Annotated in this window: 116 protein-coding genes, 2 tRNA genes and 2 pseudogenes (2 of these 120 cut by a window edge); 55 read left to right on the forward strand and 65 right to left on the reverse strand. The window is 39.6% G+C overall.

The features are described 5' to 3' along the window. Together fabF and NA23_RS04420 are read right to left on the reverse strand one after the other, a co-directional pair. Positions 1-926, reverse strand: partial view of a beta-ketoacyl-ACP synthase II gene (gene fabF / locus NA23_RS04415; protein ID WP_084384037.1) — the 5' portion only. Its footprint begins 310 nt before the window's first position; 926 of the gene's 1,236 nt are visible here — the first part of the coding sequence; its start codon is at positions 924-926; its stop codon lies off the left edge, out of view. A 44-nt stretch (positions 927-970) separates the two neighbouring features. Further along, positions 971-1,819, reverse strand: a complete 849-nt coding sequence (locus NA23_RS04420; protein WP_033190961.1) for a DegV family protein — start codon at positions 1,817-1,819, stop codon at positions 971-973. Between the two features lie 212 nt (positions 1,820-2,031). Between NA23_RS04420 and acpP the strand changes: the two genes are divergently transcribed. From acpP to NA23_RS04460, 8 genes are all read left to right on the forward strand, one after another. Next, a complete protein-coding gene (gene acpP / locus NA23_RS04425; RefSeq protein ID WP_033190960.1) occupies positions 2,032-2,262 on the forward strand; it encodes an acyl carrier protein in 231 nt (76 codons plus the stop codon). A 175-nt stretch (positions 2,263-2,437) separates the two neighbouring features. After that, the gene (locus NA23_RS04430) at positions 2,438-3,124 is read left to right on the forward strand and encodes a glycerophosphodiester phosphodiesterase family protein (RefSeq protein WP_033190959.1); all 687 of its coding nucleotides are present in this window, start codon (positions 2,438-2,440) and stop codon (positions 3,122-3,124) included. Between the two features lie 22 nt (positions 3,125-3,146). Then, complete coding sequence (locus tag NA23_RS04435) at positions 3,147-4,073, forward strand: ABC transporter substrate-binding protein (RefSeq protein WP_033190958.1); 927 nt, start codon at positions 3,147-3,149, stop codon at positions 4,071-4,073. 1 nt (position 4,074) lies between these two features. After that, on the forward strand, positions 4,075-5,571 hold the full coding sequence (locus NA23_RS04440) for an HD-GYP domain-containing protein (protein WP_052107025.1): 1,497 nt from the start codon (positions 4,075-4,077) through the stop codon (positions 5,569-5,571). Then, positions 5,568-6,098 (forward strand): tetratricopeptide repeat protein, encoded by a 531-nt coding sequence (locus NA23_RS04445; protein WP_033190957.1) that lies wholly within the window; start codon positions 5,568-5,570, stop codon positions 6,096-6,098. Before NA23_RS04440 ends, NA23_RS04445 begins: the two co-directional genes overlap by 4 nt. A 23-nt stretch (positions 6,099-6,121) precedes the next feature. Further along, positions 6,122-6,913 (forward strand): GTP cyclohydrolase FolE2, encoded by a 792-nt coding sequence (gene folE2, locus NA23_RS04450; RefSeq protein ID WP_033190956.1) that lies wholly within the window; start codon positions 6,122-6,124, stop codon positions 6,911-6,913. A 30-nt stretch (positions 6,914-6,943) separates the two neighbouring features. Then, entirely contained in the window at positions 6,944-7,267 is a 324-nt protein-coding gene (locus NA23_RS04455) for a L7Ae/L30e/S12e/Gadd45 family ribosomal protein (RefSeq protein ID WP_033190955.1), read from the forward strand. Between the two features lie 49 nt (positions 7,268-7,316). Continuing rightward, entirely contained in the window at positions 7,317-8,171 is an 855-nt protein-coding gene (locus NA23_RS04460; RefSeq protein WP_033190954.1) for a GNAT family N-acetyltransferase, read from the forward strand. Positions 8,172-8,199: 28 nt separating this feature from the next. On the opposite strand, the gene NA23_RS04465 is transcribed toward NA23_RS04460, so the two are convergent. From NA23_RS04465 to NA23_RS04475, 3 genes are all read right to left on the reverse strand, one after another. Further along, entirely contained in the window at positions 8,200-10,614 is a 2,415-nt protein-coding gene (locus NA23_RS04465) for a SpoIID/LytB domain-containing protein (RefSeq protein WP_033190953.1), read from the reverse strand. 24 nt (positions 10,615-10,638) lie between these two features. After that, positions 10,639-11,295, reverse strand: coding sequence for a PAQR family membrane homeostasis protein TrhA (gene trhA, locus NA23_RS04470; RefSeq protein WP_084384038.1), 657 nt, complete (start codon positions 11,293-11,295; stop codon positions 10,639-10,641). A gap of 130 nt (positions 11,296-11,425) precedes the next feature. Continuing rightward, positions 11,426-11,743, reverse strand: coding sequence for an Asp23/Gls24 family envelope stress response protein (locus tag NA23_RS04475; protein WP_033190952.1), 318 nt, complete (start codon positions 11,741-11,743; stop codon positions 11,426-11,428). Positions 11,744-11,955: 212 nt separating this feature from the next. Here NA23_RS04475 and NA23_RS04480 point away from each other — a divergent pair, with 212 nt between their 5' ends. Beyond that, positions 11,956-13,155 carry an IS110 family RNA-guided transposase gene (locus tag NA23_RS04480; protein ID WP_236938321.1) on the forward strand — a complete coding sequence of 400 codons (1,200 nt, stop codon included), beginning with the start codon at positions 11,956-11,958 and terminating at the stop codon, positions 13,153-13,155. Positions 13,156-13,181: 26 nt separating this feature from the next. On the opposite strand, the gene NA23_RS04485 is transcribed toward NA23_RS04480, so the two are convergent. The 3 genes from NA23_RS04485 to NA23_RS04495 form a co-directional block, all read right to left on the reverse strand. After that, entirely contained in the window at positions 13,182-13,517 is a 336-nt protein-coding gene (locus tag NA23_RS04485) for an Asp23/Gls24 family envelope stress response protein (protein WP_033190951.1), read from the reverse strand. A 166-nt stretch (positions 13,518-13,683) separates the two neighbouring features. After that, positions 13,684-14,067: a hypothetical protein gene (locus NA23_RS04490; protein ID WP_158510131.1), complete on the reverse strand. Its 384-nt coding sequence runs from the start codon at positions 14,065-14,067 to the stop codon at positions 13,684-13,686. Positions 14,068-14,079: 12 nt separating this feature from the next. Beyond that, positions 14,080-14,961, reverse strand: a complete 882-nt coding sequence (locus NA23_RS04495; protein WP_052107023.1) for a cytochrome b5 domain-containing protein — start codon at positions 14,959-14,961, stop codon at positions 14,080-14,082. A 327-nt stretch (positions 14,962-15,288) separates the two neighbouring features. On the opposite strand from NA23_RS04495, the gene NA23_RS04500 reads away from it, so the two are divergent. From NA23_RS04500 to NA23_RS04530, 7 genes are read left to right on the forward strand one after another with little or no spacing between them, the layout of a single operon-like run. Further along, positions 15,289-16,248, forward strand: coding sequence for an RnfABCDGE type electron transport complex subunit D (locus tag NA23_RS04500; RefSeq protein WP_033190950.1), 960 nt, complete (start codon positions 15,289-15,291; stop codon positions 16,246-16,248). Further along, positions 16,245-16,853, forward strand: a complete 609-nt coding sequence (locus NA23_RS04505) for an FMN-binding protein (protein WP_033190949.1) — start codon at positions 16,245-16,247, stop codon at positions 16,851-16,853. Before NA23_RS04500 ends, NA23_RS04505 begins: the two co-directional genes overlap by 4 nt. Position 16,854: 1 nt before the next feature. Next, positions 16,855-17,490, forward strand: a complete 636-nt coding sequence (locus tag NA23_RS04510) for an NADH:ubiquinone reductase (Na(+)-transporting) subunit D (protein WP_033190948.1) — start codon at positions 16,855-16,857, stop codon at positions 17,488-17,490. Continuing rightward, positions 17,487-18,083 carry an NADH:ubiquinone reductase (Na(+)-transporting) subunit E gene (locus NA23_RS04515; RefSeq protein WP_236938608.1) on the forward strand — a complete coding sequence of 199 codons (597 nt, stop codon included), beginning with the start codon at positions 17,487-17,489 and terminating at the stop codon, positions 18,081-18,083. The genes NA23_RS04510 and NA23_RS04515 overlap by 4 nt, the downstream gene beginning before the upstream one ends. Positions 18,084-18,103: 20 nt before the next feature. Next, positions 18,104-19,213, forward strand: a complete 1,110-nt coding sequence (locus NA23_RS04520; RefSeq protein ID WP_033190947.1) for an NADH:ubiquinone reductase (Na(+)-transporting) subunit F — start codon at positions 18,104-18,106, stop codon at positions 19,211-19,213. Between the two features lie 18 nt (positions 19,214-19,231). Further along, positions 19,232-19,681, forward strand: coding sequence for a hypothetical protein (locus NA23_RS04525; RefSeq protein WP_033190946.1), 450 nt, complete (start codon positions 19,232-19,234; stop codon positions 19,679-19,681). Positions 19,682-19,719: 38 nt separating this feature from the next. After that, complete coding sequence (locus NA23_RS04530; protein ID WP_033190945.1) at positions 19,720-20,406, forward strand: metal-dependent hydrolase; 687 nt, start codon at positions 19,720-19,722, stop codon at positions 20,404-20,406. Between the two features lie 64 nt (positions 20,407-20,470). Here the strand turns inward: NA23_RS04530 and NA23_RS04535 are convergent, their stop codons facing one another. From NA23_RS04535 to NA23_RS04575, 9 genes are all read right to left on the reverse strand, one after another. Beyond that, the gene (locus tag NA23_RS04535) at positions 20,471-22,120 is read right to left on the reverse strand and encodes a DEAD/DEAH box helicase (protein WP_052107022.1); all 1,650 of its coding nucleotides are present in this window, start codon (positions 22,118-22,120) and stop codon (positions 20,471-20,473) included. A 209-nt stretch (positions 22,121-22,329) separates the two neighbouring features. Then, entirely contained in the window at positions 22,330-22,854 is a 525-nt protein-coding gene (locus NA23_RS04540) for a cysteine hydrolase family protein (protein ID WP_033190944.1), read from the reverse strand. 18 nt (positions 22,855-22,872) lie between these two features. Continuing rightward, the gene (locus NA23_RS04545; RefSeq protein ID WP_145974447.1) at positions 22,873-23,388 is read right to left on the reverse strand and encodes a transcription repressor NadR; all 516 of its coding nucleotides are present in this window, start codon (positions 23,386-23,388) and stop codon (positions 22,873-22,875) included. 113 nt (positions 23,389-23,501) lie between these two features. Further along, entirely contained in the window at positions 23,502-25,028 is a 1,527-nt protein-coding gene (locus NA23_RS04550) for a bifunctional UDP-sugar hydrolase/5'-nucleotidase (RefSeq protein ID WP_033190942.1), read from the reverse strand. 94 nt (positions 25,029-25,122) lie between these two features. Continuing rightward, a complete protein-coding gene (locus NA23_RS04555) occupies positions 25,123-25,893 on the reverse strand; it encodes an RMD1 family protein (RefSeq protein WP_033190941.1) in 771 nt (256 codons plus the stop codon). Positions 25,894-25,956: 63 nt separating this feature from the next. After that, on the reverse strand, positions 25,957-28,140 hold the full coding sequence (locus tag NA23_RS04560; RefSeq protein WP_249477146.1) for a DUF2194 domain-containing protein: 2,184 nt from the start codon (positions 28,138-28,140) through the stop codon (positions 25,957-25,959). A 61-nt stretch (positions 28,141-28,201) separates the two neighbouring features. After that, a complete protein-coding gene (gene pelF / locus NA23_RS04565; RefSeq protein WP_033190939.1) occupies positions 28,202-29,593 on the reverse strand; it encodes a GT4 family glycosyltransferase PelF in 1,392 nt (463 codons plus the stop codon). A gap of 34 nt (positions 29,594-29,627) precedes the next feature. Further along, on the reverse strand, positions 29,628-30,047 hold the full coding sequence (locus NA23_RS04570) for an FKBP-type peptidyl-prolyl cis-trans isomerase (RefSeq protein ID WP_033190938.1): 420 nt from the start codon (positions 30,045-30,047) through the stop codon (positions 29,628-29,630). 138 nt (positions 30,048-30,185) lie between these two features. Beyond that, the gene (locus tag NA23_RS04575) at positions 30,186-31,523 is read right to left on the reverse strand and encodes an MFS transporter (protein ID WP_052107021.1); all 1,338 of its coding nucleotides are present in this window, start codon (positions 31,521-31,523) and stop codon (positions 30,186-30,188) included. A gap of 337 nt (positions 31,524-31,860) precedes the next feature. Here NA23_RS04575 and ffh point away from each other — a divergent pair, with 337 nt between their 5' ends. Genes ffh through lepB form a run of 8 tightly spaced genes read left to right on the forward strand, consistent with a single transcriptional unit; the run spans position 31,861 to position 36,843 of the window. Further along, positions 31,861-33,165 carry a signal recognition particle protein gene (ffh, locus tag NA23_RS04580; protein WP_033190937.1) on the forward strand — a complete coding sequence of 435 codons (1,305 nt, stop codon included), beginning with the start codon at positions 31,861-31,863 and terminating at the stop codon, positions 33,163-33,165. A 58-nt stretch (positions 33,166-33,223) separates the two neighbouring features. Continuing rightward, positions 33,224-33,499, forward strand: coding sequence for a 30S ribosomal protein S16 (rpsP, locus tag NA23_RS04585; protein ID WP_033190936.1), 276 nt, complete (start codon positions 33,224-33,226; stop codon positions 33,497-33,499). Positions 33,500-33,501: 2 nt separating this feature from the next. Next, positions 33,502-33,726: a KH domain-containing protein gene (locus NA23_RS04590; RefSeq protein ID WP_033190935.1), complete on the forward strand. Its 225-nt coding sequence runs from the start codon at positions 33,502-33,504 to the stop codon at positions 33,724-33,726. After that, positions 33,723-34,256 carry a ribosome maturation factor RimM gene (gene rimM, locus NA23_RS04595; protein ID WP_033190934.1) on the forward strand — a complete coding sequence of 178 codons (534 nt, stop codon included), beginning with the start codon at positions 33,723-33,725 and terminating at the stop codon, positions 34,254-34,256. Before NA23_RS04590 ends, rimM begins: the two co-directional genes overlap by 4 nt. Continuing rightward, positions 34,253-34,993, forward strand: coding sequence for a tRNA (guanosine(37)-N1)-methyltransferase TrmD (gene trmD / locus NA23_RS04600; RefSeq protein ID WP_033190933.1), 741 nt, complete (start codon positions 34,253-34,255; stop codon positions 34,991-34,993). The genes rimM and trmD overlap by 4 nt, the downstream gene beginning before the upstream one ends. Continuing rightward, positions 34,983-35,567, forward strand: coding sequence for an RNA methyltransferase (locus NA23_RS04605; protein WP_033190932.1), 585 nt, complete (start codon positions 34,983-34,985; stop codon positions 35,565-35,567). Before trmD ends, NA23_RS04605 begins: the two co-directional genes overlap by 11 nt. Positions 35,568-35,591: 24 nt before the next feature. Next, on the forward strand, positions 35,592-35,939 hold the full coding sequence (gene rplS, locus NA23_RS04610) for a 50S ribosomal protein L19 (protein ID WP_033190931.1): 348 nt from the start codon (positions 35,592-35,594) through the stop codon (positions 35,937-35,939). Between the two features lies 1 nt (position 35,940). After that, positions 35,941-36,843: a signal peptidase I gene (gene lepB, locus NA23_RS04615; protein ID WP_052107020.1), complete on the forward strand. Its 903-nt coding sequence runs from the start codon at positions 35,941-35,943 to the stop codon at positions 36,841-36,843. Positions 36,844-36,905: 62 nt separating this feature from the next. Here lepB and NA23_RS04620 read toward each other — a convergent pair whose 3' ends face one another. Continuing rightward, entirely contained in the window at positions 36,906-37,562 is a 657-nt protein-coding gene (locus tag NA23_RS04620) for a hypothetical protein (protein WP_033190930.1), read from the reverse strand. 131 nt (positions 37,563-37,693) lie between these two features. On the opposite strand from NA23_RS04620, the gene NA23_RS04625 reads away from it, so the two are divergent. Continuing rightward, positions 37,694-38,623 carry a DDE-type integrase/transposase/recombinase gene (locus NA23_RS04625; protein WP_033190929.1) on the forward strand — a complete coding sequence of 310 codons (930 nt, stop codon included), beginning with the start codon at positions 37,694-37,696 and terminating at the stop codon, positions 38,621-38,623. A gap of 15 nt (positions 38,624-38,638) precedes the next feature. On the opposite strand, the gene NA23_RS04630 is transcribed toward NA23_RS04625, so the two are convergent. The 5 genes from NA23_RS04630 to NA23_RS04650 form a co-directional block, all read right to left on the reverse strand. After that, positions 38,639-40,861, reverse strand: a complete 2,223-nt coding sequence (locus tag NA23_RS04630) for a hypothetical protein (protein ID WP_033190928.1) — start codon at positions 40,859-40,861, stop codon at positions 38,639-38,641. 73 nt (positions 40,862-40,934) lie between these two features. Then, a complete protein-coding gene (locus NA23_RS04635) occupies positions 40,935-41,600 on the reverse strand; it encodes a hypothetical protein (RefSeq protein ID WP_033190927.1) in 666 nt (221 codons plus the stop codon). A 115-nt stretch (positions 41,601-41,715) separates the two neighbouring features. Then, positions 41,716-42,654: a CBS domain-containing protein gene (locus NA23_RS04640; protein ID WP_033190926.1), complete on the reverse strand. Its 939-nt coding sequence runs from the start codon at positions 42,652-42,654 to the stop codon at positions 41,716-41,718. 50 nt (positions 42,655-42,704) lie between these two features. Then, positions 42,705-43,079: a CoA-binding protein gene (locus NA23_RS04645; RefSeq protein WP_033192357.1), complete on the reverse strand. Its 375-nt coding sequence runs from the start codon at positions 43,077-43,079 to the stop codon at positions 42,705-42,707. 57 nt (positions 43,080-43,136) lie between these two features. Further along, the gene (locus NA23_RS04650; RefSeq protein WP_033190925.1) at positions 43,137-44,387 is read right to left on the reverse strand and encodes an HD domain-containing protein; all 1,251 of its coding nucleotides are present in this window, start codon (positions 44,385-44,387) and stop codon (positions 43,137-43,139) included. A 212-nt stretch (positions 44,388-44,599) separates the two neighbouring features. Here NA23_RS04650 and NA23_RS04655 point away from each other — a divergent pair. The 4 genes from NA23_RS04655 to NA23_RS04670 all read left to right on the forward strand — a co-directional run bounded on the left by NA23_RS04655 (position 44,600) and on the right by NA23_RS04670 (position 46,818). Next, a tRNA-Ser gene (locus NA23_RS04655) sits at positions 44,600-44,690 on the forward strand. 94 nt (positions 44,691-44,784) lie between these two features. Next, a complete protein-coding gene (locus NA23_RS04660; protein ID WP_033190924.1) occupies positions 44,785-45,246 on the forward strand; it encodes a ribosome maturation factor RimP in 462 nt (153 codons plus the stop codon). 45 nt (positions 45,247-45,291) lie between these two features. Next, on the forward strand, positions 45,292-46,326 hold the full coding sequence (nusA, locus tag NA23_RS04665) for a transcription termination factor NusA (protein ID WP_033190923.1): 1,035 nt from the start codon (positions 45,292-45,294) through the stop codon (positions 46,324-46,326). A gap of 33 nt (positions 46,327-46,359) precedes the next feature. Beyond that, a complete protein-coding gene (locus tag NA23_RS04670) occupies positions 46,360-46,818 on the forward strand; it encodes a Fur family transcriptional regulator (RefSeq protein WP_033190922.1) in 459 nt (152 codons plus the stop codon). A 34-nt stretch (positions 46,819-46,852) separates the two neighbouring features. On the opposite strand, the gene NA23_RS04675 is transcribed toward NA23_RS04670, so the two are convergent. From NA23_RS04675 to NA23_RS04700, 6 genes are all read right to left on the reverse strand, one after another. Beyond that, positions 46,853-48,130 (reverse strand): ComEC/Rec2 family competence protein, encoded by a 1,278-nt coding sequence (locus tag NA23_RS04675; protein ID WP_033190921.1) that lies wholly within the window; start codon positions 48,128-48,130, stop codon positions 46,853-46,855. Between the two features lie 27 nt (positions 48,131-48,157). After that, positions 48,158-49,369, reverse strand: coding sequence for a 2,3-bisphosphoglycerate-independent phosphoglycerate mutase (locus NA23_RS04680; RefSeq protein WP_033190920.1), 1,212 nt, complete (start codon positions 49,367-49,369; stop codon positions 48,158-48,160). A gap of 97 nt (positions 49,370-49,466) precedes the next feature. Beyond that, the gene (locus tag NA23_RS04685; protein WP_033190919.1) at positions 49,467-50,663 is read right to left on the reverse strand and encodes an aminopeptidase; all 1,197 of its coding nucleotides are present in this window, start codon (positions 50,661-50,663) and stop codon (positions 49,467-49,469) included. Between the two features lie 31 nt (positions 50,664-50,694). After that, complete coding sequence (locus NA23_RS04690) at positions 50,695-51,186, reverse strand: hypothetical protein (protein ID WP_033190918.1); 492 nt, start codon at positions 51,184-51,186, stop codon at positions 50,695-50,697. Beyond that, on the reverse strand, positions 51,183-52,121 hold the full coding sequence (locus tag NA23_RS04695) for an SPFH domain-containing protein (RefSeq protein WP_033190917.1): 939 nt from the start codon (positions 52,119-52,121) through the stop codon (positions 51,183-51,185). Before NA23_RS04695 ends, NA23_RS04690 begins: the two co-directional genes overlap by 4 nt. A gap of 63 nt (positions 52,122-52,184) precedes the next feature. Further along, on the reverse strand, positions 52,185-52,652 hold the full coding sequence (locus tag NA23_RS04700; protein ID WP_033190916.1) for an NfeD family protein: 468 nt from the start codon (positions 52,650-52,652) through the stop codon (positions 52,185-52,187). Between the two features lie 127 nt (positions 52,653-52,779). On the opposite strand from NA23_RS04700, the gene NA23_RS04705 reads away from it, so the two are divergent. Then, positions 52,780-53,709 carry a DDE-type integrase/transposase/recombinase gene (locus tag NA23_RS04705; protein WP_033190915.1) on the forward strand — a complete coding sequence of 310 codons (930 nt, stop codon included), beginning with the start codon at positions 52,780-52,782 and terminating at the stop codon, positions 53,707-53,709. 119 nt (positions 53,710-53,828) lie between these two features. Beyond that, positions 53,829-54,758, forward strand: coding sequence for a DDE-type integrase/transposase/recombinase (locus NA23_RS04710; RefSeq protein WP_062946226.1), 930 nt, complete (start codon positions 53,829-53,831; stop codon positions 54,756-54,758). A gap of 62 nt (positions 54,759-54,820) precedes the next feature. On the opposite strand, the gene NA23_RS04715 is transcribed toward NA23_RS04710, so the two are convergent. From NA23_RS04715 to NA23_RS04730, 4 genes are read right to left on the reverse strand one after another with little or no spacing between them, the layout of a single operon-like run. Continuing rightward, positions 54,821-55,633: an HD-GYP domain-containing protein gene (locus tag NA23_RS04715; RefSeq protein ID WP_033190912.1), complete on the reverse strand. Its 813-nt coding sequence runs from the start codon at positions 55,631-55,633 to the stop codon at positions 54,821-54,823. A gap of 30 nt (positions 55,634-55,663) precedes the next feature. Next, entirely contained in the window at positions 55,664-57,595 is a 1,932-nt protein-coding gene (gene thrS / locus NA23_RS04720; RefSeq protein ID WP_033190911.1) for a threonine--tRNA ligase, read from the reverse strand. Beyond that, positions 57,595-58,002 (reverse strand): hypothetical protein, encoded by a 408-nt coding sequence (locus NA23_RS04725; protein ID WP_033190910.1) that lies wholly within the window; start codon positions 58,000-58,002, stop codon positions 57,595-57,597. The genes thrS and NA23_RS04725 overlap by 1 nt, the downstream gene beginning before the upstream one ends. A gap of 37 nt (positions 58,003-58,039) precedes the next feature. Then, the gene (locus NA23_RS04730; RefSeq protein ID WP_033190909.1) at positions 58,040-58,582 is read right to left on the reverse strand and encodes an HD domain-containing protein; all 543 of its coding nucleotides are present in this window, start codon (positions 58,580-58,582) and stop codon (positions 58,040-58,042) included. A gap of 128 nt (positions 58,583-58,710) precedes the next feature. Here NA23_RS04730 and NA23_RS04735 point away from each other — a divergent pair, with 128 nt between their 5' ends. The 19 genes from NA23_RS04735 (at position 58,711) to argF (ending at position 77,814) form a co-directional block, all read left to right on the forward strand. Next, positions 58,711-59,562: a PHP domain-containing protein gene (locus NA23_RS04735; protein WP_033190908.1), complete on the forward strand. Its 852-nt coding sequence runs from the start codon at positions 58,711-58,713 to the stop codon at positions 59,560-59,562. Positions 59,563-59,590: 28 nt separating this feature from the next. Next, positions 59,591-61,537, forward strand: a complete 1,947-nt coding sequence (locus NA23_RS04740; protein WP_084384040.1) for an ATP-dependent helicase — start codon at positions 59,591-59,593, stop codon at positions 61,535-61,537. 5 nt (positions 61,538-61,542) lie between these two features. Beyond that, a complete protein-coding gene (locus tag NA23_RS04745; RefSeq protein ID WP_052107019.1) occupies positions 61,543-62,358 on the forward strand; it encodes a DUF72 domain-containing protein in 816 nt (271 codons plus the stop codon). Continuing rightward, positions 62,345-63,010: an RNA polymerase sigma factor gene (locus tag NA23_RS04750; protein WP_427854519.1), complete on the forward strand. Its 666-nt coding sequence runs from the start codon at positions 62,345-62,347 to the stop codon at positions 63,008-63,010. The genes NA23_RS04745 and NA23_RS04750 overlap by 14 nt, the downstream gene beginning before the upstream one ends. Then, positions 62,991-63,353, forward strand: coding sequence for a hypothetical protein (locus tag NA23_RS04755; protein WP_033190907.1), 363 nt, complete (start codon positions 62,991-62,993; stop codon positions 63,351-63,353). The genes NA23_RS04750 and NA23_RS04755 overlap by 20 nt, the downstream gene beginning before the upstream one ends. 39 nt (positions 63,354-63,392) lie before the next feature. After that, on the forward strand, positions 63,393-64,133 hold the full coding sequence (locus NA23_RS04760; protein ID WP_033190906.1) for a hypothetical protein: 741 nt from the start codon (positions 63,393-63,395) through the stop codon (positions 64,131-64,133). Further along, entirely contained in the window at positions 64,114-65,715 is a 1,602-nt protein-coding gene (locus NA23_RS04765; RefSeq protein WP_033190905.1) for a radical SAM protein, read from the forward strand. The genes NA23_RS04760 and NA23_RS04765 overlap by 20 nt, the downstream gene beginning before the upstream one ends. A 148-nt stretch (positions 65,716-65,863) precedes the next feature. Next, complete coding sequence (locus NA23_RS04770; protein WP_033190904.1) at positions 65,864-68,926, forward strand: S-layer homology domain-containing protein; 3,063 nt, start codon at positions 65,864-65,866, stop codon at positions 68,924-68,926. Positions 68,927-68,946: 20 nt separating this feature from the next. Beyond that, positions 68,947-69,948 (forward strand): ABC transporter permease, encoded by a 1,002-nt coding sequence (locus tag NA23_RS04775; RefSeq protein WP_033190903.1) that lies wholly within the window; start codon positions 68,947-68,949, stop codon positions 69,946-69,948. A gap of 23 nt (positions 69,949-69,971) precedes the next feature. Next, positions 69,972-70,853 (forward strand): ABC transporter ATP-binding protein, encoded by an 882-nt coding sequence (locus NA23_RS04780; RefSeq protein ID WP_033190902.1) that lies wholly within the window; start codon positions 69,972-69,974, stop codon positions 70,851-70,853. Positions 70,854-70,871: 18 nt separating this feature from the next. Then, entirely contained in the window at positions 70,872-71,999 is a 1,128-nt protein-coding gene (locus tag NA23_RS04785; protein ID WP_033190901.1) for an ABC transporter permease, read from the forward strand. Positions 72,000-72,083: 84 nt separating this feature from the next. After that, positions 72,084-72,944 carry a phospholipase D-like domain-containing protein gene (locus NA23_RS04790; RefSeq protein ID WP_249477148.1) on the forward strand — a complete coding sequence of 287 codons (861 nt, stop codon included), beginning with the start codon at positions 72,084-72,086 and terminating at the stop codon, positions 72,942-72,944. Between the two features lie 6 nt (positions 72,945-72,950). Beyond that, entirely contained in the window at positions 72,951-73,958 is a 1,008-nt protein-coding gene (locus NA23_RS04795) for an L-threonylcarbamoyladenylate synthase (protein ID WP_033190899.1), read from the forward strand. A 32-nt stretch (positions 73,959-73,990) separates the two neighbouring features. Further along, on the forward strand, positions 73,991-74,551 hold the full coding sequence (gene hslV / locus NA23_RS04800; RefSeq protein WP_033190898.1) for an ATP-dependent protease subunit HslV: 561 nt from the start codon (positions 73,991-73,993) through the stop codon (positions 74,549-74,551). Between the two features lie 25 nt (positions 74,552-74,576). After that, positions 74,577-74,858 carry a DUF503 domain-containing protein gene (locus tag NA23_RS04805; protein WP_033190897.1) on the forward strand — a complete coding sequence of 94 codons (282 nt, stop codon included), beginning with the start codon at positions 74,577-74,579 and terminating at the stop codon, positions 74,856-74,858. A gap of 33 nt (positions 74,859-74,891) precedes the next feature. Next, positions 74,892-75,470, forward strand: coding sequence for a bis(5'-nucleosyl)-tetraphosphatase (symmetrical) YqeK (gene yqeK / locus NA23_RS04810; RefSeq protein ID WP_033190896.1), 579 nt, complete (start codon positions 74,892-74,894; stop codon positions 75,468-75,470). Between the two features lie 11 nt (positions 75,471-75,481). After that, a complete protein-coding gene (locus NA23_RS04815) occupies positions 75,482-76,213 on the forward strand; it encodes a hypothetical protein (protein WP_033190895.1) in 732 nt (243 codons plus the stop codon). A gap of 42 nt (positions 76,214-76,255) precedes the next feature. Next, on the forward strand, positions 76,256-76,708 hold the full coding sequence (locus NA23_RS04820; protein WP_033190894.1) for a hypothetical protein: 453 nt from the start codon (positions 76,256-76,258) through the stop codon (positions 76,706-76,708). Positions 76,709-76,872: 164 nt separating this feature from the next. Further along, positions 76,873-77,814 carry an ornithine carbamoyltransferase gene (argF, locus tag NA23_RS04825; RefSeq protein ID WP_014451518.1) on the forward strand — a complete coding sequence of 314 codons (942 nt, stop codon included), beginning with the start codon at positions 76,873-76,875 and terminating at the stop codon, positions 77,812-77,814. A gap of 61 nt (positions 77,815-77,875) precedes the next feature. On the opposite strand, the gene NA23_RS04830 is transcribed toward argF, so the two are convergent. The 5 genes from NA23_RS04830 to NA23_RS04850 are packed head-to-tail and all read right to left on the reverse strand — an operon-like array spanning position 77,876 to position 83,033. After that, a complete protein-coding gene (locus NA23_RS04830) occupies positions 77,876-79,597 on the reverse strand; it encodes a hypothetical protein (protein ID WP_249477150.1) in 1,722 nt (573 codons plus the stop codon). Beyond that, on the reverse strand, positions 79,582-79,971 hold the full coding sequence (locus NA23_RS04835) for a Mini-ribonuclease 3 (RefSeq protein ID WP_033190892.1): 390 nt from the start codon (positions 79,969-79,971) through the stop codon (positions 79,582-79,584). The genes NA23_RS04830 and NA23_RS04835 overlap by 16 nt, the downstream gene beginning before the upstream one ends. A 1-nt stretch (position 79,972) precedes the next feature. Continuing rightward, positions 79,973-80,356 carry a DUF1667 domain-containing protein gene (locus NA23_RS04840; protein WP_033190891.1) on the reverse strand — a complete coding sequence of 128 codons (384 nt, stop codon included), beginning with the start codon at positions 80,354-80,356 and terminating at the stop codon, positions 79,973-79,975. Then, positions 80,353-81,594, reverse strand: a complete 1,242-nt coding sequence (locus NA23_RS04845) for an NAD(P)/FAD-dependent oxidoreductase (protein ID WP_033190890.1) — start codon at positions 81,592-81,594, stop codon at positions 80,353-80,355. Before NA23_RS04845 ends, NA23_RS04840 begins: the two co-directional genes overlap by 4 nt. Beyond that, the gene (locus tag NA23_RS04850; RefSeq protein WP_033190889.1) at positions 81,591-83,033 is read right to left on the reverse strand and encodes an NAD(P)/FAD-dependent oxidoreductase; all 1,443 of its coding nucleotides are present in this window, start codon (positions 83,031-83,033) and stop codon (positions 81,591-81,593) included. The genes NA23_RS04845 and NA23_RS04850 overlap by 4 nt, the downstream gene beginning before the upstream one ends. A 186-nt stretch (positions 83,034-83,219) precedes the next feature. Here NA23_RS04850 and tmk point away from each other — a divergent pair, with 186 nt between their 5' ends. Next, complete coding sequence (tmk, locus tag NA23_RS04855; RefSeq protein ID WP_033190888.1) at positions 83,220-83,819, forward strand: dTMP kinase; 600 nt, start codon at positions 83,220-83,222, stop codon at positions 83,817-83,819. Between the two features lie 13 nt (positions 83,820-83,832). Here tmk and fliQ read toward each other — a convergent pair whose 3' ends face one another. Then, positions 83,833-84,099 carry a flagellar biosynthesis protein FliQ gene (gene fliQ / locus NA23_RS04860; RefSeq protein WP_033190887.1) on the reverse strand — a complete coding sequence of 89 codons (267 nt, stop codon included), beginning with the start codon at positions 84,097-84,099 and terminating at the stop codon, positions 83,833-83,835. A gap of 90 nt (positions 84,100-84,189) precedes the next feature. On the opposite strand from fliQ, the gene NA23_RS04865 reads away from it, so the two are divergent. Together NA23_RS04865 and NA23_RS04870 are read left to right on the forward strand one after the other, a co-directional pair. Beyond that, positions 84,190-87,216 (forward strand): LVIVD repeat-containing protein, encoded by a 3,027-nt coding sequence (locus NA23_RS04865; RefSeq protein WP_033190886.1) that lies wholly within the window; start codon positions 84,190-84,192, stop codon positions 87,214-87,216. Positions 87,217-87,369: 153 nt separating this feature from the next. Beyond that, complete coding sequence (locus NA23_RS04870) at positions 87,370-89,724, forward strand: homocysteine S-methyltransferase family protein (protein ID WP_033190885.1); 2,355 nt, start codon at positions 87,370-87,372, stop codon at positions 89,722-89,724. A 29-nt stretch (positions 89,725-89,753) separates the two neighbouring features. Here NA23_RS04870 and NA23_RS04875 read toward each other — a convergent pair whose 3' ends face one another. The 11 genes and pseudogenes from NA23_RS04875 to NA23_RS04925 form a co-directional block, all read right to left on the reverse strand. Continuing rightward, positions 89,754-90,149: a hypothetical protein gene (locus NA23_RS04875; RefSeq protein WP_033190884.1), complete on the reverse strand. Its 396-nt coding sequence runs from the start codon at positions 90,147-90,149 to the stop codon at positions 89,754-89,756. A 26-nt stretch (positions 90,150-90,175) separates the two neighbouring features. Further along, a complete protein-coding gene (locus NA23_RS04880; RefSeq protein ID WP_128998097.1) occupies positions 90,176-90,445 on the reverse strand; it encodes a hypothetical protein in 270 nt (89 codons plus the stop codon). Positions 90,446-90,722: 277 nt separating this feature from the next. After that, the gene (locus NA23_RS04885; RefSeq protein WP_236938616.1) at positions 90,723-91,973 is read right to left on the reverse strand and encodes a hypothetical protein; all 1,251 of its coding nucleotides are present in this window, start codon (positions 91,971-91,973) and stop codon (positions 90,723-90,725) included. A gap of 37 nt (positions 91,974-92,010) precedes the next feature. Beyond that, positions 92,011-93,159 (reverse strand): alanyl-tRNA editing protein, encoded by a 1,149-nt coding sequence (locus NA23_RS04890; RefSeq protein ID WP_236938618.1) that lies wholly within the window; start codon positions 93,157-93,159, stop codon positions 92,011-92,013. A 25-nt stretch (positions 93,160-93,184) separates the two neighbouring features. Then, entirely contained in the window at positions 93,185-94,558 is a 1,374-nt protein-coding gene (gene gltX, locus NA23_RS04895) for a glutamate--tRNA ligase (RefSeq protein WP_033190882.1), read from the reverse strand. 23 nt (positions 94,559-94,581) lie between these two features. Beyond that, a complete protein-coding gene (locus NA23_RS04900; protein ID WP_033190881.1) occupies positions 94,582-95,757 on the reverse strand; it encodes an alkaline phosphatase family protein in 1,176 nt (391 codons plus the stop codon). Beyond that, complete coding sequence (locus NA23_RS04905; protein ID WP_033190880.1) at positions 95,757-98,168, reverse strand: sugar ABC transporter permease; 2,412 nt, start codon at positions 98,166-98,168, stop codon at positions 95,757-95,759. Before NA23_RS04905 ends, NA23_RS04900 begins: the two co-directional genes overlap by 1 nt. Beyond that, a pseudogene (locus NA23_RS04910) lies at positions 98,168-98,386 on the reverse strand (maltose ABC transporter permease); the annotation flags it as partial. The gene NA23_RS04905 and the pseudogene NA23_RS04910, both read right to left, overlap by 1 nt. 4 nt (positions 98,387-98,390) lie before the next feature. Further along, positions 98,391-99,590 carry an IS110 family RNA-guided transposase gene (locus NA23_RS04915; protein WP_236938321.1) on the reverse strand — a complete coding sequence of 400 codons (1,200 nt, stop codon included), beginning with the start codon at positions 99,588-99,590 and terminating at the stop codon, positions 98,391-98,393. Between the two features lie 180 nt (positions 99,591-99,770). Then, on the reverse strand, positions 99,771-101,282 hold the full coding sequence (locus tag NA23_RS04920) for an ABC transporter permease subunit (RefSeq protein ID WP_236938620.1): 1,512 nt from the start codon (positions 101,280-101,282) through the stop codon (positions 99,771-99,773). 150 nt (positions 101,283-101,432) lie between these two features. Then, positions 101,433-102,620 (reverse strand): sugar ABC transporter substrate-binding protein, encoded by a 1,188-nt coding sequence (locus NA23_RS04925; protein WP_033190878.1) that lies wholly within the window; start codon positions 102,618-102,620, stop codon positions 101,433-101,435. A 314-nt stretch (positions 102,621-102,934) separates the two neighbouring features. Here NA23_RS04925 and NA23_RS04930 point away from each other — a divergent pair, with 314 nt between their 5' ends. Then, positions 102,935-104,278: a cyclic 2,3-diphosphoglycerate synthase gene (locus tag NA23_RS04930; protein WP_033190877.1), complete on the forward strand. Its 1,344-nt coding sequence runs from the start codon at positions 102,935-102,937 to the stop codon at positions 104,276-104,278. 84 nt (positions 104,279-104,362) lie between these two features. Here NA23_RS04930 and NA23_RS04935 read toward each other — a convergent pair whose 3' ends face one another. From NA23_RS04935 to NA23_RS04960, 5 genes and pseudogenes are all read right to left on the reverse strand, one after another. After that, the gene (locus NA23_RS04935; RefSeq protein WP_033190876.1) at positions 104,363-104,593 is read right to left on the reverse strand and encodes a hypothetical protein; all 231 of its coding nucleotides are present in this window, start codon (positions 104,591-104,593) and stop codon (positions 104,363-104,365) included. A 59-nt stretch (positions 104,594-104,652) separates the two neighbouring features. After that, a complete protein-coding gene (locus NA23_RS04940) occupies positions 104,653-105,876 on the reverse strand; it encodes an RNA-guided endonuclease InsQ/TnpB family protein (RefSeq protein WP_033190875.1) in 1,224 nt (407 codons plus the stop codon). Beyond that, a pseudogene (tnpA, locus tag NA23_RS10700) lies at positions 105,861-106,253 on the reverse strand (IS200/IS605 family transposase). The gene NA23_RS04940 and the pseudogene tnpA overlap by 16 nt, the downstream one beginning before the upstream one ends. Before the next feature lie 120 nt (positions 106,254-106,373). Continuing rightward, the gene (locus NA23_RS04955; RefSeq protein ID WP_033190874.1) at positions 106,374-107,600 is read right to left on the reverse strand and encodes a histidine kinase dimerization/phospho-acceptor domain-containing protein; all 1,227 of its coding nucleotides are present in this window, start codon (positions 107,598-107,600) and stop codon (positions 106,374-106,376) included. Continuing rightward, positions 107,575-108,264: a response regulator transcription factor gene (locus NA23_RS04960; RefSeq protein ID WP_033190873.1), complete on the reverse strand. Its 690-nt coding sequence runs from the start codon at positions 108,262-108,264 to the stop codon at positions 107,575-107,577. Before NA23_RS04960 ends, NA23_RS04955 begins: the two co-directional genes overlap by 26 nt. A gap of 93 nt (positions 108,265-108,357) precedes the next feature. Between NA23_RS04960 and NA23_RS04965 the strand changes: the two genes are divergently transcribed. After that, positions 108,358-108,445 (forward strand) — tRNA-Ser (locus NA23_RS04965). 20 nt (positions 108,446-108,465) lie between these two features. Here the strand turns inward: NA23_RS04965 and NA23_RS04970 are convergent. The 10 genes in view from NA23_RS04970 to gyrA are tightly spaced (at most 42 nt apart) and all read right to left on the reverse strand, a layout consistent with a single transcriptional unit that may run on beyond the window. After that, on the reverse strand, positions 108,466-109,125 hold the full coding sequence (locus tag NA23_RS04970; RefSeq protein ID WP_033190872.1) for a hypothetical protein: 660 nt from the start codon (positions 109,123-109,125) through the stop codon (positions 108,466-108,468). A 22-nt stretch (positions 109,126-109,147) separates the two neighbouring features. Then, positions 109,148-110,122 carry a radical SAM protein gene (locus NA23_RS04975; protein WP_033192351.1) on the reverse strand — a complete coding sequence of 325 codons (975 nt, stop codon included), beginning with the start codon at positions 110,120-110,122 and terminating at the stop codon, positions 109,148-109,150. Between the two features lie 5 nt (positions 110,123-110,127). Beyond that, positions 110,128-110,571 (reverse strand): GatB/YqeY domain-containing protein, encoded by a 444-nt coding sequence (locus NA23_RS04980; RefSeq protein ID WP_033190871.1) that lies wholly within the window; start codon positions 110,569-110,571, stop codon positions 110,128-110,130. Between the two features lie 41 nt (positions 110,572-110,612). After that, positions 110,613-111,596, reverse strand: a complete 984-nt coding sequence (locus tag NA23_RS04985) for a histone deacetylase family protein (RefSeq protein WP_033190870.1) — start codon at positions 111,594-111,596, stop codon at positions 110,613-110,615. Next, positions 111,597-112,034: a ribose 5-phosphate isomerase B gene (gene rpiB, locus NA23_RS04990; RefSeq protein ID WP_033190869.1), complete on the reverse strand. Its 438-nt coding sequence runs from the start codon at positions 112,032-112,034 to the stop codon at positions 111,597-111,599. It lies immediately after the preceding gene. Between the two features lie 42 nt (positions 112,035-112,076). Beyond that, positions 112,077-112,412, reverse strand: a complete 336-nt coding sequence (locus NA23_RS04995; protein WP_033190868.1) for an STAS domain-containing protein — start codon at positions 112,410-112,412, stop codon at positions 112,077-112,079. 36 nt (positions 112,413-112,448) lie between these two features. Then, positions 112,449-112,784, reverse strand: coding sequence for an STAS domain-containing protein (locus NA23_RS05000; RefSeq protein WP_052107018.1), 336 nt, complete (start codon positions 112,782-112,784; stop codon positions 112,449-112,451). 41 nt (positions 112,785-112,825) lie between these two features. After that, positions 112,826-113,422, reverse strand: a complete 597-nt coding sequence (gene lexA, locus NA23_RS05005) for a transcriptional repressor LexA (protein WP_033190867.1) — start codon at positions 113,420-113,422, stop codon at positions 112,826-112,828. Then, on the reverse strand, positions 113,419-113,871 hold the full coding sequence (locus NA23_RS05010; RefSeq protein WP_158510132.1) for an archease: 453 nt from the start codon (positions 113,869-113,871) through the stop codon (positions 113,419-113,421). The genes lexA and NA23_RS05010 overlap by 4 nt, the downstream gene beginning before the upstream one ends. Continuing rightward, positions 113,861-115,343 carry the 3' portion of a DNA gyrase subunit A gene (gene gyrA, locus NA23_RS05015; protein ID WP_084384117.1) on the reverse strand. 968 nt of this gene lie beyond the right edge of the window, so 1,483 of the gene's 2,451 nt are visible here — the last part of the coding sequence; the start codon falls outside the window, past its right edge — the gene reads right to left on this strand; its stop codon occupies positions 113,861-113,863. Before gyrA ends, NA23_RS05010 begins: the two co-directional genes overlap by 11 nt.

The raw sequence follows: 115,343 nt of genomic DNA on the forward strand, positions 1-115,343 counted from the left end.
CCTGCTGGAGTACTCGTTGCGTGACAGCTCACAAAATCGATATCATCAATGGAAAGGCCAGAATCATCTATAGCCATTTTCATTACTTTAGACGACCCTCTTGCTTCCGGGTCAGGAGCACTGAAATGGTGTGCATCGTCATTCATAGCAAAGCCTTTTATTTCAGCTATTATATTTGCACCTCGAGCTTTTGCAAACTCTTCATTTTCCAAGATAAGTATTCCTGCTCCTTCTCCCATCACGAAACCATCTCTTGATTTGTCAAAAGGTCTGGATGCTTTCTTTGGTTCATCGTTTCTTGTTGAGAGTGCGCGCATTGAAGCAAAACCAGCGATTGGAAGCGGGGCTATTGTGGCTTCTGAACCCCCAACTATTGCAACATCTGCGTATCCATGGCGGATCAAAAGCGTTCCAAGTGCTATTGAGTGCACCGAAGTTGCACAGGCGCTCACAGGAGCAAAATTTGGGCCTTTTAATCCATATTCCATCGCTATTACTCCACTTGCCATGTTTATGAGAATCATAGGAATAAGGAACGGACTAACCCGCTCTGGCCCCTTTTCTCTCAACACATCGTTTTGTTCTGCAAGCGTCAAAAATCCTCCCATTCCCGAAGAAACAAGTATAGCAACCCTTTCCTCAATACCTGTGAAATCGATCCCGCTCATCTCAACTGCTTGACGTGTGGCAGCAAGAGCAAATTGCGAGAATCTGTCGAGCCGTTTGGCAAGCTTTCTATCCATGTATTCTTCCGGTTTGAAATCTTTGACCTCGGCTGCTATTTGAACAGGAAGGTTTGTAGCATCAAACGAAGTTATTTTGTCAATACCGATGTACATTTTTCTCAGATTTTCAGCAAATGTTTCCAGTGAGCATCCTAACGGAGAAACGACACCCATGCCTGTGACCACAACTCTTCTCTTCAAACTACACACCCCCGTTCTTACCTGTCTTTAGTTAACCTAATCCATTAAAATTCTATCTTCTCGCCTACCACAACTCCAAATGCTTCCGGTCCAACGTGTGCAGCTATAGCAGCACCGATATTTGAAACACCGATTATAGTCTTTTCATCAAAGCCAGCTAACAACTTTTCTAAGTAGCTCGACATACTGGTGATAGTGAAACCACCTACCACAGAGTAGTTATCCGCAAAACTTTTCTCAGAAATGAAACTTTTCGCAATCTTTACCATAGATGAAACTCCTGATTCGAGTGTTCTTACTGTTCCCAAGGTGTTGACTTCACCTTCCACGTCTGTCGTAAGGATCGGCTTTATATTGAGTAACCTCCCAAAGAAAGCCTTTGCTTTTCCTATTCGACCACCTCGGTAGAGGTATTCCAATGTTGGTACAAAAAATACGAGAAGGGAGTTTTCGATTATCTTGTCAACATCAGCTTGGGTTAAACTACCCTTCTTTCTTACAAGTTCCATAGCTTTCAAAACAACATATCCTTGTTTTATCGAAGCTGTTTTTGAGTCAAGCACAACGATGTTTTTTGAACCAATCGAATTAGCAACGCTTTGAACGAGGTCATATGTGTTACTGAGCTTTGAAGAAATCGTTATAACGTAGACCTTTTCGCTACTTTCAGCTGCATTTTTTAAAACCATTTCTACTGTATTAACTTTTGGCAAGGAAGTCGTTGCGACCTCACCTTCTAACTCCATCTTGTAAAGTTCCTCGGGCATCAATGTAACTTTGTCTTCGTATTCTTTGTTGCGAACATATACTCTCAGCGGGAGAAATTTTAAGTCGAACGGTAAACTTACATTTTTTGGTAAGTCACAACCAGAATCTGTCACAAAGGTCACCATGTAGCCTCACCCCTTTAATATTTTAACGTTCCCTGGAAGAATTATACTCTATTCAACAAAATTAGTCAATATAAATTTCTTTGAGTATGAAAAATATTATTATTGACAACAAACAATTGTTGTGGTATATTAACTTTTGAAAAGCGAGGTTGAACTTGATATTCCGTGTAACAACTATACATTATTCAACTATTGAGGAAGGGGGAAAAAGTATGGATTTGGAAAAAAGAGTGTGCGAAATTGTTGCGGAACAACTCGGTTTGGATGTCTCGGAGGTCGCATTAGACAAGAACCTAATGGAGGACCTTGGTGCAGACTCTCTTGATGTTGTGGATTTGGTAATGGCATTTGAAGATGAGTTCGGTGTAAAGATAAGTGATCAAGACTTGTCAAAGATCAAAACAGTAAAGGATGTTGTAGAAGCAATAAAGCTTCGTTCCTAAAAAGAACAGAGAGAAAGTTGATATCAATGGCAGATGCAAGGTCCTGAGATCTCTCAGGGCCTGTTTTATTATTTTTTAATGGAAAGTATCAAAATATTTCGCACAAAAATTCATTCGTTTCTGGTATAATTACGTTGAACGTTTGTAAAAATCCTTAGCAGGATGGTGGGAAGAATTGAAGATACTAGGTCACAGGGGCATACCTGTATTGTACAAAGAAAATACACTCCCTTCGTTACTTGAACCATTCTATCTTGGAGCGGATGGGATAGAGACAGACGTAAGATTAACTAAAGATAACGTCCCCGTTTTAATTCACGACGATAGCCTAATGAACTTTTGCGGTGTAGACGTAAAGGTCAGAGATTTATCTTTAGCAGAACTTAAACGTTACAAAAGCAATGGTGAGAGCGTTCCTACACTCGAGGAATTTCTCAAGTTAGCTCCTAAAGGAAAGTGTTTGAATATAGAGATTAAGGAATACGAAGCAGCAGAATTAGCTATTTCGATGTGTACAACGCTTTATGATGGGGGACTCATATTTAGCTCTTTCAACCATAGCTTGATAAGTGAATTAAAAGTGAAGTACACGAGTTTAAGATTTGGCTACCTTTTTGACGAAGGGCATGCGAAACTTTCCGATGAAGAGATATTTTCACTCTTTGAACAAAACACTTACAGCGCCCATTTGCCTGTGGTTGGTCTATCTTATTTTCCGGAACGATTTCTGAAAATCATCAAGGAGTTAAAGCGAAGAAATGTAAAAATAGTTGTATGGACCGTGAACGATAGGAAGGATATTGAAAAAATCTGGGGGTACGTAGACTACATAATTACAGACGATGTAAGGCTATTTTTGTAAGTGACCGTGGGGAGGTTTGCTGATGTATAAGATCCTTGTTTTGTTAATAGTAATGTTTGCAATCCTTTTTGTCTGGTTCGATTACACTTCAAAAACTGTTGGATTCCTCTACAACCCATCAACAAATGCAGCAGAGTACCTGACTTACGAAAACAAAGGAGTCTATTTTATAGCATCAAACATCGAGAGCGATTTGGAGAAATTCTTTAGATTTCTTTCTAACCGCGGTGTGAGGTTTGTGATAGGTCCTTCCACTTCAGTGGACGGTAACAAAGTCCTATCGTTTCTTGAAAAGTACGATTTAATATCGCTTTCTCCAACGATAAGTTCAACAAGACTACTAAAGTCCGGTTATATCTATTCTTTTATTCCGTCAAACGAGACCGTAATATCTGCATTTCGCGAATACCTGAAAAAGACCGGTTGCAAAAATCTTTTGTTAGTTCTTGACGGTTCTAACAGGGAGTACAGTGACGATTTTAAAAGTCTTTTAGATGATTTTTCAGGGGATTTTGTCTACTACACGGACAGTTCATCTATTAGAGGTATATCTGCTGAAAACTACGACACAGCAATTCTTACAACCCTGGACAAAGCTTCTATCGAAATTGTAAGGTTACTGAAGACAGCAAATGAAAAGATAAGAGTAGTAGGTACGGAGGCCTCGTTCAGCAAAGTTTTTCTCACCCTTGGCGGTCGTTTTGTAGAGGGCACTTACTTTTTAGTTCCAAAAATTCCTATGGCACAAGGAGCAGAACTGGAGTTGATAGACAACTGGGTTGAGTTTATACAGCAGCATAGATTCTTGAGTACGCAGCAGTTCCGCCGCTTTATCAATACACACGTTCTGAAAATTAAGGATAGATACGTTTATTTCACTCCGAGTGGAGTAAACACGGAAATGAAAGTTTACGTTGTCGAAGAAGGAAAATTCAAGGAGGTACAGTAAATTGGATAGTTCTAATAGCTCAAAAAGGATTGGGATTGTAGTCAACACAATAGTCCTGCTTTTACTTATTACGTTACTTGTCGTTTACTACTTTAAAATTGATAGGGATAGCACTGTTTACATACAAAGCTTTTCCGAGATGCTGGATAGTTATATTGAAAACCGAGTTGGTGTGGTTACGGAACTGTCGAAAGAAATGACCATTAACGGAGTGGATTATTCACAACATCTGAGAATAGGTCCTAATTTTTATCTACATGGCATTTCTATCAAAGGATATTCGCTGAAATATGTCTTCGATGAAAATGACAAGTTAGTGTTACTTGAAATTCCGATATCGATGATAAAATTTCCAGTTAGGGATTTCAAAATCATAGTCGAAGTTGATGGGAGAGTTGTTTACTCATCTGACAAAGGACTGGTTGGAAATGTAGTGAAACACCGTACTAGTCTCGGCTTAGCAGATATAGTTACCAAGACTGAGGCAACAAAGTACGGATTTTTTGTAATGATTTCTCCAAACCCAAGTGTGTTCCTCTCAAACCTTTCTATCACCTTTCTCATCGGCTTCGTCCCGTTGATCGCACTGGGGTTTTTAAATAACATTAATGCAAGTAAAGAAAAAGACCTTGAGAAAGCTGCAACTGCTCTCAGAAGTATAGTTTCAGACATGATTCTCAGAGTGGAGACCGGTGAATACGTTGAGTACGAACCTATTGAAACAAAACATCTCCCATTGCTGAAAGTCCAAGACGCGATTTATAACTTATTCACACGGTATACGGAAGCAATTGCTGGATACAAATCAACCACCGAGGAACTGGAAAATACTATGGCACAAATAGAGGAGATGCAATCAGCTTTAGAAGAGAGAAACTTCCTTTTGATAAATACACTTGCGGAGACCGTTGAGCTCAAAGATATTGGAACAGGAGAGCATTCGAAAAAGGTTATGCAACTCTCCTTGGCCTTAGCAACCAAGCTTGGTATCACCGATCCTGAGGAACTCAACGCAATCAAGTATGGTGCGATACTGCACGACATCGGCAAAATTGGAATACCGGACCAGATACTTCTGAAACAAGGAAAGCTCACAGCTGAGGAGTTCGAAGTAATGAAGAGTCATACTATTTTAGGTGAGCGTGTTGTTTCACAAATTCCCGGTTGGGAGCTTGTGGCAGATATCGTTCGCCACCACCACGAAAATATAGACGGCTCTGGTTATCCAGATGGTCTTTCGAAAGGTACTTTGAGCCTCAGAGCTCAGATTGTCTCAATAGTTGACGTCTTCACTGCACTGACAGAAGATAGACCCTATCGAAATGCTTTGACTCCTAAAGAAGCATTAGAATTAATGGAAAGCATGGTTGGAAAAAAGTTCGACACCGAGTTGTTTGGGAAGTTCAAAGAGGTCATTGCAGAGCAATTAGAGTTAGTCTCTTTTTTGGAGAACGTAAATGACGAAATGGGAGATTCAGAAGGTGGTTATCCCGCATGAAAAGTCGAAATCTATCCATCTTACTCGCTACCGTTTTCTGTGTCTTGTTTCTTGTCACGTATCTTTACAATGTAAAGCTGTTTTCACAATTGCAACGAGCTCAGAAGTTAATTAAGGCCTACGAATTGTACGTTGCTGATAGTAAAGATTTCTCTAAGTACGTCGAGGATAATAAACTAAAGGAACTCACTTACCTTGTCGAAAAGCAAGTGAAATCCCAAATCAGGTCCAAAATAGATACTGCAAAAGTTGCTTACAGAAATGGCAACTACGCCGACACGGTTAGTTTACTCAGAGAGATTAAGGATATTGAAAATCCGTGGCTTGATGAGGTATACTTTTATTTGGGTTCAGCACTGCTCAAAGTTGGAGAAGTCGAAAGTGCAAAATTATACTTATCTTCGTTCTTGGATAGTTTCACATACTCGGTATACCGTAAAGAAGCTCTCATGATCCTTCGTGAGATTTCAGATGGGGAATTGAAGAAAAAGGTTCAAGATGTGTTGAAAAACTTAGGAGAGTTCTAAGAATAAAAATCGGAGGAGCGGCAATGGTACTTAGAGATGTTCAAAATGAACGTGATGCGCGAAACATATATCTGAAAAGAGTCGGGGTTAAAGGCGTTAGATACCCAGTAGTTGTTCTTGATAGAGCCCAGGGAACACAAGCGACAATTGCAACGATAAACATGTACGTAGATCTCCCAAAAGACTATCGAGGAACGCATATGAGCAGGTTCATAGAGGTCCTCAACGAGTTCCATTTGGAAATTAATCCAAAACGAGTTAAAGACATCCTAAACAGGCTTAAAGATGTTCTAAACGCTAAGAGAGCGGTTATAGAGGTAGAGTTCCCCTACTTCGTCAAAAAGCAAGCACCTGTAACGAAAAGCGAAAGTTATCTTGAATATATCTGCTCTTTTGAAGCGGAAATCTTTGATGGGAAATTCGATTTTTTGATCTCCGTATCAGTCCCCATCCATACGTTGTGCCCATGTTCAAAAGAGATAAGTGAAAGGGGAGCACACAATCAAAGGGCTCTGTGCAAAGTTTCTTTTGAGAGCAAAGAAATGATATGGATCGAAGACATAATCGAGGTAGTGGAAAAATCGGCAAGCGCCCCGATATTTACGTTGTTGAAAAGACCTGATGAGAAGTATGTAACAGAGCTTGCATACGATAATCCGAAATTCGTCGAAGACGTTGCGAGAGATGTTGCGATTGAGTTGAAAAAGTATGATAAAATAAAATGGTACAAAGTGGAAGTTGAAAGCTATGAATCCATACACGCACATAACGCGTATGCCTGTGTAACAAGTGATGAACTAGAAGAGCAAATTTAGCAAATGCAGTAAGTATGAGAAGGTGAGACCATGGACGAACAAACCTTAAACAAGATACTGACATACATGGGTTTTGCAGCTCGGGCAAATAAAATAGCCTTTGGTAAGGATATGATAAGGGAATACTTGACAGACAAGAGGATAGCCAAGAAGGTATTAATAGTGGCAAAAGATGCCGGAGAGCGAGTTAAGAAGGATTTAAAGATACGATGCGAAATAAACAATGTTCCATACATAGAAATTGGCGATAAGAAAGCATTGGCTAAGGCTGTCGGAAAATCGAATCTTTCGGCTGTAGGGATTCTTGACGAGAACCTTGCCGAAGCTATTATCAAGATTGCCGTGAGTAAGTAATTTGAGGTTGCCTAGTGTAGTTTCAATCTTCCAAGGGGGTGCTATATTTATGGAAGAAAAAATTGTTACCCTTGCCGAGTTTCCACTGATAGATTTTGTTAGCTTGGTCAATATGGTGTTTGAAGATTATGTGATTCCAATCAACTGGAACGTTTTGTCATTTAAAATGGACGCAAGAGAAAATTCCATTTCCTTCAGCGATTCTTTTGTATTTCTTAGAGGTAACGAACCAGTAGGCTTTATCCTTATTGCCGTACGCGGTACCAGGGCAAGAATAGATGCCATGGGTGTTGTACCAAACGAACGTGGGAAAGGTTTAGCAGATAAGATATTGAGACATGCATTTAGACACTTAAAGATGAGAAACATTGAGCAAGTAACACTTGAAGTTGCAGCAGCCGATGAGCGTGCCGTAAGGTTTTATGATAAAAACGGCTTTAGAAAACTAAGAAACCTCGATACGTTCATCCTTGAGAATCCTCAACCGCTCAATATGACGTATTCAGCTCTGCAAACAGACAACAGGCTCGTTTACTCAATTGCATTAAGCAATGAGATAAACATTCCAAGGAAGGTCAACTGGCAACGCGAACCTATAACTCTCATGCTTTCTGATGGAAGGTACAACTTGGTTAGATTCCATCATAGCAACCTCGAAGGTTATTTAGTCTGGGGAAAGTCAGACGAGAATTCTTCGTTTATAGTCGACTGCGCTCCAAAATCTTCAAATCCGGACGACTGGGATAAGCTCCTCTTAATATCAGTTGACTATATAGTTAGAACTGCAAGCCCATCTTTAATATCTGTAGTTGCGGTAGCAGAGGATGACTTATTGCATGCGGCAATTGAAAGAAATAACTTCAAAATATTATTAACTCAATACGAGATGGTAAGAAAGCTGTGATGGTGAAAAATAATGAAAATATTCGTGTTTAATAGACTTTCCTCAGCTGCGTTCCAGTATAGAAAAACGAGAGTATGGTAATATAATCCCAACCGAAGTCTTTTGCTAAGACATTTGCAGCTACTTGGCTCATTCCTATTCCGTGTCCAAAGCCACCACCGTAAAGTACAATCTTTTGTGCAAAACCTTCTTCGTTTTTTACAACATCCACAGTAAAGAAAGAGCTTGGTAAAGAACTTAGATCAGACCTTATAATCCCGTTAAGAAGCGTTATTTTCTTTCCTTTTACCGAAAATACACTGGTTACATCACTGCTAGCTATCTTAAAGATTCGTTTATTCGTCTCTATAGTTATTTCCGTTACATACCTCCCTGGAGTTCGAGCACTAACATAAACATCTACAATCCTTTCAGGGTCGTTCTGATCAAGTTTTTCTTCAGAAGTATTATTTTTCACTTCAACAGCCATTAAAGTACTCTGATTAATGATTTTGTCATTTAAATCAGTTGTAAGTTCAGATGTTCCAGCGCTCAACGTGTCGTTACGAAGTGAAGACAGCAATTGTGAGTTTACATATCTCCTTAGTTCGCTAACTGGATCGATTGCCTTAAGGCTCTTTTCATTTGTATTATTCGCGACCGCAGCAACATTTTTCAAAGAAATTACAGCACTGTATATTTCATCCGCACTGAATTCAACTTTCCATCGAAAATACCCGTTCCTTGCTTCAGGGAAACCTAATCTTTGCAAAGTTAGAATGTCCCAGTTCTTTAGGAAGTTTTTCAGTGCTAGTTCATCATCTAAAAACAATAAGTTTTGCTGGTCTACTGATAGTACCTTTGGTTTTAAGTACGCTATCGACATCTTAAAAATATCTTTGGGATCCATTACATAACCGCCAGACACTGAATAATAGAATGTTGCGGAGAGTTTATTCTTGTAAAGGAGTACCTCTCCATTCGTTCGTTCCACCGCTAATGAACTTTTTTCATTTGGTTTTTGAAAGTTGTAAGCTTGAAAGTTAGTTGAATCGTCCATATTTGCACCAAGATCAGCGTATCTTCTGTCTGAAAGAATCTTCTCTAAAGCATACGTTCGAGCAACAACAGCTTGTGCTTTCAATGCTTCTAAATGGTAAGTACTTGGCATTTCACTTGCTACAACACTTTTCAGATACTCTTCGATTGGTAAGTCGTTTATTATGCTAAAACCACCTGATTTATTAACGAATATTTCCAAATCTCCGAAATACTTGTTTTTGCTCTTTTCTGAAATCTCCACTGACGAGTCACGAGCCTGTGCTTTTAAATAGAAACGTGTGTTAGTTTCAAAAGGCCCTATTATTCCATCGTTTGTTTCGATAATCAAACCATCGGACTTCTTTGAGAATCGTACTATTTGTCCGTGTTGCATTGTCGTAATTTGGCAATATCCTTCTCTAAAGGAGAAAATCGAATAACCATTCGAGATTTTCAAAGTCAGTTTTTCAAAGGTAGCTGAAGACAATCCACCAATAGTGGTCAGCTCTGAGCTGATTAAGACACGCACCCTTGAAGGAAACTCTTCTTTGTAATCGATGTTTGTTATTTCACCATTTGAGAATGTAAGGTACAAATCACTAAGCCCCGGGAACAGTAAACTTGACCAAGCTGAAGAGGTCTTTCCATTGATTGATAAGTTCCTCGCTAATTTAAACCTACCCTCTTTTTCGAAAATAACCTCCCTTGTGTTAACATCAAAAGCGGTTAATTTGGAAACCTTGGCTGAGTTCTTTTTCAATATGATGTTCTGATTTCTAAGAGAAATCATGACCGGGTACAATTGGCCGGGTTGAACGTTTAGTTCAGTTGCTGAAAGTACCCGGTTGATAGAATTTTGAGTAAGATTTTCTTCATTTAATATTGTAAGTTTGTAGGTACCTGGGATAACGTTTAAAAACAAAGGAAAAGCGACTTCATTAAGAGATTCGTTAAGTACAACGTTCGATGAATCATCAGTAATTATTATTTTTTCACCACTAATTGATTCCGTACCTTCATTATCAAAAGTAACAAATATCCTTGATACAATAGGTATAAGGGGGATTTCTACCTCTTGTATAAAAGAACTATAATCCACAACAACTACGCGTTTACCAGAAAAGTAAACATCACTTCCTGAAATTACCGATGCTTCAATTTCATAGGTTCCCTGCTTTGCTATACTTAAGCTCAAAATCGGAGAGCTGCTAAGCAGCGTCTCAGAATGATTTGCATCTAAGATGGTAATTTTATACAAATAAGAGAGTGCATTACTATCTAAACGTTTCATCAGAGCAGCTGTATCGTTGTCATTCGGAAAAACAAGCGAAACATTAAGCGTGAAGATTTCCTGACCAAAAAGCAGAGTACTTAAGATTGTACTTAATAAAAGCATTATAAGGATAAAAACTTGCTTGTTCACAATCTCACCTCTGCGTATCCCTCTTCATGCTTTAGCCAGAATGAGACCCAAAATTGCAAAGTAGTGAAACAAGCTACCAAATACAACAAATATGTGCCAAACCATATGATGGAACTTAAACTTTCTCCAGACATAAAAGACGGCACCAAGTGTATACATTAACCCGCCTGACACCAATAACCATATGATACCAGAATCAACACTTTTGTTCAAAGGTTTAAAAATCAGAACAACTATCCAACCCATAATCACGTAAAATAGCGTTGAAAGGTAAACAAACTTTCTAACAAAGAACACTTTGAAAATGATTCCCAAAATTGCCAATACCCATATCATGCAGAGGAATAAAGTACCTGTCACACTTTTGATCGCAAGCAATAGAAATGGTGTATAACTTCCTGCAATGAGTACGTAAATGGAAGAATGGTCCAAAATCTCTAAAACGTACTTTGCTGTCTTGTGTTGGATCGCATGGTAAAGTGTTGAATTCATATAAAGCAAGAATAAAGAAAATCCATAGACAACGGAAGAAAGTATTTTCAAAACGTCCCCCTGTAATGATGCGATGACTATAAGAACAACCGCTCCGGCGATACTTAGCAAAGCTCCAACGCCGTGTGTTACAGAATTCGCTATCTCTTCTCCTAATGTATATTTCTCAATGTTGTCTTTATCTTTCACCTTAGTTCCCCCATGTTCTAGTTTTTCTTAGATTTATAAAAACCGTTGGGAATATTCTTTTCCCAATGATTATGTTGAAAAAAGCAAAAGAATTATCTCGCTTTCACAGGTTAAACTTTCAAACACATGCTTACTCGTTTATGACATCTGCCACTCTGATATTCACGCATTCTACAAACATCCCTGTTATCTCCTCGACCTTTGATTTTACATGACAGGCGATGTTGTTTGCATATTCTATGAAATTACTTTCGAATCTTGCCGGAACTTGGACCGTGAATTTTACCCTTTCCTTATCCTCATCTTCTGAGGGCTGAAATTTTTCGACAATAATATTACTTTTCTTGAAGTTCATTGTGTTTTCAGCATCCTCTAATCCAAGGAATTCACAAACACTTCTGTAGACTATTTCTTGATAGACATTCGCATTGATCTCTATTCTGCCCATAAGCGCACCTCCTACATAAAAATATGGTATAAATAATTTAGCTTAAAAAAATTGAGGGCAGGACAACTTATGTCACCTTGGCTTTTAAGCCATTTAAGGAGTCTGTTGCCTGCCTTTAACCATGATTAGTTGGTTGGGCTTTCAGCCCTCGTCAGCATGGAGGATTGGTTCAGCAGGCTCCCTGCCCTCATCATTCGAAAGGAGGATTTTTCATGGATAACTTCCCTGTTTTCGTCGGCATCGATGTTTCCAAGGATAAGTTCAACGTCTGCGCTATCTCTAATCCCAGTTCCATCATCTTCGAATCTTCTTTCGATATGTCCCAGCAAGGCTTTTCCTCCTTCGCAAACAAACTCTCTGCCTTCCCAAAACAATCCATCATCATCGCTATGGAATCTACTGGCTGTTATCATCTCAACCTTCTGGCTTTCCTTTCTTCCAACGACTTTGCTTGCGCTGTTTTTAATCCTCTAACTGTTAAAAACTTTGCTTCTCTTCGAAAGACCAAAACCGACAAAATCGATGCTCGCATTATCGCTACTGCTTTGTTTTACCTACAACATCAAATTCCTTCTTCTGCTTTTGTCAACTCTGAGCTTCGTGATATTGTCAGAGCACGCGAAAACATTATCCACCGCATCGCAAAAGTTAAAGACAATATCGAAAAACTGCTCAACGTTCTTTTCCCTGAACTCGAAAGAGTTACCAATATCTACAGTGACACTATCCTCAATCTTCTTTCTCATTTCCCTTCTGCCAAGGCTATTCAAAAGGCTCGTAATCTGGATGTGTTCTTTTCCAAAGACCGTGGCAGAAGTACAAAACTTAATGCTCAAAAACTTAAAGAACTCGCTAATAACTCGATTGCTCAATATTGGCCGATGAAAGAAAAGATTCTTGTGCAAAATATCAAAGAACTACAATTTTTACAGCAACAGCTTGAAGAATACGACAAGATGATGAAAGAATATTGCGAATGTAGTGCGATAAACCTTGATATCGAGATACTCACGTCAATACCAGGTATTGGTGAAAACAGCGCGATGCATTTCTTGGCAGAAGTTGGAGATATCTCAAGATTTAGTACATACAAAAAACTCATTGCGTATTGTGGACTCGATCCAAGCATTGCCCAATCAGGCAAAAGCAAAGTAGAAGGACACATATCGAAAAGGGGCAATGCCCACCTAAGACGAATACTATGGCTAATGGCAGTGAGTGTAGTGATTCACAACGAATATTTCCGAACATACTATGAACGAAAAAGGCAGCAAGGTATACCGTACAAAAAAGCGATAATGTCAGTAGTACACAAGTTATTGCGAACGTTGTACGCAATGTTGAGAAAGAAAGAGAAGTTCAATATTGATTATGCTATCTCACACTCAAAACAAAAATTTAATTTTGCATAGTTGACTCCTTAATGCTGTTAAACATATCACCTGAGTTCTGTAACATGCATATTCACATCTACATTTTCTAAGGCAAGATGTTTTTTGAATGATTCGATTATCTTTTCCCTCACCATGGAAAAGGTCTCGGGAATGTTTATACCGTAACCAATTGCCACATAAAGGTCTAGTGTGAGACCATCTGAGCTCTCCACAATGACAATATTGGATTCTTCAGAAGAGAAAACGCTTAAGACTTTTTGCAACCAGTTCTTGGCAGACACGTTTAACCTATCGGAAAGTTCTGTCAAAGCATAATACACTGTCTTCTTCAGGGCCCTTTCTGTTACTTCGATTTCTCCACACGTTCCTTGAAATTTCATTAAACTCACCTCCATTGAAAGAAAAATACTTGCGTACTTTAAGAAAAAGCAAGTTTAACTTTTTCTAAATTCATTTTACCACCATGTTAACAAAAAGTCAAATAAAAAGCACTTCTGCTAAAGTCCAGCAGAAGTGGCCGCACACGATTAATTATAACTGATCGCTCTATTTAAGAAGCCATGGGAAGAAGTAGTGTACAAAAAATAATGCGATAAGGACAAATCCCATGATTCTGTGATAAAATATCCACTTTTTACCTACTTTGTTTTTAAATAGAAAACCAACGAAAGCAAGCAGAATACCCAACCAGAGTATAAGTCCTGTGTGCAATTTTATAGTTCCAAGAGCGAGATAACCGTGAATAAATCCAACAATCAAAAGCGCTATCCCAGTGTACACATGAGCGCGCCTAAGGAACTTAAGAATTAGTGGGAACCAAGTAGGTTTTTTTGGCAGATATTTATAAATCCTTCTGAAAACAAATAGGGAAATCTGGAAAAATAACAGCACCGCACTTGTTATTCCCAAAATCTGATAAGTCATATGCATAGCACCTCTATTTCAATTTAGTTTAAAACCGACAAGCAGCCATTCTTGGCGCGGCTGACCGTCAAAAACGCTTCCCGATTGAATTCCTTGAGAATTTCTGGATATGTCGTAAACAAGCTCCTTAACTATTACAAATGGCTTGTTATCTTTTCCGTTGAATTTCGATATGCTCTTCTCATTGAAAACGTACAACCCGATTGCGTACAACTTGTTCAATAAACTAACGTGCCCCTGTAGGGATAGGATCTCGCTCGTTAGGTCTACTCCCATATCATGTCCGTAATGTTCTCCATTGCTGAACCTTTTCGAATACGTTGCGTCATATACAATTCCGAAAACAGAAACGTAAATCTTCTTATCCTTTTTTCCATTGTACTTGATCAATTCATCCGGGGTAAAGACAAGAACTCCGTACGATGGGAAGGACTTTATTCTTGATATTCCGTGAGGTGAAAGTTTCAAAATGTCGTAAGTCAAATCCTGACCAGCAACGTGTTGATTCTTGTGATTGCCTCCACTCCACGACTTTGACGAAGAAAGATCGTAAACAATACCGCTGACAGCGACCATTGTTGGTGCGTTCTTACCGTTGTACTTAGAGAGCTCAGAAATGGTAATTCCAAGCAAGCCGACTATTTTGTCGTTTGAAAGCTGCTTAGCGTCTATTTCCGATAATTTCACTTGCTTCTTGGCAGGTGCAGAGGTGCCGAGATTGTAAACAACACCTTCAACAGATACCCATCCTGAAGCCTTTTGAAGCGTCTCAGAAGAGATGATTTTGTACTCTCCCTTGAATTTTTGGATATTGAAGTAGCTGTCTAAATGACCAGCCAAAAGAATGCTCGCTGACGCAATTAATAAAAACAAAACTGCTGTTAACTTGCTATTCCTCATGCTTTCACCTCCTAAGGACTCTGGTCTAAAATTATTATACCACAAACAAGCTTAGAAAAACCTAAGAAATTTTATTCTGTCTAAATAAAGACTTGAAATAACTTTCTTAAGTGAGTTTATATCTGCAAGACCATGTAAGAACTCTTCTCGTTAATTTTCAGTAGTTGTAGCTAAATATCTTATTCTCTCAACTTTTGAAACTTTGTCGTACCGTTTGTAATGGACAATGTTAGACCCTGTTAAAATTATGGTATAATCTTCTTGGTATGAAACAGCATCTGTTTGATGTTTTTTATTCCAACACGTGTGTAAGGGGGCGATGTCCGAATGGGTCCTACAAATTTTGTAAAGTTCCAGAAACAGCCGATGATGTTGAAAATGCTTTATGCACTCACACCTATACTTTTGTTTTCCATATTTGCTTACGGACTAAGAGTAATCTGGCTTGGTTTTTGGGTCTTTTTAACAGCAATTCTTGTAGAATACCTGTTCGAAAAGCGCAAGAACAAACCCGTAAGTCAAGCAGTTCTTGTGACAGCCATGCTGTTCTTACTTTCCCTACCACCATCTGTCCCATTTTGTGTCGCAGTAATTGGAATCGCCTTCGGCATAGCTTTTGGAAAGGAAGTCTACGGCGGATTTGGAAGAAATGTTTTTAATCCTGCAATTGTAGGTAGGTTGTTCATTTATATAACATTCCCACTTTACATGACAACCGGCTGGCTCAAACCATCTTTGTTTGGTTTGGACGCTACAACTTCCGCTACACCATTGCAGATTCTTAGAAACGGGGAAGGCGGAAATATGTGGAATCTGCTACTCGGTTGGCGTGCTGGTTCTTTAGGAGAAGCGCCCGTTTTCCTAATACTGCTGGCGGCAATTTACCTGATATGGACCAAAACAGCGAACTGGAGATTAATGGTTTCAACATATGGCTCAGCTGTATTACTTACGTTTTTGCTCGATGTTTTCAACGTTGCGAAAGCACTCCCTATACTTCCTGCAATCGTTTCTGGAAGCCTACTCTTTGTCACGGTATTCATGGCAACAGAACCTATTACCGCACCTAAGAAAATAAAGTCGATGTGGATTTACGGAATAATTATTGGAGTTTCCGGAGTTATCATTCGAACCTTCTCCCTGTTCTCAGAGGGCTGGAGCTTTGCAATATTGATTGGAAATATGTTCGCCCCGCTTCTGGACGAAATTATCAAGGACAAGAAAACTAAGAAGGTTACCAAAACTACTGCTGGCAACGATGCTTCTGGGAAGAAGGTGGAAGCATGAAGTTCGACAGGGAAAGTAAGGTTTACACTGTTGTCTTTACGTTCATTACCTCGTTTATTTTTCTCGTTGTTCTTTCCGGATTAAATGTGTTAACAGCGCAGCAGGTTAAAAGAAATCAAGAGTTATTCACAATTCGAGCCGTTCTCAATGCTATGGGAATTCAGTATGCCAGCGATGAAGACGCGATCAATACTTTCAACTCGAAAGTTAAAGTGGAAACAAAGGACTCCTACAAGGTTTTTTCTTCAGAGGTGAACGGTGACATGATTTACGCAATACTGTTCAGCGGTAGCGGGCTGTGGGGAAACATATCTGGCGTTCTTGCTGTAAACAGCGATGTTTCAAAGGTTGTAGGCATAGATTTCATATCTCAAAGCGAAACACCCGGTTTAGGTGGGCGAATAGAAGAAAACTGGTTCAAAGAACAGTTTAGAAATGAATCAATAGTAGATGGAAAAGTAGGAGTCTCAACAACAAAGGTACCTGACTCTAAAGATGATGGTCAAGTTGATGCGATAACAGGTGCAACTTTGACTTCCAAATCTATAGAAAAGATAATCGCAACGTACATTCCTATACTTAAGTCATTACTGGGGGTGAACTGATATGTCTGATTTCAAAAAGATACTGAAAAATAACTTCTGGCTCGAAAACCCGGTAATTGTACAAATTCTGGGTATATGCTCAACGCTGGCTGTCACAAACAATCTGAGAAACACGCTTATAATGACTATCGGTGTCACACTCGTAACAGCCCTTTCCAACTTCACCATATCCGCAATGAGAAACCTTATTCCCAGAAAAGTCAGGATGATAACTCAAGTTCTCGTTATTTCTTTCTACGTTATCATGGTTGATATAGTCCTCAGAGCCTACGTGCCTGATGTGAGCAAAGCACTTGGACCATACGTTGGCTTGATAATCACGAACTGTATCATTATGGGACGCGCCGAAGCATTCGCACAAGGAAACAGACCACTTATTTCGTTCTGGGACGGCTTTACCGCAGGCCTTGGATACATGTTTGTTTTGGTTGTTGTTGCGTTTTTTAGGGAATTGCTGGGTTTCGGTACGGTTCTCGGAATCCAAGTGTTGCCTGCTTCCTTCCCTAAATGGACAATAATGGTTATGCCACCAAGCGCATTTTTCGTGCTGGCTTCTTTTGTATGGATAGCAAGAGGAATGCAGATTAAGAAAGATGTAAACCAAACAAGTCAACCATCAGGAGGTGAAAAGAAATGATGTACCCAAATATTAACCCGTTGGTTCTCTTTTTCGCCTCAATTTTCACAAGCAATATTTTGTTGACTAATTTCCTTGGAATGTGTTCGTTTATATCCATTTCAAAAGATCTGAAGTCTTCAAACGGGCTTGGTATCGCTGTAACGCTTGTGATGACAATTACAACCGCTCTGAACTGGATTTTGGAAAGGTATGTTATCACCCCCATGGAACTTGGATATCTTAGGTACATAATCTACATCATCGTGATAGCTGCTGTTGTTCAAGTTCTTGAAATGATAATTGATAGGGTCTCTCCAAATCTATACATGGTACTCGGTATCTTCTTACCTTTGATAACAGTGAATTGTGCAATTTTAGGTGTTGCCCTGTTTATGCAACTTAGAAATTATTCCTTTATTCAGTCAGTCCTTTTCGGGCTTGGCAGTGGTATAGGGTGGTGGCTTGCTATAGTTCTTTTAGCTGCCATAAGAAAAAAGACGGAAAATGCACCGGTGCCCGCTCCACTTAAAGGTGTTGGGATAACACTCATAACTATCGGCATTATGGCAATGGCTTTCATCGGCTTTGCAGGTATGATTAACGTTCAGTAATTAGATTAGGGGTGATGTCAATGGAAATAATCGTTGCTCCTTTAGTTGTTTCCGTAATCAGTTCTGTTCTTGCTTTGATGATTGTTGTCGTTGATGGTATTGTTAACAACTACGGGGAAGTAGAAATTGATATAAACGATGGAAAGAAGAAGCTCAAGGTCAAAGGTGGAGCACCGCTTTTGCAAACACTTAGCTCAACTGGAATTTTCGTACCATCAGCATGTGGTGGACGGGGTAGTTGTGGCGCATGCAAAGTGAAAGTGCTTTCTGATGTGGGACCACATTTGCCTACTGAATTACCATACATGTCAAAAGAGGAAATCAAAGAAAATATCCGCTTAGCTTGTCAGATAAAGTTGAAAAAGGACATAAAAATATACTTACCTGAAGAACTTTTCAATATAAGGAAATTCAAAGGTATAGTCGAAAGTTTAAAGGATGTGACTTATGACATCAAAGAAGTTCGGATTCGGCTGGTCGAACCTAACGAGATAAACTTCAAAGCAGGTCAATACGTACAGTTGGTCATTCCACCGTACGAGAACATAAAGGAACCTACGCAAAGGGCATATTCTATATCATCTTCTCCAAGCGATAAGAACCACATTGAGTTATTGATAAGATTAGTGCCAGGCGGAATAGCGACCACGTACGTTCATAAGTACATGAAGGAGGGAGATGTGGTCGAAGTTGTAGGTCCGTTTGGAGAATTCTACATGAGAGACACAAACGCAGACATGATCATGGTAGCTGGTGGAAGCGGTATGGCTCCAATAAAGTCTATCATTCTCGATATGTGGGAACGAGGAATTACAGATAGAAACGTCTGGTATTTCTTCGGCGCACGAAGTAAACGAGACCTCTACTACGTGGAACTATTCCAAGAGCTGGAAAAGAAATGGCCAAGGTTCCACTTTATCCCTGCCCTTTCAGAACCACTCCCTGAGGATGATTGGAAAGGCGAGGTTGGGTTGATTACAAATGTTTTGGATAAATATTTGTCAAGTGTAATACCAACCGACAATTCAAAGGAAGGATACCTGTGCGGTAGTCCAGGAATGATAAACGCGTGTATACAGGTATTTGACAAGCACGGAATCAAAGATGTTTACTACGACAAATTCGCATAATTGACAGGGGGGATAAGCATGAAAATGACTCCCAAATATATTAAAGCTCAAGAGAACATGAAACCTGGAAAAATCACAGCAGACGGCTTTTTGGGAGACGATGATAGAAATATTGTAGACATAATAACAGCAGACGAGGAAGAATTTCAATACCTTGGATTAGATTTCGTTGAGGTAGCCAAGCTTATGAGAAAACTTATGAAAGAGGGCTTGAGAGGTCTTGGAGAACCGATAAAATATGATAAATGGGAGATAAGAGTGGATGAAGCAAGGGGATTTTTACCATGTCCGTTCCAGGATGGAATTTTCAGAAAGAGGGTTGCTGTCGTAAGGAACTTAAACAACGGTAAGGAAATCATGTTCAGTGAGTTATCAATACACTTGCTTGCTGCTCACCATTTCTTGCAGGGTAAAGGCGCAAAATTCAGGCTAGAACCAACTTTAATAAAAGCCGTGCTGTATGAATAAATAGAACGCAAAAACTTTTCAAAGGGGGGTAGAGAACTATGAAAGTAACGTTCTTAGGACACGCAGCAGTTTTGATTAGCGAAATCGAAGGAAAGTACAACGTAATTATCGATCCATTCATCACTGATAATCCTGCGTACCCAAAGGGATTCGAACTACCGAAGTTGGACTACATCTTGGTGACCCACGGTCATGGAGATCATGTTGGTGATGCGGTCGAACTATCAAAAAAATACGGTGCAACTGTCATTGCCAACTTCGAGTTGTGCAATTATCTCCAGTCCAAAGGTTGCAAGGTTCATCCGATGCATGTTGGTGGTGTTTATTATTTTGAATTCGGCAAAGTAAAACTGACACCAGCTATCCATGGATCTGGGATTCACGAGGGTGACAAGGTGATTTACGGTGGTAATCCTTGCGGATTCTTGATAAAAGCAGAAAGTAAAACCATATACCACGCAGGCGACACAGGATTAACAAAAGAAATGGAACTAATCAAAGGTGTAGACCTTGCATTTCTTCCAATCGGTGGAAACTTTGTCATGGATGTCGAGGATGCCATAGTAGCCGTTGAAATGATAAAACCTAAAGTGGTCGTTCCAATGCACTATAACACTTGGGACATCATCAAAGCTGATCCTGAAAAATTCAAAACCGAAGTTGAGAAGATGGGAGTTAAGTGCATTATAATGAAGCCTGGTGAAACAATCGAATGTATGCAGTAATATGAAATGCGGAAGTCTATAAAAAAGGCTCGCTTGCGCGAGCCTTTTATTTATAAGTATGGTTTTAATTTGTTTTCTTTTCACGTGCTCTTTGGACCAAAGGTTTAGATGACTTTGCAGACCTGCCACTTTTTCCAACGTTCTTGTTCAGCACTTTCATAATGACTTCTGCATCAGCTTCGTTAACGTCGATGAATGAATAAGTCTCGAAAATTCGCACGTTGTTTATATCCTTCGGTTCTACACCGGTCTTTTCGGCTATGTATTCAACAAGTCTCTTCTTATCTAACCCCTTAGAAGAACCAAGAGCTACAAATAGTCTTACAGTAGAGCTGTTTTGTGACTGTTTTGAGAAATCTTTTGCCTTGACGTTCCCGTAACGTGAAACATCAACTCTTTCTTTCAACAAAGTATGGAGCAGCATTTCGACAGCTTCCGTTGGTCCCATTTCTTCTATCAGCTTTTGAGCAACTTCCCTGAAAAGTTCGTTAGAAACGTGGGATTCTTTTCTAATGGTGCTGAGAATACCTTCGAGTTGTCTACTTAGTATGTCCTCAACCATTGGAATTTTGTCTTTCACAATCTTAGCTCTTGCAAATCTCTTTACCCTCGTGAAGTGGTAATAATCACTTCTTGTCACGAATGTGATTGCAAATCCTTTCTTACCTGCTCTTCCCGTCCGACCTATTCTGTGCACGTAATACTCTGGATCCCTAGGAACGGAGTAATTAATAACGTGGGTAAGTCCTTCTATATCTATTCCCCTTGCCGCAACATCCGTGGTCACAAGTATGTTGAGCTGTTTTTTTCTGAACTTATCAAGAACCCTTTCCCTTTGAGATTGCGAATAATCTCCGTGTAATCCATCAGCATTGTAACCAAGGTCTGATAGTTTCTTTGAAATTTCATCCACTTCTGCTTTTGTTTGGCAAAAGACAATTCCATAAAAATCTGGGTTCATGTCGATTATTCTGCATAGAAGTGGTAATTTGTCACTTTCTTCAACTTCGAAATACAACTGCTCGGCATTTTCAGTCGTAAGCTCTTCCTTAACAGTTGATATATGCTCGTACTCTCTCATGAACTTTTTTGCTATATTTACTATCTCTTTTGGCATTGTTGCTGAGAACAGAAAAGTTCTCTTCGAAGCTGGAGTTTGCTTAATTATCTCAAGTACATCGTCCAGAAATCCCATATCGAGCATTCTATCTGCTTCATCTAAGACCAGATATTTTACATTTGACAAATCAAGCGTCTTACGATTTATGTGGTCAAGCAACCTACCTGGTGTACCTACAACGATATCTACACCTCTTTCAAGGTCTTTGAGTTGTCTTTCCATTGATTGTCCACCGTAGACGGTTGCCACCTTGATACGTCGATTTCCTTTTAGGCTTTTTATTTCTTCGTATATCTGTAGCGCCAACTCTCTTGTCGGTGTTACAATCAGAGCTTTGACACTTTTGTCCGCTCTAAAGTCGATACGCTCAAGTAATGGTATAGCAAATGCAGCGGTCTTTCCCGTCCCTGTTTGCGCTTGTGCGATAATATCCTTGTCTGTCTTTAACGCTACGGGAAGTACTAACCGCTGAATCTCCGTTGGCTGAGTATAACCTTTCTTTTCAATCGCACCGAGTGTTTCTTCACTCAAACCAAAACCTTTGAAACCGTTTTCCGCTTCAGCACCTTGCGTAACCTCAACACTTCTTATCATATCTTTTTCCTACCTTTCTTCCCTGCGGGATTTGAAATTTTCCACCCCTCACCTTGCTTTCTTTACCTGTTAACCTGACTTGGGTGGTCATTTTCACACGCAAGGAGAAAGGAGTGGTGTGCTTTTCTGTGAGCACATTCTAAGCAAGTTTAACACACTTTCAACAAAGTACAATTAACATTTGATTAAGATTGATTACACTTCAAACTTCAGACAACCTGAGCTAGCAATACTTCCTTCATCTCACGGAGAGCAAAATTGTGCATATCTTTGTCGAAACTATTCACACAATTGGAATAAACAATCGTTTCTATACCTCTGTTCCTCAGTTCTTCAACGGTAAAAAGAACACAAATGTGTGTTACAAGACCACCAACATGGACCTTTTTAATACTCAAATCTTTAAGCAGATTCTCAAGATTTGTACCATAGAATGCAGAGTACCTACTCTTCTTTATTTCGTAAACTTTATCATATCCTTCCAGAGCTTCTTTCAGCTCATCCACAATTTCACTACCTTTTGTATCATGTAAACAGTGAACTCCCCAAATGCTAAATTCGTAGTCGTTATCCTCGTGCCAATCTCTTGTATAAATAATCGGTAATCCTTTTTGTTTAAACTCCTTGACAAGTTCGACGATAGGAAGGATGACATTCTCCGCACCGGGGAAATACAAAGCACCGCCCGGTTTTGCGAAATCATTCTGCACATCAACGATCAGTAGCGCCTCCATATTTTCACCTCCAGCAAGTTATTTTTCGCATTCTGTGTTTTCGTTAGAAAGCCTGTACTTAGCAATCGCTTTTAGAATCCTTTCCATAGTTTCCTCATCCGGAGCTTCAATTGTATGAAGATGAATTCCGTTTGAAATCTCAGAGAGTGGTTTTGTACCACTTGATGCTAAAAGGGAAACAAATTTTTCCACTTCATCCAAAGTAGATACATCAATCCTCCCAGTAATTTCGCCGTATACAGGATGTTCAACGATAACATCCAGAACCTTTCCACCATTTTCAACGATCCTTTTAAGTTCGTCGTAAATATCCTGCGAAGAGTGTTTTACTGCAACAACTCTACGCACTTTATTTCCCGCATCGTATATGTAACCATCTCTTGTGGAAACTATTCTATGGCCTTCTTCTCGTAGCTGTGCAATATCCGAAACTATGATTTGTCTGCTGACGTCAAAAAGCTCAGCTAAGTATTTCCCTTTCACTGGTGTCTTGCTCCTCTTAAGCAATTCCAAAATTTGATACTTTCTTTCCATGTCCATCACCTCAGTTCAATTATACACCTTTTCACAGAAAAAGTTAACAAATGAAAAGAAGAAAGGGCGGGGTTTGTCCCGCCCTTCGCTACTATTGAAAACGGCAATGTTTTTTATTTTCTTTCGACCCTTGGCTTATCATCGTAAGATGTTATCTTTCCGCCAAGAACCTTCTGAATGTACTCAACCACAACATCGGCCATTACAAAGAACGTATCGTACCCTTTCTGACCTTTGAGCATCGTGTAACCGTCTCCACCAGCGGCCATGTAGTTGTTGGTCACGACTTTGTAGACTTTTTCTGGATCTATCGGCTTACCTTTTATGAGCACTTCTGTGAGTTTTCCACCTTCAGCTTTCCATGTTGCACCAGCAACTTGCAAAAATGCTCCTTGTCCATTCGGTACAGTTGCGGCGTATTCGAACACTTTCAACAACTCAGAACCTTTCATTTCTAAGACATAGAGAGTATTTCCAAATGGTAGCACAGTCAAAACGTCCCTGATCTTTATTTCACCAGGCTTGATTGATGCTCTGATTCCACCACCGTTTGTCAAGGCAACATCCGCACCTGTTTTCCAAAGCATTGAGTCTGTAATAAGGTTGGCGAGATTAGTTGTCTTTGATCTCACATCTGCTCTTTCACCGTTAAGTAAGATTTCCGTGTAGCCTATAACTGTGTCAAGTTTCGCTCCGCCAAGTTTCTTGAAGTAGTCAAGAGGATTTTTGACATACGGGGCTTCGGGCGTTACTACCTGGTAAATGTTCTTCCCAGATTCATCTTTTCCAACGACCTTTGACTGTACAACAGGAATCGCCTGCCATTCAATTTTTACTACCTTACCATCCTCAAAGTGTATATCAGCCTTTCCAAGCACTTTTGCCCATTCAAAAGCCTGGACTATAGGAACACCGTTTACGACCATCGGCTGCTTGAGATCTGTATGGCTGTGTCCGTCGATTATGAGGTCTATACCAGGAACCTCTTTAGCGAGTTGGTCTGCTGTGGTGTAGAGTTCGGAGTATCCCTGACCAACACCAAGGTGCGTTAGTGCAATAACAATATCCGCTTGTTTTCTAACTTCAGGTATCAACGTTTTTGCAACCTCGATCACGTTCTTGAATTCCAGATCCTCAGAATTTGGACCTTCAAGAATCCTTGTGTGCTCCGTTGTAAATCCCACTATCGCTACTCTTATTCCACCTACGTTCTTTATTATGTAAGGTGTGAAGTATGGCTTACCGTCTTTGTATATGTTTGCGCTTAAGAACGGGAATTTGGCCCAGCTCATCTGTCTGAGAAGTACGTCTCTTGGTTTATCAAATTCGTGATTACCAATGGCCATCGCATCAAGTTTCATTCTGTTCAGCACGAATATATCAGGTAGTGCGTTTAGTAAGTCTGATTCAGGTACTCCTGTGTTAATGTCACCTGCATGAAGGAAGAGGACGTACGGATTGACTTTCCTTTCAGCATCAATCATGGTTGCTACCGTTGAGAACCCACCTATGATATTCCCTGCACTATCGGTGAAAGGCCAAGCATGACCATGTGTATCGTTGATATGAAAGACCGTAATCTTAACCGCGAGTGCAAGTAGACTGACCAAGAGTAACAATACAACAAGATATCTCTTCATAACTTTCTCCCTCCTTCTTTAAAATGTGGTTCAAGTATTGCGGGTAGATAATTATAGCATTTTGATAGAAAATATCCAAACATCACAGGAACTACTAAAAAAGTTTTTCGATTAGACTCATAGCGATTTCTAAAACAAACAGAAGTATAATCATCCATTCTAACAAATTCGCTTTACTTTCACCATGAATTTCAAGGAGCACGCTGGCAACTTCAAAGGCGTGGTCAAGCTTTGTTGTGACGTTCTTGTACCTTCTCGATAATTCGTAATATCTTGAAAGTTTTTGATAAAGTTGGTCGTAAAGTTCGCTCTCCCATGTGATATCTGGTTTATCAAGAATCATGACGTCCGAAAGTATTTCATGTCTTGTTTTCAGTATTTTCATCGCAAGTCCTAAAGCCTTCTTCCCCTTAGCAAACTTGCCCTTTTCGGACAAAAATTTCTCAATCTCATCTATCAGCAGTTCTGTTTTTTGTTCGATCCTGTGTAATGAGACACTTTGCGCTAAAACAAAGGCGGTAGTTGAGATGACCCCATCATCTATTCGTGGTACGTACACCTTGTCTTCTGAAACTTCAATTCCCTTTTCTTTGTTTAGTATGACCTCCAAGAGCTCTGCCGATGTATGTTTAACCATTCCTATAACGTAATCGTCAAGCTCTGAAACAAGGGTGTTGAACTGTGTACTTGGAACATTTAAACCCACGACCGCACCGAAAGAATAAACAAACACCGTACCTTGAGCATACTTAAACTTGAAAGGCTCTTCCCATCTTATATACTCTACATGTGATGACTTTTCTCGCATTAATCTTTTAATATCTATATCGTCTCCTAAATCAAGTGCTATAAATTTGTACTGCAAAATTCCAACCTCCTACTTCTTTACCTATTCTGTCTTTTTTGCGCTTTGGATTTCACATTGTCACTACTTCACTTGCTTGCGTACTTCCATTATATTCTCGATCTGTTCAATTATAGTTAAATTTCCATAAGAATATACGATCTTTCCTCCCGTCAAGACGAAAGGTTCAGAACTTCTAAAGTAGTAATACCTTGGCAAGTGATAACCTATTGGTAAAACCACGGTGAGTCTGCCTTGTTGTTTTTTGATAAGTGGTCTTTCTTTGAAGAAGATATAGATCGTATCCCCACTTTCTGATGCCCACTGATTTCTCAAGAAGGGATAGTATTGTTTCATTGTCAGGAGAAAAGACCTTAGACTTTCGTACATATCCGCCCATGTTTTCTTTTCTGGATTACGATCGTTTGAGAAAAGATCATCCGGATGGAGAAAATACTGGTATGTACCTAACATCATTAAAGAAAGAACAGAGTTTGCGATTAGTTTCTCCTTTGGATAATATCCATACGTCGTTCTTGGTACGACGACAACCTTATCAAAGAGTATTTCAAATTCCGATAGTGTTCCACTACCTCTGTACGTAGTTCCCACAATTTTCAAACTAGGGAATGTCTTCAGCAACCTTTCCACACCAAAAGCGTCTATTATATTGTCCGGCGCGACGTATGCATAAGGTACATATGTCTCTCCTAAGGTGTTCTTAAGGAAAATCTTGAATATGGAAAGTGCAAGATCAAGCTGCTCAGCTTTCCAGCGTTCTGATGTTAATGGGATGTGATTGTAACCGTGTATACCTATTTCGAAGTTACTGTTAATTAACTCTTTCAAAGCCAAAAGTTGTTGTGGTGTATTTGCGTACTCTTGAAAGCTAAAAGGCCAGGTAATCGCAGCGTTGTAATTCGCTACAAAAAATGTTGTGTACTTTATCCCGAGTTCTGCAGCCAGCTGTTTCATTGATGGCCACCATATGTTGTAATAAAAATCGTTATCTGTAATATCTCCAAACTCTCTTGTTAGGATATCCAGCTTCCTATTGTACGCTGGTAAGGGGAAATCGTCGAGATGCATAGACCAGCTGTTCACTATGGGTTGTATGGAAAAAGGCACCTGGGAAAGAACGCTTTGGATTAAAAGCCCTCTAAGCTCTTTTCTCACAAGGTCGATCGGGTAGTATATGATTTGACCCAAACCAGACACTATTTTCCAAACCAATCCGTCACCTTGCGATGAAGTTACAAGCAAAGTGGCACCACTTGGAGGAATTTGAAAAGATACGTTCCTAGCAAAGGATATGTAAAAATCTGGAGGCGTCGGGAAGAGTTCTTTGTCCAATGTTAAAGAGTCAATCTGCTTTTGCGTGTTGCCCTTACCTATAACAGCAACGGTTCCACCATCCATTATGTATTTGAGCAACTTTGCATCAGTAATCGGAAATTCCCAGTTGTAAAGTATCACTAGGTCGTAACTAGAAAGGACCGGAACGATGGAACTTTTCCAGTCGTAATCAAGTAATGTATAATCCAGAGCTTTTTGCAACTCGTAGTTCTCCTTGCCAACCACCAAAACTCTAAAAGAACCATCACTACCGTAAATTAATGTTGCAAGTAGATGTGGAAGGTCAATCGTGAGTTTTCCATCATCGTCGAAGAGATAGCTATAACTTATTATTGCACCGAGATTGCTAAGAATGGCCATATCATATGTATTACCATCTTCTGCAAGAACTTGTATCAAACTCTTAGAATAAGGGCTTATCAGTTTGTACCTCTCAACATCTCTGAGCTTTTCAAATTTCAGACTACTTACTGCTGAGTAATTGTTATCAACGATTACCTTAAGTGGCGTAACTTTTTTCCAACTAAATGTGTAAGAAATTCCGAGTAAATTGTAAAGAGAATTTATCTCAGCAAGCCCGGGGTGATTAGTCCCAGATGCATCAATACTCGCTCCTAAGTTGTTGACGATAAGAATCTTGCCACCATTAACGACAAAATAGGTCAATTTTTCCAAGTACCTTTTTGCGTTTACCATTTGAGGACTGTAATAACAAGTGACTATCAAATTATAAGGAGTGAGGTCCATAGACGGAAAATCTATCGATTCGACATCTAGTACGTCGTACGTTTCGATGAGTTCTTTCAAAACCGGTGCGAAATATTTCATGAGGATGTTGTAGCCGTAACCCTGCTCTGACCCTTTGTACAGCAACAAAGCTTTTGCTTCAACAAAAGAAGATGTTCCTAACATCAGTAGCAAGAAGATTAACAAGGTTAAAGTGCTGAAGATCCTACGATGCTCACAGCACGCTTTACACATTTCCTAACACCTCTTCGTAAAGACTTCTATAAGAATCTATCATTTTTTCCAAAGTGTATTTTTCACTTACCACTTTTCTGCCATTTTGTGCAAAAGTTTCACGTAACGATTTATCCTTTGCCAAAATGATCAGCTTTTCTGCCATTGCTACGTAATCTTTTGGTTCAACTACGAATCCCGACTGACCATCAGGGTCAAGCGCAATTTCTGGACAATTACCAACGTTTGTTACAACAACAGGTAGTCCTGCAGCCATAGCTTCGAGTTGGACAAGTGGTTGTCCTTCCGATATGCTGCTCATCAAGAGTACGTCCATCATTCCGTAGTATTTAAGCACATTTGCTCTCCCGGTAAAAATAACCTTTTCACCCAAATCTAACAATTCAACCAATTCTAAGCACCTGTGGTAATATTCCTCATCTTCGTCCGTGGGACCTATAATGTACAACCGCGAATTCGGAATTTCCTTGACTAATGCATCAAAAGCCTTTATTCCAGTTAAAATATCTTTTATCGGAACCACTCTTCCAACCATAGCCACATTGAAGGTATCGTGTTCTACCTTACTTATGCTTGAAAACTTTTTCACGTCTATACCGTTTGGTATAACTCGCATTTTTTTGAAATCGGCACCCAATTCAAACTGAAATATCTGGTTTTTCTCGAACAACGTTGTCAGCGCGTCACACTCTGCATAGGCAGTTTCACTGATGAGTTTAAAAATTTCTATCCAAGGCTTTTTGTACACATCTGGTACACTCGTTGATTTTATAATCTCTATCTCCCTTTCTCTATGGTAAATACCATGTTCTGTGACTATTAATTTTCCACCATGGTAATATTTTCCACTGAGGGCACTCAAAACAGCATAACCTGTCGTTGTAGAGTGGTAGATGTCAGCCTTTGGAGGTAGTGCTTGGATAGCACCGAGAATAGGGATTACGAAGCCGATAATGGTCCAGTAAAACCCTGGGAAGCCTTCTTCGTGGAAATAACGAATGTAGATCTCCTGCAAAAAATTCCAAAAACTTTTGCTCAACAACATATAATCAACGTGTTTACCCGCTGCAGTTCTCAATATACTGGCGAAGAACTTAGCTCTTTCTTCTTTCAGTCCAATAAGTTGCCTTACGTACTTTACCAAATCTCTTTCGTTAAAAGCGATGTCTTTTTTCGAGAAGTCGCTTGAAAAAAGGAGATATTCGTATATGTGCTTCAAATTTTTCGGCATCTTATAACCAAAAGGACGCGTCCACTTCCATGGAGCTAAGTGGACGACGTCGAATTGAATATCTGGCATATTTTCAATTAACATCTGTATCCAGGATGAGACCCCTCCGGTTATATACGGATAAGTTCCCTCGACTATAATGCATACATGCATGAATTTTTGGATGCCTTCTTTCAGATAGGAAATTTTACGAAATCTCTACGATTTCAACCTCAAAAACCAGATTTTTCCCAGCTAACGGATGATTGGCATCGAGAATAGCTACTTCATCACCGAGCTCTTCGACACGAACAACAAAAAAATTGCCATCGGGCTGATGGACTTCGAGCAAATCGCCAATACTAACATCTTCTGGTAAAACACTTCTTTGGACAGAAAATTTCAAATCATCTCTTGCAGGTCCGTAGGCTTTTTCATAAGGTATGGTGAATTTCTTCTTGTCTCCGACTTCTAACCCCATGATTTCTTCTTCGAAACCTGCTATAACCTGTCCTGCACCTACGACAAATTCCAGCGGCTGCCTTCCATAGGAAGTGTCAAAGACCTGACCATCCTCTAACATACCTGTGTAGTGAATCTTCACCTTATCACCGCTCTTAATACCCATAAACACTCACATCCTTTAAAAAGTTTAAAAAACCTATTTCAATTATATCATACTAAACGGAAAAAGAAAATTCCAATATCGAAAATGCACAATAATACTTGCTCGCTTCATGAAATTTCTTTTTCGCATTCTTCGTTTTTATTTTCCTTTCCACTTTCTTGAATTAGGAATTATTCTGGACGATGGCATGTGGAGGTGCACACTGGCTTTCCTATTTCTTCTTTTCCTTAAAGCAGATGAGGTAAGATAATTTCTGTTCACGCTTGAGTTTGTTCTGCGTCCATTTTTTTCATGATTTACTGTCTTATGATTAGTAACCACCGCTTCCTTTGTAGAAAGTTTGTACGTGACGTAGAACGCAAGTAACGTTATTAATGTATTCACAAAGTAGAACGAGCCCGAAACAAAGAAAAGTTGAGCATAGTTCGTTGTTCCTCCCTTCGAAAGACTCGCGAATAGCTGTGCAGATGAAGCCCTCATTACATTATTCAAAAAGTAGCTGAGTCCTGAATAAGTTGCCAGACTTGTTCTTGGAAGGTAAGACAAACAAAACACCATGTACATTGGTGTTGAAATGTTTATCAATACATACCTTAGTACGTAGGCTAAGCTAAAAACAAAAGGATTGAGCACAAAGATCGGCATCATAAATATTAGGATGGTAACGCCAAGGTACACAAGGAACAGAGTGAATTTGTAACCGTACTTAGCCGTCAGCTTATGCGAAAAGAGAGACGTTGCTGCTGTTGATAGCTGAGAAATAGCAAGAACGTTTGTAATTGCCACAGTTGAAAAGCCGAATAAGTCTAAGAAAATCACATTGCCGAAGTTAATAAATACTCCAGCCGCAAGACTCACTAACGCTCCAGATGCCAAGTAATAGATAAGCATCGTTTTCTGAGTAAGTGTAAGTGTTTCTTTCTTCGGCCTTCTCTTACTAAGCTTTACATTCGGAAACGCGAAGACAGGAATGGTAGATAGCAACGCTATAACCATTGATAAAACAAGCGTTAGGAAGATACCTATCGACTTTGCAAATAAGCCGGCACCAAAGTAACCAATGACCCCTGTTAAGAGTACGATTGCAAAGTTAATATTCGAATTTCTAAGCCTCTTCTTTTCATCAGAATTTTCTATGACCGAAATCGTCGGCATGATTATCGAAGTATCGAAAAATCCAAAAAAGAACGAAACAACATAAAGCCAACCAATCACGGTTACATTAGATAGCCTCAGCAAACCAAAAAGCGAATAGATAGGCATTGTAAGAAGGATGGTCTTCTTTCGACCAATTCTGTCTGAAAGACTTGCAAATAGGAATCCACCTATTGCAAGACCCCAGGAATAGTAAAACGTGGCGTTACCAATGATTTGATTACTAATTTGATTGTCTTTAAGGTATAAGTTGAAAAGCGCCGTGTAAAACGCCCTTGACAACCCTATGAGGAACGTGTAGATGTTAACAAGCCAAATCAAACACTTCCCCCCTAAATTTTCCAAGAGTCTGATAATATAATGCGTTTTGTAATACAGGTTAATCGAATGAAAACGTATTTATTAACTTCTTAAGAAAAGACCTAGTTAGTATATATTAGATAAATAGGCCACAGTCAAATTATACCACCAGTTTTTCATTACCATATATTTCTTTTATGTAACAAAATATACGTACGTTAAGTAAACATATCTAACGAAAGACACCGAAAATTCACACAAAAGTTCCCATCGTGTTACTTTAGTATTGTCCAGTTAATTGATTTTTTTGGCGTAACACTGTAGTATATTTTCTGTACGAATTCGGTGGGGTGATGTCATGTTTGAAGGTCTAAGAGATAAGTTATCGAATGCTTTTAAGGTGCTTTCAGGAAAAGGAAAGATAACAGAAAAGAACATAGAAGAAGCGATACAGATTGTGAAGACATCGCTTTTGGCTGCTGATGTTAATTACAAGGTTGTCAAAGAGTTCGTTGAAAATGTTAAAAAACGTGCACTTGGTGAAGAGGTCCTGAAATCTCTGACACCGGACCAAATGTTCATCAAAATTGTCAGGGATGAACTTATAAAACTACTTGGTGAAAGAGAACCTTTTAAGCTCATACATCATCCCTCATACGTTATGATGGTAGGTTTGCAAGGAACTGGAAAAACAACTAGTGCCGCGAAAATCGCTAATTACCTGAAAAAGCAAGGTAAACATCCTATTTTGGTTGCTGCAGATACTTACAGACCTGCCGCTATTGACCAGCTTGAAACTTTGGGAAAGAAGATCGGTGTTCCTGTTATCACAGGTGACAGAAAGAATGCGATAAAAATTGTCGAAGAAGCTATGAAGAATGTCAAAGACAGTGGATACGATGTAGTAATTCTAGACACCGCCGGGCGATTGCACATAGATGATGAAATGATGGAAGAACTTGAAAAGATAAAGGAAATGGTAAACCCCGATGAAGTACTTTTGACAGTCGATGCCATGGCCGGTCAGGATGCGGTGAATTCAGCTAAAGTGTTCAACGACAGGCTTAGTATCACTGGCTTTGTCATTACAAAGCTCGATGGTGACTCCCGTGGCGGTGTAATACTAACCATTAGATACATCACCGGTAAGCCTGTGAAATTCGTTGGTGTCGGTGAGAAAATAGACGATTTCGATGAATTTTACCCAGACAGAATTGCAAATCGTATTCTCGGCCTCGGTGATGTACTATCGCTTATTGAAAAAGTTGAACGCGAACTCGATCAAGAAAAAATGCAAAAAATGGGCGAAAAGTTCATGAGGGCTGAGTTTACCCTAGAAGATTTTAGAGAGCAGATAAAAGAGATAAAGAAACTGGGAATCGAGAAAATTCTAGAAGCTCTCCCTGGTACTCCTGACGTTGACCTAAATACGAGTGAAAAAGAACTGAAGAAAATCGAAGCGATAATAAATTCAATGACCCCTGAGGAAAGGAACAACCCAGCTATATTGAACGCGAGTAGGAAAAAGAGGATAGCAATGGGTAGCGGGACAACAGTGCAAGATATAAATAAATTGCTTAAGTCCTACGAAGAAATGAAAAAGTTAATGAAGATGATGAAAAAAGGAAAGTTGCCGTTTGGTTTGAAAGGTATGAAGTTTTAGAGCGTAAAAACTGCAATTTAGTAATCTCATCACAAAGAACGTTTAGGAGGTGTTGTTGGTGGTTAGGATTAGACTTACACGCATGGGAAAGAAGAAACAACCATTCTACAGGATCGTTGTCGTTGACCAGAAGAAGAAGAGAGACGGTGCCTACATCGAAAGTCTCGGTTATTACAACCCACTTAAAGAACCTTACGAAGTAAAGGTTGACATCGACAGAGCTGTTGAATGGATGCTCAAAGGTGCTCAACCAAGCGAAACGGTTTCAAAGTTGCTTGGTAAATTAGGACTCTACGAAAAGCTTGAAGCTGCCAAAGCCAAGAAGGAGGCATAAGTGTGAAGGATTTTCTTGAGTACGTCCTCAAAGCTATAGCCAAACATCCCGATGATGTGGTAGTTGTTGAGTACACCGAGGACGGAAAAAAGGTTTTCGATATCTCGGTACATCCTGAGGATGTAGGTCAGATAATCGGCAAGGACGGTAGAACAATTAAATCCATTAAAATTTTGCTCTCTGCAATGGCCGATGATTCTGACTTCATCCTGAAGGTGATAAGATGATGAAAAAGGTTGAAGAATTACTAAAGGACAAGGTAGCCCTTGGTGTGTTGAGTAACACGCATGGCTTGAAGGGCGACTTGAAATTACACCTTTTTACAAACATGCCAGAACTGGTTTCAAAACTTACAGAAGTTATTGCTTACAATGAATCACAGAAAAAGTTTGCTGTTATACGCATTGAGACAAGCAGAAAAGCACACGATTATTACATTATCCACGTAGCTGGTGTTAATACGATATCCGAAGCAGAAAAGCTTAAGGGTTTTGTTTTGTACGTTGATAAATCTTTCTTCCCGAAATCTAAAGACGGTGAATACTACTTTTTCGAGCTCTTTGAATGTGAAGTTTTAGATGAGAATGGCAACTCAGTTGGAATTGTTGAAGATATCATAGAAACTGGAAACAACGATGTTTTAGTTGTGAGAAAAGACAAACAGGAAGTTCTCATACCAGTTATAGAAAGGTACGTCACTAAGATAGACAAAGAATCCAAAAAAATCCACGTAAAGATGCCGGAGTGGTTGGAGTGAGAATAGGTATCGTCACCATATTCCCAGATTTTGTTAAGGTTATAAAAGAATACGGAGTAATTGCTCAAGCAGTAGAGAACGGTCTTTTACAAATTGATGTATTCAACTTACGGGACTTCACAACGGACAAGCACAAGGTCGTAGACGATTATCCATATGGTGGCGGTCCTGGAATGGTTATGAAACCGGAGCCGTTCTTTCGTTTTTTCGAGTTCTACACAAGCAACTATGGAAAGCCGTACGTTGTCCTCACTTCACCACAGGGAAGAAGGTTCGACAACAAAGTTGCAATGGAATTAGCTACCAGAGAACAACTTGTGATCATCTGCGGTAGGTACGAGGGAATCGATGAACGTGTTATGAAATTTGTAGATGATGAGATTTCAATTGGTGACTATGTCCTAACAGGCGGAGAACTTCCCGCGATGATTATAGTAGATGCTGTATCCAGATTTGTGCCTGGTGTTGTGGAAGAAGAATCCGTTAAAAATGACTCTTTCTACAACGATTTATTAGATTATCCACACTTCACAAGGCCAAGGGAAATCAATGGATTGACCGTTCCTGAGGTGCTTGTAAGCGGGAACCACGAAGAAGTAGAACTTTGGAGAAGGAAGGAATCTCTGAAAAAGACGATGCTAAAGAGACCTGACTTATTCCTAAAGCACCAGTTCGATGAGTTGGATAAAAAGGCTCTAATAAGCCTTTTCAAGGAGCTGATGAAAGATGCTCGATAAGATATACACAGCACTGATCCACTATCCTGTCCTTGGAAGAGATGGGAGAATCATAACGACAGCGGTGACAAACCTTGACATTCATGACATAGCACGCAGTTCACGAACGTACAACGTCAAGAAATACTACGTCGTTACACACCTACCAGCACAGCAAGACATCGTTAAAAAAGTGCTCGGTTACTGGACTGATGGCTTTGGGAAGACTTACAATCCAAACCGTTCAGACGCCCTATCTATTGTTGAACTTAAATCGTACATTGAAGATGTTATCGAAGATATCGAAAAAATGGAGGGCCAAAAACCCATACTAATGTTTACATCGGCAAAGGTTAGGCCAAACACAATAACGTACGAAGAAGGCAGAAAACTGGTTCTAAACGAGCAACGCCCCATCTTGTTGCTTTTTGGAACCGGTTGGGGAATGCCGAAAGAGCTCGAAGAGATGTGTGATTATTCTCTTGAACCAATTAGAGGAAAGAGTGATTTTAACCACTTATCTGTCAGAGCAGCTGTTGCAATAATCCTTGATAGATTAATTGGGGAAGCTGTTCTGGAAAAAACGGAAAAATAAGAATTTGAAAAGGAGGTTATACATATGAGCATGGACAACCTTGTGAGAATCATCGAAAAAGGTCAACTCAAAGAAGTTCCGGAATTTAGACCTGGGGACACGGTAAGAGTTCACGTTAAAGTTAGAGAAGGAGACAAAGAAAGGATTCAGGCTTACGAAGGTATCGTTATAGCAATCAGAGGTTCCGGCATTAGCAAAACATTTACAGTCAGAAGAATTGCAGCAGGCGGTGTTGGGGTTGAAAGGATATTCCCACTTTACGCTCCAACCATCGAAAAGATAGAGGTACTCAGAAAAGGTAGAGTAAGAAGGGCGAAACTCTACTACCTCAGAAATGTCAAGGGCAAGGTGAAAATTAAGGAGAGAAAATAAAATGCCCTCACAAAAAACATCCGAAAGTCAAAAGATAGAGAAGGGTAAGAACGTAGCAAAAGAGATAATTATAACGCTAATATACGCTATCGTCGCTGCAACGATTATTAGAGTCTTTGTATTTGAAACGATGCTCGTTCCAACACCATCAATGGTCCCCACAATAAACGTGGGGGACCGTCTTTTTGTAGAAAAGATAACTTATTTCTCACGTGAACCTGAAATCGGCGAAATCGTCGTCTTTTACACCCCGTTTCCCGACGAACGTGCCCAGCAGATGTTACGTGCGTTCGACAAGTTTATGGATTTATTCACTCCCAAGCAATTCAAAGGTTCTGTGAAATACGTCAAGAGGTTGGTCGCCAAAGAAGGTGATGTAATAACCCTAAAAGAGGTTGATGGCAACTGGAAATTGTTCGTCAACGGTAAAATACCCGAACATTTGAAGAGTGTTAACTACACAAAAGACGGTATCTTTAAATATCCAAAACTATGGGAATATTTGGCGCAAGCAAGTAAAGTAAAAAGCAATAAAGAAGAATACAAAGCTTATCTTTTTAAACTCGCATCTCAGGAAGGAACGGAACTTGCCAACATCGTTTTCAGTATCCTTGGAGGTTTAGATCCTGTTCCTTACGGTATTGACTACACAGTGTTTGTCGAGCGCTATCTCAAACCTAACGGGATAGAACTCTCAGAATACGTTTGGGAAGAGAATGGGCAGGTCTATGTGAAAATTCCAAAAGGATTCTACTTTTTTATGGGCGACAATTCTTCCCAGAGTTTAGACAGCAGATACTTTGGGTTTGTCCCAAAAGTTTGTGTCGTTGGTAGGCCTATTCTAAGAGTGTGGCCATTCAGTGCTTTCGGACCTGTACAACCACTCATAGAGCCGGCGAGATAGTTGAACAATAAAAAGCGGGATGAAATTGAAATCATCCCGCTTTTTTATCTTTTTTATCCTTTCTACTTCTTCGCCTCTTCAATAACCGAGTTCAACGCTTTGAAGAAATCCACACCCGATTTTCCGAGTTCTTCAATCTGTCTGTTAATCTCTTCGTTTTGTTTCAGCGCCTCTATAGCCCCAGCTGGGTCGAAAACAAGCAGTACGTACGTATAGACAAGGGAACCGACTCTTTCTTCCCATATCGCGTACACATAGGCACCAGAAACTTGTGCTCCTGAAAACATTTGAGTAACGCGCTTATAAGCATCTAAAGCTATGCTTTTGATTTGCTGACTTTTTGGCTCAGAAACGCTTTGTAACTGTCCTTCTACAAGTGTTGCAAAAGTTTGGATCTTAGCATTGAAATATTCAGCAAGTTCCTTAAATGCATTCATTTTTGCTTTTTCTCTCGCTGTAACGGTGTCAATTCCACCGCTTATACTTTCACCTCTGAAAGTAATAAGTTTACCGGCCTTGTAAAGCTCAGCGACTCTTTTTTCCATACTGTTATTCACGAAGACTATTGTGGCTTCTTTTGGTATGCTCTGAATTTTCACTCCATCGGCAGTTATCCATTGATATTGATCCTGCTGGAGGAAGGTAAAAAGTAAAATCCCCCCAGCCAGTACGGAAAGTATAACTAAAGTCCACAGAAGCCAGTTATTTTCAAATAACACACGATTGCACCTCCCCAGTAAAAAAGTGATGCTGTTAACTAAAAGTATTGAAAATTTCCAAAAACCGTATTATCTTCTTATTAGTGGAACACCCCCCACCATCAATTCTCACAAAAAGGAGGTACTCCACTATGCAAAATTCTGTAGTCTCTTGCCCCAAATGCGGCTCTACCAACATCTACAAAAACGGTCATGATAAGTACGGTAACCAACAATACTTTTGCAAAGACTGTAAGCGCACTTTCAGACTTGTTCATTCAAAAAAACACAAGCTCTTCTCTTTCCCTTATCCTAAATGCCCTGTCTGTGGAAAAACTATGCAAATCCACAAAATCAAAAAAGCCTTCGTTAAGTTCCGTTGCCGTTCTTGCCATACCAGAGACGAAATCCCAACTAACTTACCTCAATTTGTCCCTCTTCCTTTCGACTCTTTCAAGTTCTTCCGTTTCCCTATCTTTATTGTCCTTAAAGCCTTCGTCCTTTATTTCAAAGCTGTGTCCTTGCGTTCCATCAGAGACTCACTTAATATCAAAGTCTCTCATGTCGCTATCTACAAGTGGATCCTTAAGTTGTCTTGTTTCTTTTCCATCCTCGTTCCTGTAGATGCTTTCAAAGTCCATGGTGATGAAACTGTCGTTTTGTTTAAATCCAAAAAGTACTACGTTTGGTTCTTAGTTGAGCACGATTCGAATCTTATTGTTGCTTGGCATGTATCCAAATATCGCGATATGGGTCAAGTGAAGATATTGTTAGAGAAGTTCTTTGGTAACAACGAAAGAGAAATCGAACTAATCACTGATGGACTTGGTGCGTATGGTGCAGTGAAGATACTATACAAGAATATCAACCATATAGTTGTGAGACTTGGGCAGAACAATCAATGTGAATCGAAGTTTTCGTTATTCCAAGACTTTGTACGAGCCAAGCGTGGATTTAAGAATATTGACAATCTTCCAATGTACGTGAACAGCTTTTGTGTAGTGAGAAATCTCTTGAAACTGAACAACAATGATATTGCGCGTGTTATCTGTGTTCTATTGTCTTCCATCACTACAAGTTAACAGCATCTAAAAAAGTTACTTGGTAACTTGATAATTATAATCTGATATCTTCTTGAACTTCAGTGCGTCTATTGTTTTAAAGAAGTTCTCAATCTCATTCATCCCTACGTTTTCAATTTCCACTACCATTTTTGTATCAGACTTTTCCACGACTTTAACTTCACCGAATTTTGCTTTGAGGTAGTCAAGTAACATGGAACCATAGACGGATCGTTCAAAGATAAAAGTATACTTGTAAGTTATAAACGGTTGTACGTTCTCAAATCTGAGCAAGCTTACTATACTACTTACGTACTCTTTGAATTTCTGTCCCGATATCGTTTTTGACAGCGCTGCCTGCTCGGTAGCTCCAGCATTCACTTCTTCAAATCTTGGAGCAGCCACTATATTGCCAGTAATGGTATCGATGATCTGTGTCGTGATCAGTGTTCGAACAGAGTAAGTTTTGTACTCCGATAGGTACGTTGTCGCGTTGTTCACAATAACGTACAGTAAGTACCTCGCGGCGCTTAACGCAGCCATCTTACCGAGTACGCTTGGTGGCAGGTTGCTTTTTGCTTGAGCTTCGAGTATCTTTCTTGAGAAGTCCTTGGAGACAAGTTTTATGCCAGAAGATATGAGTCCATCAATTATCGCAGGTTCAACGTATCCCAGCGTATCACCTTCGGTTAGAACAAGCGCAAAACCAACGGGAGCATTTCTTAGTGCTTCTTTAAGGCAATTCTCAAAATCGTCCTTTTTGATGCTTGAACTTACTAGGACATAGTAGAGGCCTGCATATTCTCCAGTTGCGGATATTTCGTAATCAATCGCTCCGAGAACTTTATTAAGAATGTAATCATCAACTGGAACGTCGAGTAGTTCTCTGTCACTACCGGCTAACAACTCCGATGCGGCTTTTTTAATAGTTTTTATTAAAGCGTCTTTTATAGCATTCTCGCGCATCAACTTTTGGTCAGATATTATCTTGGCCGTCCCTCCTGCCAAGAGTCGCAGTTCGTTCTCGGTTTTGTAGACAGTTTTCAGTATGTCGGGATTGACCCTGATGCTTCCAGGAGACCACGTGACATTTTGTAGACCCGCAAGTGAGACTGTTACCTTAGAATTTGGTGATTTAATTATTACCGATAGTAGAGCGCGTCCGTCATCAAGTGTTATTAAATCCTGCGTTTCCACCTGGTCTCCGTAAACCCACAACGATTTCACATTCGATTCTGTAGAAATTTCAAGTTTTACTTGCTCTCCAATCAGTACATCTTGAGGTCCTTTTAGGGTTATTTTCACATCCGTTAAGAACGGTTTCAACTTATTGGTATCAATAGAATTTGGTGGTAAATCATTGGTCATGGAAAGTAACTCATTTATCAAATAGGCAACTTCCAAAGCAGTTTTGGAATCATTAATCTGTGTAGAGTTAATACTTAAGATTAAATTCTGGACTTTTTCGTATCTTTTTTTAATCTCTTTTACAACCTGCACTAATTCTTCAGTTGTCTTTGGAGGAAGGAGATTTGTTGAAAGATTAGGTTCGTACTTATCTGCTATAGCTTTTGCTGAAAAAATCATCTTGGAATCAAGGAGTGATTTGCCAAGTTTTATAGCAAGAAATGCTTCCAGTTGTTGCTTTGCTTTGTCCGCTTCTATGTAAACTTGAACTTTCGCGTAATACTGATTTCCGACCTTCTTTTTGTCGGTAGTTTTGTACATAACTCCTAACAGTTCCATTTCCGATTTCGTTTGGATAGTCTTTTCATATTGAGTTTCTAGTCTTTCCTTCACTCTGCCGTCGGCTATCACCGTTGTGAGCTTTTCTTTAAGTACCGCTGTGGATTTTATCTCCACGTACAACTGTTCAATAAGCTTCTGCAGCCCGTTCTTTCTAGCTAATTCTTCAGCTTCCACTTCTGTTTTTCCGTAGCCTTCCCCAAATACTTCCAAGTACGCACTTTCAACCTGTCCAATCGGTTGTGTTGGAAAAGAGCCGGTCGATTGTTTCGGCGGTTCTGAAGGTTGGGGTGGTTGAGGCGGTTGTGATGGTTGAGGTTGCTGAGATTGCTGAGATTGCTGAGGTGTAATTGGATTTGTAGCTGTTGATATAGTCTTGTTTATATCCTCCATGGTTTTAAGAGCGGAATTTTCAGGTTGACCCGTTTCTGGTTTAGGCACGAGTATGAAAAAACCCGCAACTAAGATTCCTATCAGCAAAGCGGAAATTATTATCAAAGTTGTCGATTCCACTGGGATGCCTCCTTTTATAAAAGCTTAATAAAACAACCCCCTGCTCAACGCAGGGGGCATAGCGAATAGGTCTTTATTTCCTTTCCATCGGTGTTCCTTTTGTTGCTTCTGACAAAACTGCGTTGAGATTTTCGAAGAAATTAACACCTTGCTTTCCAAGTTCATCAACTTTTTGCTTTACTAACGCATCAATTTCAATGAGTTTCAAGATCTGAGCTGGGTCGTATACCAACAACACGTAGGTGAATGTTAGGTTGTCTCTCTTAACTTTCCACGCTGCAAATTCGTAGGCTCCAGATACTCTTCCCTCAGCAAAGAGCTCAGTAACTCTCTTGTAAGCATCAACCGATGCACTCACAAGCTCTTGCTTTTTTCCGGACACCTGAACATTTTGAAGCTGACCTTCAACAAGCTGTGCAAATGTCGTGACTTTTGCGTTCAAGAATTCAGCAATCTTTTGATAAGCACGAATCTTAGCCTTTTCTCTGTCCTGAGTTGTTCCCAATCCTTGCGCTTCGCCCTCAAATGCGATGAGTTGTCCTTTTTGAACAAGACTTTTCACACTGGCGGCCTTCGATTGATCAATGAAGACAATTTCCGCGTCATTTGGAATCTTCCAAACTTTGACACCGTCAACTTCGATGTACTTGTCCTTTGGCATCAGTAAAAAGATACCCCCTACAACAAGGGCAGCTGCAAGAACACCCACAAGAACCCACATCAGCATGTTGTTTTCCATACTAGCACCTCCTCAAAACCTGGTTGGGTTAAAAAATACCTATTCGTACAGCAATTTGCGACACCTACTAATTTAGACTCTCTCTTTGTTAAAATCGTTCATAGATTTATTAGGATTATTTGTTATTAATATAAAAGACCATTTCTACAACTACACCTTTTCCTTTTTCCGAAAGGACAACCATTTTATCTGAGAATCGTTTCATGTTCGGTAGTCCCATACCAGCACCAAATCCTAGTTCTCTTACGTAATCGGGTGCAGTAGAATACCCTTCCTTCATGGCAAGCTCAATATTCTCAATCCCTTTCCCTTTATCTTCTACTCTTACGATGATTCTATCAGGTGTTAGGAAACAAAAAATCTCTCCTTCGCTTCCGCTGTGTATCACAACATTTGTTTCCGCCTCGTACGTTGCAACGGCGACTCTTCTCACATCGTTTTCTGGTATGCCCTTACTTTGCAGGAATTTCTTGAGTTGGGCAGCCCCTATCCCGGCTAAGTTAACGTCGAAGTAGTCAATTTTGAAGTAAAAATCCGCTCCCTTCTTGTCAATTTCTTCACCGGTTACAAGAGATCTGTTCAGCGCATCTTTTTCCAAAACTTCCTTACGCCTTTCATCATGTAGATAAAGCAATCCCAATCTTGTTGCAACTGCGGCAAGTATGTCATTTTTTGTAACAATGCCGACAAGCCTTCCTTGGGTATCTACAACTGGAAATCTCCCGTACCTGAACCTTTCGAAATGTTTAATCACATCTTGTAAGGTTGAGTCCTCGCTTATACACACGACGTTTTTTGTCATATGTTGACTCACACTTTCGTTAAGCGTACCGTTCTCAAGACACTTGATGATATCTTCTATGCTTATTATCCCGATAACAACATTGTCATCATTGACAACAGGGACACCGGATATTCTCTTCAGTCTTAATATCTCCTTGACTTGAGCCACCGTTCTGTCTGGTTTTACGTAGATGACTTCTTTTGTCATAAACTCCTTTACACTCAGGTTTGCAAAGACTTTCTGCACTTTCTCCAGAATCTCGGTTGTCAAACGTGCCACCTCACATAGTGTTTATCTTATTATAGAGTTTTGTTAATCCCTCACCAATTAGTCTGAACCATAATGCATTTGATGAAAGAAAAGTCGGCATCTTGGAGCGTTTTTGAAAATTCAATTATCTCCCCAGATTCTGCACCAGGTTGGAACCAGAACTTGCGAAATCCTTTGTCGTATGCTTTCTTTAGCTCTTGAATCCCCACTTCCGGAGGTACGATAAATACAATCAAATCGACGTCATCTGGTAATTCTTCAACACTTTTATAAGTTCTTAGCCCTTCCACAACATCGTACCTTGGACTGACTGGCAGTACTTCAAATCCCTTTTTCTTCAAATCTCGAAGAACTATGTTCCCAAATTTTTCCGGATTTGTCGTTGCTCCGACGATTGCTACTCTCTTCACCTTTCTCAAATCGATGCCCATAATTTAATCACTCCTCTTTTATTTATTCAAATGCTCATTAAGGTTGTTAGGTTATTCCAATAAACTTTTTTCAAAGTCGTTTATATCTTTCTGAATTGAAGACATGAAGTTAATGCTTTCAAAATCGAAGCCGCCATACACAAGCTCTTTAAGTATACTGGCTGGTCCGGGGTCAAGAACCCCGTACGAAACAGCCCTCTGGACTTCTTCGTAAGCTTTTTCAGGGGTATTCGGACCACGGTAAGGCCTTGGCTCCAGCACGGCTACGAAATAATCTGCAACTTGCAATATCTTATCCTTAAACGTCATCTCTGAGCCTTTCAGTCTCCAAGGATACCCACTGCCATCAGTTCGTTCTTGATGCCTAACAGCGGGCCAAAACCAAGGTTCGTTTTCGTGTTCCAGAAGTATCAGGTAACTATAGTAAACATGCTTTTTCATTATGTCCATCTCAGAGGGTGTTAGTTTTCCTTTCTTTTCAAGAACACTTATCGGAGTTGTTATCTTACCTATATCATGAAACAGCCCTGCGACGAAAAATTCTTGTTCCTTAAGCAAAATTTCCTTAGCAATTGCGCCTGATAAGTTAGCGACGCGCCAACTGTGCGCACGGGTAAACTCACTTTTTGAATCAATTATGTAAGAGAGTACCGCTCCCATTTCGACAATCTCTTCAAAAGTCATAGGTTCTCGTAGATAGTAATCTTGAATTAATCTTTCCCTATTGAACCCTGCTTTGATGTCGTAAAGCATCCACCTAACGTATTCTTGTTTGAGGACACTAAGTGCTGCCTCGTACACAAAGTCAAAGAACCTGTTTTTTATTGCAGAAAGTGGGATGACGAAATCTTCGTAGGTCATCTCTTCATTGTTGACAAGCACATATTTGGATATTTCTTCACTAATCGATACGATGTTTGCTGCAATATCTTTAGTGGAATTTTCATTTAGATAATGTGGCAATGCATGGTGCAACAATATACTTGCGGACAAGTTCGGAAATTTTTTTGAAAGATAAGATATCTTCGAAACCTCGAACGCGGAGATGAGTGTATGATCTTTTGTAGGTGATTCAAATGTTTGAACATCTTCTTTGATAAGAAATTCGTTGTCGATATCGTCTAATAGAACTCCCTTGTGCGGAGTTAAAACACCTAAGTCATGTAAAGCACCACAGTAAAAAAGCTCAAGCTCATCAAGATTGAGCTCTTTCGCTATTTTTGAAGCGATGAATCCGACTTGTAGAGAATGGACACCGAATTTCGGAACAAACATTATTGTCTTCAGCAAGATGTCTATCAATTTTTTCACCTCTTTGTATATTATAACATAAGTGTGCTTAATTAAATTCTGTTTCCAAAAAGCTTTACATTACAAAAATCCACAAACAACATTTCTTTAAAGATAGGTTTTTATCTATTTTGGTTTCACAAGAAATGTAATGTCTTGATTTTTTCAGAACTTATGCTATAATTTCGTAGGAATTTGGCTCAAAAAGAATTTTAAGCTTCCCAGGAGAGGTGGCCGAGGGGTCTAAGGCACACGCCTGGAGAGCGTGCGGTGGCCATAAACCACCCGTGGGTTCAAATCCCACCCTCTCCGCCAGAAAGTTGTTGTTAGTTTCAATTGTATCAAAACCGGGACTATGGTCCCGGTTTTTCGGTTATCTTAAAGTCATGCTTTTTCAGGAGGTGGAAAAATGAGTTTGAGTCCTAAGGAAATTGAAGAGAGGGTATCTGAAATAGCCAAACCTATAGTTGAAGGATTTGGGCTGATGCTCTTTGATGTCAAATACAAGATGCAATCCGGTAGATGGGTACTCACAATAGTCATAGATAAACGCGAGGACTACGTTAGTACAAGAGACTGTGAATTGGTTTCATATGAAATCGAGAAACAACTTGACTCAACCGATTTGATTCCTGGCCGGTATTATTTGGAAGTATCTTCTCCAGGGCTTGACAGACCACTTAGAAGTCTTGAAGACTTCAAAAGGTTCGAAGGGAACTTGGCAAAGGTAAAGACTACTAAGACATTCAGAGGATACATAAAGAGTGTCAATACGGAAAATGGTGAAATTGTCTTAGAAGTAGAAGGTAAAGATGTAAAAATCAACTATAACGATGTTAAGTCTGCCAATTTGGAAGTAGATGTGTTTTAAACCCTAGAAAAAATCGAAAATTTAACATAGGAGGGCGAAAGGTATATGAACAGTCCAATGTTGTTAGAAGCGTTGAGAGAACTGGAAAAGGAAAAGGGTATATCAGTAGAGGAATCAATAAGCATCCTTGAAAAGGCCATTATGAGTGCTTACAAAAACAAAACCGGCGAAAGAAACGTTGAAATCGTAATCAACAGACTTTCCGGAGAAATTGAAGCTTATCAGCTACTCGAAGTTGTAGAAAAGGTTGAGAACGAGAATCTTCAAATATCACTTGAGGAAGCTCTGAAGATAAAGCCAGATGCTGTAGTTGGTGATATCATCAAGAAGAAGATGAATATAAAGAAACTTGGTAGGTTCGCCGTCCAAGTTGCAAAACAGGTTCTTATTCAAAAGATAAGAGAAATAGAAAAAGAGAAACAATACGAAAGGTACTCTGAATTGATCGGAAGGGTAGTTGTTGCTGAGGTTCTCAAAGTCACTCCAGAATGGCTCGACATTAGAATTGGAAAACTCGAAACGCATCTACCGAAGAAGGAATGGATTCCAGGTGAAGAATTTGAACAGTCCGACTTAATCAAAGTCTATGTGAGAGAAGTGAAAAGAGATAAGAAAGGGCCTAAGATCATAGTATCCAGAACAGATCCCGAGTTTGTCGTTGGTCTTTTGAAACTGGAGGTGCCAGAAATAGAACAGGGTATAGTAGAGATTGTCAAAGTCGTCAGGGAACCGGGTGTTAGGACAAAGATAGCTGTTACTTCAAAGGATCCAAAAGTTGATCCCGTTGGAGCATGTATAGGACATGAAGGTTCCAGAATTGCAGCTGTCTTGCGTGAAGTGAAGATGGAAAAGATAGACATCATTAAATGGTCAGACGACCCGAAAGAACTCATAGCAAACGCCCTCTTGCCAGCCTCAGTCATCGATGTTGAGATTTTAGATTACGAATCAAAGGCGTCAAGGGTTCTTGTTGCTCCTAATCAACTTTCACTTGCAATAGGAAAAGCTGGACAAAACGCAAGGTTAGCAGCAAAGCTAACTGGCTGGAAGATAGATATCAAACCTGTTATGAACGCATAACTTCTAAATCGAAGCGAATAAAGGAGAGATAATATGCATGTAGACAACCTTAAAAAGGAGCTCAGGGACAGAAAGTACAGAATGACACCACAGCGAGAACAAGTATTGAAGGTGTTCATCGAAACGAACAGTGAGCACTTAGGCGCTGAAGAGGTTTATAGATACCTTGTAAGCAAGAAGCTAAATGTAAGCAAAGCAACAGTTTACAGGACCATAGATTTACTCGTCGAACTTGGTTTTCTGAGAAGGCTGCAGTTTGATGAAGGGGTTTATCGTTATGAGCTCGTCGACAGGGAAGGTAAACATTCACATTTCATCTGTAATTCATGTGGTATGATATACGAACTCAAGGGAGAACTCTCTCCAGACAATGTGATGAAAAGTTACATCGATTTTCTCAAAAGTAAGGGGTACCTTGTCGATGAGATCGATCTAAAATTCAGAGGAATATGCCCGAAATGTGCCAAGGGTATTAAGAAAAGCAAAAAGTGAAGGAATAAAGCGAAAATTAGCAGGAGTTGTCTTTTTAAGACGACTCCTGCTTTTGTTTTTTCAGTTCAAATACAAATCCCATGTATAAAATAAAAGACATTGCAAATGCGATGGTGATTATCGGGTGCTGGGGTATCGTTGGCAACTTAGCAAACCAATTGGCGACAATTTGAATAAACCATGCAAACGGCTTTAGTGCATAAAGTATGAACGCACTAAGGAAAAAGAGATTGCAACTAAAAAGAACATAACTTGTTGTAAGTCCGAAAAGCAAAACTTGAACAGGTATCGAAACCAACATTGTCGCTATTATAGAGAACGGATTTACAGGATTTATCAAAGAAACATATGGAGCGCTACCAAGAAATCCTCCAATATTTGAAAGAAAGTTATTTTCGGAAATCAGCACTCCTAATGTTGCAAAGAATGTCATGTAAAACGAAAGAGAATAAACTATCTCCGGATTAAACAAAACCATCCCTGTTCCAACAAGTGAAACGATATTTACCGCGTTCACTTTGTAATCTGCAAGTCTTAATAGTGCCGCAAAATAAAGCATTATCAGAGCACGCAGGGAAGGTAAATTTAACCCAGAGCCTATTACAAAAATCGTTGGAAACGTCAGCGAGAGCATGACTCTAAGCCACTTTCTGTACGTAAACATTCCAATAACGTACGCCGTGAACAGATAGAGTAACGAAACATGCATACCAGAAACACAGAAAATGTGAAGTAAACCACTCTTAGCGAAATTCTCATCACGCGAATTAGCGCCAAATAGGTTTTGATAAAACGGATCTACATTGTTTGTAAAGTTCCTATATCTTTCGAAGTGTTCAAAGACTCTTGCAGATAAAGATTCATAATTCGTCACCGTTGCACAATAATCGGTTTTTGCATAATATATCGGATAAGCACCTTTTCTTTTCAGTTGACCAATAAAATAAACTATCGTTCCGAGCTTTTCTTCTTCGTATATAAGTACATCAACTCCCATCCTTCGCCATCGTTTACCATCAAAGAATGATAAACGGAGGATACTGGAACCATTTTGTACCGCCTTTACTGTTCCAACAAACTCTACCGATTTGTTGGAGAAATCGATGTTACTAATGAAAGCCATATTTGACAATATGAAAATCAACAAGAATACAGCAACTTTCGGCTTCTTGAAGATTGCAAGAGCAACTGGAATAACCAAAAAGAAAAGTGGGAACTTGAAGTAAGTTCCCATCAATGCTCCTAAAATTGCCCCGCCAAAATAGTAAAAAGAAGTAAATGAGACGTTAAGTGTTTTGTTGTTCTTCCCCAACCCTTTCCCCCAAACTCGCTTTAAAACTTATGCACCAAATTTTTCTAATCTTCCTGCATAGGCAAGAATTAGGTTCATAACATCGGTCGCGTGAATTGTACCAAGTGTGCCACGGGCACATTCGAACTCATTAAAAGCTTTCGAAAGTCCTTTTCTTGTGTGTTTAGCACAGAACATTATTGGGACTGGATGGAATGAATGACCTTTCATTGCACATGGTGTGGAGTGGTCGCCAGTAACAACAAGAACATCTGGATTGAGAGCAAGAATATCTGGAATAACCTTATCAACGTTCTCAATAACATGGACCTTTTCGTCAAATTTCCCATCTTCACCGTAAGAATCTGTCTTCTTCACATGAACAAAGAAGAAATCGTAGTTATTCCATTCCTGTTTCAATGTTTCTATCTCATCCTCGATGGTTTGCCCAGTTGGGATAATGGTCATTCCAACAAGTTTCGCAAGTCCCTTATACATTGGATAAACCGCAATTGCACCTGCTTTGAGCTTGTAAACTTCCGGGAATTGCGGAAGCTTCGGATACTTAGAAAAGCCTCTAACGAGTGCAAAATTCATCTTCGGTTCATCTTTCAAAACTTCCTTAATCCTGTCAAGCAGCTTGTTTACAATCCTTGCTGTCTTTTCTGCTTCAGTTGAAAGAGCAGATGTGTATTTTATTGGTTTTCCTTCTTTTTGTGGGTCTGCATCTTCAATATTATCAGACAGCCCCTCACCTGTGAGTTTCAGCACGAACCTGTGTTCTTTACCAGGATAGAAAGTCACTTTGACATCTTCAATTTCCATTATGTGAGCGTTCAACTTTTCCACTACTTTAGCGCTCTCTTCAGTTGATGGTCTACCAGCTCTTCTATCCACAACAATATCTCCATTTATGGTTGCAAAATTACCTCTTGCAACGACATCGAGTTCCCCAACCTCTATGTCTTCACCAAGGGCTTCAAGGATACCACGGCCAATTTGATATTTAATTGGATCGTATCCAAACAATCCAAGATGTCCAGGTCCGCTGCCAGGTGTTATTCCATGCATCACAGGAATTGTCTGACCCAGATCACTCATCTGAGCAACTTTGTCAAGGTTTGGTGTGTTGGCTTTCATAAGAGGTGTTAATCCCTCTTCATTTGGCAAATCACCGATACCGTCCATAACAAGAAGAACAATCTTAGAAGCGTTCGGCGAAATTAGTTCATGTACGAACTGTTGTTTGTCAAAACTCATACCGTCTACCTCCCTTAAGCAAAATGCATTTTGCAAGTTAGTGATATTATTCACATATTATTATACCATACTTTTAGAAGTCTTCCAGACAGTTTAACTAAATCTTCCAAAGTCCGTTTTCCATAAGTAAGTACTCTTTTCCATCCTTTATTCCATAGACATTCATCTTATCGTTTCCGATCATAAAGTCTACGTGTGTAAGGCTTATGTTAATACCTTCTTTTTCTGGATCACCGCTGAAGTTTTCAACACAAGTTGGATAAGCTCTTCCTAAAGCAAAATGAGAAGCAGCATTTTCATCATATAGTGTATTGTAGAATATCTTATTTAATTGATAAATAGGTGAAGTCACATCAACAAGCGCTACTTCGCCTAAATACGCAGCTCCTTCGTCTGTGTTGATTAGTTCTCTTAGTACGTCCTTTCCTTTTTCAGCATCAAAATTTACAACCTTTCCGTCTTTGAATTCAAGCCAGAAATTGTCAATTATATTCCCTTGGTAAACAAGTGGCATACTACTTGATACTTTTCCATTGACTCCGTATTTATAGGGCGCAGTGAAGACCTCTTCAGTAGGAATATTCGGCAAGAACGGTACACCGTCTACATCGTGTTCAATACCGCTCAACCACAGGTGGTTCTTCGGAAGCTCCACGGTTAAATCCGTTCCTGGTCCTTCGTATCTGAGAGCTTCGAATTTCATGCTGTTTAAATAATCTTTGCGCCTCTTTAAGGCTTCCAAGTGGGTAAGTAGTTTTTCGTATCCGTTCTCATCTATTCTTGCCATAAACATGATGTCTTTCCATAACGGTTCGACATCTTCACTCCCGTAAACCTTCTTTGCCCACTCTGGGTTTGGTACACCTGCAACACACCATCTGTTCTTATTCATCATCGTTCTTTCCATTATTTCTCTAAAAGCAATTTGCCTGGCTTTTGTAGCTGCTCCAATCCTGTTTGCTGGTACATCTGCAAGTAAATCTGCGTACGAGCCGACAAGTGATATCGTGGCTGCTCCATCTTCGAGAAAGCTTTTTGGCATCTCAACTTCCCAGTTATATATGTGGGTGATTACATCTTCCGGTGCTTTCAAAAGTTTCTGCCTTGCAATATACGTATCGTTCCAAACAACAAGCACTTCTTTGGCCCCAAGGTCGTAAGCTTGTTCCACAAGTGCTCTAACAAAATCTTTATGGTCTACTGAGGTATTCACAACGAGTCTTTGCCCGCTTTGAAGGTTCACTCCAACTTTCAAAATAGCTTGTGCGTAGTTTATAAGTAAATTCTTATCCATAAGAAAACTATCTCCTTTCTCAACGTTTAATTTAATCTGCTTGGAATAACGTCAAAACCAAACCTACAATCAGAGAAAAAAAACCTATATCGGAAGCGTAGTTAGTAAGTGAAACAAGAAAGCCAATCAAACAAAGCACGTAAAACTTCAGAAGGTTCGCAAACAGCTTACCGAGGTTACGCTCAAGGATAAAGAGAGAATATTCGTTATGACTTACACCAAGCGAAAGTATGAGGAGTCTGAAACGTCTGTCTATAGAATAAACTCCTACGAGCAATTTGTATATCAGAAAGACTGTGGCTAAAGCGGAAAAGAGCGAAAATGCAACTATCAAATCGTCAACGTAATACCAAAGCAAAGCAAGAACACCGAGTGTCATTATGTCATTGAAAAAATAGAGGGGCTGGTACCGAAACGTAGCCCTTCTAGAGATTATACTGAACGAAATAAACACAGCAAAAAAACTACCAATAAGTGTGCTTATTAATGAACCAAAGATGATATTTAAAAACGTCTTTATCATTTCTCTTTCTTTTCCTCCGACTTTTTCTGTTCTTTTACTTGCGAGTCTTTGAAGAGTTCAGCTATTGCTCCCACCGATGAGAGAACTGATGATGTTTCCAAAGGTAAGAATATCTTAGTTGCTTGTCCGTTAGCGATTTCCTTGAGAGTCTCAAGATACCTAATTGCAATAAGATCATTTGTCGGATTACCTTCGTGGATCGCTTTAAAAACGTTAGCAATGGCAAGTGCCTGACCTTCCGCTTCGGCAATAAGCCTGTATTTGTTCGCTTCAGCAACCCTCTTGATTGCTTCAGCCTCTCCCTCGGCCTTCAGAATAGCTGCTTGCTTTTCACCTTCTGCTTTGAGAATCTCAGACTGCCTGATACCTTCTGCTTCCAATATCGCAGCTCTCTTTGTTCTTTCTGCTTTCATCTGCTTACTCATTGCTTCCATAATATCTTTTGGAGGATCTATCTTTTTGATTTCAACACGTGTAATCCTTATACCCCATTTATCAGTTGCTTCGTCAAGAACTGTTCTGAGCTTCGTATTTATACTTTCTCTTGATGTCAGTGTTTGGTCTAACTCGAGCTCGCCTATTACATTCCTCAAGTTCGTTTGAGCCAACTTAATTGTAGCGAATTCGAAGTTGCTTACGTTGTATACGGACTTGAAGGCATCCGTTACCTCGTAATAGATAACCGCATCAACAACGACAACAACGTTGTCTTTTGTAATAACCTCCTGAGGAGGAACGTCTATGACATGCTCTCGCATGTCTACTTTTATCATCCTATCGAAAAAAGGAATGATAAAGTGTAGCCCAGACTTAACTTCTTTTTTGAACTTTCCAAGCCTTTCGATTAAACCACGTTCGTACGGTCTTACGATCCTGATACCTGTTGCTGCAATAATCAACAGCAAGAACGCAATTGCAATTAAAACAATATACATAGTGCTCCCCTCCTTCTTAAGTTCTTAAAATACTTTCACTCAATTTATGCTGTCAGACCTGTTTTATCCATCTAAATTCTCCAAGTCCGACGTTTTGCGCAACGGTTTTACAACCACGTGTGCACCTTCTACCTTTTCTATAACCACCTTTTCACCTTGAGGAATAACTATATCATCGTCGTAAGACATCGCGCGCCACATATCACCACTTACCTTCACCACACCTTTACCTATCTTATTGTCAATTTGCTCCATGACTATCGCTTCTTTTCCAACGATTTCATCCACGTTTATACTTCTAACTTCTTCACCTGTTATCTTCTTTGCAAGTTTTCTCGTTGACAAAACGAGTATCCCTGATACTATTATGAAAGTGAGCAGCTCGAAAACGGTGTTCTCGTAGAAATAAGCGACAACTGCGGCTGCTAAACTACCAAGCCCGAACCAAAATACGAAAAATGTCGGTGTGAATATTTCCAAAACCATTAGTAGAACACCAAGAATGATCCAAAACGAAACGGGTGTAATCATAAAAATCCCCCCTTAGAAGCTCGGATGCTGTTAACTAAAAGTATTGAAAATTTCCAAAAACCGTATTATCTTCTTATTAGTGGAACACCCCCCACCATCAATTCTCACAAAAAGGAGGTACTCCACTATGCAAAATTCTGTAGTCTCTTGCCCCAAATGCGGCTCTACCAACATCTACAAAAACGGTCATGATAAGTACGGTAACCAACAATACTTTTGCAAAGACTGTAAGCGCACTTTCAGACTTGTTCATTCAAAAAAACACAAGCTCTTCTCTTTCCCTTATCCTAAATGCCCTGTCTGTGGAAAAACTATGCAAATCCACAAAATCAAAAAAGCCTTCGTTAAGTTCCGTTGCCGTTCTTGCCATACCAGAGACGAAATCCCAACTAACTTACCTCAATTTGTCCCTCTTCCTTTCGACTCTTTCAAGTTCTTCCGTTTCCCTATCTTTATTGTCCTTAAAGCCTTCGTCCTTTATTTCAAAGCTGTGTCCTTGCGTTCCATCAGAGACTCACTTAATATCAAAGTCTCTCATGTCGCTATCTACAAGTGGATCCTTAAGTTGTCTTGTTTCTTTTCCATCCTCGTTCCTGTAGATGCTTTCAAAGTCCATGGTGATGAAACTGTCGTTTTGTTTAAATCCAAAAAGTACTATGTTTGGTTCTTAGTTGACCATGAGACGAATCTTATTGTTGCTTGGCATGTATCCAAATATCGCGATATGGGTCAAGTGAAGATATTGTTAGAGAAGTTCTTTGGTAACAACGAAAGAACAATCGAACTAATTACAGATGGACTTGGTGCATATGGTGCAGTGAAGATACTATACAAGAATATCAATCATATTGTTGTGAGACTTGGGCAAAACAATCAATGTGAATCGAAGTTTTCGTTATTCCAAGACTTTGTACGAGCCAAGCGTGGATTTAAGAATATTGACAATCTTCCAATGTACGTAAACAGTTTTTGTGTAGTGAGAAATCTCTTGAAACTGAATGGCAATGATATTGCGCGTGTTATGAGTGTTCTATTGTCTTCCATCACTACAAGTTAACAGCATCGAAGCTCGGATGCTGTTAACTAAAAGTATTGAAAATTTCCAAAAACCGTATTATCTTCTTATTAGTGGAACACCCCCCACCATCAATTCTCACAAAAAGGAGGTACTCCACTATGCAAAATTCTGTAGTCTCTTGCCCCAAATGCGGTTCTACCAACATCTACAAAAACGGTCATGATAAGTACGGTAACCAACAATACTTTTGCAAAGACTGTAAGCGCACTTTCAGACTTGTTCATTCAAAAAAACACAAGTTCTTCTCTTTCCCTTATCCTAAATGCCCTGTCTGTGGAAAAACTATGCAAATCCACAAAATCAAAAAAGCCTTCGTTAAGTTCCGTTGCCGTTCTTGCCATACCAGAGACGAAATCCCAACTAACTTACCTCAATTTGTCCCTCTTCCTTTCGACTCTTTCAAGTTCTTCCGCTTCCCTATCTTTATTGTCCTTAAAGCCTTCGTCCTTTATTTCAAAGCTGTGTCCTTGCGTTCCATCAGAGACTCACTTAATATCAAAGTCTCTCATGTCGCTATCTACAAGTGGATCCTTAAGTTGTCTTGTTTCTTTTCCATCCTCGTTCCTGTAGATGCTTTCAAAGTCCATGGTGATGAAACTGTCGTTTTGTTTAAATCCAAAAAGTACTACGTTTGGTTCTTAGTTGAGCACGATTCGAATCTTATTGTTGCTTGGCATGTATCCAAATATCGCGATATGGGTCAAGTGAAGATATTGTTAGAGAAGTTCTTTGGTAACAACGAAAGAGAAATCGAACTAATCACTGATGGACTTGGTGCGTATGGTGCAGTGAAGATACTATACAAGAATATCAACCATATAGTTGTGAGACTTGGGCAGAACAATCAATGTGAATCTAAATTTTCGTTATTCCAAGACTTTGTACGAGCCAAGCGTGGATTTAAGAATATTGACAATCTTCCAATGTACGTAAACAGCTTTTGTGTAGTGAGAAATCTCTTGAAACTGAACGGGAATGATATTGCGCGTGTTATGAGTGTTCTATTGTCTTCCATCACTACAAGTTAACAGCATCGAAGCTCGGCTGAAGATCGGGCAAAGGTTCCTCACTCTTCTTTAGCCTCATCTTCTCATTCTATACTTACTTTATGAACATCCTTCACGAATCTTACAAACTGTTCCACGAGTTTAGGATCAAAGAAAGTCCCTGCAAGGTTCTTTATTTCCCTAACAGCTTGCTGTGGAGTCTTGATTTCGCTATCCCAATCAGCAGATACAAAGTTCGTAACTTCATCGTAGTAATTGAGAATAGCGATTATCCTTGCAAAATAAGGTATCTCTTCACCTTTCAATTTATCTGGAAATCCTTTCCCATCCCAACGTTCATGATGGTGTCTAACTGTAGGGATATACTTCCACAAGCTTTCGTGAATCGTGAGGTAAATCGTTCCCATCGTAGGGTGGTCCTCGTAATGGGTCTCAAAAGTTCTAATCCTTGTCGGCGAGTAGAGCATCAGTTGCTCAATCGCTATTTTTCCAACATCGTGCAAGAATGCATGATTTCTGAGTTCCTCGACTTTCGATTCTTCCCAACCAAGGTATCTGGCAAATTCTTCGGCCAATTTAGCAACCCTCTGTGAATGAGAAAATCCATTCTTGTCCTCAACTTCCGTTAGAACGATTATGTTGACAAAGAGTGATCTTAAGAGTTCTTCAATTTCTTTGTCTTGAGGTGTAAATAGGCCTGCTTTCTTTGCGTAATACTGAAGGACAAAGCCGTAGTCAGACTCGTTGTCCTCAAACTGAGCTATTAATCTACCTTTCTCCCTAACACTGATATACCCGTTTTCTTTTAATATACAAATACCCTGACTTGGATCTTCGCATATCGGCTCTTTGCCAAACGCTTCTTTAAAAAGTTTTACAAGTTCCTCAGGTAACAAATTATCACCACCTTCTTCCTTCGGATTTACTTAGTAGCTCAACGAAATTCTTCTTAAGGTTATCTCATCTTTAACCTTTGCGATGAATTCTTCAACATCTACATCATGAATGTCTTTTCCTTCACGCGTTCTGATCGATATCTTTCCAGATTCCTTTTCTTTCTCCCCGACAATTATCATGTATGGTACTTTTCTCATCTGGTTTTCTCTTATCCTGTAACCGAGTGTTTCATTACGGTCATCCAACTCAACCCTAATTTCACTTTCGTTCAGCCTTATGGTTAATTCTTTTGCATAATCAGAGTACTTTTCAGAAACTGGTAGTACAACAGCTTGAACTGGAGCAAGCCACGTTGGAAATGCGCCAGCGTAATGCTCAATAAGAATACCAAAGAATCTTTCAAGTGAACCGTAGAGAGCTCTGTGAATCATAACTGGTCTTTTTTCACTTCCATCTGCATCTTTGTAGGTAATTTCAAAGCGCTCCGGCATCTGGAAATCTACTTGAATAGTTGCACATTGCCATTCCCTACCAATCACATCCCTGACGTGGAAGTCGATCTTAGGGCCGTAAAAAGCACCTTCACCTTCAGCAACAACGTAAGGCACCTTTGTTTCCTCGAGTGCATTTCTAAGCGCTTCTGTAGCCTTTTCCCAAGTTGCCTCGTCACCCATATGATCTTCTGGCATGGTGCTGAGTGTTGCACGGTAGGTGAAACCAAAGATACTATACAATTCATCGATGAACCGGACCACGTTAGTAACTTCTGTGACTACTTGGTCTTCTCTACAGAAAATATGCGCATCATCTTGTGTGAACGTTCTAACCCTCAAAAGTCCATGCAACACGCCTCCGCGTTCATACCTATGAACCCTACCGAACTCAAATAGCCTGATTGGAAGGTCCTTATAAGAGACCGGCTTGTTCTTGTAGATAAGTATGTGACCTGGGCAGTTCATTGGTTTTACAGCGTAGGTAACATCTTCTTTTTCAGTGAAATACATGTTATTTTTGTAATGATCCCAGTGTCCACTTTGACGCCACAGTTTTTCATGCATTATTAAAGGAGTCCCGACCTCTTTGTAGCCGTACTTTTTGTGAAGCCTTCTTGAAAGGTTCATAAGTTCCAAAAGAACAGTCATACCGTACGGTAAGAATATAGGCATACCCGCAGCAACATCTGTGTTTATGAAGAAAAGCTCGAGTTGCGGTCCAAGCTTTCGATGGTCTCTTTTCTTTGCCTCTTCAAGCATCTTTAAATAGTTTTCAAGGTCTTCCCTTTTCGAAAACGCCGTACCGTAAATCCTCTGTAGCATGGGGTTCTTCTCGTTACCACGCCAATATGCTCCAGAAACGGAGAGCAATTTGAAGTGTTTTACCTTACCAGTGCTTGGAAGGTGTGGGCCTCGGCAGAGGTCAACGAATTCACCTTGTTTGTAGAAACTCACTTTTTCATCTGGAATTTCCTCTATCAGCTCCACTTTGTAAGTTTGCCCTCTTTGTTTCATAAATTCTATAGCCTCGGCTTTCGGTAGTTCAAATCTTTCTATTTTCAGATCTTCTTTGATTATCTTTCTCATCTCTTCTTCAATCTTTGGCAAGTCTTCCTCTGTTATTTTCGCATCTTGTATGTCGAAATCGTAATAAAAACCGTTCTCAATGGTTGGACCTATTCCAAGCTTTACCTTGTCAGCACCGTAAATTCTCATGACAGCCTGAGCCATAATATGAGACATTGTATGTCTGTAGATCTCCGTAGCTTCAGCATCATCTAACTTAATTATTCTCAGTTCGCAATCAAAATCAATAGGTCTTTCCAAATCCCATAGCTGACCATTAACGATTGCTCCGGCGGCATTTCTCCACAGACCTTCAGATATTTCCTTTGCTACTTGACCTGGTGTCACGGGTCCGTCGTAAGTTTTTATACTTCCATCGGGTAGTCTTACTTGCATAATCATCAAGCACCTCCAAACTCGAGTTTTTTGTATATGTAAGCAAACAATGCACAATCAAGAACAAAACCGTAGATTAACGCAAACGGTTGTGCATAGTAATACGGAATCAAGAACAAAATCGCCTGCAACAGAGATGCACTCCACGGGTAATAAAACACATCTTTATACAATTCTATCACAACAATTACCAACGTCAGAATAACCCAGAGAATTGTCAACCGCTGATAAGCAAAACTCTGGTAAAAGAGAGAGAATAAAAACAATCTCATGACCTTAGACTTCAAATTCTTTTCATCAATCTCCACAACAGACTCAAGCAAAAAATACAACGGTACAAGGGTAAAATATTCTTTGAAAACGTTATCTACAAGTACACAGGAAATCGAGATAATCCAAAGCAATGGCTCCATGCTCACACCTCAACAATTAAGAATAAAAAGCGAAAGCTCACAAACCAATTTCGTTGGCTATCTCTTTCATAGCTTCCAAAGAAAGAGCGTAAAATTCTTCCAAACTTAGTCCGATATCTTCGCAAGATTTCATCTGTTCTCTGTTGGCTCCCTTAGCAAATCCTTTCTCCTTGAACCTGTTGAGCAAAAATGGTACGTCAACAACGTTGAGTTTCTTTTCTGGTCTTATCAACGCAGCAGCGACGATAAAACCACTTGTTGGGTCCACCGCGTAAAGTGCTCTTTCCATAAGTGTTTCCGGCGTTTTCTTTTCACAGTGTGCAAGAATGGCATTCTTTATCTCTTCGGTTACAGAATCTCCAAGAATCTCCACACTTTTGAAACCATGTTCTTCTGGTTTATCCTTCGTATAATCGTAATCCAAATCGTGGAGTAAGCCAGCAAGTCCCCATACTTCTTCATCTTCACCAAAATGACGAGCTAAACGTCTCATAATGGCTTCACAAGCCAAACAATGGTTTATCAAGTTTCTGTTTGTTACGTGAGTTTTGAGAAGTTCCAAAGCTTCTTCCCTAGTCAAGGCAATCCCTCCATTTTAGTGTTCTAAGATTTTAAACTATGTGCTCGTATCTTTAATTTAGTATACCATAAAACGTGGTATAATAAAACGTGGAAATTAAAAAGATTAAATAGGACGGAGGGATCAAATTGGTTCTGGACCTTCACACTCATACAACAGCTTCAGATGGTACACTAAGACCTATGGAGCTGATTCAAAAAGCCAAACTGATAGGCTTAGAAGTTCTAGCTATAACTGACCACGATACGGTGAGTGCTTTTCACCAGGTTGATGATTCTGCTTTCAAGGATCCTAAGTTATTACTTGTACGTGGTGTTGAAATAAGTGCCGAATATCCAACAGATAGTCTGCACATTTTAGGGTACAATTTCAGAGATTCTGAAAAGGTAGAGAAGGTTTTAAATGAACTAATCGAATATCGGAACAAAAGAAACGAACTAATCCTTGAGAAAATGAACCAGCACGGTTTTAATGTCACAATGGAAGAGCTGAAACAGATAGCCAAAGGCAAGGCTGTCGGCAGACCTCATTTTGCTCGCTTGATGGTGGAAAAAGGATATGTACAAAGCTTAGACGAGGCATTTCAAAAATATTTAAAAGACGGCGGACTGTTTTTTGTAGAGAAAAAAAGGCTAAAACCTGAAGAAGCGATTGATTTAATAAAAGAAGCTGGTGGAATAGCTATACTGGCGCACCCTTATCAGATGCTTCGTGATGGAAAACCTTATCCAATTGCTCCAGGTGTAGAATCATTGGAGGATTTGATTAGATATTTAGTTTCAAAAGGTTTAGATGGTATAGAAGCGTATTACTCAACACATATGCCGGGTCAAATAGAAGAGTTGCTATATATCGCAGAGAAATACAACCTCTTAATCACCGCAGGAAGCGATTTCCACGGAGACAACAGACCAAATGTAAAGCTCGGGATGAACGTTCCTTACAGACATATTGGTAAGTTTTTATCTAAGCTGTTTTAAAGATGACTTTACAGTGGTGGTGTGAAGGATGAAACAAGACAGAGAAATAAAAGAGTACAAATTGGAAACTAGGGAGAGCACAGGCACTAAAATTGTAGATGAGATAATGAACGAACTCGATGCAGAACAACGGAATGCGGTTTTGAATTCTTTTGGTAAGAGTGTTGTCATAGCCGGTCCGGGTAGCGGGAAAACACGTGTAATAACTTATAAGATAGCGTATTTACTTGCAAATGGAGTAAAACCTTCGGATATATTGTTAGTTACATTTACGCGTGCCGCAGCAAGGGAAATGATAGAGCGCGCTGAAAAGGTTACCAAGAGAGAACTTTCTGGAATGCTTGCTGGAACGTTCCATCACGTTTGCAATGTGTTGCTTAGACGGTATGGTTCAGCCATAGGTATAAAATCGAATTTCACAATTTTAGATGAAGATGACTCTGTTGATTTGATGAAGTTTGTAAGAAGCAAGTTTGTAACATCAAAGCAGATGAGCAAAGCACTACCTACGCCGAATGAACTTTATTCTCTCTATTCCTACATGAACAATACCCTGCAAACACCTTACGAAGTCGTAGTTAAACGCGCAAAAAGATGGATTAATGTTATCGATATAATAGAGAAAATTTTCGAAGAGTACATCACGGAAAAAGAAAAACAGAACGTACTAGACTACGACGATTTATTACTTAAGATGCTCAGACTTTTGGAAGAAAACTCGGATATCCGCCAACGTATTTCATCGCAATTCAAATGGATTCTTGTTGATGAATTTCAGGACACCAATATACTTCAACTGAAGATTGTTCAGTTGCTCAGTCAGGTGCATAGCAACCTTTTTGTTGTTGCAGATGATGCACAAAGCATTTATTCATTCAGGGGCGCAAGATTTGAGAATGTAAAGGAAATCATGGACGGTGCGAATGTTTTCAAGATCCAGACGAACTACAGAAGCACGGACAAAATCGTCGAATTGGTGAATTCGATGATACCAAGGTCAGCGGTGCCGAAAAAGTTGAGGGCAGTTCGTCAAAGCCTTCAAAAACCAGTTGTTGTAAACACGTACGACCACTTTGATGAAGCGAGATTCATCGCTCAAAGGATTATAGAACATGTAAACGAAGGAGCAAATTACCGTGATATAGCGGTTATTTACAGAGCGCATTCTCATTCTTTAGAGTTACAGCTTGAACTCTCAAAACGGAACATACCGTTTAGGTTGCTTTCAGGCTTACGGTTCACAGAAACCGCACATGCCAAGGACGTTATTGCGTTTCTTAAGATTATGGAAAACCCTTACGAAATCATCTCCTGGATGAGGATATTGAAGATGCTGGATAACGTTGGCGATGTGAAAGCTGAGAAAATCGCAAATGACATTACAGCAACTGAAGATCCTATAGGCCAGTTCCTGAAGTTGAACGTTAAAAGCTCAAATATAGATGAGCTAAAAAACGTGATTTATAAATCCCTTGGTAAAGGTCCCAGTGAGCAAATAAGAAATTTCTACGAAGATTTTTATCGGAACATTTTGGAATACCACTACCAAGACTTCAGAGATAGGGAAGAAGATATTGAAAGACTTATCGAAATGGCCTCATTCTATGATTCTACTGAAGAGTTTTTGAGTGAACTGATTATTTCTGAAGCAAGGGAAGCAGAACTTGACAGAAATGAGGAAGAAGGGGGAAAAGTAACACTTACAACAGTTCATCAGGCAAAGGGTTTAGAGTGGAAAATAGTTTTTGTCATTGGTGTCAATCCGGGTGACTTCCCCCACTTTTTGGCCTTGAAAGATGGTTCAATTGATGAGGAAGAACGCTTGTTCTACGTTGCTATAACGAGGGCTAAAGATATGCTTTACATCACACATTCCGTTCTTTCACGTAGCGATTATTTCAAAGCAGGGAAAATTGAACGAGACTTCGTTGAGGATATTCCTCCCTACTTGGTTGAATACTGGAGGGTTAGGTAGCTAGGATGAGTTTGACAGAAAAGAACATGACTTGGTTCATCGGAACAAGCGGCTTTTCTTTCAGTGATTGGGTTGGAACAGTTTATCCTGATTACATAAAACCAGGTGAGATGTTCACCTATTATTGGCAGCATTATGGATTCAATGCCGTTGAGCTGAACTACACATTCTATCAAATGCCTTCGTACCGGACTATCGTATCTTTGCTGAGAAAATCACCACCTGGTTTCAAGTATGCAGTAAAGTTGCACGGCTCAATAACACACGAGAAAAATCTGGAAAATGTTCAAGAATTTCTTCGAAGTACCGATATTATAAAGCAAGAGGGTAAGCTTATAGGATACCTGGCTCAGTTCCCATACATGTTCAAATATTCTAAAGAAAATGTAGATTTTCTAAAAAGACTGGCCGAAACAATGACCGGGGCTGAGCTTTTCATAGAGTTTCGAAGTTCAACATGGGTCGAGAGGGATGATATTGTTCTGCTGATTCAAGAATTCGAATCGCAAGTTCACGTAGTCGTTGTTGATTTACCAAAGTTACCTGGTTTATATCCATTCAACACCTTTTACAACACCGATGAGGATTCAACATATATTCGCTTACATGGTCGAAATTCTAACTGGTTCACCGCCGACGAAAAAACGCGTTATGATTACAACTATTCTGATTCTGAACTGAGGGAGATTGCAGATGAAATTTCTTCTCTAGCCTCGTCGAAGCGATTTGTTTTTTTCAATAACTGCTATCGTGGGCAAGCTCTGAAAAATGCACTTCTGTTTAGAACACTTGTGGGTGGTGAGAAGATTGGAATTTTTTAAGCCTTCGGATGGAAAAAATACTTCGAATATTGAACGATTTGAGAGTGGCAACGGTCAAAATAATTGGAGTGATGAGAAAAAGCTGATAAAAGCCTTAGCGAAGGGTGATGAAGAAGCTTACAGGTACTTGTACAGAACTTACGCTCCAAAAATAGGTGCTTTAGTTAAAAGCTTTTTGGGTTCTGATGACATTGATGATGTAATTCAGGAAGTCTTTTTAAGAGTGTACAAAGGCATCAAGAAATTTCGCGGAGATTCTAAATTGTCAACGTGGATATATAAAATAGCGATGAATGTGTGCAACAACTTGTATAAAAAGCTCAAAAATAATAGCATACTGACCGATTTTGAGGAAGGATCAAGTGACGAAGAGTACAATGAGTACCACTATCAGCTCAGTTCTGAAGAAGACATCAAAGAAGAATTTTCAGCTGAGATAGTGTCGAGAAAGATTAAGGAAGCGTTGGATAAGTTAAGTCCCGAAGATAGAGCTTTGTTGTACATGAAAGAGGTCGATGGATTAACGTACGCAGAGATAGGTAAGATTTTGGACAAACCAGAAGGAACTATAAAGAGCAAGCTCCACTATATAAAAAAGCAACTGAAATCTTTTTTAGGGGAGGCATTAGGTGATGAACAAGAGGAACTTTGATAGCGAAAAAGCAAGCTCATTCGCAAAAATCATTGCCAATGAATACTCATACAAACCAGGGCCACTAATGGAAGAAAAGATAATTAGAGAAATAAAGAAAAGCAAATTGAGAAAAATGTTTTTTAGAGTAGCTTTGGTAGTTGTTATAGGACTTATTGTTATCTTCTCAAAATTTGAAGCTTTAGAACTGTCTATACTTAAGGAAAGGATTTCAGCAAAATTGCCAAACACTGGTAACAGTCCTACATTATCAACGGAACAAGTTAAAGAGAGTGAGAATAACAACGACCTGCTCTTTAAAATGCTAAAATACGTGGCAATAGCAAGTGATGGGAACTGGTAAGATCTTGAAGTTACCCACAGAAGGTTAGGTGAGGTTAAGTTGAAAAACAAACAGAAGCTTAACTCTTTGCTTTTTACTCTTATTATGCTTACTGTCTTTTGTTTCTCCACGCATCTTTTTTCGGACGGATATTATGTTCGAATGGTTTACGAAACGAGCAAGGCTGGTACGTTTATGCGTTCCGAAGAAGTCTACGAAAGTGGGGATTACAAAATTGTCTTTGTTACAAGCCCTGAAAACTTTGTGTGGGTCAGGCTGAAAGACAAATATTACATAGGTGACTCAAATGTGTTGTTGAGAAGCTTCCAGATAAAAGACTTGGCAGACATTGCATACGAATATGTAAAGGCCAAAAGGCTGGATATAACAAAGGATGGAGTGTACAAGTTCAACGAGGAGTCGTTTTCCTTGGAAATCTTCGTTGTGTCCGGAGAAATAATGCGTGTTGTTCGGACAGTAGCCGATGTCACAACCACCATGTATATAAACAAATTTCCAAAACAGTTTGACATAAGGAGCTTACTCGCCAAATATAAGTTTGTGGATGACACGCCATTTCCAGAGGAAATTTACTCCCTTTCAAAGTTTTTCCTGTGGGCCACAACTTCTCAGGGAAAAGATCTCATAAGAATCTCTGGCTACGACAAAAACGGCAAGGTACTTGAACTGGAAATAAACAAAACATCTGGTGACTTTAAAGTTGGGAACTACTATATAAAGATACTAAAAGCATCCGAAGCTACAGCAAGGGAGATAAAAAATGCGTTGCGCAATTATTGACGGTTATGTAGACGAACCTGCGGTTTTGGGTGTTCCTCCCTACATCAGTACATACGTTAGATACGTGGCTGGTGTGTTTGTGCTAAAAGGATACGAAGTGGATTATTATACAATAGACGATGTGCGTGCCAAGGACCTATGGCACGCATTTTCTAGTTATGATTACGTAGTCATTATCGGTGGAACAACAGTACCAGGAAAGTATATCGGTGGAACACCTATAAACCCCAAAGAAGTAACTAAGATATTCAACCATGCCAAATCGTCTTACAGAATACTGATGGGAGCCATCGCAAAAGCGTTTGCAGACTCTGGTGGAAAACTAGCCAAAGAAACATCAAGCATAGATTCCGACGAATTTGTCGAAGATATCGCGAAGTGGGTTGCAGATAACCTTTCGGAAGAGTATACGAAAGCAATAAGATTGGCATCAATTGCTGGAGCTGCTGTGGTGCTTCAGCATCCGAGATACCCTTACGTTATAGCTGAAATAGAGGTCTCTTTAGGGTGTGAAAGAAGAACATACTGCACGTTCTGCACAGAACCGCTGTTACATCCAAAGTTCTTTTCGCGCCCAGTTAAGGATATTGTCGATGAAATCGCTGAACTTTACAACCATGGAATTCGTGCCTTCAGACTTGGCAGAAGTGCGAATATTATTGCTTTTGGAAGTGACTGGAACGGTAATAAGATAAATCCCACCGCTGTTGAGGAACTCTACAGTGGCATAAGAAATTCTTGCCCAGAGTTAAGAGTTCTGCATACGGATAACGCAAATCCTACCTACATTTCTCGAAACCTTCCTCATTCAGCAAGAATAATCGAAACTATCGTACAATTCAACACCGCAGGAGATATCTTGTCGTTTGGCGTCGAGAGTTTTGACCCAGTTGTTAGAAAGAAGAACAACTTAGATGGAGAAGTTGGAGATATCGATATTGCTGTGAAGGTGGTTAACGAAATTGGCGCGGTGCGGGATAAAAATGGTATCCCAAAATTGCTTCCGGGGATAAACTTAATATTTGGATTGTTCGGTGAAACCAAGAAAACTTATGAGATAAACTACAAGAAACTTTTAGAGTACTTAGAGCATGGGTTTTTACTTAGAAGAATAAACCTCCGCCAGCTGATGATTTTCCCAGGTACGCCTATTTATTATCTATCAAAACGGAGAACACTCAAAGTAAACAAACAACTCTTTGAACACTATAAATACCTTATCAGAAACAACATAGACAACCCTATGCTCAAACTGGTATTCCCCGTGGGATGTGTTATTGAGAACGTGATACCGGAATTCAAGGAAGGAAGACTTACATTTGGCAGGCCCCTGGGAACATACCCAATTCTCGTGGGTGTCCCTGCTGAATTTGACAGACCATCCGACATAGTGATAGTCGGACATGGACAAAGGTCAGTAACTGGCGTTAGAAGAATTCCTCTGGCTGCACTAACTTTCGAAGAATTGACAGCCTTGCCTGGTATTGGTGCTAAGAACGCGTACAGAATAAAATCCGAAGATTTCTCCACCCTTGATCACAAAACAGTTCAATTTATAAACGAACATTTTAGAAACGATTGAACCACACTCGATAGATTGTTGATTTCAAGTGGGATTTACTAATCCTGTCTTACCACCAGAAAATTTTGTTGCAAAAAACAAAGAGATATTTGCTATAATTTGAACAGAGATAATACAATCGAAAATTTCTACCAAGGGGGGAAGTCACATGAGGAAAAGTATCTTTAAAACGGTATTCATTGTCTCATTTGTGTTACTTTCAGTAGTTTTGCACGCAGAATATAAGGACGTCCCGCAATCGCACTGGGCCTACGAAGCTGTTGAAAAGATGAGCAGCCTCGGAATTATCTCGGGGTTCCCTGATGGAACATTTAGAGGAAATGAAACGGTGACCAGATATCAAGTTGTTATGTTGCTTTACAGGTTATATTCTCTATTTGATGAAGGTCTTAAAGAAATAGATAATAAAGTTACCAATATTCAAGCAAAGTTTTCTGAAATACCTCAGCAGAGCCAAGTTTCAAGTATTCAACAATCTGTTGATACACTTCGCAAAGAACAGGATGAAACAAAATCGACTTTTAGAAAGGATATAGAAGAAATCCAGTTATCCATAAGCAGGCTTTCACAAGAACTTAAAAAGACATCCGAGGATCTCAACGCCTACAAATCAACCCTCAATAAGTCCGTCACTTCCATAAGTTCTGTCGAACAAAAGGTAAATACGTTGAACGAAACTCAGGAATCTCTAAAAAAATCAATAAATGAACTAAATAGCAAGTATACAAGCCTGAATTCCCGCCTAGATACCCTTGAGAAGTCTTCCAAAAGCCTTTCCGACTCAATTTCAAGAATCAGCGATTCATTAAAGGAACTTGAAAATAGTCTGAATTCCAAACTTAAACAACTTCAAGATGCTCTTCAGAGCCAGAAAGCAACTTCTGCTGCCGAAAGCAATGCGGACGTAGAAGCTGAAATCAAAGAGTTAAAGGAAAGATTAGCATCTTTGGAACTTTTAAAAGCCGATGTTCAAAATTTGAGCAGTAAAGTTTACGAAATCCAAAGCTCTATACTTGAGATAAAGTCTCTTAAAGAGAAAACTTTTGCTACAGAACCGACTACACCAAGTGAAGACGATATTTCAAAGATACTCGTAGAAATTGTTTTTTTGCAGGAAAGTATCTCCACCCTATGGAAAAGCGACGCGAAAATTCAAAACGAGCTTGATACACTGAGCAAGAAGGTCGATAATCTTTCAAAACAGCTTGAGACTTTATTTGGAGAAGATGAAGAAATAAAGAAGAGATTAAACGAATTATTCGCGAAGATCAAAGAAATTTCCGAAAAAAGCCAAGGTAAAGATACACAACAGTTGGTCTCAGAGCTAAAATACAGTGAAACTTTGCTTGAGGAACTTAAAATCAAGATTCTTGAAAGTGCTGAAATTAAGGCATTAGAAGAAAGTTTAACAAAGGTTTCAAGTATAGAAACCACGATGAATTCTTTGGCAGAGAAATTAAATCAACTGGAGAAGAAATATCAACTAAGCAACAATTATGCTGACAAAGATGAAATTGAGAATCTAAAGCGAGAAGTACAGTCTGTCAGAGAATTGCTAAGCGAGTTCAAAGTATTACCTGCTGATGATAAAAAAGTTCAAACCCTATTGCAGGAGATCCAAATGAAAAATCAAAGGATTGATGAAATAGAAAGAAGATTACAAAGCGTTTCTGACAAATATATCGAATTGGCCAGGTTAACAGATGATTTAGTTGCAAAGGTCTCGCAGATATCCGGAAAGCTTTCCCAGGATGCTAATTATCAAACTCTTATTACTGAGATGAATTCTCTAAAGGATAAGGTCAAGAAAATAGAAGACGACGTTCAGAAGCGAGCAACAACGGCTCAGCTGAATTCTGTCAACCAGAACATACAGAAGGTGTTATCTCTGACTTTAGACATCCAGGAAAAAATTAAACAAATTGAAAGCAGGTTGCAAGACTTAGAAAGTTTAAGGGACAGCAATGTGCAAAGAGCGGATAGTGTATCGTACTCAAGTTCAATTGGTACCTTTGATACCAACGTAGCAGGAGAAATTTCTGATTTGAAAAGTACTGTTAATTCAATCAGCAAGTTGGTGGATGAGTTACAGAAACAAACTGTTTCTCTGGCTAAAACCGTTGAACTTGATGCCGGTAAGATCTCGTCTATATCAACAAACTTCGATTCTCTGACTGATAAGGTAAAATCCATTGATAAAGAAGTAGTAAATCTAAAAACAACAGTATCTAAGCTGGCAGAAAGGATCGAAAAGATAGGAGAAAATCAAGAGGTCTTTTCAAAAGAGGTTTCTGAAAAGGTCCTTTCGATAATTCCTTCAATTAATGAAAAACTCGAATCATTGGAAGTAAACTTGCAGAACTTAGCAAAACTTTGTGACACTCTCTCAAATGAAACAAAAGTACTTAGTAATTCATTGAACGGAATCAAGGCAGTGCAACAAGCAACACAGCAAGTTGTGGCAGACCTTAAAGAAACAGTGGGTAACCACGAGCAAAGACTTGATTACCTGGAAAAGAACATTCAAGTTACGAACAACCTCATAGACGAAATTAATAACCGAATAGTAAGTAAAAACATTGCTTTAAGTGAACGCATTGATTCTTTGGAGAAACAAGTTAAGGAACAAGACGAAACTATTTCAAACACGCATGTGGTGATTGTAAACATCGAAAATAAAATCACTAGCATAGAAAAATCCCTTGAAACATTTGCAACAAAAGATATCTTGGAAGCAAGATTAAACGAGAGTTCATCTCAATTTTCTGAGAGCATTGAAAATCTCAAAAACGATATATTCGAAAGAATTGAGGAAATTGAAGAACTGATATACAAAGAAGTTCAAAAAATCTCTTCAGATCAGGAAAAAGCACGTACAGAATTGACGGAAGTTAGAAAGTTGATAGAGGAAACCACAACTGATGTAGAAAATGCTAAAGAAGAAATTAACATGCTAAAAACTGTTACTCAACAAACTCAAGAACAAATTCAGCAGAATCAAGAACGAATCAGCAATGCTTATGAACAAGTAAAAACATTGAACGAAAGTAAAGCTGACAGAGAACAGGTTTCACAGATTTCAACTTCTGTGAACAATTTGGAAAAGGAACTGAACAGTTTGAAAGCCGAGAATAGCATTTTAAAGAACTGGTTGGTAATCTTTGGACTAGCTATAACTGGTATCATCGTCTACCTTGTAATAAACCAATAGCTCAGAAAAAGGAGAATAACATGCTTTTTTACTCATTTCTTCTCGTAAATTTTAGAAACAGATTTCTATTTTTTATGAATCTACTTCTTCCAATAGTTTTCTTAATACTATTCGGCGCAGTATTTGGAAAGCAACAGACGAATACGTCTGTTGCTTTTTACTCTGATAGACCTATCGAATTAGATTTCGAAAACTGGACAAGGCTTTCAGAAATACCCATCAAAGAAGAAATTGAGAAAAGTTCATACGACGCAGTTGTGATTGCCAGAGGTGGAAAAGTTGAAGTTTTCCTAAAGTCAAATCTATTTCAAAATGACTACGAACTCGAAGTCTTTAGATTGCGCTATTCTGGAAAGAACACAGCGAAACCTGTTGTAGTTAATCCGCATCCTGTAAGTATTGGTAGAGAACTAAGCTCTCTTGAGTACATCATGATTGGTGTTGTTGCTGTATCGCTACTTTCGGTCGGAATGAACGCTGGCGTTAGTATTTATTCCGAGTATGTGAGATATGGCTTGTTTAAAAGGCTCTCTGTAACCCCTGTCTCTCACCTCGAGTTGTTTCTCAGTTGTGCTGGAGCAAATGTATCAACTGGTATCGTTTCCTCCTTTGTTGTGCTCCTGCTTTCAAAAGTCATATTCAACGCCAATTTGATAGTTGGTTTCACAAAACTGCCCGTATATTTTTTGGTTGTCGTCAGTTCCGTTTTGGCAAACCTAACAATTGGAACAATCTTGGGCCTACTGTTTAAAAAATCGGCCCAAGGTATCGCACAAGTACTTTATACGATATTCATATTCTTCTCAGGTGTCTACTTCCCAATTGACTTCCTACCGAAAGCTCTACGCTTCGCTTCTTATATTACAACTCCAAGATACGTTCACTTGTTATTTCAAAAGGTTTACGAAATCCCTGTCCTTGATGATTTCACTTTTTACCTGATTAACTTCGTTTTTATCCTATTAGGATTAGTTGTGGGCAGTTCCGCAACAAAGAGATTACTCCTTTTAGAGAATAGATAGCAAAGCTGTGGTAGGTGATATTCATGGAAGCAAGCAATCTAGTACTTGTTGCTACAGACCTTAAGAAGTACTACCAATCAGTAAAAGCGGTTGATGGAGTTTCCGTAGAACTTCGAAAAGGGGAAGTTATTTCCATACTTGGACCTAATGGAGCAGGTAAGACAACGACCGTTGAAATGCTGGAAGGATTAAGAAAACCAGACAGCGGGCAAATAGTTTACTTTGGTAGTTACGAGAAAACGGTCGATGAAGTAAAGGAAAGAATCGGCGTCTGCTTACAGGAGAATTTCTTTTTCGAAGACCTTACAGTGCTCGAAACTCTTAGGTTGTACGCATCTTTCTATCAAAAGAATCTTGATATAGATGAGATCGTTGAAACATTTCAGTTAGGAGAAAAGTTAAAGACAAAAATAAGGCATCTTTCTGGAGGTCAAAAACAACGGTTGGCTGTTGCTTTGGCATTTATAAACGATCCAGATATCGTTTTTCTGGATGAACCTACAGTTGGTTTGGATCCACAAGCTCGGAGGCACTTGTGGGACGTGATTTTGAAATACAAGGACGCTGGAAAATCGATAATTCTTACAACGCATTATATGGATGAAGCACATCAACTATCAGATAGAGTTTATATTATGGACCACGGGAAAATCATCGCGCACGGTACCCCACAAGAATTGATAACTTCATCAAATCTGAATTCTGTCATCGAATTTCCTAAGCAGTACGCTGACAAGGTCAATATTCAGGAATTAATAATTTCTGGAGAATACGCGTATGTCACCGTTAACGATCCAATACCGGTTATAGAAAAACTCCTTTCCGCGAACGTCAGAAATTTCGTACTAAGACACCCAACACTTGAAGATGTATTTCTGAAACTGACCGGTCGTAAAATTGATTAGAAATCTGGGAGGAAATCCATGAAAGTACATGGTTTAAAGGAACTCTTCGTTTCATTATTTAAGCAGTTCTTTCTAAGGTCAAAAGAATCAGTCTTTTGGCTTGTACTATTTCCAAGCATACTGTTCTTAATCCTAACAACTATATTCGGAAACGTAGAAGAAAACGTTGAGTTAAAAGTTAAAATTCTGGGTGAAAGTAACATTTTGAAGAAAGCCTTTGAAAATATACAGCAGTTCAATGTAGTGTTTGTAGATTTTGCCAACGATAATGAACGTTTGTCCAAGCTGAAAGAACTAGAAAAGGAGTTACGTGCAGGAAAGATACACGCATATGTAGTACTTCCTGAAAATTTTGATTCACAACTCCAGTTAGCGCTCTTTCTTCAAAAAACGCAGTTTCATCGTAGAGTTTTAGTTGATATTTATTACGTTCCGCTAAGGCAGGAATCAAAACTTGCGGGAAATATTTTGTCAAGCGTTTTTGATTCCCTCGGGATAAAAGAATCGGTGTCTCTTGAAATCCACAATTTGTCCAAAGCTGAATTCGAATACAACGAATTCATTTATCCGGGAGTTGTTGGGATGGCGTTCTTGTCGGTCTTTCTTTTTGGTTTCTTGAGTGAGGTTGAATACATCTACAGAAAAGGTGTACTACGTCGTTTTTACACAACACCGGTTAACATTATCTACGTGCTCGTGTTCATTGCTATCGTTGATGTAATCCAACTCGTTTTGGGAATATCTGTCTTAAGCTTTTTTGCTATTTTAAAGGGTGTGGATGTTATTAGCTACTTACCTTCTCTTCTTTTGCATGGCTCTATCGCATGTATTCTTCTAACCTTATTAGTCTTAAACGTTTTGATAATCTCCAATAAAAAAGCCTCAAGGATCTTCGTTTTTGGGCAGATCTATTTCCAAGTTCAGATGTTCGCAGGAGGTTTTTATTTCCCATTGAAGTTCGCAAATCCGATAGTTAAAAGCATAGCTAAAATTTTGCCGCTTACGTACATTGTAGACGCTATGCGTATGACAAAGCAGCTAAGTGCATTAGAAAGTGGACATTTTCTTGTTCCAGTGGTGTATATAATTATTATGTCAGTTAGTCTTGCGATTTTTTCGAAACGGCTAAAGGTATCCGAATCTTAATAAAAGCACATAAAACAAGGGACGAGAGCTTTCATGAACGTATATGACGGTTCGAAACTTGTTTTAGGAATTTGTCTTTTGATATTGCCCGCCTTAGTAATCATAGGTTTGTTACTTCCAAATGTACTAAATTCACCGTCAAATGTTTCTGTATACTTCACGGAACAAGAACCGCTAACGAATCTTGCTGTGAACTTTATCAGCTCATCTGATACTTTCCTTTACGTATCTGCTCTCGATGTTAGTCATCCGGCGATTCTCTCAGCTCTCAGAAACCTTCAAAGCAGAGGTGTCGATGTTAAAGTAATAACTGAAAAAGCCGTGGTTGGATTACCTTCGAAGATTGATGCTTCAAAGGGATTACACCATGTAAAGTTTATGGTAAATGACCACGGTGTTTTATTTGGCTCAGCCAATTTCAGTATCAGTGGTTTAGAAATGGGACTAAACGATATACTTGTATTTCCACGAAGTTACACTCAGAGATTTAAAGAGTTCTTCCTATATATTTGGAATTATGGTAAAATTGGAACAGTCAAAGACTTTCTGGTTTCACCAGTCGATAATGCTGAAGGACTTGTACTAAAATCAATACAAAAGGCGCATAGAAGAATCTATATCTGCATGTATGCATTTACCGACAAAAATATACTGACCGCAATAAAATGGAAGCAGAGTCAAGGAGTAGACGTAAGAATAGTCACAGATAAGTGGTTTCTTGGTAGTCCTATATCAAAGTACCTTCGAAACCACGCAAAGGTAATTAATAAAAGGATGCTCCATCATAAATTCATAATCGTTGATAATCAACTGTTCACAGGTTCTACAAACTACACAGAAAGCGGTTTTCACAGAAACGTCGAAATGATTTGGAGTACAAAGAATCGAAGAATCGTTAAGTTGTATGAACAAGTTTTCGAAGCACTGACGAATGGGAGTTGGTAAGTAGCAATGAGTAAGATAATTATCGAAACAAAGGTCATCAAGATAAACGATTTGTACAACGATTCCATCGAATACGCTTGCAATATTCTTAGAAAGGGAGGACTAGTGGCCTTTCCAACGGAAACAGTTTACGGGCTTGGCGCACTTGCACTAAATCCAGATGCAGTTAGAAGGATATTTGAAGTAAAAGGAAGGCCACAGGATAATCCATTGATAGTGCACCTTTCTAGTCTTGGACAACTGGAAAGTGTTGCTTACCTCGAGCCAAGGTACTTGAATATAATCAAAAAACTAACACCAGGGCCTGTAACGTTTGTGCTCAAAAAGAAGAAAAACATTCCTCTAGTAGTAACAGCAGGGCTGGATACCGTCGGCGTTCGCATACCTGCTCATCCTGTTGCTCAACGATTATCCCAATGTGCAGGGCCAATAGCAGCTCCAAGCGCAAATCTTTCTGGCAGACCAAGTCCCACGGATGCTAAGAGTGTGATTGAAGATTTGTACGGGCGTGTGGAATGCATCATCGATGCCGGTGAAAGCGCTTTTGGAATAGAATCGACAATCATTGATTTAACAAAAGAAAAACCTTTGGTCCTTCGTCCAGGACCTGTTACTATAGAAGAACTGAACGAAATATTCGGAGAGTTCGGCGGTGTGGAGTATTATGTTCCTAAGTCAAACGAAAAGCCCTTGGCACCAGGCATGAAGTATAGACATTACGCTCCAGAGAAAAACTTAAGCCTCGTTGAAAAAGATAAAATAAGCGATTATGCTAATAAGGATGTTTTGATTTTGTGCACACGTGAAACCTACGAAAAGTATTTGAAAGGTGCCAAAAATGTACATATAATTGGGGAATTTGGAAAGCCATACACAATTGCACAGAACCTCTACAAAAGTTTGAGATTTGTTGATAAAAGCTCTTATCCAGAAGCTATTATCGAAAAGCTTCCAGAAGAAGGTATATTCTTTTCGATAATGAACAGGATCAAGAAAGCGGTTTCCAAGCAATGAAAATATACTTGATTCAGCAGGAGGGAAAAATCATGTCCGAATCTGTAGAAAGAGAAGAAAAACTTTGGCATTCAACTACCGTTCTAGCAGTTAGGAAAGACGGAAAGGTTGTTATGGCCGCCGATGGTCAAGTTACCTACGGAGCAACGGTTATGAAAGGCACGGCAAGAAAGGTCAGAAAGATTGGCGATGGCAAGGTACTTGCAGGATTCGCAGGTGCAGTTGCAGATGCTATGACGCTGCTTGAACGTTTTGAGACAAAATACAGGGAATGGAATGGAAATCTGCTGAAAGCAGCAATTGAACTTGCAAAGGATTGGAGATTGGATAGAGCTTTAAGACGACTCGAAGCCATGCTCATTGTCGCTGATAAGGAACACCTTTTGATTCTTTCAGGAACTGGCGAAGTAATCCAACCAGACGAAGATATAGCTGCAATAGGTTCCGGTGGTCCATATGCATTGGCAGCGGCAAGGGCGTTGATTAGAAATACAAATCTAGATGCAAGAAGCATCGCAGAGCAAGCTATGAAAATCGCCAGTGAGATATGCATCTACACTAATGAAAATATAACGGTCGAGGAATTAGAATAAAATATAAGTGGGTGCACTAACGCATATGGTAGTTGGATACGGAACAATACTCATAAAGCTCTTCGGTGTCAACTCATTGAAAGAAAAACGGAGCATAGTGCGAAGCCTTGTAAATGATTTGAAAAAACGGTTTGAGATATCCGCAATTGAATCGGGAAGACAAGATTCAAAAGACTACATTCTCATCGGAATCGCTTTTGCAACACTTAGTGAAAACGACGCCGAAGCAAAATTAGATAGTATTGAAACTTACGTAGAAAGCAGGTACACTATAGAAGAATTCACTTACGATTTTCATCATTTCTGATTTTTTGAAAAGCTTGTAACTAGGAGGTAACGTATGAACGCTGAATTCATAATAGAAGACCTTAAAATACTAGTAAACAAACTGGTAAAGCCTGAAAGAATTGAACATGTGAACGGTGTGGTTGACTTTTGTTCTCGGTTAGCGAAAAGATACAATCTGGATAGCGACAAACTGACAATTATGGCACTTGCCCACGACCTATTCAGAGACGTACCAGAGAAAAAACTTAAGAAGATGGCTACTGCCTATCAAATCCCTGTTACAGGTATCATCGAAAAAAGACCAATCTTGTTACACGGACTTGTTGCGGCTGAATTCTTGAAAAGGAAGTATAAGATAATCGACGAAGACGTGCTATTAGGAATCGCTTATCATACTTCTGGACATCCGGATTTCGGGCCTTATGCAAAAGCTCTTGCCCTGGCCGATTCTCTAGAATTGACAAGACTTTATGAAAAGGTTAACCAGCTCAGGGAAATAGCTTTTTACGACTTAAATGTCGCATATTTTGAGATAATCAAAAATAAAATCATATACGCAGTAACGCACGACCTTTACCTATTACCACTGACAACAGAAACGTGGAACAAATTGGTTGAGAGAAAGGAGTGAACCCAAGGATTATGAAAACAAACAAAAGCTACGTTGGTAAACAAAGAAAAAGAACAGAAGGCGGTTACGGAAAGATAGTACTCATAATTTTAGGTGTAGCTGTTATCCTTGTATTTCTTTATTTTGGTATCAGAATTGCCGCAATAAGGAATTCCCCAGATTTCGACTTAAATAAAATTTCTGTTTATTATTTCGTTTATCCAGTTAATACTTCAAATATCGAAAATCTTGTAGAAACCAAAGCAAAAAATAAACTTCTCATCGTCAGCGGAGAGAAAAAAGCAGTATACATGATTGATGTTCCTGTGACGCTTTTTATTAATTCAAAAAAACTCGATGCCACAAAGGGGAGTCCAAGAGACTTCTTAACTTACTTCGTTGATTTGCTCAGTTTGAAACCAGATTATTCCTATGTAGTTTATCAAAAAGAAGAATTCTTTCAAAAAGCCAATGTAAAAGATATAAACAACTTAGTTCAAGTATACAGTAAACATGGGCTCAGGCTATCAGACTATTTATCCTTGTCCAAACAGGTAACAGCTCTACGACCAGAATCTGCAATAACGGAAGCCGCGCTTGCAAAACTTTACTACGTACTGGGGAGATTCAGCATAGAAACAATGGAACTCCCACTGATTACGTCTATGCCAATAAAAATAACTGTTGATGGTAATGTCTATTACAGGACGTATTTGGACGAAGAAAAGTTGCCCGAACTCGCAAAGAACTTTCAGAACAAGTAACCTTTGGAATATTCACAAATACAGAGAAGGAGGAGGGATAGTATGAAAAAAACTCTTGTCGTTTTAGGCATTTTTATGATACTTTCCTTGGGGTTGGCTTTTGAACTAAACGTAGGTGCTTTTTATTCCTTTAACCAAACATGGTTGGTAGTGGCAGAGGTGAATTCATTTTCTCAAACAGCAAACACACCTAACACAACAACTGGATTTACCGCAATGTTCTTAACAGACTTTTCAAACCGTTATCTTGGTATGCTTGGAGGAATCGCTAAATACGATATGAAACTTGACTTTGGAAAAGTTTCATTGTACGGAGCAGGAGGAATGCTCTTTCCGATAACAGATTTTGGTTTCGAGAAGATAACAAGTATTGTTCGTGTTGGTGCGAAATACTATGCTGGCAGTATAGTTTTCAACACAGGTATCTTTTCATTTTATCTGTCCGATAATTCGAAAGTTGAAGGTGTCGAATTTCTCTTGGGTTACACCTTTTAATCAGTAAATACCTGTTCATTTTGCCGTATATTTTTGTATGCACAATCTTACACACGTATGCGTTTAGAACGAATGCTTGAAAAACAAAAATTGTTCGTGTACTATAGTTCACAGTCAGAAGACATAATCTTCTATAAACTTATAGCATAAGGGAGGTACTGCGTATGGCAGTAAATATGAAGGGTCGTTCGATTCTTTCACTCATGGATAACACACCGGAAGAAATTCGCTACTTACTCGACATCGCAAAACAGGTCAAGGCAGAAAGCCGAGCTGGGATCAGGCATCAAAGATTTGTAGGTAAAACTCTTGCGCTAATTTTCGAAAAGAGGTCCACGAGGACAAGGTTGGCTTTTGAGACAGCGTTTGCCGAAGAAGGAGGTCATCCAATATTCCTCTCTATACAAGATATCCAGCTTGGTGCGAAAGAATCGATCGAAGACACAGCAAGAGTGCTAGGTAGAATGGTTGACGCAATTGAATTCAGGGGCTTCAAACAAGAGACAGTTGAGATTCTTGCCAAGTATTCAGGTGTGCCCGTTTACAACGGTTTAACGGATCTATTCCATCCAACTCAGGTTTTGGCAGACCTTCAGACAATCGAAGAAGAATTTGGTAGGCTAAAGGGCATTAAACTTGTTTTCATGGGAGACGGAAGAAACAACATGGCAAACTCTCTCATGGTCGGAGCAGCAAAGATGGGTATGCACTATGTTATCTGCTCACCAGAATCACTCAGACCGGAAAAATGGCTTGTTGACGAATGTATGAAATTTGCAAAAGAAAGTGGCGCAACAATCGAATTCACAGACAATCCTGATGAAGCGGTCAAAGGTGCTGATGTCATCTACACAGACGTCTGGGCATCTATGGGCGAAGAAGACAAAGCAGCAGAAAGAAGAAAATTGCTCCAGCCATACCAGGTCAACGAGGAATTGATGAGAAAGACAGGAAAACCAGAAACAATATTCATGCACTGCTTACCAGCTGTAAAAGGAGAAGAAGTTACTTTCGAAGTCATTGAAGGAAAACAATCAAGAGTCTGGGACGAAGCAGAGAACAGAAAACACACGATAAAGGCAATACTAATAGCAACTCTGCTGTAATAAACACCAAAATAGATAATTAAAGCGGTGGCCTGCACCACCGCTTTATTTTTGAATAATATCACATCTTTTCTACGAGCTTGTAAAGTGTTTTTGCCGCAAGATAGGTACCTTCTTTTTCGTATCCCTCTACTCCGAGCATCGTTCTTATCTCCCCAACTCTTACACCGGTTTCAAACATTTTTCGCAAGAACGTCTCAGCAATCTTATGGTGTTCTTCCTTTCGTTGAACTGCACCAAAGGGATTAGCAAAGTAACTTTCGGTCATTCCTTCCTCCGATGTAGTCCCTTTTGACATTCTTTTACCGGCCGAAAAGACTTCCAGCGCCTTTTCAACGTTGTCGAAGAAAACAACTCTTTCTTCATCATTATGGACTTCCGTGTAATTGTTAGCGTACAGAAAGAAATCTATAGGTGTTGGCGTAATTACCTCTTTGTAGTTATTGAACGGTACTATCACCCTTGCGTTGATCTTATCAGGATTCATAAAGATACTCCTATCCATTGTGTAATAGGCATATCCGGGTGGGAGGTCGTCGAGTCTGACAAAGGCTCCTGTTTCTGTTCCATAGGCAACTACCCTACCATTGAGGATATCTAAAGACCCCATATCGTCGATAATAACATCTACGTATGCTACTTCTTCCAATCTATTCAGAGCATCAAGTGTTTCACTCTTCCCTGCACCGCTGTCACCCACAAACATAGCTACCGCACTCTTTCCATTCTTTAATACTATACGCGCCATAGAGCCATGAACAGGTAATTTTCCTTGGTCTATCCTTATCAAATTGTGTAGTGTCAGCATTGTCTTTTTCATATACCCGAAATAGTCATTCTCATCTAAAGCAGGGATTACTCCAACGTAGAGTTCTCCATCTTTAAATACAACTCCGTTCTTCCATTCGGGTTTGTAATCCGGGATACTTTCAACCGGCAAACCGAATATCAAAACACCGGATGTTTTCTTGCTCCTAATATCAACAATATCGGCGAATTGGAACAAGTTGCCTAAACCAGCCGCATGGGAAAGGTATTCTTTATGAACGAACACATAAACCAAAAGCTCTGCCACCAGCACAGGTACAAGGAACCAATCTCTTTCTCTGTTGCTTAGTTTGATTTGGTTTAATACTTGTTTCTCCACAACTGGTAATACACCTTTTCGTTTATTCGACCTGGTGTAAAAGATAACCGGAGGGTCGAATATGGCACCCCAGACCATGGGAATATCTTTAAATGCTTCAAACCGTTCATCAGAAATTTCTATCTCGTCAACCAAAAATGTAACTTGAGCGCCGCTTGGAAGTTGTCTAATGATATTTGTATTGTCTGGTGATATATTTTTCATAATTGTGCGGTACAAGTTCCTTATCAAATTCTTGAATTCCTCAGCAATCATAACCGCTGTAAAAACGATGCTGGTCTTCCTTGCATTGTCGATAGTATACCTCTCTTTTTTAATCATGAACCTGTGCTTATTACGCCAAAAGGAGTAGAAGGAGTCTACGAACTTTGCTAAGTCATCTGGATTTACATAGTTGATGATTGTTGTAATTTCACGTATGTTCCTCAAAGTTAGTAGGTGAAGATATTCGATGAAATGCTTAACATCGTAATCATCGCCTATGCGAAAAGCTTCCAAAGTCCTCAAAAGCGGCGAATTCCTCTCTTTCAATACTGCAATGTACTCTCTAAGAAGGCTTTCGAAACCCGGGTTACTCAGTATCTCACTAGAGTCAGTGTAAACAATAGAGCCATCGATAATCACACTTCTTCCCATCGCAATCCCTCCTTTAGAAGAAACCCAAGACGCTCTCTATCTGTAAGATAAAGATATCCAACTAATGCTTCAAAACCGGTACTTTTAATGTAAAGGCGGTCATTACCATGCTTTCTTGCGCTCTTACTATTCATCCCACGACGTACAATGTCTCTCTCCTTTTCAGTAAGCAGTGTCATTATCCTGTCCAATGCTTTACTTTGGCCTTCACGTGAAACGTAGGTATTAGAGAGTTTGTGTAAATCCCTTGCCTTAACATCTTTTAAAATGTGCAGTTTAACGTAAAGATTGTAAACAGCATCGCCGAGATAAGCTAAGGTGTCGCTAGATAACTCTTCAGCATTAACTGTGGGAACTGGAAATACACACGACATGTCAAGCCGCATCTGATCTTTCTGCTCTTTCGACATTTCTGGTTGCAACAATATCAGCTCCTGTGTTAAGTATGTCCTTGATAATTACATCTCCAACTCTTACAGGTGCTTCGACCCTGGTATTTTTCAAAATATCCATAATTTTCATAACTAATCTCCTTGGTATTGGTTTGTTTGTCTTCACAGATACCAACGGTAGTTCTCCATTTAACACCAGAACACTCGAAGTTAATATTCTCAAAGGCTCAATCATCTCCTGTTTTCCATATTCGATTCCACGTGGGCATCTATTTCCAGAAACGATTATCTCTCCGTTATCCTCTTGCCTAACCGTTAATCTACAACCTAACGGACACATTATACAAACCATTTCTTCCACTTTCATTCTAACACCTCCACTACAATATCTCCACTCCCGATTTTTGACTCGGGAATCTTGATGTTAACCATTTCACTCGGTGAAAGATTAAGATGCTTTTTGCTGTATAGCAGATTGTTCCTTTGCTTTATACGTATGGTTCCCTCTTCCATCGGCTTTTTAACTCGTAGATAGATGTTAAGATTCGTCCCTTCCTCGTACCAAGACGGGAATAAAATCCCTACATTTTGACCTTTTTCTACAAAGAACTTTGCAGGTTCCCAACTGTTTTTGACGTACATCGCTGCAAACTTTCCTGCAACGGTCCCTTCTTCTGTAACCCAGTCGACGAGGTCGTATATTACTGTGCAGTTCCCAGCTGCGAAAATCCAATTCAAAGAAGACCTTCCAGAGCTTGATGTCACAATACCTTTCGTCCACGGGTCAATTTTAAGAAAGTCCTTGAATAAAGTTGTTTGGGGAATCAGTCCTACGGAGAGAACCAACGTATCAACTTTGAACTTTTTTTCTGTGCCAGGAATTGGCTTAAAATCTTTGTCGAGTTGAGCGATAATAACCTCTTCCAACCTTTCCTTTCCGTAAATACCTACAACAGTATGACTCAGGTAAAGTGGAATATCAAAATCTTTCAAACACTGCCTTATATTCCTTTCTAGTCCACCTGGGTACGGCATTCTTTCAACAACTGCTACGACTTCAACACCCTCAAGAGTAAGTCGTCTGGCCATTATCAGCCCTATATCTCCAGACCCAACTATTATAGCTTTTCGACCAGGTAGCCTGTTTTCCAAGTTCACAAATCTCTGAGCAACACCAGCTGTAAAAACACCGGCAGGTCTGGTCCCAGGAACAAGTATTCCACCCATAGGTCTTTCCCTTGCGCCTGTTGCAACAATAAGGGCTTTCGGCTTGTACAGTGTTATTCCTTCGACTGATGCAACGACTACTTCTTTTCTCTTATAATCTATTTGATGCACGTATTGCTCAACTTTAACATCTATATTCGGATACTGATGAACTATTCTCTTAATCCTTTCCGCATATTCAGGACCAGTTAATTCTTCTCTGAAATAATGCAATCCAAAACCGTTATGGATACATTGGTTCAAGACACCACCACTTCTGTCATCTCTCTCAACCAAAACTACCTCGTTAACTCCTTCTCTCGCAGCCCCGATTGCAGCTCCCAGCCCTGCTGCTCCAGCACCTATAACAAGAATATCGACATTTCTTTCTTTTATCATTTTCTCACCTTCCCTAATAGAATGAAACTACCTTCGCTGCGAAGTCTTATGTCCGAAGCATCAACTCCGAGTTCTCTTGCTAAGATTTTCATTATTCTGTGCATACAGAATCCTCCTTGGCAACTACCGAACATTGCGCGAGTTCTGAATTTTATTCCATCTATCGTTCTCGCACCTCGTTTAATGGCTTCCAATATTTCCCTTTCGGTTACCTTATTGCAGAAACATATCATCTTTCCGGCAAGCGGGTCTTTTTCGATTTCTTCATTCCATATCGAGGGTGGCAAATCTGCGTAGTGTTTTATCCTTTCTCTAGTAGCTTTGAAATTTCCTTTCTCATGAAACGTTTCGCCCATGGCTTCCTGAACTTCTTCGACCATAAACTTTGCAATTGCAGGTGCTGCAGTTAAACCTGGTGATCGCATGGCTATCACATTAAAGAAACCTGTCACACTGGTTCTACCTATAAAGAAATCCTTTTGAGGACTTTCTGGCCTTAAGCCTGCGAATGTTTTTATCGATGCTCTGAAATCAATCAGTGGTGCCATCTTCAACGCTCTGGATATCAGAGCCTCAAATCCTTCAAACGTAGTTGATGTATCCTCTCTGAATTCTCTTTCAGGTGGCAAATCGACGGCGGTTGGGCCAACCAAAATTCCGCCATCTACCGTAGGAGTAACAAGTGTTCCCTTGCCAAGAACGGAAGGCGTTGGGAAGAGAATGCTCTTTACAAAGCCACTGAATTCTTGCTTATCTAACAGGATGTATTCTCCTTTTCTTGGATGCAGCGGTACGAACTCTGCACCAGCCATTTTTGCAACTTCATCGCCGTACATTCCAGCTGCGTTAATAAGTACATCCACTTCAAATTCACCTTTGTTGGTTACAACCTTTTTGACCTTTTGGTTTTCTGTTACTATCTCCAAGACTTGCGTGTCAAGATACGGTTTTGCTCCATTTTCCACTGCGTTTTCCACAGCTGCCATAGCAACCATCCAAGGTTCTGTTATACCGGCTGTTGGTGCCCAAAGGGCAGCTATAACCTCTGGATTAACATTTGGTTCGTACGAAAGGATTTTGTCTCTATCCCAAATTTCTAAACCTGGTACTCCGTTTATTTCACCGCGCTTATATAGTTCTTCCAAAACTCTTACTTCGTCATCTTTAAAGGCCAGCACTAAAGAACCTATTCTTTTTAAATCGAACTGCAGCTCCTTCGCAAGCTCTGTGTACAATGAGTTACCTGGGACACAGAACTTCGAGCGAACCGTTCCTGGTTCATCATCGTATCCAGCATGGACAATCGCAGAGTTAGCTTTTGTTATGCCCATCCCAACATCCCAATTCTTCTCAAAAATTAGAACCTCAACATCATATCTACTCATCTCTCTGGCAATTAAGGCTCCAACAACACCTGCACCAATGATACCTACTCTCATTTCTTCACCCCCGAGTGCTAAATTGGAAAAATTTCCCTCGTAATTATTCTATCACAAAACCTACGTGCTCCGTATCAAAGTATTTGAACAAAAGTTCCTGTTATAATTTCTTAATTTTTTGAGCACTGGTGCTCTCAATTGTGGTATAATTTTCGTGAAAAGACATAGTAAAGGGAGGAGCTCACTGTGTTCGTATCATTCGAGGGAATAGACGGATGCGGCAAAAGTACGCAGATTGACCTTTTCACAAAGTATTTGGAATCAAACGGCATTAACTATGTTAAGGTGAGAGAACCTGGAGGCACAAAGTTAGGAGAAAGGATAAGGCAGCTATTGGTTAGTGAAGAAATGATCTCTCGAAGTGAATTATTGCTTTTTCTAGCTTCAAGAGCTCAGCTCGTTGAAGAAGTTATAAAACCCGCATTGAAGGAAGGAAAAGTTGTGGTCGCTGATAGATTTGCGCACTCAAGCGTTGCATATCAAGGTTGTGGCAGAAATTTGGGGATGGACGTTGTTAAAATGCTAAATGACTTTGCAACCAACGGAATCTATCCAGACTTGGTGTTCTACATCGATATCCCTGTTGAATTGGCAATGCTAAGGATAAGCAAAGAACACAGGGACAGAATTGAACGCGAAGGTGTAGAATTTTTCGAAAGAGTCAGAAGTTGCTACCAGCAATTGTGCAGAAGTGAGGAAAGTTTTGTACTAATTGATGGGACAAAAGATAAACAATCTATAAGTGGTGAAATAATAAGGATTTTTGAAAAGCACTATAAAATATGAATAAACCGTGATACTAAATCATAGACATGTACTTTTCTATGATGTCCTTGATAAAATCAAGCACACTTTCGACCATCCAACCAAAGAGGAACATAAGAGTCAGAAAGACGACTATAATGCGTGGTGCAAACGTTAGAGTCTGCTCATGGATCTGTGTTGCAGCTTGAAAGATACTAATCAAAATACCTACCGCGAGGCTAACAAGTAGCGGAGGTGTTATAAGTGTCAACAGCAATTGTATTCCGTGTTTTACGATATCCAGGAAAACCTCTATGGTCATAGCAGAATCTCCTTTCGTTTTTCAGTACTTTTTTACTTATTATAGCAAAAATATGGGAAACACTCAAATCCGATTTTTGGGGGGAGAGTTATGAAAGCAAGGTTAAAAACAAAGACCTATACTTTCCTCGGTATGTGCGCCTTGTCAATCTTTGTGGCGCTTAGTTTTCTATTCTCATGTACGTACGCACCAAAACCTGAATTTGGTAGCATCCAATATGACGGAAAAGTCTATTCTGATTTCAGTACGCCGATATCCGTTGTCAGGTCAAAGAATATAGTTGTGAACATGAAAACATCAGGAGATTATCGATACACGTACAAATTAGACGGGATCACGTTAATCGAATCAACCACTACTAACTTCTTATTGTTGAAAGACCACAATAGTAAGCTCCCTTTGTCCAAGGAATTCTTTATCAATACTCATACTCTAACGATCGTTGTTACTGTTTCCGGTCGAAGCGAAAGTCTCTCCGTACCTATAAGAATAGTGAATCAAAAGCCTGTGGTTATTATAGCTAAAAAGGGCGACAAGCAGATCTCAATTTCTATCATCGAACCCGATGGAGATACAATCAAGGAAAAGTCTATAAAGCTATACAAGGACGATAAAGAAATCTCCACCCTTTCTGAAGGTGATATTGATGTAAGTAGATACTCCCCCGGTAAGTATAAGATTATGGTTTCAGTTTCCGATGAATTCGACGAGTCGGAACAAGCTGAATATTCCTTTGAAATACAAGCGGGAGGAGCTATTCAGGAAACGAATGTTCCTCCAACAGTCAAAATCGTTCAACCATTCCAGAATGAATCAACGCCACCCAATCTTGTGTTAAGATACGTCGGAGCAGACGAAAACACAGGTGACATATTAGTTTACGATGTTGATGTCGCAAAAGCCGGTGATTCAAACGTACTGATTCAAGCACGTAAAACAAAATCAAATGAAATTGTAATACCAAACCTTGAAAGAAATACGACCTATGTAGCTACAGTAACCGTTTATGACTTGGCGGGTGCTTCAGCTACCGATAGTGTTACATTCAAAACATCTTCTAAAGAAAACTACTTATACGTTAATGCAAAGGACTTTGGAGGAAAATCTTTACTGTCGATACTCAAAGTAACTGATTTGGAGCGAATTTCGACAGTTGGCTCGTGGACTTACGATGGTTCAATCGAGGACTTTGATGTTGTTGAAGACTTCATATATGTTACTAGTGGATATGATTTGATTATCATTAATTCAAGAGACAAATACAAACCCAAAACAGTTGGTACATTAAAATTCGAGTCTACGCTATCTGCCATAAGAGTTTACAAAACCTACGGCATTGTTGGTGTTGGGTATGATAAGATAGAAGTCGTAAACTTGACTACCCCATCATCGCCGTCGGTATTTTCTACAAAAGCCGGTGAAAGGTTGTTCTCTTTCACTATACCAACACTGTACACAAAGAAGAATGGTGTGAAGAAAGATTCTATTAATATAACTCAAGGTAGGATAAATGACATAGTACTCTTTGGCGACAAAGCATACATTGCAGCTGACCTTGCCGGCATTTGGGAGTTAGATTTGTCGGTGCTTCCGAATATTACTATTAAGGATATAAAGAACGTCGTACCTGGTGACTATTCATGTATCGATGTAGGTACGGTTAACGATGAATGTGTACTGGCTTTCGGAGAAGGAAATACTGCAGGGATTGTTAAGTTACCAATCGCGACAACACCAGTTGCAACAAAACTTGATTATACATTCGATACTCCCGTAAGAAGAGTTAGAATACATAATGGAAAGATCTTCATACTTACAATGGATAGGTTTTACGAATGGGATGGAAGTGCAAGCACACAACCAACTTTAATAAGGAACATTCGCGGAAGCAACCTACATGATTTTTATTTCTTATACGAAAAAGATGGAACGGAAAATTGCCTACTATTCGATGAAGTACGTGGCATGTGGAGATTTAGAAAATTTGGAACAAAATATGAGCTCTACGAACCTAACAAAATATACTCTTCAAAAGACCACGTTCAATACGGTAAATTCATCTTTTTGATAGGAGATGGATTTGTCGGCAATAACCTTGATGGAGAAGGACTTTACGCTATTGACGCTAGAGATCCTTACAACTATATCGTACAAGACTACCTACTTGGCGAATACGAAAAGATAAAGCTCAATCCATATGGTTTAAATCCAAAAATCGCAGTTCAAAAGAAGTCTGAGAATAAAATTATCTTGTACGATTATAGAACAGAAAATCTTGATTTTTCTACCGATACAACCTTAGATTTATCTTCCTATAGTAAAGTTTACGATTTCGCGATTGATAGCAGGAACAATATATACGCACTCGTTCTGGATGGAACAACGAGTAAAGTTGTAAGGTTTGACTATAATACTTTTACAAAATCAGCTGAGACAACTCTGCCAGGAACAATTAGTCAAGCATTGCCTTACGTGTCATCCCCTGTTGAAACTGTTGAGCCGAAGAATATCGAACTTGCAATTGACAACCTCTCCAAGAGCAAGGAAACATTGGCTGTGTTAGTGGCTCTTGGCCGCGCAGGAAGCATGAAACTCTCTGCGGACCTTAATTCAGCTTCCTCAACAATCTTCACTAGATATTACTCTGTTCAAAAAGAACAAGACAGTTACACGCTAAAGAAATACAATCCCGGTTTCGATCAAAAGATAATTGCGGACAAATACTTTGATAGAATTTATGTGGCAGATGGAGAATACAACGGCGTATGGTTGATGGATAGGAACGGAGTAAACTTGCTTGACGCTGACGAAGATAAACTTTCTTCTATACCGCTTTTTGAAGGAGCACCTGCTAGAAATATTTCTTGGTTCGGCAACAAGCTCTTCGTAGCTGGCGGTGGATTTGGCTACAAGATAGTAGATGTTTATCAAAAGAAGCCTGTCGCTGAAGTGAACTTTTCAGGTCTAACGTACACATTTAACCTAACAAGTAACGATGACAAGTACCTCTTCGTTTCAACGGATAGCGGTTTAATCTTGTATGATATATCAAACCTTTCAAATATCACACCATTATTCACTCTTAGCATGCCAATGTTCAAGGTCATCGGAAGGTAAACAAGTAAATGCGTAATCAAAAAACTAAGGGGGTGGGGATAACCATCCCCTTATTCTTTTGAATCCCGCTGTACAATACTACAAAAATACCAAATGTATGATATTATATAGAAAAAACAGCCATAATAAAAGAAAAAGGGGAGGAGTGAAGAGTTGAGTAACTTAACCAGACAACAGTTTTCTGAGCTCCTATCACAAAGAGTTTTGTTCCTTGATGGTGCTTACGGAACTGAGCTTTTCAAAAGAGGCTACATAAAGAACCGAGAACCTATAGAATTACTTAATATAACAAATCCCGACGCTGTCCTATCGCTTCAAACCGATTATGTAAATGCTGGTGTTGATTTCTTGCTGACAAATACATTTAGTGCAAACAGGCACAAACTAATGAAACTAGGGTATGACCAATACTTTGGCGAGATTAACCGAGCTGCTGTAAAGATAGCTAAAGAAGCTGCAAAGACTTCAGATAAACCAGTTTACGTTCTTGGTGATATCTCTTCTGTAGGCGAAATGATAGAACCTCTTGGAGAGCTGAAATCAAAGTATGTATACAATATCTTCGAAGAGCAGGTTGAAGCACTCGTTGAAGCTGGTGTCGATGGGATTATAATTGAGACAATGAGCGATATCAAAGAAGCAAAGCTTGCATACTTGGCAGCAAGAGAAGTCGCCCCGAATCTACCTATTCTGGTAAGTATGACCTTTGAGGAAAACAGCGTTGCAGTAACAGGGACCAGTTTAGAGTTATATGTCGCCTTATTCAACGACCTTGATGTTGACGTAATTGGTATCAACTGTACGTTGACACCTGATAAAATGGTTCCGCTCGTGAGGAAATTGGCCGGATTATCAAAAAAGCCCATTTTTGCAGAACCAAACGCAGGGAAACCAGTCTTATCCTCCGATGACAGATTGACTTACAAAACTACTCCAGAAGAATTTACAGTCTATGTTGAAGATTATGTGGAACTTGGTGCAAATATTGTCGGTGGGTGTTGTGGGACAGGTCCTGAACACATCAAGTACATGGTTCAACATATTGGCTTGAAGAAACCAAAGACAAGAAAAATAAATCAACTGGACGTAATCACAAGCAGGGTCCATATGTTTAATGTGGAGCCATTTTTAATTGTTGGTGAGCGTATAAATGCTTCTGCGAAGAAAAAACTACACAACGAGATTCGCGAATTCAATTTTGAGCATGTTTTGAAACTTGCAAAATCTCAAGAACAGGAAGGTGCTCATGCAATTGATTTGAATTTTGGAATAGAATCTGTACTGTTGGAAGAACACTTTTCTAAAGTTATTGTAGAGCTGGACAGGATCGTTAGTATCCCCATTTCGTTTGACATACAGCACAATGAATTCCTCGAAAGCGCATTAATTGAGTATCCTGGAAGACCTTTGATTAATTCTTCAAAAGCACTACCTGAAGAGCTTGATAAGAAAGTAAAGCTACTTAAGAAGTATGGCGGACTATTAGTTGTTCTTGCGATGGGTAAGGAGATACCAAAAACAGCCGAAGAGAGGTACGAGCTTGGTAGGCGTGCTATTGAATATCTGGAAATCCAGGGGATAGACCGTTCAAGGATTTTTGTAGACCCACTGGTTTTGCCCATAGGAGCAAACCAGGATTACAGTGTAACGCTTGACACCATTAGGATGCTCTCTAATGACGGTATCCGAACGATACTTGGGCTTTCAAACTTCAGCTTTGGAATGCCAAACCGCGACGAGCTAAACGCTTCGTTCTTAGCTTTAGCAATGCATTCAGGACTATCTGCAGCGATTTTAAATACGTCAGAGGAGCTAACAATGAGAATTCTGCGTGGGATGAAGCGAATTTTGGGTAAGGAGGCTTCCCAGTTTGGCGAGGAAATAAAGAGTAGTGAACTGGTCAGCTTACTCCTTCGCGGAAATATAAATGAAGCCGAGAAGTATGTGCTGTCTTTCTTAGATACGTTAACGCCACTTGAGATAATTCAAACAGTGCTTGCGAAATCGATGGAAGAAATAGGAAATCTCTATGCTGACAACAAAATTTATCTCCCACACCTCATACTTGCTGCGGAGACTTCAAAACCCATATTCAGTAAGCTACTTTCTATGGTAGCTGAAAAAGACTCTGCGATATTAGGCAGGATACTACTTGCAACAGTTGAAGGAGATATCCACGATATCGGCAAGAAGATAGTTGGAACGGTTCTTGAGAGCGCAGGGTTCCAAGTAATCGATATAGGCAAGGACGTTCCCGCTGAGGTAATTCTTCAGAAAGTTAAGGAACTTAATCCAGATATAGTAGGTTTGTCGGCAATGATGACAACAACCGTTTCCCAAGTCGGCCAAGTCGTGAAAACTCTTAGAGAAAACGGAGTAAGTACGCCAATTATTGCTGGTGGTGCCTCTATGAATGAAGAATTGGCACAACGCTTTGGGAGTTATTATGCAAAAGACGCTCAGGAGGCTGTTAAATTGTGCAAAAGGATTTTGAATGTCGATAAATAAAATAAGGAGGTCCGATTGGGACCTCCTTTTTAACCCATTTTCGAATAGTATTCGGTAAGCAATTCGAACATTCTGTCAATTTCCTGAAGTTTTGCTTCCTTGACTTCATTTGGCAAACCTGACATCAATATAGCCCTTCTTAGAGCGTAGTAGCGGTAAGATGCATCCCAGTAATTATCATTTGGGGTTAATCCGAAAGTTTTAAAAGCTCTTAGTAATTCCTCGTTGTCGATGCCCTCTACTACGTTTTTTGTTTTTTGGAATTCACGTCTGCGTCCTACGTTCGTTTCTGATTCAGGTTCTGTGAAAAACCTTAGGAGAATGTACAGTGTGTAAAAAACCAGGAATATCGCAGCTATTCTGAGAATCAAAAAGATCCAACTGATCGGTGGCACTGGAAAATAGTAGTAAAATTCAAAATCCATGCTACCACCACCTTAAGCAAAAAAACTCAACTCATCTTTGAATAGTATTCAGTTAGTATTTCATAAGCTTTTGCTAATTCTTCAAGCATCATCTGCCTTTTTTCTTCGCTGATTTTCATTTTATTAACCTTCTGCACAAGCTCATAGTATCTTTCGCTCACTTTTGTGTAGGAGACGTTCGAGCGAAGACCAAGTATTCGGAACGCCTGTTGTACGTCGGGACTATCAAAATGTTCAGCAGTTCTAATTGAACTTTTTAACTCTTCTTTATATTCATCTCTTTCGTTTTGATACATGTTTTCAGTTTCTTCGGATGAATTGTTTTGCTGAACGCTTTTTACAGTTTTCCGTTTTGGAAAGATTAATACTACCAAAAAAACTATTAGAGGTAAGGCGACAAGCAAAACATCTCGCAGCAGCGCTCTCAAAAAGACTGAAAACCCGAAAGGTAATATCACTCCTAATAAAGGTGCTAAAAAGGAGAAAGCGAAGAGAAAAATTACTATTGAAACGAAACAACCCAAGCAACTCTTACCACTAGTTTTTATACTTTTCGCGTGATTCATACGGTTATCACTTCACTGTACCCTTCTGTATTATTGAATCCCCTTCTACGTACGATACAAATATGGCTGATGATTTGACCTTTTTGCCCAACATTGTGTTGATAAGAGGCTCGAAATTGAGGAAAATGCCCATAAAATACTTGGGATCGTAAACTGATGTGAAGAACGTCCTATCACCTGGTTTATATTTGCTCGGATTCACTGTGTATGTAATCATTCTGTCATTCTTTATAAGGATATAGCTTTCCATTCCATCTTCAGTGGTTAAAACGCCGTACCTTTCAGAACCTATGGTCACATACTTCTTCACTTCATCAGGCATTTTGAAACCTGTTCCAAAGACTACCGAGTAAGAAGAAAGAGTAGGCTGAGATGTTGTTTGGTTAGATTTACTACTCTGATTTTGTCCTTGTGAATCACTACTCAGCAACACACTGACGGTCGAAGCGATATCAGCAGAAAGGTACATAACACCTGTTACGTTTAGATTTGTTATATTAAAGTTCGAGACTAAAGCATCGATGAATGTCTTTTTCAAAGCGTCAGGAATAGATCTGTTAATAAATATCAGCAAATCTCCTCCCACATTTTTATCAGCAAGCAAGTCTACAGGTTTCGTGTTTTGCAACGTTTTGAGAACATTTTTCGCATCAGGAGTTTTGGCATCCAGCTTTTGGTAGAATGAAAGTGCATTGTTTTCTATCCTTATGTATCCGTATCCCTCAAACGTAATTTTTCCATCTGTGATGTTTGAATACGTCACGCCGAGGTTACCTTTGAGATTTGCCAGTAAATTAGCAGGAGCTTTTCCGCCACCAACTTGACCGTCAGAATAAATGAAGTAATTCTCAACGAATTTCACTTTTTTTAGCGTGTCTTCTTCTAAGAAACTCTCTAAGACCTTTTTAACCTTTGTTGTACTTTTCACCGGTCCCAATACAACCGTGAGATTTCCGTCCTTATTAATTGCAACGAGCATTTCTTTACTGAACAAATCAAAATCATCCAATGTGTATTTCATAGACAAAAGTTGTTGTTCCAAGACACCTCTTACAAGTGATTCTAATCCAATGCCCGTATCAGCCAGCAATGTTTGACCAATTGGTAGCGCTTTAAAAGCATCGTAAGCTTTTGGAACATCAGGAATGTAAAGAATCGTAGAATAATCCTTTGGTAAGAACTTCAAAGCATCGGAAAAAGCAAAAACAGTTAGCAAAGCTATTAGTATGAAACTGTAGAACTTCTTCGTCATTTGCATAATAGACACCTCCACTTAAACTTTAGATTAGGTTTCTTTACTTTTTGTACGTTTCTTGGAACACTACTTCAAGTTCACTTAGTGAAACTCTTTTTTCAGGTAAATACTGTGCGAATTCCTGTTTCCCTCCGCCTTTGCCACCGTACTTTTCGATGAGCTTTTTAACAAATTCTCTTACATCGTACTTCTTAGAAGCAACGATGTACTTACTACCGTCGTAGAAAACTAAGAACTCATCTTCAATACTTTTTGAGAGAAAGTTTCCAACTTCGGTGTAACCTTCTAAGTAAACAAATTCTTTGTTCTCTACAGCTTTCTTCAATACTTCAGCATACTCTTGAGAAATTTTTGAGAGCAAGGAACTTTTTTCTTTAAGTTCATTAAGCAATTTCTCAACGCGTAAGTTCAACTCATCGACAGAAGCAGTGAGCTGTCTTGAGAGATTTTTTAGCACGTTGTTATACTTTTTAAAGTACTTCAGAGCCCTTTGGCCCGAAACAAAGTACATTCTTGTAAGGTTCCCTTTCACTTTTTCCATATCTATAACTTTTATAACACCTATCTCACCAGTGTTATCAACATGGAAACCTCCGCAAGCTGAGACATCCAAATTAGGTATCTTTATTAATCTTACCTCGCCTTTTACTTTGTCGCTTAACGGTTTTCGCAGCTCAAATGCCTTAACACCTTCAACGTCTGTTATTATTTCTTCAACGTTCACGCAGAATTGGATTATTCTGTTTGATAAATCTTCCGCTTCTTCAATAACCTCAGGTTCTATGAACGGTATGTCCAAATCTATAGTTGAGTACTCTTCCCCCATACGAAAGCTAACAGTTTCCACTTCTGCAACTTCGATAAAAGCTGCTGATAGGATGTGCTGGGCGGTGTGCTGCTGTGCTATATCCCTTCTGCGTATTTGGTCAATTTCTACGTCGTACGTTCCAGGTTCAATTTCAGTTGCAAGTTCGTGAACAGTATATCCGTCTTTTTCAGTTACACCTAATACATCGATACCTCCAATTTTTCCCCTATCTCCAAGCTGACCACCTTTGCCATCAGGATAAAAAGGCGATAAGTAAGCGTATGCATAATATCTCCCACTTTTCTTCTCCACTTTAATAATTTCTACTTTATTACCTTTATACAATGATTGTATCTTCAAAGCTTTCAACCCCTTTTGCAACAATCAAAACCTTCCAGCTGTCGACTTATGCACTGATATTTTTGACAAACTCGAGAGTTCTTTGAAGCCTTGATAATGTTTTTTCTTTCCCCAAAACAGCTATACTTTCGAACAGCCCCGGTGTAACCAGTCTACCAAGTAAAGCTCCTCTAATTGTTTGGAATACTTTGTTAGTTCCCAAACCAAGTGTGGTAGCAATCTCTCGCAATGTTTTTTCAATGCTTGAGATGTCGTAATTATCTAATTGAGAAAACTTCTGTACTGCCAACTCAATAATATTTATCGTTTCAGGCTTTCTTGCAAACTTCTCGACATATTCTTGTGAATACTCGTATGTATCATCTACAAATGGCAATGCAAATTCGTATAGTTGCTTTAGCGTGTTGACCTTTTCTCGACAGATTTCCAAAACTTCTTTTGGAATTTCCTTCTCTGCTCCCACGTATCTTCTCCATTCTTCGAACTGATTATAGAGTTCTTCTGTTGTAAGCATTCTCATGTGTTTCCCATTAACCCATTCGAGTTTTTGATAATCGAATACAACGTTCTTATTGGAAATCTTATCTGGTGTAAACGACTCTATTTTTTGCGTAAAGTCAAAAATCTCTTCATCGACACTCCAACCAAGGATTGCAAGATAATTAACAAGTGCTTTCGAAAGGTAGCCTTCTTTTCTGAAGTGCTCAACAGCTGTTGCGCCATGCCTTTTGCTTAAGGGTGTCTTGTCAGCACCAAGTATCAGAGGGATATGCATAAATTTCGGTGGTTCCCAACCGAATGCTTTGTAGAGCAGTATTTGTTTTGGCGTGTTCGATATATGATCCTCGCCGCGAAGCACGTGTGTAATTGACATCAAGTGATCGTCTATGACGACTGCGAAATTGTACACGGGATACCCGTTTGATTTCAGTATTATGAAATCATCCATATGCTCCGTTGAAAACTCAATTTCACCCTTTAGCATATCGTCAAACTTCACGGTTTCATTTTCAGGTACCTTGAAAACAACAGTATAAGGATTTCCATCTGTCGGCTCTTGCGTTGTTGTGTAAAGGACCTTTTTTGGATCGTCTTTATCATACACAGCAAAGTACGCGTGTCCTTCCTTTACCAATTCGTATGCGTACTGTTCGTATAAATGCAATCTTTCACTCTGTCTGTAGGGTCCATAGTCTCCCCCAATGTCTGGTCCCTCATCCCAAAAAAGTCCTAACCAGTTCAAATCATTCATTATCATATTTTCGGATTCTCGTGTTGACCTTTCCGTGTCGGTGTCTTCTATTCGGAGAATGAATTTACCTTTATGTTTTCTAGCAAAGAGCCAGTTGAAAAGCGCAGTTCTCGCTCCTCCTACGTGTAAGTAACCTGTTGGACTTGGTGCAAACCTTACTCTTACCATTACAATTCCTCCTGTTTTCCAATTTATCTTCTAATAAAGATAGCTGGCACAAAGACTTCATCTTCTGTCAGACTACCGTGCATCCCCGCAAGTCTTTCTTCACCACCGCTGTATAAGTAAGTGAAAGCGTTATTCCCCTTTGTTATCATTATAGCATCACCTATTCTATTGTACAACTCTGGGTGTATTCTACCCGGTCCGAATAACCCTACGTCTATGCCTTCTCTACTTGATAGGAAGACGCAACTTGATGGAAAATTTTCTTCAAAATAGCTTTTCAACGGTTCGTAATTGCTCTTTTTGGACAAGTAGAAATACATCATCCTCATTTCCCCGCCAGGTGGACATGCTAACAACCTGTTGAATGGGTCTGTTGATTTCAAGAAATAGTTTGTTGAGTTTGGTATTTGAACCATGCCATGATCAGACGTAATCACGAAAAGGGTATCGCTTGGCAGATATTCTTCTACGAACCTCTTGATTTCAATAAGTAACCTTGCCATTTCCATCTCGTAAGCTTCACTATCTGGACCTTTTTTGTGCCCTAAGCCATCCAGATATCCCCAATATATATATAACATTCCTTGCCAGTCTTCGGAGAGCCTTTTCTTTAATGTTGCAAGTAAATCGCCCATATAATAGTAGCCCATCACATGAGCGTTTTTGTGTATAAGGTAAGATAGTCCAGAATTTGAAATTGTAGCGTGCGTCATTACTCCCCCGTAGAGTCCTTTCTCTTTTAATAAATCAAAGACATTATCCAACCTGTGTAAGCGCTTTTTAATGAGACCGGCGAATATTCCGCCTTCAACACCGGGATATGTGAATTCTATCATGTTGGTTATTGAGCCTATCTCACGTAGGTAAAGGATATAACCAAGAAGGCCGTGTTCCTTAGGTGTCTTCCCTGTAAACCAACTTGTCACAGCTGCAACTGTTGTTGTAGGGAAGACACTAGAAACTCTTATTACATCTTTAAAACCTATACCCTCATTAATTTTAATGAACTTGTTATACCCCATCCCGTCAATTAAGAATATTACTATCCTCTTTATACCCTGGAAAAACCCCTCGAAGTTGCCTTCGAGGGGGAATTCTGAATGGTTTGAATGAATTCCAAAGCACTTAAGAAACGAAGAAACAAGGTTAACAATTGACTTGTTGTATTGTGGAGCAATCAACCCATCATCAGCAAGCATTATCCTTTGACCGCTCCTTTCACAAGCCCGCCGACGATATACTTTTGCATCAGTAAGAAGAGGATAACCATAGGAACCATACCTATCATCGCCGCAGCTGTGAATAGTCCCCATTGTGTCTCAAACGGACCTGTCGAGAATGTGTACAAACCTATTGCGTATGTGTATTGTTTGACGTCCTGTAATATAATCCTTGCGAGTACGAATTCGTTGAAAGTACCCATAAAGGTGAGTATAACGATAACTGCAAGTATCGGTGAAGCAAGTGGTAGAACGATTTTCACAAATGTTTGCCATCTTGTTGCACCATCGATGAGAGCTGCCTCTTCTAATGAATCCGGTATAGTATCGTAGTAACCCTTTATAAGGTACATGTTATACGCTATACCACCCAGATAAGCAAATATCAAACCAGATAGTTTACTCAACCCAAATCCTGGAATGTATTTTCCAGCAAATGACAAGAATGTGTAAATCGCAATCATATACATTATTGCTGGGAACATCTGGATAAGCAAAAGTGACATTATTCCGTACTTCCTACCTTTAAATCTCATTCTACTGAATGGATAAGCAGCCAAAGCGGTTACAGAAGTTATGATAATTGCCACACTTAATGATACAATCACACTATTCATAATCCACTTCAGCATGTAGTGATCTGGTTTTCTCTGCCAGATTTGATCAATTCTAAACGCAGCGCCATCGAGTTTCTTCAGCGCAGCGGAAAGTTCTTTAATGTTGAGCTTGTCTGACAATTCGGATGACTTTCTAGACATCACATTCATATTCGGTACCACGTTGTTCCTATACACAGAAAGAACGGTGTCAGTCAATCGTTCCATGGCAACTGGTCTAACCTTTACACCTGTTTTTGAGACCGGCATGAATTTTGGCCCCTGAATTTCCACATCTGCTAGGTAAAGCTTTAAGTCTTTTACAAATGGTTCGTAGTTTTGGGAGAATAATTCGTAGTTTGTAAACATATCCTTTGCCGTTCCTGGCCAATCTAGCTTGGAAGCTATCTTTCTTATCTTTGATTGCTTTTTCTGGTCAGTTATCATATTTGCAATATCCGTTGTGATTCCAAAAACCCTCTTAGATTGTATGTTAAGCAGTTGAAGTTGAGCAGGTAATTTCATATTAGCAACCATTGTCTTGATCTTTTCGAGTTGATCAATGGCTAGTCTTGCTTTGAGGTACAGCAAAGGATCGTGCAAAAGTTCATATGCTTTTGCAAGTTCTGTGTTTATTTTGTTAATTTCTTCATCTATTTGAGCTTGCCTACTTTTGTATTTCGATATCTCAGCTTGCAATTGTAACATTCTTTCTGTTGTCTTTTTCAATTTATTCATCAAATTCACGGTTTCGTTTATGGTGCTTGCTATTCTCGTTGTGAAAACATCTATCGTGTTCAAAAAGTCTGCAAACGGTGCTTTGTCCTTGTTTGTGGCTTGCGCCCATTTAGTCATAACTTCGTTGTATCCATTCTGAAAATCGGTTAGTGCTTGATCGATGTCTTTAAGATCATCAAATTGCTGTACGTTAAGTTGGATATCCTCAATTTGCTCAAGTGTTGCTTTGAAGCGCTCCAATATTGTGTTTTCATCTGGTAATGACTCTGCCGAAACATTTGAAATCTTTGCCGCGTCAAGCAAATCAGCACCAGACTTGAGAACTAGTGCGTATTCCTTTAGCTGTGGGACCAAGAATGAACGAATTGTTTTGGAAAGGTTCAGATACTGACTCTGATAAGCACGATATGTCCTTTCCAGTGGTTCAACCGTACTTTGTATTGTTGATTTCTCATTGTTGAGTTCTTCCAACCGAGCTTTCTTTTTTCCAATCATCTCTTCCCAATTTTCCTGTCCTGAATACGGGTCAACTTCTTGAATTGAGCTGAGGTCCTCTCCTCTGGAGTATAACTCATATGCAGCCACTTCCAAATATTTCGATGGCTTCGGGAATTCGAGTTCGTTAATGATGTTCTCCAGATCCGAAACGTAAGATTTTATGAGCTTGTCAGAGTTTTTCTCAAAATATTCATTCAGATAGGAAATAGCATCATCTATTGCCTTTTTCAGCTTTTCAGTCTCCTCAATATAAGACTTAAATCTTTTCACATCATTTTGGAAAAGTACTTTCGCCTTTTCAACCGTTATGTTGTCATGAGGAGGTGCCATCAGAATAAGAGCATCCATATCGGAAACCAGTCTGGGTCCGTTTTTCTCCGGAGCTATAAGGTCTACATAGTTTTGAAGTGTCATCCTGCTGCTGAACAGTTTCGTTGAAAACGCCGCATTATCACGTCTTAATGATGTAGAGACAACCCAAACAATTGGAAACAGGACAACGACAGAAACTATTATCAAAACTATATGAGTAAGCAATTTTCTTTCCTTTTTGACCATTATCTGTTCACCTCCTCGAAGGACCCGGACAAGCGGAAGTTGATGAAGCTCAAAGTTCCAACTATAAAGAATATCAGAATCGATATTGCAGAAGCAAAACCAAAGTCCTGACCACGTCCACCTTCAAAAGCAAGTTTGTATGTATATGAAATCAAAATATCCGTAGAACCCGCGGGGGTTGTAGTATTTGGCATTGCAGGTCCTCCACCAGTAAGGAGTCAACTATGCAAAATTAAATTTTTGTTTTGAGTGTGAGATAGCATAATCAATATTGAACTTCTCTTTCTTTCTCAACATTGCGTACAACGTTCGCAATAACTTGTGTACTACTGACATTATCGCTTTTTTGTACGGTATACCTTGCTGCCTTTTTCGTTCATAGTATGTTCGGAAATATTCGTTGTGAATCACTACACTCACTGCCATTAGCCATAGTATTCGTCTTAGGTGGGCATTGCCCCTTTTCGATATGTGTCCTTCTACTTTGCTTTTGCCTGATTGGGCAATGCTTGGATCGAGTCCACAATACGCAATGAGTTTTTTGTATGTACTAAATCTTGAGATATCTCCAACTTCTGCCAAGAAATGCATCGCGCTGTTTTCACCAATACCTGGTATTGACGTGAGTATCTCGATATCAAGGTTTATCGCACTACATTCGCAATATTCTTTCATCATCTTGTCGTATTCTTCAAGCTGTTGCTGTAAAAATTGTAGTTCTTTGATATTTTGCACAAGAATCTTTTCTTTCATCGGCCAATATTGAGCAATCGAGTTATTAGCGAGTTCTTTAAGTTTTTGAGCATTAAGTTTTGTACTTCTGCCACGGTCTTTGGAAAAGAACACATCCAGATTACGAGCCTTTTGAATAGCCTTGGCAGAAGGGAAATGAGAAAGAAGATTGAGGATAGTGTCACTGTAGATATTGGTAACTCTTTCGAGTTCAGGGAAAAGAACGTTGAGCAGTTTTTCGATATTGTCTTTAACTTTTGCGATGCGGTGGATAATGTTTTCGCGTGCTCTGACAATATCACGAAGCTCAGAGTTGACAAAAGCAGAAGAAGGAATTTGATGTTGTAGGTAAAACAAAGCAGTAGCGATAATGCGAGCATCGATTTTGTCGGTTTTGGTCTTTCGAAGAGAAGCAAAGTTTTTAACAGTTAGAGGATTAAAAACAGCGCAAGCAAAGTCGTTGGAAGAAAGGAAAGCCAGAAGGTTGAGATGATAACAGCCAGTAGATTCCATAGCGATGATGATGGATTGTTTTGGGAAGGCAGAGAGTTTGTTTGCGAAGGAGGAAAAGCCTTGCTGGGACATATCGAAAGAAGATTCGAAGATGATGGAACTGGGATTAGAGATAGCGCAGACGTTGAACTTATCCTTGGAAACATCGATGCCGACGAAAACAGGGAAGTTATCCATGAAAAATCCTCCTTTCGAATGATGAGGGCAGGGAGCCTGCTGAACCAATCCTCCATGCTGACGAGGGCTGAAAGCCCAACCAACTAATCATGGTTAAAGGCAGGCAACAGACTCCTTAAATGGCTTAAAAGCCAAGGTGACATAAGTTGTCCTGCCCTCAATTTTTTTAAGCTAAATTATTTATACCATATTTTTATGTAGGAGGTAAATATTGACGAAGTTATTAAAATTAAACGCAAAACTACCTACGAGCAGTGGTGCAATTGTGGTCATCAGGAGTGGGAACGTAATTTTCCAGAACCTCTGCCATTTGCTAGCACCATCTATTGCTGCAGCTTCATAGTAATCTTCCGGTATACTTTGCAAAGCACCCAGTGAGACAACCATCATATACGGAAAACCAAGCCATGTGTTAACTGTCAAAACAGCAACCTTGGCCCAAAACGGATCGTTGAACCACCTGATTGGCTCTCTACCAAACAACTGTGTGACTATGAACTTATTGATAATACCATATGTTTCGTTGAAGAAACCGTTCTTCCAAACAAGCACTGAAATAAACGCAGGAATTGCCCAAGGGATAATCAAGAGCGATCTGTAAACTGCACACCCTTTCAAGTTCGGATTGTTAAGCACAAGTGCAAGTATCAAGCCTATCACAAAGGTAAATAGAACACTCAAAGCTGCCCACGTAAAGTTCCAAACGAAAATCTTGGCAAAAGGTCCAGAAATGGTTGGGTCTGTGAATATCCTTGTGAAATTCTTCAATCCATAGTAAGAAATGTAACCACCAACGATTACCTTTTCACCCTTTTCGTTTATGTCATATATCGTACCATTTTCCTCAATTAGTGGTCTGTTCGTTATCGTATTAATAAGAACGGTCTTAACTATACTTTTTCCTTTCTCTATCGTTTCCGCAAGCCCAAGTTTATACATGTGTTTGATGTTGTACATAAACAACTTGCCTTCCTCGTTTTGCCTGATTGCGTATCTATTTCCATTATTATCAACGAATTCAATTTTACTCATTATTGGGAAAAGGATGTAGTACTTGAAGTAATCCTCGTTTATAGCTGTGGAACTGTCATCCGGATTGTAGAAATATCTGTATATCTTCCCATTATCTTTAATGAGCTCTATCCTTCCATTTTGTTTTTCTACACTTAATCCACTCTCGCTAAGCTTTATCAATTCCACTTCAGCAAGTATCAATTGACCAGCTTCACTTTTAAGTACACGATAGTCTCTTGCAACGTAGTAAGTCGAACCATCGAAAACTACGGTTCTAAAATCATTGGTTGGTTGTGTACCTTCAAACCTCACGTAGACACTGTAGTTTAGCGGTGAGCTATCCGGGACAATGTACGTATAAATAGGATCAACAAGCAGTCTCTCGACAATTTCTTGACGTGTCATGATGTGACCGGTTCCATAGTTTGTGAATGCTGTTCTAATTGTAAACGCAATAGGGTACAAAACGAGTATAAAGAGTAAAATCAAAGCGGGTATCATGTAACGATAAGGATAGGCATTTCTGTTGAGAATAAAAAAGTCTATCAAGAACACCAAAACAAATAGTGTAACAGACAGCTCATAAAAACCTCTTCCGAACAGGAAAATAGCACCAATTATGCTAAATACGGTGAACGCTACGAGCATAAGATATCCTATAGTTTTCCAAAACTTCATCGGTTCATCCTCCCTGCAGTCATTTTCGGACATTCCCTTGGTAAAACTTTTTCTGGAACTTGGTAACTCTAACTCTTTCTTCGTGAAAATTTATATCTTATTAAGAAAAAGCACGGGGGCATTCCCCCGTGCCCCTGATTTTCTATTTAATTACTTAATTTGTGCCTTTATCTGAGCAACTGCGTCAGCAAGTGCTTTTTCTGCTGGAACACCCTGGTCGAGTGCTTTAGCCAAAGCATCACCCATTGCTCCCCACACTGCTGCCATTTCTGGAACGTTTGGCATTGGCAGACCGTATTTTCCAAGGAAGTCAGCAAATTTCTTTGTGAGTGGATCCTTTGCCATAACAAGTTCGTTGACGTCTGTTCTGGATGGACACCTTGGGTCTGCTTGCCAAATTTGGTACATAATATCTTTTGTTGCGATGAATTTTGTCAGGAAGTCAAGCGCAAAGAGTTTGTTCTTGCTCTTTGCGTTGACCATGAAACCTTGTGCACCGAAGAATGGCTTTGGTTTCTTTCCGCCAGGAAGGTCTGGAATTGGGGCAACATCAAAGTTTATACCGGCTTGCTTATATCCTGGAACTGCCCATGGACCGTTGATGATCATTGCTGCCAAACCATCTTTGAACAGACCGTCCATTGTGTTGTAGTTGTCACCAGATGTGAGTATCTTTTCATCAACGAGTTTCTTAATAAGTTTCAGACCTTCGATTGCTCCTGCATTCGCAAGGCCAACATCTTTAACATTGATTTTTCCACTCTTGTCTGTTCCAAAAACATATCCACCCATGCCGAAGAATGCAAACGAGCTGAAGTAGAAGTTCTTGTAGTCGTAGATGAATCCCCTAACTTCACCGCCGTAGTCTTTTTCTATCTTCTTTGCAAGTGCGATAAGTTCATCGAATGTTGCTGGCGCTTTCTGTACGTAATCTTTGTTGTACATTAGTGCTGGACCGTCGAATGCATATGGTACACCATAAATCTTACCGTTGTAGGTAAATCCTTGAAGAGGTGCTGGGAAGTACTTTTCTTTTTCTGGAAGGTTAATTGGTTCAAGCAAACCGTTAACAACAAGTTCACCAACCCAGTCGTGTGCTCCAACGATGATATCTGGACCTTCACCAGCTGGCGCTGCCGTTAAGAATTTGGATTTAATATCTCCGAAGTTCACCTGAATAACGTCAACCTGAACACCGTACTTTGCTTTGTACTGGTCTGCAAGTTTCTTGAGAATAGGAACCTGTGCTTCCGATGTCCAAATGGTAATCTTCTTGGCTTGAGCAAATGCCAAGAAAACAAAAAGAACTGCCAATACTACTGTTAACCACTTTCTCATACGCTCTACCTCCCCTTTTAGGATGATGTGGAAACCTCTTATATTATACTACAACTTACGGTAAAGTGAACCAATTTTTGGAAAAGTTTCCACAGAATCCATGAATGTTTGAAGTTTCTTATCAGTTCTACCGAATACGTCGCTATACACACAAAAATATACCTTAGCATACCAGAGCATACCAAAGGATACAACAGCAAGCAAGAATTTGTCAGTAATAATTCGGAATACCTAGTGTTGAAATGTAGCTACAAGCCATGTATAATTCTAATGCTATGAACTTACATCAGCCAAAGTCAACGGAGGTGAACAACATGGAAAAGAAAAGAAGGAGAGTTATTATCCTTGGTGCAGCTGGTAGGGATTTCCACAACTTCAACACGTTCTTCAGGAACAACCCAGATTATGAGGTTGTAGCGTTCACAGCTACACAGATTCCAGACATTGCAGGTCGAATTTACCCTGCCGAACTTGCAGGTCCACTTTATCCAAATGGCATTCCTATCGAAGATGAAGCCAAGCTTCCAGAACTCGTTAAAAAGTACGATGTAGATGAAGTTATCCTTGCTTACAGCGACTTGCCACACCAATACGTAATGGAGAGAGCAGCAATTGCACTTGCAGCAGGTGCAGATTTTAAACTTATGGGACCTGACTCAACAATGATTGAGTCAACAAAACCTGTTGTTTCTGTTTGTGCAGTGAGAACAGGTTGTGGAAAGAGCCAAACAACAAGAAGGGTTCTTGACATTTTGAGAAGCAAAGGACTCAAGGTAATTTCTATAAGACATCCGATGCCATATGGTGATTTGGTAGCGCAAAAAGTCCAGAGATTTGCAGATTATTCAGACCTTGACAAACACAACTGTACAATTGAAGAAAGAGAAGAATACGAACCACACATCGACAGAAAAAGTGTAATCTACGCAGGTGTGGATTACGAGGCAATTCTTAGAGCAGCTGAGGCAGAGAACCCAGATATCATACTTTGGGATGGAGGAAACAACGATTTCCCATTCTATAAAACAGACCTGCACATCGTTGTAGTAGACCCACATAGGCCCGGTCACGAGGTTACGTACTACCCAGGAATGGCCAACCTTCTCATGGCAGACGTTATAGTAATAAATAAAGAAGAAACAGCAAACAGAGAAGATATCGAAACGGTTAGAAAGAACATTGCAAAATGGAATCCTAATGCTATAGTAGTCGATGCTGCATCACCAATTTTCGTTGATGATCCATCACTAATCAGAGGTAAGAAGGTGCTTGTTGTTGAAGATGGTCCAACTCTAACGCACGGTGAAATGAGATACGGCGCTGGCTACGTTGCAGCCAAGAGGTTTGGTGCAAGAGAAATTATTGATCCAAGGCCATTTGCAGTTGGTTCAATCGTTGAGACATACAAGAAGTACAACCACCTCGATGTCATACTCCCAGCAATGGGTTATGGCGAAAAGCAAATCAAAGAACTTGAAGAGACAATCAACAAATCCGATGCAGAAGTCGTAATAATCGGTACACCTATCGACTTGAGAAGAGTCATGAAACTCAACAAACCTGCTGTCAGGGTCAGGTACGAACTCCAAGAAATAGGAGAACCAACACTTGACCAGATCCTTACAGATTTCCTCAAGGAAAAAGGGCTTTTGAAATGATTAGAGATGAGTAAATAATCAAACGGGTGCGTGGCAAACGCACCCGTTGTTTTTACTTATCTTTATTCGTGTGTTACCTTTAAACTAAACGGTCACATCTAAGTTCTTGCCCTGGAACAATTCACCAGCGATTCGCACGAGTTTTAAGTTCATATCTTGCTGTTTGTAAAATGCGAATTCCAGAGTTCTAAGCATAAGCTCTTTTGCTTGCTGAACTTGCTGAGCAACATCCGTAGCTGATGCCACAGTTGCAGGTCTTGCAACTGTTGGGGGATAAACTGGACCAAGAACGCTATTCACGCCTGCTATGGTCATACCCTTCACCTCTACAACCTTATCTTGACACTCCCAATCCGCTAAAGGGGATGGGATTCTTAGTAGCTCAAGGCTACCTTCCATGGAGAAGTGCTTACTCCATGGCTACAAAGGTGTGGCTTAAACCTCACACCTTTGACGGGTGCCAATCCCGCTACTACTTGGCTGCTGCCAAGATACCTTTTATATATGTTTACTGCCCCTACTCCATCCCTGTGATACTCAAACCCACATTTCGCACACTTGTACCTGCGACCTTCTGAGTGATTTTGTTGTCCACACACCGGACACATTCTGCTTGTGTAACTTTCTGAAATTTGCTCAACTTTTATCCCGTGCACCTGCGCTTTGTACATTATTAGGTTTGTTATTCGTCTAAAGCACCACTGATGCACTTTTTGCATTGCGTTGTCGTTGCCTTCTACTCTTTCTCGAATGTTTGTGACATCCCCTATCACGATGGTGCTTATTGCTTTTTGATAACACATCCCCACAAATTGGCTCGTGATTTTGTGTAGTATATCGTTCAGCTGGTTGCTTAGTTTTCTCAACAGTTTGTTTTTTGCTCTTAGAAGCTTTCTGTACCTTCTTGAGTCTTTTTTGCATTTGCTGATTGCTGACTGCAGTTTTGCCAGTTCCTTGTTCCTGTAGCGAAGCACCTGGTTTAATGCACCACCGTGATATGAAACGACTTCTTTACCATCAAAGAATGTAATGGGACGGAGTATGCCCAAATCTACCGCTACAAGCTTTGTGTCTTTTTCTTTGCGCTCTTCAATCTTCACCTCTATTCCAAGGTGAAGATAGTATCTGCCTGCTTCATACACCAACTTAGCTTGTCTAATCTTTGCAGCAGATGGTAAAGTTGTTTGAATCTCAAGCGGCTTTCTGTCTCTGCCTAAGGATAGCCTCAATCTACCATCAGCCAGGAGTTTGATTGCACTATCCTTCCAAATGAAGGGTATGAACTTTTTTCTTTTGTACGGTGGCTTTGCGTCGTGATTGGATTTAATGGCTTTAAAGTAACCGTCGAGTGCTTGGAAATAAAGTTGGACGAACGCTTGTTTTGAGTGAGTATGGATGTTGATGTTAGACGCCCAACGAAGGATAAACTTTTGTGCGCTATTTTCAGAAAGCCAGAAGTCTTTCTTTTGTTTGATTTTCCTGACAAGGGAAAGAGTTTTGTTGTAGATTCTTGCTGCAGTTTGGTTGAGCTCGTTGCACATATTATACAATTCAGCAGGAACAGGAACTTTGTATGTTCGTATCACATATCTTGACACTCTTCTATGAACCTCCTCATAGTTTCCTCGGATACAGTCCCGGCGCTTCCAACGTAGTATGTTCTGCTCCATAGTCCTTCTTTGGTTCTCAGATGTGGAAATTTCTCCGATATTTAGAAACACCTTTGAACAAATTAATAATGAATGCAGGAGAGAGTCTTGGAGGAGCAGAGACGAACAAATGTACGTGGTCTGGCTGGACAGAGAGATAAGACAGTGATTTCATGATTTTTAGCCGTTGAGTAGATAATACGTTCAAGCTCGGTTTTGATTTCGTTGAGCAAGAATGGCTTGCGATATTTAGTAATCCATACAAAATGGTAATTCAAATCATACGTGCTCCAGCGAGTTTTACGAATTCCCTTATCGAACACCATATACAATTATACTATTACATGCACAAAAAATCAAATTCTTACTATTCCCCTAAAGGAGAGTAGCTTGCGGGCTTGTTGGTGAACTGTCAAAAAATAATCCTACTTTAGAGCTTTTCGTGTTCAGTTCTTTACGATTTTAAAAACCGTCTTTTCTTCTGTGCTCTCAACTTTTATCTCCAAGCTCAGTTTTTTGGCTATTTCATTTGCGATGTAAAGTCCTAGACCTGTACCGTTTGATTTCTCACCCTTGAAAAATCGCTCGAAAATCTTAGGAATAAGCTCTTCAGGTATTTTTTCGCCGTGGTTAACAACTGCAATTTGGTTGTTCTTGATGTCTATAAGGTAAGGAGGAGCACCGTGGGTTAGCGCATTATCGAGTAAAATCGTAAAGATTATGCCGAGTCCTTCCTTATTGGTCCTCATTATACCTTCACCTTGGACTTCTATGTCAACAGGCTCTGAGTTTCGATTCTTGAATTTCTGATTTATCAGATCCTCGCAAAATTCTCTTAATTCTATGTTCTCCTGTGTTAGATTTTCTACTCTTGCAATTAAAAGCATATTCTCAATTATCTGCTTTATCTCCCTGCTACTCTCTTCTATTGCTTCTACGGATTCTCTTAAAACATTTTCGTCTCTCAAACCCCAACGTTTAAGCATATTCACATATCCCAGTAACGTTGCTACAGGCGTTCTCAATTCGTGTGAAACAGCGGAAACAAAAGATTCTTGCGCCTTATACGAGCGTTCTATCCTTTCCATCAGCTCGTTGAATTTTTGAACGAGTTCCTTAAGTTCATAGGTCTTTGGTGTTATATCAACTCTTTTAGTAACGTCTGAACCACCAAGGGACTCGATTTGGGATATGAATTCTTTTAACTCTCTCACGTTCTTTCGTGTCAAAAAGTAACTGAGTATAGCCACCCCTAAAGCGAGAAACAAAATAGCGATAACGAAAAGTTTCCTTATATTTTCAAGAAATCTGATGACTGGTGTTATTTCTTTCCCAATAATCAGACTTTGAACACTGGTCATATAGAAGTACCTGTTTTCAATTTTCTTTAGTCCCACCTCATTAATTAAGCCTATCCCAAAAGGATCATTAATAACAGCTTTTTCTTCCAAGTCAGCAACATAAACATCCCATCTTAACACGATGTACTGCTTGCCAAATGGTGTAGAAATTACAGTTACAAACCTCCCTGGGTTGGAAAAATCTTCCAGAACGGGTCTCATAGCCATCTTGTAGAAGTATAAGTATGTAACACCGAGAACTACAGAAACAAGAACAACGGTTGCAATAGTATTTATAAGCGCTAACTTAGTGGTTAGTTTCAAGCTCTTCACCGACCAGTCTGTAACCTATTCCTCTCACTGTTTTTATTAAATCTGGTGAAAGTTTCTTTCTAAGGTAGTTTATATACACTTCCACAGTATTGTCAGAACCGTAATAATCAATACCCCAAACGGCGTTAAGTATCTCTTCTTTGCTCACTGTTCTATTAATGTTTTTAACAAGGTAGAGCAGTAATTCAAATTCTGTTTTTGTTAATTCTACTTCCTCTTTATTGTAGTAAACAGTTCTTTTATCTTCATACACTTCTAAAGAACCTATTTTGTAAGGTTTAGAGATATCTATATGTTTCCGCCTCAGAAGTGCCCTTACTCTGGCTAAGAGTTCTTCGTTATCAAAAGGCTTTGTAAGGTAATCGTCTGCGCCTGATTCAAAACCTGCAAGTTTGTCTTTTTTCATCCCGAGTGCTGTAAGCATCAAAATTAAAACATCGGGACTGAGCTTCCTCAAATTTTGGGCGATTTCATATCCGTCCATGTCTGGTAACATTATGTCAAGTATAACCAAATCTGGTGAGAACTGCTTAAAGTTTTCAAGCGCATCTATACCATTGTCGAATGAAGCTATTTCGTACCCCGCGTGTTCTAGCTCTATCTCAAGTAATCTACGAATCTTTCTATCGTCCTCAACAATCATTATCTTTGGTACCCTTGCCATGAAGCTCACCTCAGATTTCAAGAACCTATGAATTATGTATGCTTTGAAATATTGAAAATTGTAAAAGGTATGGTATACTATCTACTGCTGGATGGAGGCGTGTCCGAATGGCTAAGGAGCCGGTCTCGAAAATCGGTGGACCTTACGGTCCTTGTGGGTTCGAGTCCCACCGCCTCCGCCATTTTTTATTATTTAAGCTAATTATTTTTCGCTAGCTTTACTTTTTTGTTTAGCATAGCCTGCCAACGCTGCTTCCCAGAGTTCTTTGAAGGAGATATCGTAATCTTGCAATTGCTGAACCAAATCCGTACCTATAGATTCTATCAAGCTCCTCGCATATTCGTCATCAAATAGAACGAGGTAATAGTAAGTTGTTACCTCTCCCTTTCCCTTTCTCCAGATCTTATACGTTACGGCCAACGAACCATCAAGCGGGAGTCTCTGATAAAGCTGTTCAAATAGTTCAACGGTTCTTGCAAGTAACGCTTCATTTTTTTCTCCTTTAAGAACAGAATTCAGTTGTTGCAGAAGGCTATTTTTCACAAGCTCTAATTCTGAAATCAAAATCTGGAAAGCTACTTGCAAGGCACCTTCCTTAACGCTTTTTTCGTTGAAGGCCGGCCCTGAGAACTCGCCTAACGCATAGATAGTAGTTCTCTCTTGCGAAAGTTTACTCAACTTCTCGCTGATAACTTCATTTTCGTAAATTAACTGGGCATCATTATCTTTTTTTGCTACATCAGGTAGCTCAAGTTTTGAAGGTTGAGACACTACGGGTTTTGGTGCAGTTATGGCTACCTGTGTGAATATTAAGGTTGCCGCTACTACTGAAAATATCAACCAAAATATCAGTTCTTGCATTCAACCACCTCAATATGAATTGTCAATACTTTATGCTCTCAGAATACCTTCTTAGCATATCTGAGAATGGCGTACCGTCCAGGAATATACCATCTTCATCGGAGATTTCCAAAAAAGAGACACTCATCTTATCGTTCCCATATCCTTTTACCCAAGACGTAAACCTCCGACTATAAGCAATCTCTTTTACACCAAACCTCTCCACAATCATTCTAACCACACGGCTACGTACCATATCTCCAAATGAAGGATGATAGGGACCGGCAGCAACGTACTTTAATTGCGACTGCGGAATATGATATCCAAGTCTAATGACTTTCCCGTTGTGACCTTCGATGAGAATCACCATTTCGGCTAAGATATTTACTGCTTCATCAAGAGTTTGCGGCTTATACAAACCTTGCTTAAAAAGTACTTCCAGTTCGGTATCTTTAAAAACAATTGTGGGATGTATTCTGAACAAACTTACACCTGTGTTAATAAGAATCCGAACGCTCTCTAAATCTTTAGCTCTGGTGTCACTGGGAAGACCGGTCATAAGGTGCGCTACGACTTCGAACCTGTCTTTAAGAAGTGAAATTGCTCTGAGAACGTCAGCACCAGTATAATTTCGCTTAGAATTTTTCAATACCTCGTCATCTATACTTTCGACTCCCAGTTCAACAGTTTTCACATTCCAACGCTTTAGAATTTCAACTACATGTTCATCGATAACGTCAGGTCTAGTGGATATCCTCTTTGGTATATCAGGTCTTACTGAAAGCAATTTTTCCATCAGTTCTGGTTTCAAACCTGTAAAGGTACCGCCATAGTACCCTATTTCATCCACGTCGGTTAAGTTTTGAAGGCTTTGGGCAATTTCTTTAAGGTCTGGAAGTGTTTCACCTGTCATTATAGATTGATTACAGTAAATGCATCGCGTCCGACAACCAAGATTTGGAAGGAACACAGGATAAATCTTTGGTCTTCTTTCCAAATCTTTCTGTTGAAAATCCATTTGCTTCACTTAAGTAGCTCCTTTACAACTTCGTTCACGAGTTTTCCATCGGCAGAACCTTTAATTCTTGCCATGACTTCTTTCATAACCTTTCCGAAATCTTTCTGCGTAGCGTTTAACTCCGATATCACAGATGATACAATTTGTTTTATCTCTTCCTTGGAAAGCATCTTCGGAGCGTACTCTTCAAGTATCTTAAGCTCTTCCTCTTCGGCCTTTGCCAGATCTTCTCTACCTGCTTGTCTGTAAGCCTCTATAGATTCCTGGCGTTTCTTTATTTCTTTGAGTATGAGCTTTTGCACATCTTCATCTGTTGCTTCTCTTTTCTCTCCTTCTACTTCAAAATATCCAATAGCCGTTTTTATCGACCTCAAAACTCTTAGTCTGATCTCATCTTTATTCTTCATAGCTTCCTTCATATCGTTGAGTATCTTTTCTTTAAGTGCCATTGTACTCCTCCCCTTATCTTTAAGTTAGTTCCGAAGTTGAGCTAATCTCCAAACAGACCAGCAAGGAAGTTTTTTACTGCACTGAGGTTAGACTTTGGATTGTATCCACCTTCATGTACAATGACCAAATAATCAATTTCCAAAGAGCTTGTTATCAAAACACCTATCGTCTTAAAATCCTGCGACAAAAGAGAAAACTTTCCAACAGGGTCTTTTACGTGTGTATCGGTACCAAGGGAAATCATGAGTGCATCTGATTTGAAATCTTGTATCTTTTGAATGGCCCGTTTTAGAGCCTCTTTGTACATCTCTATATCCGTATTTCCGGGTAGGGGAATGTTTAAATTTGTTCCATACGCTTTACCTTCACCACGTTCTGTTTCATAGCCACTGAACCAGGGATAGAACCTTTTTGGATCCCCGTGTATGGAAACGTAAAGTACATTGGGGTCTTTGTAAAATATGTCTTGAGTCCCATTGCCGTGGTGGAAATCTAAATCCAGAATGGCAATTCTCATTCCTTTTTCTTCTAAGAACTTTGCAGCAATTGCCACGTTGTTAAAATAACAATATCCACCACCAAAATCAGTCATCGCATGGTGGCCCGGTGGTCGCGTAAGAGCATACGTTGGTGTCTTGTTGTCAATTGCATATTTCGTTGCGCTTAGTACCACATCTACAGCTCTTTTTGCCGCTGAAAACGTTTCTCTTCTTATTGGCGTTCCTGTATCAAATATAGGATCAACGAAGAATACCTCTGGCAGGTATTCTTCATCTACCTCCTGCGACTTCTTGACGATGTAATTAAAGTACTTCTCACTGTGAACCTTCAAAATATGCTCTTCGCTGAACTCAGTTGGTTGTATCTCCTGGAACCGTTCCTGGATATAATCCAAAACAAGTTTTAACCTGCTCGGTCTTTCAGGATTTCTTATGAACCTTCCATTATCGATTTCCTTCTTAGGAATAAAGTATTCATTTAGTTCGGCACAGAAATATAAACTCGCCTTTTTTTCATTCGCCATTTATTTTTCGAGCTCCTCGATTTTCTTGACTCTTCTTTCGTGCCTTCCACCTTCGAAAGAGGAACTCAAGAAAGCATCAACAGTCCACTTTGCTAACTCGATTCCCATAAGCCTTCCTGGAAGAACTAAGATATTTGCGTCGTTATGTTTGCGCGCGTAAATAGCCATTTCTGGAAACAGGCAAAGCGCAGCGCGAATGCCTTTGATTTTGTTTGCCGCAATTGACATTCCTATACCTGTTCCACACATAAGAATTCCAAAATCGCATTCTTTGTTTGTAACTTTTTCAGCAACCCGCTTTGCATAATCAGGATAATCCACACTTTCTATAGAATATGTCCCACAGTCGATCACTTCGATACCAGACTTTTGAAGGTGTTCTTTTACCCTTTCTTTCAACTCGAAAGCAGCATGATCACTACCTATTGCTATTTTCATCACAATCGCACTCCTGGATTATCTAATGTAGTTGCTCAAAGACTACTTAATAGAATTAACCGCTTCCATGGCTGATGGAAAGACTCTAATTACTTTGTCTAGGGCAGTCATAGCAAGGAGTTTTTTTACATTATCGTTGACGCTAGCGAAAGCAATAGCTCCATTTGCGGATAACGCTGTTTTATGTAAACTCACAAAAGTTCCCAATCCAAAGCTGTCAACGGAATTTACTCTTGTGAAATCGAATACGATCTTTGATTTACCCTTTTTAATAAGGTTGTCAACCACCCAGTTCCTCAAGGTCATAGCGTTTTGCATAGTTATGTCACCTTCAAGAGAAACGATAGCTACACCGAATTGTTCAGTGAATGTGTACATAAATCCCTACCTCCTTCTGTAAAGTTTAAAGAACTCCTATTTGTTCAGAAATTCAAGAGCTTCGTTTTCATTATCGAATATATTCAATATCCTATCAAGCGCAGTCATTTTAAGGAGGTTCTTAATGTTACTATCGAGATTTAAAAAAGCAACGGCTCCTGCATTCATTAACGCTTGTTTGTGTATCGCAACCATCACGCCCAGTCCCGTGGAATCAATGTATCTGGTTTTGGAAAAGTCCAGAATTACTTTCTTAAAACCTTTTTCAAAAGTTTCTTCGTATATCCTCCTTTTAATTTCCTGCGCATTTGTCAATTCAAGTTCTTCAGGAAGTACAAATTTTACAATATCCCCCATCATTCTCTTTTCCATTTTCAACACCTTCCTCGAAACAACTGTCAAAGTAACCTAGTTTACCTTACGATCCTTATCAGTCCTACCATTTTTCCGATAATCCTTACTTTCTTTGGGTCGTACCTCATAATAGGATATGATTCGTTTTCTGGAACAAGTTCAACAACATTATCTTTCAATATGAATCTTTTGAGAGTTATTTTGTCATCAACGACAGCAGCCACTATCGAGTTGTTTTCTGCTGTGTACTGTTTTTTTAGTATCACATAATCACCATCAATTATATGAGCGTTCGTCATACTGTCCCCCTGAACTTTAAGCGCGAAGTATTCACCATAGCCGCGGAGCATTTCGATAGGCACTTCGATCTCCTCATCAACTTCTTCGAACATCTCTATCGCCTGACCAGCGGCAATTTTTCCCTTTACAGGGACGACTATACTTTCCTTGCGATCGGCAAGTGTTATAGCTCGCGCACCCTTGGAACGCTTTATGTACCCCTTCTTCTCAAGTGCTATGATATGTTGTTGTGCACCTCTGGGAGTCATTTTGAAATGGCGTGCGACATCCCTGATGGAAGGTGCGAAGCCTTTTATTGTTATGTATTCTTTGATGAATTCATAAACCTGCTGTTGTCTTTCGGTTAATTCCTTCATACATCGAACACCACCCTTAGGGTTATTTTCTCACCAAATTCAACTTGCAATCCGTGGTATGTCAGTGCTTTGATTCGTAGCGCAACCCGCCTTTTTGTAAAATAAACACACTGATTTTCAACTTTCACTGGAAGGTATCCACGGTCAACCGTTGAAATTATATCGTTAACAGCATCAAATAAATCATCTATAAACCCTTCTTTGTTCGCATCGCTGATATTATAACATTTTTTTATAACGTTTTGCAAATCTTTGTTGTCTTTCTTACTACATTCCTTAAAAAGGTGTGACAGCGATTTTGAAGCATTGCCGTTATAACCTTCCGAAAAATCTGAATTCTCGATAATTATCCGAACAATGGCATTTAACAATTCTGTTAAGTCTTTAGCTACTATTTCATATGCAAGATCAGCTGTATGAGAAATTTCTCTAAACAAGTCATTCTTCACCACCTATAACTGCGAAATCTGCTACCATATCACCATCAGCTAAGTGGATTATCTTAACACCTTGAGCAACTCTTCCCCTTGGTGGCACATCTGCCACTTTGAACTTTATTGAAGCTCCGTCTTTTGTAAAGACCACAACTTCTTCGTCTCCCTTTACATAAGCAACTCCAACAACGGATCCTGTTTTTTCCACTTCTCCTATATTTTTGATTCCCAGTCCATCCCGGGATTGTTTCCTGTACTCACTTGCTTCCGTAAGCTTTCCAAAGCCTTTTTCAGTTATCGTTAGTATGTATCCAGTGTCGTCGTTCAAGATTGTGGCTGAGACTACTTGGTCTCCTTCCCGTAACTTGATCCCCCTAACACCTGCGGCATTTCTTCCCATGGTCCTAACCTCATCAACAGGGAATCTTATACTCATACCAAGTTTGGTAGAGATCAATACTGTACTTTCTTCATACTCTACACGCAAAACGGAAACAAGTTCGTCCCCATCTCTAAAAGTAATAGCTCTTATACCTTTTGACGTGATGTTCCTGAAATCTTCTAAACTGGTTCGCTTCACAACGCCGTTCTTTGTGACGAATAGCAAATCCCCAGTGTAATCCGAAATATCCATCATAGCAAGAACTCTTTCATTTGGCTCAAGTTTGATGTATTTGGTAATTGGTTTTCCTTTTGTAGCCCTGCCACTTTCTTCTATATCTATGTTTTCGATTTCATAGACTTTTCCCTGTGAGGTAAAGAAGAGTGTCTTGTTATGTAGTTTCGTGTAGATGATTTGAGATATGATATCGTCATCCATTAGATTCGCACCAGTGACACCTTTGCCGTTTCTTCTTTGTGTTCTAAATGCATTTAAGTCCATAAGTTTTAGGAAACCTTTTCGTGTGAGTGTCATAACGACGTCCTTGTTTGGTATAAGGTCTTTCTTATCAAATTTTGTGATTACTTCTTCATATTCTGTAATCTCTGTTCTCCTTTCATCTGCATATTTGTTCTTAAGCTCGAGTAATTCCTGAACTATTACTTCATACACCTTTTCATCGCTCATTAAAAGTTCCTTTTCCTTTTCAAGTCTTACAAGGACTTCCCTGTATTCGGATTGGAGATTCTGCGTCTCAAGGTTAGTCAACCTACCAAGCCTCATATCAAGCACAGCCTTTGCCTGTTCTTCTGTCATCTGTAGTATTTCCATGAGCTGGGACATTGCATCAGCCGTATCTTTCGCATTTCTAATTATGTCAACCACCGTATCTATAGACCTTGAAGCCTTAATGAGCCCTTCAAGAATGTGTGCTCTACGAGAATCTTGCTGATACGCATGTTGCGTTCTCTTCCTAATGACTTCAAACCTGTGTTTTATGTACGCTTCTATGAGTTGTTTTAAGTTCATTAATTTCGGCTGTTTATCGGCATCGATAACAAGGAATGTGGCGTTAAAACGTGTCTGAAGACTTGTCTTTTGGTAG

The organism is Fervidobacterium islandicum, from assembly GCF_000767275.3.
Classification (GTDB): Bacteria; Thermotogota; Thermotogae; order Thermotogales; family Fervidobacteriaceae; genus Fervidobacterium; species Fervidobacterium islandicum.

Bases quoted from the DNA above. Each gene is read 5' to 3' on its own strand.
- NA23_RS04420 (WP_033190961.1), bottom strand. From the start codon at position 1,819: ATGGTGACCTTTGTGACAGATTCTGGTTGTGACTTACCAAAAAATGTA.
- acpP (WP_033190960.1), top strand. From the start codon at position 2,032: ATGGATTTGGAAAAAAGAGTGTGCGAAATTGTTGCGGAACAACTCGGT.
- NA23_RS04435 (WP_033190958.1), top strand. From the start codon at position 3,147: ATGTATAAGATCCTTGTTTTGTTAATAGTAATGTTTGCAATCCTTTTT.
- NA23_RS04445 (WP_033190957.1), top strand. From the start codon at position 5,568: ATGAAAAGTCGAAATCTATCCATCTTACTCGCTACCGTTTTCTGTGTC.
- folE2 (WP_033190956.1), top strand. From the start codon at position 6,122: ATGGTACTTAGAGATGTTCAAAATGAACGTGATGCGCGAAACATATAT.
- NA23_RS04455 (WP_033190955.1), top strand. From the start codon at position 6,944: ATGGACGAACAAACCTTAAACAAGATACTGACATACATGGGTTTTGCA.
- NA23_RS04460 (WP_033190954.1), top strand. From the start codon at position 7,317: ATGGAAGAAAAAATTGTTACCCTTGCCGAGTTTCCACTGATAGATTTT.
- NA23_RS04475 (WP_033190952.1), bottom strand. From the start codon at position 11,743: ATGGGCAGAATAGAGATCAATGCGAATGTCTATCAAGAAATAGTCTAC.
- NA23_RS04480 (WP_236938321.1), top strand. From the start codon at position 11,956: ATGGATAACTTCCCTGTTTTCGTCGGCATCGATGTTTCCAAGGATAAG.
- NA23_RS04485 (WP_033190951.1), bottom strand. From the start codon at position 13,517: ATGAAATTTCAAGGAACGTGTGGAGAAATCGAAGTAACAGAAAGGGCC.
- NA23_RS04490 (WP_158510131.1), bottom strand. From the start codon at position 14,067: ATGCATATGACTTATCAGATTTTGGGAATAACAAGTGCGGTGCTGTTA.
- NA23_RS04495 (WP_052107023.1), bottom strand. From the start codon at position 14,961: ATGAGGAATAGCAAGTTAACAGCAGTTTTGTTTTTATTAATTGCGTCA.
- NA23_RS04500 (WP_033190950.1), top strand. From the start codon at position 15,289: ATGGGTCCTACAAATTTTGTAAAGTTCCAGAAACAGCCGATGATGTTG.
- NA23_RS04505 (WP_033190949.1), top strand. From the start codon at position 16,245: ATGAAGTTCGACAGGGAAAGTAAGGTTTACACTGTTGTCTTTACGTTC.
- NA23_RS04510 (WP_033190948.1), top strand. From the start codon at position 16,855: ATGTCTGATTTCAAAAAGATACTGAAAAATAACTTCTGGCTCGAAAAC.
- NA23_RS04515 (WP_236938608.1), top strand. From the start codon at position 17,487: ATGATGTACCCAAATATTAACCCGTTGGTTCTCTTTTTCGCCTCAATT.
- NA23_RS04520 (WP_033190947.1), top strand. From the start codon at position 18,104: ATGGAAATAATCGTTGCTCCTTTAGTTGTTTCCGTAATCAGTTCTGTT.
- NA23_RS04525 (WP_033190946.1), top strand. From the start codon at position 19,232: ATGAAAATGACTCCCAAATATATTAAAGCTCAAGAGAACATGAAACCT.
- NA23_RS04530 (WP_033190945.1), top strand. From the start codon at position 19,720: ATGAAAGTAACGTTCTTAGGACACGCAGCAGTTTTGATTAGCGAAATC.
- NA23_RS04535 (WP_052107022.1), bottom strand. From the start codon at position 22,120: ATGATAAGAAGTGTTGAGGTTACGCAAGGTGCTGAAGCGGAAAACGGT.
- NA23_RS04540 (WP_033190944.1), bottom strand. From the start codon at position 22,854: ATGGAGGCGCTACTGATCGTTGATGTGCAGAATGATTTCGCAAAACCG.
- NA23_RS04545 (WP_145974447.1), bottom strand. From the start codon at position 23,388: ATGGAAAGAAAGTATCAAATTTTGGAATTGCTTAAGAGGAGCAAGACA.
- NA23_RS04550 (WP_033190942.1), bottom strand. From the start codon at position 25,028: ATGAAGAGATATCTTGTTGTATTGTTACTCTTGGTCAGTCTACTTGCA.
- NA23_RS04560 (WP_249477146.1), bottom strand. From the start codon at position 28,140: ATGTTAGGAACATCTTCTTTTGTTGAAGCAAAAGCTTTGTTGCTGTAC.
- pelF (WP_033190939.1), bottom strand. From the start codon at position 29,593: ATGCATGTATGCATTATAGTCGAGGGAACTTATCCGTATATAACCGGA.
- NA23_RS04570 (WP_033190938.1), bottom strand. From the start codon at position 30,047: ATGGGTATTAAGAGCGGTGATAAGGTGAAGATTCACTACACAGGTATG.
- ffh (WP_033190937.1), top strand. From the start codon at position 31,861: ATGTTTGAAGGTCTAAGAGATAAGTTATCGAATGCTTTTAAGGTGCTT.
- rimM (WP_033190934.1), top strand. From the start codon at position 33,723: ATGATGAAAAAGGTTGAAGAATTACTAAAGGACAAGGTAGCCCTTGGT.
- NA23_RS04605 (WP_033190932.1), top strand. From the start codon at position 34,983: ATGCTCGATAAGATATACACAGCACTGATCCACTATCCTGTCCTTGGA.
- rplS (WP_033190931.1), top strand. From the start codon at position 35,592: ATGAGCATGGACAACCTTGTGAGAATCATCGAAAAAGGTCAACTCAAA.
- lepB (WP_052107020.1), top strand. From the start codon at position 35,941: ATGCCCTCACAAAAAACATCCGAAAGTCAAAAGATAGAGAAGGGTAAG.
- NA23_RS04625 (WP_033190929.1), top strand. From the start codon at position 37,694: ATGCAAAATTCTGTAGTCTCTTGCCCCAAATGCGGCTCTACCAACATC.
- NA23_RS04635 (WP_033190927.1), bottom strand. From the start codon at position 41,600: ATGGAAAACAACATGCTGATGTGGGTTCTTGTGGGTGTTCTTGCAGCT.
- NA23_RS04660 (WP_033190924.1), top strand. From the start codon at position 44,785: ATGAGTTTGAGTCCTAAGGAAATTGAAGAGAGGGTATCTGAAATAGCC.
- nusA (WP_033190923.1), top strand. From the start codon at position 45,292: ATGAACAGTCCAATGTTGTTAGAAGCGTTGAGAGAACTGGAAAAGGAA.
- NA23_RS04670 (WP_033190922.1), top strand. From the start codon at position 46,360: ATGCATGTAGACAACCTTAAAAAGGAGCTCAGGGACAGAAAGTACAGA.
- NA23_RS04680 (WP_033190920.1), bottom strand. From the start codon at position 49,369: ATGAGTTTTGACAAACAACAGTTCGTACATGAACTAATTTCGCCGAAC.
- NA23_RS04685 (WP_033190919.1), bottom strand. From the start codon at position 50,663: ATGGATAAGAATTTACTTATAAACTACGCACAAGCTATTTTGAAAGTT.
- NA23_RS04690 (WP_033190918.1), bottom strand. From the start codon at position 51,186: ATGATAAAGACGTTTTTAAATATCATCTTTGGTTCATTAATAAGCACA.
- NA23_RS04695 (WP_033190917.1), bottom strand. From the start codon at position 52,121: ATGTATATTGTTTTAATTGCAATTGCGTTCTTGCTGTTGATTATTGCA.
- NA23_RS04700 (WP_033190916.1), bottom strand. From the start codon at position 52,652: ATGATTACACCCGTTTCGTTTTGGATCATTCTTGGTGTTCTACTAATG.
- NA23_RS04705 (WP_033190915.1), top strand. From the start codon at position 52,780: ATGCAAAATTCTGTAGTCTCTTGCCCCAAATGCGGCTCTACCAACATC.
- NA23_RS04710 (WP_062946226.1), top strand. From the start codon at position 53,829: ATGCAAAATTCTGTAGTCTCTTGCCCCAAATGCGGTTCTACCAACATC.
- thrS (WP_033190911.1), bottom strand. From the start codon at position 57,595: ATGATTATGCAAGTAAGACTACCCGATGGAAGTATAAAAACTTACGAC.
- NA23_RS04725 (WP_033190910.1), bottom strand. From the start codon at position 58,002: ATGGAGCCATTGCTTTGGATTATCTCGATTTCCTGTGTACTTGTAGAT.
- NA23_RS04740 (WP_084384040.1), top strand. From the start codon at position 59,591: ATGAAACAAGACAGAGAAATAAAAGAGTACAAATTGGAAACTAGGGAG.
- NA23_RS04745 (WP_052107019.1), top strand. From the start codon at position 61,543: ATGAGTTTGACAGAAAAGAACATGACTTGGTTCATCGGAACAAGCGGC.
- NA23_RS04755 (WP_033190907.1), top strand. From the start codon at position 62,991: ATGAACAAGAGGAACTTTGATAGCGAAAAAGCAAGCTCATTCGCAAAA.
- NA23_RS04765 (WP_033190905.1), top strand. From the start codon at position 64,114: ATGCGTTGCGCAATTATTGACGGTTATGTAGACGAACCTGCGGTTTTG.
- NA23_RS04770 (WP_033190904.1), top strand. From the start codon at position 65,864: ATGAGGAAAAGTATCTTTAAAACGGTATTCATTGTCTCATTTGTGTTA.
- NA23_RS04775 (WP_033190903.1), top strand. From the start codon at position 68,947: ATGCTTTTTTACTCATTTCTTCTCGTAAATTTTAGAAACAGATTTCTA.
- NA23_RS04780 (WP_033190902.1), top strand. From the start codon at position 69,972: ATGGAAGCAAGCAATCTAGTACTTGTTGCTACAGACCTTAAGAAGTAC.
- NA23_RS04785 (WP_033190901.1), top strand. From the start codon at position 70,872: ATGAAAGTACATGGTTTAAAGGAACTCTTCGTTTCATTATTTAAGCAG.
- NA23_RS04795 (WP_033190899.1), top strand. From the start codon at position 72,951: ATGAGTAAGATAATTATCGAAACAAAGGTCATCAAGATAAACGATTTG.
- hslV (WP_033190898.1), top strand. From the start codon at position 73,991: ATGTCCGAATCTGTAGAAAGAGAAGAAAAACTTTGGCATTCAACTACC.
- NA23_RS04805 (WP_033190897.1), top strand. From the start codon at position 74,577: ATGGTAGTTGGATACGGAACAATACTCATAAAGCTCTTCGGTGTCAAC.
- yqeK (WP_033190896.1), top strand. From the start codon at position 74,892: ATGAACGCTGAATTCATAATAGAAGACCTTAAAATACTAGTAAACAAA.
- NA23_RS04815 (WP_033190895.1), top strand. From the start codon at position 75,482: ATGAAAACAAACAAAAGCTACGTTGGTAAACAAAGAAAAAGAACAGAA.
- NA23_RS04820 (WP_033190894.1), top strand. From the start codon at position 76,256: ATGAAAAAAACTCTTGTCGTTTTAGGCATTTTTATGATACTTTCCTTG.
- argF (WP_014451518.1), top strand. From the start codon at position 76,873: ATGGCAGTAAATATGAAGGGTCGTTCGATTCTTTCACTCATGGATAAC.
- NA23_RS04830 (WP_249477150.1), bottom strand. From the start codon at position 79,597: ATGGGAAGAAGTGTGATTATCGATGGCTCTATTGTTTACACTGACTCT.
- NA23_RS04835 (WP_033190892.1), bottom strand. From the start codon at position 79,971: ATGTCGTGTGTATTTCCAGTTCCCACAGTTAATGCTGAAGAGTTATCT.
- NA23_RS04840 (WP_033190891.1), bottom strand. From the start codon at position 80,356: ATGAAAGTGGAAGAAATGGTTTGTATAATGTGTCCGTTAGGTTGTAGA.
- NA23_RS04845 (WP_033190890.1), bottom strand. From the start codon at position 81,594: ATGATAAAAGAAAGAAATGTCGATATTCTTGTTATAGGTGCTGGAGCA.
- NA23_RS04850 (WP_033190889.1), bottom strand. From the start codon at position 83,033: ATGAGAGTAGGTATCATTGGTGCAGGTGTTGTTGGAGCCTTAATTGCC.
- fliQ (WP_033190887.1), bottom strand. From the start codon at position 84,099: ATGACCATAGAGGTTTTCCTGGATATCGTAAAACACGGAATACAATTG.
- NA23_RS04865 (WP_033190886.1), top strand. From the start codon at position 84,190: ATGAAAGCAAGGTTAAAAACAAAGACCTATACTTTCCTCGGTATGTGC.
- NA23_RS04875 (WP_033190884.1), bottom strand. From the start codon at position 90,149: ATGGATTTTGAATTTTACTACTATTTTCCAGTGCCACCGATCAGTTGG.
- NA23_RS04880 (WP_128998097.1), bottom strand. From the start codon at position 90,445: ATGTATCAAAACGAAAGAGATGAATATAAAGAAGAGTTAAAAAGTTCA.
- NA23_RS04885 (WP_236938616.1), bottom strand. From the start codon at position 91,973: ATGCAAATGACGAAGAAGTTCTACAGTTTCATACTAATAGCTTTGCTA.
- gltX (WP_033190882.1), bottom strand. From the start codon at position 94,558: ATGGTAAGAGTAAGGTTTGCACCAAGTCCAACAGGTTACTTACACGTA.
- NA23_RS04900 (WP_033190881.1), bottom strand. From the start codon at position 95,757: ATGCTTGCTGATGATGGGTTGATTGCTCCACAATACAACAAGTCAATT.
- NA23_RS04905 (WP_033190880.1), bottom strand. From the start codon at position 98,168: ATGGTCAAAAAGGAAAGAAAATTGCTTACTCATATAGTTTTGATAATA.
- NA23_RS04915 (WP_236938321.1), bottom strand. From the start codon at position 99,590: ATGGATAACTTCCCTGTTTTCGTCGGCATCGATGTTTCCAAGGATAAG.
- NA23_RS04920 (WP_236938620.1), bottom strand. From the start codon at position 101,282: ATGAAGTTTTGGAAAACTATAGGATATCTTATGCTCGTAGCGTTCACC.
- NA23_RS04925 (WP_033190878.1), bottom strand. From the start codon at position 102,620: ATGAGAAAGTGGTTAACAGTAGTATTGGCAGTTCTTTTTGTTTTCTTG.
- NA23_RS04930 (WP_033190877.1), top strand. From the start codon at position 102,935: ATGGAAAAGAAAAGAAGGAGAGTTATTATCCTTGGTGCAGCTGGTAGG.
- NA23_RS04935 (WP_033190876.1), bottom strand. From the start codon at position 104,593: ATGACCATAGCAGGCGTGAATAGCGTTCTTGGTCCAGTTTATCCCCCA.
- NA23_RS04960 (WP_033190873.1), bottom strand. From the start codon at position 108,264: ATGGCAAGGGTACCAAAGATAATGATTGTTGAGGACGATAGAAAGATT.
- NA23_RS04970 (WP_033190872.1), bottom strand. From the start codon at position 109,125: ATGCAAGAACTGATATTTTGGTTGATATTTTCAGTAGTAGCGGCAACC.
- NA23_RS04975 (WP_033192351.1), bottom strand. From the start codon at position 110,122: ATGGATTTTCAACAGAAAGATTTGGAAAGAAGACCAAAGATTTATCCT.
- NA23_RS04980 (WP_033190871.1), bottom strand. From the start codon at position 110,571: ATGGCACTTAAAGAAAAGATACTCAACGATATGAAGGAAGCTATGAAG.
- NA23_RS04985 (WP_033190870.1), bottom strand. From the start codon at position 111,596: ATGGCGAATGAAAAAAAGGCGAGTTTATATTTCTGTGCCGAACTAAAT.
- rpiB (WP_033190869.1), bottom strand. From the start codon at position 112,034: ATGAAAATAGCAATAGGTAGTGATCATGCTGCTTTCGAGTTGAAAGAA.
- NA23_RS04995 (WP_033190868.1), bottom strand. From the start codon at position 112,412: ATGTACACATTCACTGAACAATTCGGTGTAGCTATCGTTTCTCTTGAA.
- NA23_RS05000 (WP_052107018.1), bottom strand. From the start codon at position 112,784: ATGGAAAAGAGAATGATGGGGGATATTGTAAAATTTGTACTTCCTGAA.
- lexA (WP_033190867.1), bottom strand. From the start codon at position 113,422: ATGAAGGAATTAACCGAAAGACAACAGCAGGTTTATGAATTCATCAAA.